The organism is Streptomyces sp. LBL (assembly GCF_029893585.1).
Taxonomy (GTDB): domain Bacteria; phylum Actinomycetota; class Actinomycetes; order Streptomycetales; family Streptomycetaceae; genus Streptomyces.
This window is the reverse complement of record NZ_JARXYX010000002.1, coordinates 229157-340453: the sequence shown is the minus strand read 5'-3', so window position 1 is coordinate 340453 and position 111297 is coordinate 229157. Positions and strand designations below refer to the sequence as shown.

General features: G+C 69.9%; 113 protein-coding genes and 9 pseudogenes (2 of these 122 only partly in view). 68 read left to right on the top strand and 54 right to left on the bottom strand.

What is annotated here, in order from left to right; all coding sequences use genetic code 11:
- Together M2271_RS03880 and M2271_RS03875 are read left to right on the top strand one after the other, a co-directional pair.
- Window positions 1–796 carry the 3' portion of an MFS transporter gene (locus M2271_RS03880; RefSeq protein ID WP_280885715.1) on the top strand. Its footprint begins 686 nt before the window's first position, so only the last 796 of its 1482 coding nucleotides appear in the window; its start codon lies beyond the left edge, outside the window; it ends in the stop codon at window positions 794–796.
- 98 nt (window positions 797–894) lie between these two features.
- Complete coding sequence (locus M2271_RS03875; RefSeq protein WP_280885634.1) at window positions 895–4269, top strand: pyruvate carboxylase; 3375 nt, start codon at window positions 895–897, stop codon at window positions 4267–4269.
- A 140-nt stretch (window positions 4270–4409) separates the two neighbouring features.
- Here M2271_RS03875 and M2271_RS03870 read toward each other — a convergent pair whose 3' ends face one another.
- Entirely contained in the window at window positions 4410–4991 is a 582-nt protein-coding gene (locus tag M2271_RS03870; RefSeq protein ID WP_280885633.1) for a TetR/AcrR family transcriptional regulator, read from the bottom strand.
- A gap of 153 nt (window positions 4992–5144) precedes the next feature.
- On the opposite strand from M2271_RS03870, the gene M2271_RS03865 reads away from it, so the two are divergent.
- The 4 genes from M2271_RS03865 to M2271_RS03850 are packed head-to-tail and all read left to right on the top strand — an operon-like array spanning window position 5145 to window position 10030.
- Window positions 5145–5702 (top strand): 2Fe-2S iron-sulfur cluster-binding protein, encoded by a 558-nt coding sequence (locus tag M2271_RS03865; RefSeq protein ID WP_280885632.1) that lies wholly within the window; start codon window positions 5145–5147, stop codon window positions 5700–5702.
- Window positions 5699–6691: a xanthine dehydrogenase family protein subunit M gene (locus M2271_RS03860; RefSeq protein ID WP_280885631.1), complete on the top strand. Its 993-nt coding sequence runs from the start codon at window positions 5699–5701 to the stop codon at window positions 6689–6691. The genes M2271_RS03865 and M2271_RS03860 overlap by 4 nt, the downstream gene beginning before the upstream one ends.
- Window positions 6688–8805, top strand: coding sequence for a xanthine dehydrogenase family protein molybdopterin-binding subunit (locus tag M2271_RS03855; RefSeq protein WP_280885630.1), 2118 nt, complete (start codon window positions 6688–6690; stop codon window positions 8803–8805). The genes M2271_RS03860 and M2271_RS03855 overlap by 4 nt, the downstream gene beginning before the upstream one ends.
- On the top strand, window positions 8798–10030 hold the full coding sequence (locus M2271_RS03850; protein WP_280885629.1) for an XdhC family protein: 1233 nt from the start codon (window positions 8798–8800) through the stop codon (window positions 10028–10030). Before M2271_RS03855 ends, M2271_RS03850 begins: the two co-directional genes overlap by 8 nt.
- A 317-nt stretch (window positions 10031–10347) precedes the next feature.
- Here M2271_RS03850 and M2271_RS03845 read toward each other — a convergent pair.
- The 3 genes and pseudogenes from M2271_RS03845 to M2271_RS03835 form a co-directional block, all read right to left on the bottom strand.
- Window positions 10348–10719 (bottom strand): annotated as a pseudogene (locus M2271_RS03845) (C40 family peptidase); the annotation flags it as partial.
- A gap of 1419 nt (window positions 10720–12138) precedes the next feature.
- Window positions 12139–12552 (bottom strand): annotated as a pseudogene (locus M2271_RS03840) (cinnamyl alcohol dehydrogenase); the annotation flags it as partial.
- 92 nt (window positions 12553–12644) lie between these two features.
- Window positions 12645–13895 carry a glucarate dehydratase family protein gene (locus M2271_RS03835; RefSeq protein WP_280885628.1) on the bottom strand — a complete coding sequence of 417 codons (1251 nt, stop codon included), beginning with the start codon at window positions 13893–13895 and terminating at the stop codon, window positions 12645–12647.
- A 186-nt stretch (window positions 13896–14081) separates the two neighbouring features.
- Between M2271_RS03835 and M2271_RS03830 the strand changes: the two genes are divergently transcribed.
- Window positions 14082–14963: a fructosamine kinase family protein gene (locus M2271_RS03830; protein WP_280885627.1), complete on the top strand. Its 882-nt coding sequence runs from the start codon at window positions 14082–14084 to the stop codon at window positions 14961–14963.
- A 168-nt stretch (window positions 14964–15131) separates the two neighbouring features.
- Here M2271_RS03830 and M2271_RS03825 read toward each other — a convergent pair whose 3' ends face one another.
- Window positions 15132–15524 carry a DUF5997 family protein gene (locus M2271_RS03825; protein ID WP_280885626.1) on the bottom strand — a complete coding sequence of 131 codons (393 nt, stop codon included), beginning with the start codon at window positions 15522–15524 and terminating at the stop codon, window positions 15132–15134.
- A gap of 58 nt (window positions 15525–15582) precedes the next feature.
- On the opposite strand from M2271_RS03825, the gene M2271_RS03820 reads away from it, so the two are divergent.
- On the top strand, window positions 15583–16368 hold the full coding sequence (locus tag M2271_RS03820) for a LysR substrate-binding domain-containing protein (RefSeq protein WP_280885625.1): 786 nt from the start codon (window positions 15583–15585) through the stop codon (window positions 16366–16368).
- Between the two features lie 95 nt (window positions 16369–16463).
- On the opposite strand, the gene M2271_RS03815 is transcribed toward M2271_RS03820, so the two are convergent.
- Window positions 16464–17159, bottom strand: coding sequence for an HAD family phosphatase (locus tag M2271_RS03815; RefSeq protein WP_280885624.1), 696 nt, complete (start codon window positions 17157–17159; stop codon window positions 16464–16466).
- Window positions 17160–17280: 121 nt separating this feature from the next.
- On the opposite strand from M2271_RS03815, the gene M2271_RS03810 reads away from it, so the two are divergent.
- Complete coding sequence (locus M2271_RS03810) at window positions 17281–18315, top strand: lactonase family protein (RefSeq protein WP_280885623.1); 1035 nt, start codon at window positions 17281–17283, stop codon at window positions 18313–18315.
- 99 nt (window positions 18316–18414) lie between these two features.
- Here M2271_RS03810 and M2271_RS03805 read toward each other — a convergent pair whose 3' ends face one another.
- Both M2271_RS03805 and M2271_RS03800 read right to left on the bottom strand, forming a co-directional pair.
- Window positions 18415–19338 (bottom strand): hypothetical protein, encoded by a 924-nt coding sequence (locus M2271_RS03805; RefSeq protein ID WP_280885622.1) that lies wholly within the window; start codon window positions 19336–19338, stop codon window positions 18415–18417.
- Between the two features lie 141 nt (window positions 19339–19479).
- Window positions 19480–20472 carry a BadF/BadG/BcrA/BcrD ATPase family protein gene (locus M2271_RS03800; RefSeq protein ID WP_280885621.1) on the bottom strand — a complete coding sequence of 331 codons (993 nt, stop codon included), beginning with the start codon at window positions 20470–20472 and terminating at the stop codon, window positions 19480–19482.
- Between the two features lie 236 nt (window positions 20473–20708).
- On the opposite strand from M2271_RS03800, the gene M2271_RS03795 reads away from it, so the two are divergent.
- On the top strand, window positions 20709–21386 hold the full coding sequence (locus M2271_RS03795) for a uracil-DNA glycosylase (RefSeq protein WP_280885620.1): 678 nt from the start codon (window positions 20709–20711) through the stop codon (window positions 21384–21386).
- 371 nt (window positions 21387–21757) lie between these two features.
- Here M2271_RS03795 and M2271_RS03790 read toward each other — a convergent pair whose 3' ends face one another.
- A complete protein-coding gene (locus M2271_RS03790; protein ID WP_280885619.1) occupies window positions 21758–22843 on the bottom strand; it encodes an exo-alpha-sialidase in 1086 nt (361 codons plus the stop codon).
- Between the two features lie 271 nt (window positions 22844–23114).
- Here M2271_RS03790 and M2271_RS03785 point away from each other — a divergent pair, with 271 nt between their 5' ends.
- Complete coding sequence (locus tag M2271_RS03785; protein WP_280885618.1) at window positions 23115–23699, top strand: hypothetical protein; 585 nt, start codon at window positions 23115–23117, stop codon at window positions 23697–23699.
- 490 nt (window positions 23700–24189) lie between these two features.
- Here M2271_RS03785 and M2271_RS03780 read toward each other — a convergent pair whose 3' ends face one another.
- A complete protein-coding gene (locus M2271_RS03780; protein WP_280885617.1) occupies window positions 24190–25047 on the bottom strand; it encodes a helix-turn-helix transcriptional regulator in 858 nt (285 codons plus the stop codon).
- A gap of 184 nt (window positions 25048–25231) precedes the next feature.
- Between M2271_RS03780 and M2271_RS03775 the strand changes: the two genes are divergently transcribed.
- Both M2271_RS03775 and M2271_RS03770 read left to right on the top strand, forming a co-directional pair.
- Window positions 25232–26089, top strand: coding sequence for an SDR family NAD(P)-dependent oxidoreductase (locus M2271_RS03775; protein WP_280885616.1), 858 nt, complete (start codon window positions 25232–25234; stop codon window positions 26087–26089).
- Between the two features lie 147 nt (window positions 26090–26236).
- On the top strand, window positions 26237–27283 hold the full coding sequence (locus tag M2271_RS03770) for a transposase (protein WP_280885615.1): 1047 nt from the start codon (window positions 26237–26239) through the stop codon (window positions 27281–27283).
- A 34-nt stretch (window positions 27284–27317) separates the two neighbouring features.
- Here M2271_RS03770 and M2271_RS03765 read toward each other — a convergent pair whose 3' ends face one another.
- A complete protein-coding gene (locus M2271_RS03765) occupies window positions 27318–28664 on the bottom strand; it encodes an FAD-dependent oxidoreductase (RefSeq protein ID WP_280885614.1) in 1347 nt (448 codons plus the stop codon).
- Between the two features lie 230 nt (window positions 28665–28894).
- Between M2271_RS03765 and M2271_RS03760 the strand changes: the two genes are divergently transcribed.
- Window positions 28895–29353 carry a DUF6214 family protein gene (locus tag M2271_RS03760; protein WP_280885613.1) on the top strand — a complete coding sequence of 153 codons (459 nt, stop codon included), beginning with the start codon at window positions 28895–28897 and terminating at the stop codon, window positions 29351–29353.
- A gap of 248 nt (window positions 29354–29601) precedes the next feature.
- Here the strand turns inward: M2271_RS03760 and M2271_RS03755 are convergent, their stop codons facing one another.
- On the bottom strand, window positions 29602–30258 hold the full coding sequence (locus M2271_RS03755) for a DUF305 domain-containing protein (RefSeq protein ID WP_280885612.1): 657 nt from the start codon (window positions 30256–30258) through the stop codon (window positions 29602–29604).
- Window positions 30259–30447: 189 nt separating this feature from the next.
- On the opposite strand from M2271_RS03755, the gene M2271_RS03750 reads away from it, so the two are divergent.
- Window positions 30448–31950, top strand: coding sequence for a hypothetical protein (locus M2271_RS03750; RefSeq protein ID WP_280885611.1), 1503 nt, complete (start codon window positions 30448–30450; stop codon window positions 31948–31950).
- Here the strand turns inward: M2271_RS03750 and M2271_RS03745 are convergent.
- From M2271_RS03745 to M2271_RS03720, 6 genes are all read right to left on the bottom strand, one after another.
- On the bottom strand, window positions 31938–32627 hold the full coding sequence (locus M2271_RS03745) for a helix-turn-helix domain-containing protein (RefSeq protein WP_280885610.1): 690 nt from the start codon (window positions 32625–32627) through the stop codon (window positions 31938–31940). The two genes, M2271_RS03750 and M2271_RS03745, sit on opposite strands and share 13 nt — an antisense overlap.
- Before the next feature lie 253 nt (window positions 32628–32880).
- On the bottom strand, window positions 32881–33573 hold the full coding sequence (locus M2271_RS03740) for an HAD-IA family hydrolase (protein ID WP_280885609.1): 693 nt from the start codon (window positions 33571–33573) through the stop codon (window positions 32881–32883).
- Window positions 33574–33594: 21 nt separating this feature from the next.
- Window positions 33595–34266, bottom strand: a complete 672-nt coding sequence (locus tag M2271_RS03735) for a phosphatase PAP2 family protein (protein WP_280885608.1) — start codon at window positions 34264–34266, stop codon at window positions 33595–33597.
- A gap of 194 nt (window positions 34267–34460) precedes the next feature.
- Window positions 34461–35396 (bottom strand): M56 family metallopeptidase, encoded by a 936-nt coding sequence (locus M2271_RS03730; protein WP_280885607.1) that lies wholly within the window; start codon window positions 35394–35396, stop codon window positions 34461–34463.
- A gap of 98 nt (window positions 35397–35494) precedes the next feature.
- On the bottom strand, window positions 35495–36106 hold the full coding sequence (locus M2271_RS03725) for a DUF5134 domain-containing protein (protein ID WP_280885606.1): 612 nt from the start codon (window positions 36104–36106) through the stop codon (window positions 35495–35497).
- 219 nt (window positions 36107–36325) lie between these two features.
- Window positions 36326–36718: a VOC family protein gene (locus M2271_RS03720; protein WP_280885605.1), complete on the bottom strand. Its 393-nt coding sequence runs from the start codon at window positions 36716–36718 to the stop codon at window positions 36326–36328.
- 87 nt (window positions 36719–36805) lie between these two features.
- Between M2271_RS03720 and M2271_RS03715 the strand changes: the two genes are divergently transcribed.
- Window positions 36806–37345 (top strand): GNAT family N-acetyltransferase, encoded by a 540-nt coding sequence (locus M2271_RS03715; RefSeq protein ID WP_280885604.1) that lies wholly within the window; start codon window positions 36806–36808, stop codon window positions 37343–37345.
- 69 nt (window positions 37346–37414) lie between these two features.
- On the opposite strand, the gene M2271_RS03710 is transcribed toward M2271_RS03715, so the two are convergent.
- Window positions 37415–38098: a glycerophosphodiester phosphodiesterase family protein gene (locus M2271_RS03710; RefSeq protein ID WP_280885603.1), complete on the bottom strand. Its 684-nt coding sequence runs from the start codon at window positions 38096–38098 to the stop codon at window positions 37415–37417.
- A 281-nt stretch (window positions 38099–38379) separates the two neighbouring features.
- Here M2271_RS03710 and M2271_RS03705 point away from each other — a divergent pair, with 281 nt between their 5' ends.
- From M2271_RS03705 to M2271_RS03690, 4 genes are all read left to right on the top strand, one after another.
- On the top strand, window positions 38380–39777 hold the full coding sequence (locus M2271_RS03705) for a DUF6421 family protein (RefSeq protein WP_280885602.1): 1398 nt from the start codon (window positions 38380–38382) through the stop codon (window positions 39775–39777).
- Between the two features lie 41 nt (window positions 39778–39818).
- Complete coding sequence (locus M2271_RS03700) at window positions 39819–40565, top strand: SDR family oxidoreductase (RefSeq protein WP_280885601.1); 747 nt, start codon at window positions 39819–39821, stop codon at window positions 40563–40565.
- Window positions 40562–41641, top strand: a complete 1080-nt coding sequence (locus M2271_RS03695) for a low specificity L-threonine aldolase (protein WP_280885714.1) — start codon at window positions 40562–40564, stop codon at window positions 41639–41641. The genes M2271_RS03700 and M2271_RS03695 overlap by 4 nt, the downstream gene beginning before the upstream one ends.
- Before the next feature lie 237 nt (window positions 41642–41878).
- Complete coding sequence (locus M2271_RS03690) at window positions 41879–42574, top strand: phenylalanine--tRNA ligase beta subunit-related protein (protein ID WP_280885600.1); 696 nt, start codon at window positions 41879–41881, stop codon at window positions 42572–42574.
- A gap of 24 nt (window positions 42575–42598) precedes the next feature.
- Here M2271_RS03690 and M2271_RS03685 read toward each other — a convergent pair whose 3' ends face one another.
- Window positions 42599–43327, bottom strand: coding sequence for a lysophospholipid acyltransferase family protein (locus M2271_RS03685; RefSeq protein WP_280885599.1), 729 nt, complete (start codon window positions 43325–43327; stop codon window positions 42599–42601).
- Between the two features lie 186 nt (window positions 43328–43513).
- Window positions 43514–43930, bottom strand: coding sequence for a DUF4395 domain-containing protein (locus M2271_RS03680; RefSeq protein WP_280885598.1), 417 nt, complete (start codon window positions 43928–43930; stop codon window positions 43514–43516).
- A gap of 77 nt (window positions 43931–44007) precedes the next feature.
- Here M2271_RS03680 and M2271_RS03675 point away from each other — a divergent pair, with 77 nt between their 5' ends.
- The 4 genes from M2271_RS03675 (at window position 44008) to M2271_RS03660 (ending at window position 47257) form a co-directional block, all read left to right on the top strand.
- A complete protein-coding gene (locus M2271_RS03675) occupies window positions 44008–44421 on the top strand; it encodes a thioredoxin family protein (RefSeq protein WP_280885597.1) in 414 nt (137 codons plus the stop codon).
- Between the two features lie 298 nt (window positions 44422–44719).
- Window positions 44720–45229, top strand: coding sequence for a flavin reductase family protein (locus M2271_RS03670; protein WP_280885596.1), 510 nt, complete (start codon window positions 44720–44722; stop codon window positions 45227–45229).
- 225 nt (window positions 45230–45454) lie between these two features.
- Window positions 45455–46243 (top strand): electron transfer flavoprotein subunit beta/FixA family protein, encoded by a 789-nt coding sequence (locus tag M2271_RS03665; RefSeq protein WP_280885595.1) that lies wholly within the window; start codon window positions 45455–45457, stop codon window positions 46241–46243.
- Window positions 46244–46294: 51 nt separating this feature from the next.
- Window positions 46295–47257, top strand: a complete 963-nt coding sequence (locus M2271_RS03660) for an electron transfer flavoprotein subunit alpha/FixB family protein (RefSeq protein WP_280885594.1) — start codon at window positions 46295–46297, stop codon at window positions 47255–47257.
- 70 nt (window positions 47258–47327) lie between these two features.
- Here the strand turns inward: M2271_RS03660 and M2271_RS03655 are convergent, their stop codons facing one another.
- The gene (locus tag M2271_RS03655) at window positions 47328–48221 is read right to left on the bottom strand and encodes an endonuclease/exonuclease/phosphatase family protein (protein WP_280885593.1); all 894 of its coding nucleotides are present in this window, start codon (window positions 48219–48221) and stop codon (window positions 47328–47330) included.
- 189 nt (window positions 48222–48410) lie between these two features.
- Between M2271_RS03655 and M2271_RS03650 the strand changes: the two genes are divergently transcribed.
- A complete protein-coding gene (locus M2271_RS03650) occupies window positions 48411–49715 on the top strand; it encodes an aldolase/citrate lyase family protein (protein WP_280885592.1) in 1305 nt (434 codons plus the stop codon).
- Between the two features lie 134 nt (window positions 49716–49849).
- Here M2271_RS03650 and M2271_RS03645 read toward each other — a convergent pair whose 3' ends face one another.
- The 3 genes from M2271_RS03645 to M2271_RS03635 all read right to left on the bottom strand — a co-directional run bounded on the left by M2271_RS03645 (window position 49850) and on the right by M2271_RS03635 (window position 51883).
- A complete protein-coding gene (locus M2271_RS03645) occupies window positions 49850–50599 on the bottom strand; it encodes a hypothetical protein (RefSeq protein WP_280885591.1) in 750 nt (249 codons plus the stop codon).
- Window positions 50600–50606: 7 nt separating this feature from the next.
- Window positions 50607–51683: a LacI family DNA-binding transcriptional regulator gene (locus M2271_RS03640; RefSeq protein ID WP_280885713.1), complete on the bottom strand. Its 1077-nt coding sequence runs from the start codon at window positions 51681–51683 to the stop codon at window positions 50607–50609.
- Between the two features lie 65 nt (window positions 51684–51748).
- Window positions 51749–51883, bottom strand: a complete 135-nt coding sequence (locus M2271_RS03635; protein WP_280885590.1) for a hypothetical protein — start codon at window positions 51881–51883, stop codon at window positions 51749–51751.
- 36 nt (window positions 51884–51919) lie between these two features.
- On the opposite strand from M2271_RS03635, the gene M2271_RS03630 reads away from it, so the two are divergent.
- Complete coding sequence (locus tag M2271_RS03630) at window positions 51920–52873, top strand: ROK family protein (protein ID WP_280885589.1); 954 nt, start codon at window positions 51920–51922, stop codon at window positions 52871–52873.
- Window positions 52874–52998: 125 nt separating this feature from the next.
- Here M2271_RS03630 and M2271_RS03625 read toward each other — a convergent pair whose 3' ends face one another.
- From M2271_RS03625 to M2271_RS03615, 4 genes and pseudogenes are all read right to left on the bottom strand, one after another.
- Complete coding sequence (locus tag M2271_RS03625; protein ID WP_348539141.1) at window positions 52999–53382, bottom strand: recombinase family protein; 384 nt, start codon at window positions 53380–53382, stop codon at window positions 52999–53001.
- A 25-nt stretch (window positions 53383–53407) separates the two neighbouring features.
- Window positions 53408–54310, bottom strand: a pseudogene (locus tag M2271_RS42455) (Mu transposase C-terminal domain-containing protein); the annotation flags it as partial.
- A gap of 1049 nt (window positions 54311–55359) precedes the next feature.
- A complete protein-coding gene (locus M2271_RS03620; protein ID WP_280885588.1) occupies window positions 55360–56232 on the bottom strand; it encodes a TIGR03621 family F420-dependent LLM class oxidoreductase in 873 nt (290 codons plus the stop codon).
- Between the two features lie 32 nt (window positions 56233–56264).
- A complete protein-coding gene (locus M2271_RS03615; RefSeq protein WP_280885587.1) occupies window positions 56265–57422 on the bottom strand; it encodes an MFS transporter in 1158 nt (385 codons plus the stop codon).
- Window positions 57423–57731: 309 nt separating this feature from the next.
- Here M2271_RS03615 and M2271_RS03610 point away from each other — a divergent pair, with 309 nt between their 5' ends.
- From M2271_RS03610 to M2271_RS03550, 13 genes and pseudogenes are all read left to right on the top strand, one after another.
- Window positions 57732–58415 carry a transketolase gene (locus M2271_RS03610; RefSeq protein ID WP_280885586.1) on the top strand — a complete coding sequence of 228 codons (684 nt, stop codon included), beginning with the start codon at window positions 57732–57734 and terminating at the stop codon, window positions 58413–58415.
- A 21-nt stretch (window positions 58416–58436) separates the two neighbouring features.
- The gene (locus M2271_RS03605) at window positions 58437–59345 is read left to right on the top strand and encodes a transketolase (protein ID WP_280885585.1); all 909 of its coding nucleotides are present in this window, start codon (window positions 58437–58439) and stop codon (window positions 59343–59345) included.
- 99 nt (window positions 59346–59444) lie between these two features.
- Complete coding sequence (locus M2271_RS03600; protein WP_280885584.1) at window positions 59445–59570, top strand: hypothetical protein; 126 nt, start codon at window positions 59445–59447, stop codon at window positions 59568–59570.
- Between the two features lie 122 nt (window positions 59571–59692).
- Window positions 59693–60508, top strand: coding sequence for a cupin domain-containing protein (locus M2271_RS03595; RefSeq protein WP_280885583.1), 816 nt, complete (start codon window positions 59693–59695; stop codon window positions 60506–60508).
- Complete coding sequence (locus M2271_RS03590) at window positions 60505–61326, top strand: cupin domain-containing protein (protein WP_280885582.1); 822 nt, start codon at window positions 60505–60507, stop codon at window positions 61324–61326. The genes M2271_RS03595 and M2271_RS03590 overlap by 4 nt, the downstream gene beginning before the upstream one ends.
- Entirely contained in the window at window positions 61323–63176 is a 1854-nt protein-coding gene (locus tag M2271_RS03585) for an alpha/beta fold hydrolase (protein ID WP_280885581.1), read from the top strand. The genes M2271_RS03590 and M2271_RS03585 overlap by 4 nt, the downstream gene beginning before the upstream one ends.
- Window positions 63173–64453 (top strand): YcaO-like family protein, encoded by a 1281-nt coding sequence (locus M2271_RS03580; RefSeq protein ID WP_280885580.1) that lies wholly within the window; start codon window positions 63173–63175, stop codon window positions 64451–64453. The genes M2271_RS03585 and M2271_RS03580 overlap by 4 nt, the downstream gene beginning before the upstream one ends.
- Window positions 64450–65124 carry a TfuA-like protein gene (locus M2271_RS03575; RefSeq protein ID WP_280885579.1) on the top strand — a complete coding sequence of 225 codons (675 nt, stop codon included), beginning with the start codon at window positions 64450–64452 and terminating at the stop codon, window positions 65122–65124. Before M2271_RS03580 ends, M2271_RS03575 begins: the two co-directional genes overlap by 4 nt.
- Window position 65125: 1 nt before the next feature.
- Window positions 65126–66244: a cupin domain-containing protein gene (locus M2271_RS03570; protein WP_280885578.1), complete on the top strand. Its 1119-nt coding sequence runs from the start codon at window positions 65126–65128 to the stop codon at window positions 66242–66244.
- A gap of 3 nt (window positions 66245–66247) precedes the next feature.
- On the top strand, window positions 66248–67048 hold the full coding sequence (locus tag M2271_RS03565; RefSeq protein WP_280885577.1) for a CmcI family methyltransferase: 801 nt from the start codon (window positions 66248–66250) through the stop codon (window positions 67046–67048).
- Window positions 67049–67117: 69 nt separating this feature from the next.
- Window positions 67118–67645, top strand: a complete 528-nt coding sequence (locus M2271_RS03560; RefSeq protein WP_280885576.1) for a GNAT family protein — start codon at window positions 67118–67120, stop codon at window positions 67643–67645.
- 59 nt (window positions 67646–67704) lie between these two features.
- Window positions 67705–68348, top strand: a pseudogene (locus tag M2271_RS03555) (ISAzo13 family transposase); the annotation flags it as partial.
- 78 nt (window positions 68349–68426) lie between these two features.
- Entirely contained in the window at window positions 68427–68762 is a 336-nt protein-coding gene (locus M2271_RS03550; RefSeq protein WP_280885575.1) for a hypothetical protein, read from the top strand.
- A 129-nt stretch (window positions 68763–68891) separates the two neighbouring features.
- On the opposite strand, the gene M2271_RS03545 is transcribed toward M2271_RS03550, so the two are convergent.
- The 4 genes and pseudogenes from M2271_RS03545 to M2271_RS03530 form a co-directional block, all read right to left on the bottom strand.
- Window positions 68892–69131 carry a hypothetical protein gene (locus tag M2271_RS03545; protein ID WP_280885574.1) on the bottom strand — a complete coding sequence of 80 codons (240 nt, stop codon included), beginning with the start codon at window positions 69129–69131 and terminating at the stop codon, window positions 68892–68894.
- 250 nt (window positions 69132–69381) lie between these two features.
- A pseudogene (locus tag M2271_RS03540) lies at window positions 69382–69501 on the bottom strand (transposase); the annotation flags it as partial.
- 758 nt (window positions 69502–70259) lie between these two features.
- On the bottom strand, window positions 70260–70931 hold the full coding sequence (locus M2271_RS03535) for an alpha/beta hydrolase (RefSeq protein WP_280885573.1): 672 nt from the start codon (window positions 70929–70931) through the stop codon (window positions 70260–70262).
- 403 nt (window positions 70932–71334) lie between these two features.
- Window positions 71335–71517, bottom strand: a complete 183-nt coding sequence (locus tag M2271_RS03530) for a hypothetical protein (RefSeq protein WP_280885572.1) — start codon at window positions 71515–71517, stop codon at window positions 71335–71337.
- A 37-nt stretch (window positions 71518–71554) separates the two neighbouring features.
- On the opposite strand from M2271_RS03530, the gene M2271_RS03525 reads away from it, so the two are divergent.
- From M2271_RS03525 to M2271_RS03515, 3 genes and pseudogenes are all read left to right on the top strand, one after another.
- Window positions 71555–71737 (top strand): nucleotidyltransferase domain-containing protein, encoded by a 183-nt coding sequence (locus tag M2271_RS03525; RefSeq protein WP_348539139.1) that lies wholly within the window; start codon window positions 71555–71557, stop codon window positions 71735–71737.
- A gap of 280 nt (window positions 71738–72017) precedes the next feature.
- The gene (locus tag M2271_RS03520) at window positions 72018–73256 is read left to right on the top strand and encodes a low temperature requirement protein A (RefSeq protein ID WP_280885571.1); all 1239 of its coding nucleotides are present in this window, start codon (window positions 72018–72020) and stop codon (window positions 73254–73256) included.
- A 28-nt stretch (window positions 73257–73284) separates the two neighbouring features.
- Window positions 73285–74324: pseudogene (locus tag M2271_RS03515) on the top strand (P1 family peptidase).
- A gap of 437 nt (window positions 74325–74761) precedes the next feature.
- Here M2271_RS03515 and M2271_RS03510 read toward each other — a convergent pair.
- The 3 genes from M2271_RS03510 to M2271_RS03500 all read right to left on the bottom strand — a co-directional run bounded on the left by M2271_RS03510 (window position 74762) and on the right by M2271_RS03500 (window position 76392).
- Entirely contained in the window at window positions 74762–75352 is a 591-nt protein-coding gene (locus tag M2271_RS03510) for a flavodoxin family protein (protein ID WP_280885570.1), read from the bottom strand.
- 73 nt (window positions 75353–75425) lie between these two features.
- Window positions 75426–75842, bottom strand: a complete 417-nt coding sequence (locus tag M2271_RS03505) for a nuclear transport factor 2 family protein (RefSeq protein ID WP_280885569.1) — start codon at window positions 75840–75842, stop codon at window positions 75426–75428.
- Window positions 75843–75975: 133 nt separating this feature from the next.
- Entirely contained in the window at window positions 75976–76392 is a 417-nt protein-coding gene (locus M2271_RS03500; RefSeq protein ID WP_280885568.1) for a nuclear transport factor 2 family protein, read from the bottom strand.
- A 165-nt stretch (window positions 76393–76557) separates the two neighbouring features.
- Between M2271_RS03500 and M2271_RS42450 the strand changes: the two are divergent.
- Window positions 76558–76692: pseudogene (locus M2271_RS42450) on the top strand (TetR/AcrR family transcriptional regulator); the annotation flags it as partial.
- A 44-nt stretch (window positions 76693–76736) separates the two neighbouring features.
- Complete coding sequence (locus M2271_RS03495) at window positions 76737–76895, top strand: hypothetical protein (protein WP_280885718.1); 159 nt, start codon at window positions 76737–76739, stop codon at window positions 76893–76895.
- Here the strand turns inward: M2271_RS03495 and M2271_RS03490 are convergent, their stop codons facing one another.
- Entirely contained in the window at window positions 76896–77099 is a 204-nt protein-coding gene (locus M2271_RS03490; RefSeq protein WP_280885567.1) for an integrase core domain-containing protein, read from the bottom strand.
- A 37-nt stretch (window positions 77100–77136) separates the two neighbouring features.
- Between M2271_RS03490 and M2271_RS03485 the strand changes: the two genes are divergently transcribed.
- Together M2271_RS03485 and M2271_RS03480 are read left to right on the top strand one after the other, a co-directional pair.
- The gene (locus M2271_RS03485) at window positions 77137–78039 is read left to right on the top strand and encodes an alpha/beta hydrolase (RefSeq protein ID WP_280885566.1); all 903 of its coding nucleotides are present in this window, start codon (window positions 77137–77139) and stop codon (window positions 78037–78039) included.
- Complete coding sequence (locus tag M2271_RS03480; RefSeq protein ID WP_280885711.1) at window positions 78006–78416, top strand: enoyl-CoA hydratase/isomerase family protein; 411 nt, start codon at window positions 78006–78008, stop codon at window positions 78414–78416. Before M2271_RS03485 ends, M2271_RS03480 begins: the two co-directional genes overlap by 34 nt.
- Before the next feature lie 333 nt (window positions 78417–78749).
- Here the strand turns inward: M2271_RS03480 and M2271_RS03475 are convergent, their stop codons facing one another.
- The 3 genes from M2271_RS03475 to M2271_RS03465 all read right to left on the bottom strand — a co-directional run bounded on the left by M2271_RS03475 (window position 78750) and on the right by M2271_RS03465 (window position 80895).
- Entirely contained in the window at window positions 78750–79673 is a 924-nt protein-coding gene (locus M2271_RS03475) for an alpha/beta hydrolase (RefSeq protein WP_280885710.1), read from the bottom strand.
- A 65-nt stretch (window positions 79674–79738) separates the two neighbouring features.
- Complete coding sequence (locus M2271_RS03470) at window positions 79739–80152, bottom strand: tautomerase family protein (RefSeq protein ID WP_075033969.1); 414 nt, start codon at window positions 80150–80152, stop codon at window positions 79739–79741.
- 509 nt (window positions 80153–80661) lie between these two features.
- On the bottom strand, window positions 80662–80895 hold the full coding sequence (locus M2271_RS03465; protein ID WP_280885709.1) for a nuclear transport factor 2 family protein: 234 nt from the start codon (window positions 80893–80895) through the stop codon (window positions 80662–80664).
- Between the two features lie 328 nt (window positions 80896–81223).
- Here M2271_RS03465 and M2271_RS03460 point away from each other — a divergent pair, with 328 nt between their 5' ends.
- The 6 genes and pseudogenes from M2271_RS03460 to M2271_RS03435 form a co-directional block, all read left to right on the top strand.
- A complete protein-coding gene (locus tag M2271_RS03460; protein ID WP_280885565.1) occupies window positions 81224–81847 on the top strand; it encodes a TetR/AcrR family transcriptional regulator in 624 nt (207 codons plus the stop codon).
- Between the two features lie 103 nt (window positions 81848–81950).
- Entirely contained in the window at window positions 81951–82916 is a 966-nt protein-coding gene (locus M2271_RS03455) for a zinc-dependent alcohol dehydrogenase family protein (protein WP_280885564.1), read from the top strand.
- Window positions 82913–83767, top strand: coding sequence for an MBL fold metallo-hydrolase (locus M2271_RS03450; protein ID WP_280885563.1), 855 nt, complete (start codon window positions 82913–82915; stop codon window positions 83765–83767). Before M2271_RS03455 ends, M2271_RS03450 begins: the two co-directional genes overlap by 4 nt.
- A gap of 66 nt (window positions 83768–83833) precedes the next feature.
- Window positions 83834–84787, top strand: a complete 954-nt coding sequence (locus M2271_RS03445) for a D-2-hydroxyacid dehydrogenase family protein (protein ID WP_280885562.1) — start codon at window positions 83834–83836, stop codon at window positions 84785–84787.
- A 46-nt stretch (window positions 84788–84833) separates the two neighbouring features.
- Complete coding sequence (locus M2271_RS03440) at window positions 84834–85145, top strand: hypothetical protein (RefSeq protein ID WP_280885561.1); 312 nt, start codon at window positions 84834–84836, stop codon at window positions 85143–85145.
- Window positions 85084–85288 (top strand): annotated as a pseudogene (locus M2271_RS03435) (metallophosphoesterase family protein); the annotation flags it as partial. The gene M2271_RS03440 and the pseudogene M2271_RS03435, both read left to right, overlap by 62 nt.
- A gap of 38 nt (window positions 85289–85326) precedes the next feature.
- Here the strand turns inward: M2271_RS03435 and M2271_RS03430 are convergent.
- From M2271_RS03430 to eda, 7 genes are all read right to left on the bottom strand, one after another.
- Window positions 85327–85800 carry a transposase family protein gene (locus M2271_RS03430; RefSeq protein WP_280885708.1) on the bottom strand — a complete coding sequence of 158 codons (474 nt, stop codon included), beginning with the start codon at window positions 85798–85800 and terminating at the stop codon, window positions 85327–85329.
- 353 nt (window positions 85801–86153) lie between these two features.
- Window positions 86154–86945, bottom strand: coding sequence for an SDR family oxidoreductase (locus M2271_RS03425; protein ID WP_280885560.1), 792 nt, complete (start codon window positions 86943–86945; stop codon window positions 86154–86156).
- A gap of 92 nt (window positions 86946–87037) precedes the next feature.
- Entirely contained in the window at window positions 87038–87799 is a 762-nt protein-coding gene (locus M2271_RS03420; protein WP_280885559.1) for a sugar phosphate isomerase/epimerase family protein, read from the bottom strand.
- A gap of 107 nt (window positions 87800–87906) precedes the next feature.
- Window positions 87907–89328, bottom strand: coding sequence for an MFS transporter (locus M2271_RS03415; RefSeq protein WP_280885558.1), 1422 nt, complete (start codon window positions 89326–89328; stop codon window positions 87907–87909).
- A gap of 96 nt (window positions 89329–89424) precedes the next feature.
- Window positions 89425–90222 (bottom strand): IclR family transcriptional regulator, encoded by a 798-nt coding sequence (locus M2271_RS03410; protein ID WP_280885557.1) that lies wholly within the window; start codon window positions 90220–90222, stop codon window positions 89425–89427.
- Window positions 90223–90350: 128 nt separating this feature from the next.
- Window positions 90351–90944, bottom strand: coding sequence for an AAA family ATPase (locus M2271_RS03405; RefSeq protein ID WP_280885707.1), 594 nt, complete (start codon window positions 90942–90944; stop codon window positions 90351–90353).
- 26 nt (window positions 90945–90970) lie between these two features.
- Window positions 90971–91711: a bifunctional 4-hydroxy-2-oxoglutarate aldolase/2-dehydro-3-deoxy-phosphogluconate aldolase gene (gene eda, locus M2271_RS03400; RefSeq protein ID WP_280885556.1), complete on the bottom strand. Its 741-nt coding sequence runs from the start codon at window positions 91709–91711 to the stop codon at window positions 90971–90973.
- A gap of 92 nt (window positions 91712–91803) precedes the next feature.
- Here eda and M2271_RS03395 point away from each other — a divergent pair, with 92 nt between their 5' ends.
- The 6 genes from M2271_RS03395 to M2271_RS03370 are packed head-to-tail and all read left to right on the top strand — an operon-like array spanning window position 91804 to window position 96978.
- Window positions 91804–92793, top strand: coding sequence for a Gfo/Idh/MocA family oxidoreductase (locus M2271_RS03395; RefSeq protein ID WP_280885555.1), 990 nt, complete (start codon window positions 91804–91806; stop codon window positions 92791–92793).
- Complete coding sequence (locus tag M2271_RS03390; protein ID WP_280885554.1) at window positions 92786–93781, top strand: LacI family DNA-binding transcriptional regulator; 996 nt, start codon at window positions 92786–92788, stop codon at window positions 93779–93781. The genes M2271_RS03395 and M2271_RS03390 overlap by 8 nt, the downstream gene beginning before the upstream one ends.
- On the top strand, window positions 93778–94341 hold the full coding sequence (locus M2271_RS03385; RefSeq protein WP_280885553.1) for a VOC family protein: 564 nt from the start codon (window positions 93778–93780) through the stop codon (window positions 94339–94341). The genes M2271_RS03390 and M2271_RS03385 overlap by 4 nt, the downstream gene beginning before the upstream one ends.
- A complete protein-coding gene (locus tag M2271_RS03380; RefSeq protein WP_280885552.1) occupies window positions 94338–95258 on the top strand; it encodes a sugar phosphate isomerase/epimerase in 921 nt (306 codons plus the stop codon). The genes M2271_RS03385 and M2271_RS03380 overlap by 4 nt, the downstream gene beginning before the upstream one ends.
- A complete protein-coding gene (locus M2271_RS03375) occupies window positions 95255–96235 on the top strand; it encodes a Gfo/Idh/MocA family oxidoreductase (RefSeq protein ID WP_280885551.1) in 981 nt (326 codons plus the stop codon). Before M2271_RS03380 ends, M2271_RS03375 begins: the two co-directional genes overlap by 4 nt.
- Window positions 96211–96978 carry an SDR family oxidoreductase gene (locus M2271_RS03370; RefSeq protein WP_280885550.1) on the top strand — a complete coding sequence of 256 codons (768 nt, stop codon included), beginning with the start codon at window positions 96211–96213 and terminating at the stop codon, window positions 96976–96978. The genes M2271_RS03375 and M2271_RS03370 overlap by 25 nt, the downstream gene beginning before the upstream one ends.
- A 65-nt stretch (window positions 96979–97043) precedes the next feature.
- On the opposite strand, the gene M2271_RS03365 is transcribed toward M2271_RS03370, so the two are convergent.
- Window positions 97044–97262 carry a hypothetical protein gene (locus tag M2271_RS03365; RefSeq protein ID WP_280885549.1) on the bottom strand — a complete coding sequence of 73 codons (219 nt, stop codon included), beginning with the start codon at window positions 97260–97262 and terminating at the stop codon, window positions 97044–97046.
- 74 nt (window positions 97263–97336) lie between these two features.
- Here M2271_RS03365 and M2271_RS03360 point away from each other — a divergent pair, with 74 nt between their 5' ends.
- Entirely contained in the window at window positions 97337–97516 is a 180-nt protein-coding gene (locus M2271_RS03360; RefSeq protein WP_280885548.1) for a hypothetical protein, read from the top strand.
- Window positions 97517–98263: 747 nt separating this feature from the next.
- Window positions 98264–98420 (top strand): annotated as a pseudogene (locus M2271_RS03350) (S1 RNA-binding domain-containing protein); the annotation flags it as partial.
- 498 nt (window positions 98421–98918) lie between these two features.
- Here the strand turns inward: M2271_RS03350 and M2271_RS03345 are convergent.
- On the bottom strand, window positions 98919–100136 hold the full coding sequence (locus tag M2271_RS03345) for a CoA transferase (protein WP_348539140.1): 1218 nt from the start codon (window positions 100134–100136) through the stop codon (window positions 98919–98921).
- 327 nt (window positions 100137–100463) lie between these two features.
- Window positions 100464–100910, bottom strand: coding sequence for a hypothetical protein (locus M2271_RS03340; RefSeq protein ID WP_280885546.1), 447 nt, complete (start codon window positions 100908–100910; stop codon window positions 100464–100466).
- Window positions 100911–101159: 249 nt separating this feature from the next.
- Between M2271_RS03340 and M2271_RS03335 the strand changes: the two genes are divergently transcribed.
- The 3 genes from M2271_RS03335 (at window position 101160) to M2271_RS03325 (ending at window position 103579) form a co-directional block, all read left to right on the top strand.
- The gene (locus M2271_RS03335) at window positions 101160–102170 is read left to right on the top strand and encodes a TIGR01777 family oxidoreductase (protein WP_280885545.1); all 1011 of its coding nucleotides are present in this window, start codon (window positions 101160–101162) and stop codon (window positions 102168–102170) included.
- Window positions 102171–102200: 30 nt separating this feature from the next.
- A complete protein-coding gene (locus M2271_RS03330) occupies window positions 102201–102392 on the top strand; it encodes a hypothetical protein (protein ID WP_280885544.1) in 192 nt (63 codons plus the stop codon).
- A 146-nt stretch (window positions 102393–102538) separates the two neighbouring features.
- Complete coding sequence (locus M2271_RS03325) at window positions 102539–103579, top strand: NUDIX hydrolase (RefSeq protein WP_280885543.1); 1041 nt, start codon at window positions 102539–102541, stop codon at window positions 103577–103579.
- A gap of 184 nt (window positions 103580–103763) precedes the next feature.
- On the opposite strand, the gene M2271_RS03320 is transcribed toward M2271_RS03325, so the two are convergent.
- A complete protein-coding gene (locus tag M2271_RS03320; protein ID WP_280885542.1) occupies window positions 103764–105119 on the bottom strand; it encodes a dipeptidase in 1356 nt (451 codons plus the stop codon).
- Between the two features lie 133 nt (window positions 105120–105252).
- Here M2271_RS03320 and M2271_RS03315 point away from each other — a divergent pair, with 133 nt between their 5' ends.
- On the top strand, window positions 105253–106509 hold the full coding sequence (locus M2271_RS03315; RefSeq protein ID WP_280885541.1) for a geranylgeranyl reductase family protein: 1257 nt from the start codon (window positions 105253–105255) through the stop codon (window positions 106507–106509).
- On the opposite strand, the gene M2271_RS03310 is transcribed toward M2271_RS03315, so the two are convergent.
- The gene (locus M2271_RS03310; protein WP_280885540.1) at window positions 106499–106948 is read right to left on the bottom strand and encodes a nitroreductase family deazaflavin-dependent oxidoreductase; all 450 of its coding nucleotides are present in this window, start codon (window positions 106946–106948) and stop codon (window positions 106499–106501) included. The genes M2271_RS03315 and M2271_RS03310 overlap by 11 nt on opposite strands.
- A 166-nt stretch (window positions 106949–107114) precedes the next feature.
- On the opposite strand from M2271_RS03310, the gene M2271_RS03305 reads away from it, so the two are divergent.
- From M2271_RS03305 to M2271_RS03295, 3 genes are all read left to right on the top strand, one after another.
- Window positions 107115–107819 carry a TetR/AcrR family transcriptional regulator gene (locus tag M2271_RS03305; RefSeq protein ID WP_280885539.1) on the top strand — a complete coding sequence of 235 codons (705 nt, stop codon included), beginning with the start codon at window positions 107115–107117 and terminating at the stop codon, window positions 107817–107819.
- A gap of 108 nt (window positions 107820–107927) precedes the next feature.
- Entirely contained in the window at window positions 107928–109211 is a 1284-nt protein-coding gene (locus M2271_RS03300) for a sensor histidine kinase (RefSeq protein WP_280885705.1), read from the top strand.
- Window positions 109208–109873: a response regulator transcription factor gene (locus M2271_RS03295; protein ID WP_280885538.1), complete on the top strand. Its 666-nt coding sequence runs from the start codon at window positions 109208–109210 to the stop codon at window positions 109871–109873. Before M2271_RS03300 ends, M2271_RS03295 begins: the two co-directional genes overlap by 4 nt.
- Here the strand turns inward: M2271_RS03295 and M2271_RS03290 are convergent.
- Window positions 109834–110118: a DUF6332 family protein gene (locus tag M2271_RS03290; RefSeq protein ID WP_280885704.1), complete on the bottom strand. Its 285-nt coding sequence runs from the start codon at window positions 110116–110118 to the stop codon at window positions 109834–109836. The two genes, M2271_RS03295 and M2271_RS03290, sit on opposite strands and share 40 nt — an antisense overlap.
- 139 nt (window positions 110119–110257) lie before the next feature.
- On the opposite strand from M2271_RS03290, the gene M2271_RS03285 reads away from it, so the two are divergent.
- The gene (locus M2271_RS03285; RefSeq protein WP_280885537.1) at window positions 110258–110653 is read left to right on the top strand and encodes a MarR family transcriptional regulator; all 396 of its coding nucleotides are present in this window, start codon (window positions 110258–110260) and stop codon (window positions 110651–110653) included.
- A gap of 13 nt (window positions 110654–110666) precedes the next feature.
- Here the strand turns inward: M2271_RS03285 and M2271_RS03280 are convergent, their stop codons facing one another.
- Window positions 110667–111297, bottom strand: the 3' portion of a protein-coding gene (locus M2271_RS03280; protein WP_280885703.1) for a maleylpyruvate isomerase family mycothiol-dependent enzyme. Its footprint extends 122 nt past the window's final position; only the last 631 of its 753 coding nucleotides appear in the window; its start codon lies beyond the right edge, outside the window; it ends in the stop codon at window positions 110667–110669.

The window sequence follows — 111297 nt, the reverse complement described above, 5'->3', positions numbered from 1 at the left end:
CCTCGCCTTGTTCATCCTGGTCGAGAGGCGTTCGAAACAGCCGATCACACCGCTGCACATGTTCGCCGACCGAAACCGCGCCGGAACCTACGGCATCATGCTCTGCCTCTCAGCCGCGATCTTCGGCATGTTCTTCTTCCTCACCCTCTTCGTGCAGGACGTGCTGAACTTCAGCCCGCTGGCCACCGGGTTCGCCTTCCTGCCGGTCACCGTGGTCATCGCGATCGGCGCCGGGCTGGCCTCGCGATTCCTGCCGACGTACGGACCCAAACCCTTCATGGTGGTGGGCGGGATCCTGGCCGCGTCCGGGCTGGCCTGGCTGACCCTGACCGGCGTCCACTCCACCTACGCGGGCAGCGTCCTCGGCCCGATCCTCGTGTTCAGCCTGGGCATGGGCATGGAGTTCGTCTCGCTCACCCTGATGGCCTTGTCCAACGTCCCGGTCCGGGAGACCGGCGCGGCCTCCGGACTGCTCAACGCCACCCAGCAGGTCGGCGGCTCGCTCGGGCTGTCCATCCTGGTCACCACGTTCGGCACGGCCAGCACCAACGAGGCGCAGAAGCAGGTGCCGGGCTTCCTGTCCCAGGCGACCCCGGCCGAACGTCTGCGCTTCGAACACACCGGTCAGCTCCCGCGTCCCTGGTCCGACGAAGTCCTCACGGCCGGGGTCTCGGCCGCCTTCGTCGTGGCCGCGATCTTCGCCGTGGTCGCCGCGCTGATCGCTCTCCTGGCCATCCAGGTCCGCTCCTCGGATCTGGAGCGACTGAAGGGCGGGGTGGGGGCCGGTCCGGTCTGATCCCCCGCGACACCTTCGACGTGACCCGGGTCTCATGGCATGGTCGGGGTAGAGCCGGGACCATGAGGTACTTCACCGGCAGGCCGAAGGGAACGGGAATGCTCCGCAAGGTACTGGTCGCCAACCGTGGTGAGATCGCGATTCGCGCGTTCCGCGCCGGCTACGAGGTGGGCGCGCGGACCGTCGCTGTCTTCCCGTACGAGGACCGCAACTCACTGCACCGGCTGAAGGCCGACGAGGCCTACGAGATCGGTGAACCCGGGCATCCCGTACGGGCCTACCTGTCCGTCGAGGAGATCATCCGCGCCGCCCGCCAGGCCGGCGCCGACGCCGTCTACCCGGGGTACGGCTTCCTGTCCGAGAACCCCGACCTCGCGCGCGCCTGCGAGGAGGCGGGCATCACCTTCGTCGGACCGAGCACGCAGATCCTGGAGCTGACGGGCAACAAGGCCCGCGCGGTGGCCGCGGCCCGCGCGGCCGGCGTCCCGGTCCTGGGCTCCTCGGCGCCCTCCGGCGACGTGGATGAACTGGTCCGCGCCGCCGACGACATCGGCTTCCCCCTCTTCGTCAAGGCGGTGGCCGGCGGTGGCGGACGCGGGATGCGCCGGGTCGAGGAGCCCACGCGGCTGCGGGAGTCCATCGAGGCGGCGGCCCGCGAGGCGGCGTCCGCGTTCGGCGACGCCACCGTCTTCCTGGAGAAGGCCGTCGTCGAACCCCGCCACATCGAGGTGCAGATCCTCGCCGACGGCGACGGCAACGTCATCCACCTCTTCGAACGGGACTGTTCGGTGCAGCGCCGGCACCAGAAGGTGATCGAGTTGGCGCCCGCGCCCCACCTCGACCCGGAGCTGCGCGAGCGGATGTGCGCCGACGCCGTGCGCTTCGCCCGGGAGATCGGCTACCGCAACGCGGGCACCGTCGAGTTCCTGCTCGACCGCGAGGGCAACCACGTCTTCATCGAGATGAACCCGCGCATCCAGGTCGAGCACACGGTCACCGAGGAGGTCACCGACGTCGACCTCGTCCAGGCGCAGCTGCGCATCGCCGCCGGCGAGACCCTGGCCGACCTCGGGCTGTCCCAGGAGACGGTCACCCTGCGCGGCGCCGCCCTCCAGTGCCGGATCACCACCGAGGACCCCGCCAACGGCTTCCGCCCGGACACCGGCAAGATCAGCGCCTACCGCTCGCCCGGCGGCTCGGGCATCCGGCTCGACGGCGGAACCACCCACGCCGGTACGGAGATCAGCGCCCACTTCGACTCGATGCTGGTCAAACTCACCTGTCGCGGCCGGGACTTCACCACCGCGGTCAACCGCGCCCGGCGTGCGCTGGCCGAGTTCCGCATCCGGGGCGTGTCCACCAACATCCCGTTCCTACAGGCCGTCCTCGACGACCCGGACTTCCAGGCGGGCCGGGTCACCACGTCGTTCATCGAGCAGCGTCCGCACCTGCTGACCTCCCGCCACTCCGCCGACCGCGGCACCAAGCTGCTCACCTATCTGGCCGACGTGACGGTGAACAAGCCGCACGGCGAGCGACCCGAACTGATCGACCCGAGCAGCAAACTCCCGCCGATCGCCGGCATCGAGCCCGCCGCCGGTTCGAAGCAGATGCTCACCGAACTCGGCCCCGAGGGTTTCGCCCGCCGGCTGCGCGAGTCCCCGACCATCGGCGTCACCGACACCACCTTCCGGGACGCGCACCAGTCGCTCCTCGCCACCCGCGTCCGCACCAAGGACATGCTCGCCGTCGCCCCGGTGGTGGCGCGCACCCTGCCCGAGCTGCTGTCCCTGGAGTGCTGGGGCGGCGCCACCTACGACGTCGCCCTCCGCTTCCTCGCCGAGGACCCGTGGGAGCGGCTGGCCGCCCTGCGCGAGGCCGTCCCCAACCTCTGCCTGCAGATGCTGCTGCGCGGCCGCAACACCGTGGGCTACACCCCGTATCCCACCGAGGTGACCGACGCCTTCGTGCAGGAGGCCGCGGACACCGGCATCGACATCTTCCGGATCTTCGACGCACTCAACGACGTCGGCCAGATGCGCCCCGCCATCGACGCCGTACGCGCCACCGGCACGGCGATCGCCGAGGTCGCCCTCTGCTACACCTCCGACCTGTCCGACCCGAACGAGCGGCTCTACACCCTCGACTACTACCTCCGCCTGGCCGAGCAGATCGTGGACGCGGGCGCCCACGTCATCGCCGTCAAGGACATGGCCGGCCTGCTCCGCGCCCCGGCCGCCGCGAAGCTCGTCTCCGCCCTGCGCCGGGAGTTCGACCTGCCGGTGCACCTGCACACCCACGACACGGCGGGCGGCCAGCTCGCCACCTACCTCGCGGCGATCCAGGCCGGCGCGGACGCCGTGGACGGGGCGGTGGCCTCCATGGCGGGCACCACCTCCCAGCCGTCGCTGTCGGCGATCGTGGCCGCGACCGACCACTCCGAACGGCCCACCGGCCTCGACCTGAAGGCCGTCGGCGACCTGGAGCCGTACTGGGAGAGCGTCCGCCGGATCTACGCCCCGTTCGAGGCGGGCCTCGCCTCGCCGACCGGACGCGTCTACGACCACGAGATCCCCGGCGGCCAGCTCTCCAACCTGCGCACCCAGGCCGTCGCCCTGGGCCTCGGCGACCGCTTCGAGGACATCGAGGCCATGTACGCCGCCGCCGACCGCATTCTCGGCCACCTGGTGAAGGTCACCCCGTCCTCCAAGGTGGTCGGCGACCTCGCCCTGCACCTCGTCGGCGCCGGCGTGTCACCCGAGGAGTTCGAGGCAACGCCCGACAAGTACGACATCCCGGACTCCGTCATCGGCTTCCTGCGCGGCGAACTGGGCACCCCGCCCGGCGGCTGGCCGGAGCCGTTCCGCAGCAAGGCGCTCAAGGGTCGGGCCGAGGCCAAACCCGTACAGGAACTGACCGCCGAGGACCGCACCGGCCTGGAGAAGGACTGTCGCGCCACCCTCAACCGGCTGCTGTTCCCTGGCCCGACGCGCGAGTACGAGACCCACCGCGAGAGCTACGGCGACACCAGCCTGCTGGACAGCAAGGACTTCTTCTACGGCCTGCGGCCCGGGAAGGAGTACGCCGTCGACCTCGAACCCGGCGTCCGGCTTCTCATCGCGCTGGAAGCCGTCGGCGAGGCCGACGAACGCGGGCTGCGGACCGTGATGTCCACCCTGAACGGTCAGCTGCGTCCGATCCAGGTGCGTGACGCCGCGGCCTCCTCCGACCTCCCCGTCACCGAGAAGGCCGACCGCGCCGACTCCGGCCATGTCGCCGCGCCCTTCGCGGGGGTGGTGACCCTCACGGTCGCCGAGGGCGACGAGGTGGACGCGGGGGCCACGGTCGCCACCATCGAGGCGATGAAGATGGAGGCCGCGATCACCGCCCCGAAGGCCGGCCGCGTGTCCCGGCTGGCGATCAACAAGATCCAGCAGGTGGAGGGCGGCGACCTGCTCGTCGAGATCGCATAGGCTGCCGCACCGCCGTCGCCTTCGGGGCCGACATCGGACCGGTCAGATCGGGCCGAGATCAGATCGGCTGGACAGGGCTGGTGGGCGTCCGCCGCGACGCTGTTCCACGGCATCAGGGACGAGGGGCCGGGGGCTCCGGCTCAGTTGCCGGGGGCGCCGGCTCGCAGTCCGTCCATGACGAGGTCCAGCAGGCGGGTCGCCCGCGGCTGCCAGTCCTCGTAGGGGGCGAGCTGCCACAGGCCGGCGATGGCCAGCAAGAAGTCGTCCCCCGTCACTCCGGGACGGATCGTGCCCGCCTCCTCGCAGGCGCGGAGCAGAAGGCCGGCCGCCTCCGTCACCGCGGTGTGGCCCGGTTTCGCCACGTTCCCCGGCGAGGTGGACATGACCTGACGGATCGCCTCCGCCATGCCCGCCTTGGTCATCGCGAGCCGGGCGAGGTGGTCCATCCACGCGCGCAGCGCGCGGTCGGGTTCCCTGGTCTCGAGCAACAGGGGCGCGGCCTCGGCGACCTGCCGCATCTCGTGGCGGTAGATCTCGAGTACGAGAGCCTCGCGGTCGGGGAAGTTACGGTAGAACGTGCCCTGCCCGACGCCCGCCTTCTTGGCGATCGCGCTCAGCGGGGTGCAGGCGGACCGGGAGAGCTCGGCCAGGGCCACTTCCAGGATGCGTTCGCGGTTGCGCTGCGCGTCCGAACGCAGGGGCGTTTCCTTCTTCTGCCGCACTCGTCCTCCTCGCCGGCTTGTGTCCGGAACTCGTCCTTGCGAACCGGACAGCTGTCCACTACGTTCGCTGATAACGGACAGCTGTCCGTTTGAGCCCACTCTAGCGTCGAATCGACGCCCCGACGTGCCGGGATACGCGAAAGAAGGCTGATCATGGCCCCAGCCCCCTCGTCGACGTACAGCGACATCACCCTGAACATCAACGGCGAGAAGCACACCCTGTCCGTCGACCACCGCACCACCCTGCTCGACGCCCTGCGCGAGCGCCTCGATCTGACCGGCACCAAGAAGGGCTGCGACCAGGGACAGTGCGGTGCCTGCACGGTACTGCTCGACGGCCGCCGTGCGGTGTCCTGTCTGCAACTCGCCGTGGCCGCGGAAGGGCGGGAGATCGCCACCATCGAGGGTTTAGCCGAGGGCGACCAACTCCACCCGGTACAGCAGGCGTTCCTCGACCTGGACGGCTACCAGTGCGGCTACTGCACACCCGGGCAGATCTGTTCGGCGATCGCGGTGATCGAGGAACACGCGGCCGGCTGGCCCAGCGCCGTCACCGACGACGTCCGCCCCGAGGCCGGACCACCGCCCCTGAGCGCCGAGGAGATCCGGGAGCGGATGAGCGGGAACCTGTGCCGCTGCGGCGCGTACGTGTCGATCGTCCAGGCCGTGGCCCAGGCAGCGGAAGCGAAAACCAAGGAGGCGTCAGCGTGAGGGAGTTCGCATACGACCGGGCCGTCGACGTCGTTGGCGCCCTCGCCCTGCTCGACGCCGATCCCGACGCCCGTTTCCTGGGCGGCGGCACCAACCTCGTCGACCTGATGAAGACCGGCGTCGAGCGGCCCGCCCGGCTGGTCGACGTCCGCGACCTCCCGCTGGACGACATCGCGGTGACGGCCGACGGCGGCCTGCGCATCGGCGCGACCGTCACCAACAGCGACCTCGCCGCTCATCCCGAAGTCCGCCGCCGCTACCCGGCGTTGGCCCAGGCCGTGCTGGCCGGCGCCTCCGGTCAGCTGCGCAACATGGCCACCGTCGGCGGAAATCTGCTCCAGCGCACCCGCTGCGGCTACTTCACCGACGTGACCAAGCCCTGCAACAAGCGGGTCCCCGGCAGTGGTTGCCCCGCGATCGAGGGCGAGCACCACAACCACGCCATCCTGGGTGCCTCCGCGCACTGCGTGGCCACCCACCCCTCGGACATGGGCGTGGCGCTGACCGCCTTCGACGCGGTCGTCTCGTACGAAACCGCGGACGGACCGGGCGAGTTGCTCCTCGCCGACTTCTACCTGCCGGTCGGCGACACCCCGCACCGGGAGACCACGTTGCCGCCGGGCGCGCTGATCACCGGCGTCACCCTGCCGCCCGCTGAGGTGGCCGCCCACTCCCGCTACCGGAAGGTGCGCGAGCGCGCCTCGTACGCCTTCGCCATCGGCTCCCTCGCCGCCGCGCTCGACGTCCGGGACGGCGTCGTGCACGAGGCGCGCCTGGCGTTCGGGGCGGTCGCGTCCCGGCCGTGGCGGGCCGCGACCGCCGAACGCGTGCTGACCGGGGCGTCCGCCGACGCCGAGACCTTCGCCGCCGCCGCGGACGCCGAACTCGCCGCGGCGAAGCCGCTGCCGCACAACGGATACAAGGTGACCCTCATGCGCAACCTCGTGGTGGCCGTGCTCACCGAACTCGCCGAGGAGGCCGCCCGATGACCACCGCACCCACGGCGCGCAAGAACGCCGTCGGCACCTCGCACACCCGCGTGGAGGGCCGGGACAAGGTCACCGGGGCGGCCCGGTACGCGGGTGAGATCCCGTTCGCCGACCTCGCGCACGGCTGGCTGGCGCTGTCCACCGTCGCCCGTGGCCGCATCCGCTCCGTCGACACCGCTCCCGTCCTCGCCATGCCCGGCGTGGTCGCCGTCCTGCACCACGGCAACGCCCCGCGCGTCCGCACCGACTACATCGGCCTGCTGGGCGTCCCGGACCCGACCGCGACCGTCTTCCAGCACGACCGGGTGCCGCACCTGGGCTGGCCGGTGGCACTGGTCGTCGCCGACACCTCCGAGCAGGCCCGGGAGGCCGCCGAGGCACTGGTCGTGCACTACGAACAGGAGCCGCACGACGTCACGTTCACCGGCGAGCACCCCGACGCGTACCCCCTCGACAGCCATGCGCCCGCGGTGGTCGAGAAGGGAGACCTGGAGGCCGAACTCGCCGCATCCGCGGTCGTCGTGGACGCCGAGTACACGACCCCGGAAGAGCACCACAACCCGATGGAGCCGCACGGGGCGACCGCCCGCTGGGACGGCGGCCGGCTCGAACTCGTCGACTCCAACCAGGGCACCACCTGGGTCGCCGGCGAACTCGCGCAGATGTTCTCGCTCGACCCGTCCGCGGTACGAGTGCGCTCCGAACACGTCGGCGGCGGCTTCGGCAGCAAGGGCGTCCGCGCCCATCAGGTGGCCGCTGTGATGGCCGCGACCGAACTGCAGCGACCGGTCCGCGTGATCATGACCCGTCGGCAGATGTTCTCACTCGCCGGCTATCGCAGCCCCACGCGGCAGCGCCTGAGGCTCGGCGCCGACGCCGACGGCAGGCTGCGCGCGCTGGAGCACCGCTCCCTGAGCGCCACCTCCACCGTGCACGAGTTCATCGAGCCGGCCGCCGGGCCGGCCCGGACGATGTACGCCGCCGCCGCCCACCACACCCGCAACCAGCTCGTACGGCTCGATGTGCCGACCCCGACCTGGATGCGCGCGCCGGGCGAGGCACCGGGATCGTTCGCGCTGGAGTCGGCCTTCGACGAACTCGCCGAGAAGTGCGGTATCGACCCGATCGAACTGCGCGTCCGCAACGAACCGGAGACGGGCCCGGTGTCCGGCCTGCCGTTCAGCGGCCGCAACCTGATCGCCTGCTTCCGGGAAGGCGCCCGCAGGTTCGGCTGGGCCGACCGGGATCCGCGTCCCGGCCTGCGCCGCGAGGGACGTTGGCTGCTCGGCACCGGCACGGCCGCGGCCTCCTTCCCGGCGGGCGCCGGCCCCTCCACGGCGGCGGTGACCGCCGAGGCGGACGGCACCTTCACCGTGCGGGTCAACGCCGCCGACATCGGCACCGGGGCCCGGACCGCGATGACCCTGGTCGCCGCCGACACGCTGGAGACCGTGCCCGAAAAGGTTCGGGTGCGCATCGGGGACAGCGACCTCGGCCCCGCGTTCATCGCCGGCGGCTCCATGGGCACCCGCTCCTGGGCGTGGGCGGTCACCATCGCGGCCGCCGAGTTGCGGGAGCGGCTCGCCCTCGGCGTCGGCATCCCCCCGGAGGGCGTCACCGTACGGTCCGACACCACCGAGGCGATCGGCGCTCTCGAACGTAAGGAGCGGCACTCCTTCGGCGCTCAGTTCTCCGAGGTCGCGGTGGACGTGGCCACCGGCGAGGTGCGCGTGCGCCGCATGCTCGGCATCTTCGCGGCCGGCCGGATCGTCAACCCGCTCACCGCCCGCAACCAGTTCGTCGGCGGCATGACCTGGGGCATCTCCATGGCCCTGCACGAGGAAGCCGTCCGCGACCGCGCCTCCGGCGGCACCTACGGCGCCGACCTCGCGGGCTACCATGTCGCCGCCCACGCCGACGTACCGGCCATCGAGGCGGACTGGATCGACGACCCGGACCCCGACGACCCGGTCGGCATCAAGGGCATCGGCGAGATCGGCATCGTCGGCGCCGCCGCGGCCATCGCCAACGCGGTCTGGCACGCGACCGGCGTACGTCACCGGAACCTGCCGATCCGGCCCGACCGCGTCCTGATGGCAGGCACACGTGCTTGACATCGCCGAGGAGTTGCACCGCTGGGCCGAGGAGGGGCGGGAGTTCGCCGTCGCCACCGTCGTGGCCGTCGGCGGCAGCGCCCCCCGGGGACCGGGCGCCGCCCTCGCGGTCGACGGCGCGGGCACGGTGATCGGCTCGGTCTCCGGCGGCTGTGTGGAGGGAGCGGTGTACGACCTGTGCATGCGGGCGCTCCAGGAAGGTGCAACCGTCGTCGAACGGTTCGGCTACAGCGATGAGGACGCCTTCGCGGTCGGGCTGACCTGCGGCGGGATCATCGACATCATGGTCACCCCGGTCCGCGCGGACGCGCCCGCACGGCCGGTGTTCCGCTCGGCGCTGTCGGCCGCCGCCGAGGGCGAGCCGACGGCCGTCGCCCGGGTGGTACGCGGTCCCGCCGAACTCCTCGGCAGACCCCTCGTCGTGCGGCCGAGCGAAGCGAGAGGGGGGTCTCTCCGGACGGGGTCCGGGGCAGGCTCGTACGAAGGCGGGCTCGGCGGGTCGGCGGAGCTGGACCGTACGGCGGCGGCCGAGGCCCGGGCCCTGCTGGAGACCGGCCGCACCGGCACGGTCGAGCTGTCGGCGGACGGCTCGCGGTGCCCCGGCGGTCTGACCCTGCTCGTCGAGTCGAGTGTGCCGCCGCCCCGCATGATCGTCTTCGGGGCGGTCGACTTCGCCGCGGCACTCGTCCGGGTGGGTAAGTTCCTCGGCTACCACGTGACCGTGTGCGACGCCCGCCCCGTCTTCGCCACCCGGGCCCGCTTCCCCGAGGCCGACGACGTCGTGGTCGACTGGCCGCACCGCTATCTGCTGGGCACCGCGACCGACGCGCGCACGGTGCTGTGCGTGCTCACCCACGACGCCAAGTTCGACGTACCCCTGCTGGCGGAGGCGCTGCGGATGCCGGTCGCGTTCGTCGGGGCGATGGGCTCACGGCGTACGCACACCGACCGTGAGCGACGGCTGCGTGAAGTGGGGCTGACCGACGGGGAGTTGGCCCGGCTGCGGTCGCCGATCGGCCTCGATCTCGGCGCCCGCACGCCCGAGGAGACCGCCCTGTCCATCGCGGCGGAGATCGTCGCGACCCGGTGGGGAGGGACGGGAACACCGCTGACCGGGTCGGGAACGCCGATTCACCATGAGGAGGCGGACGGCGCGGGGACGAGCCCCGGCCGTCCGGCGAGGAACACGGTGCCGATGCGGTCGGGTGTGCCGAGCCTGCCGTAGATGTCGACTGTGTGCTGGTGAACCGTACGGTCCGAGATGCCCGGTCGGCGGCCCAAGTGGTGGCCGCCGACCGGGCGTCGGCAGCAGGAGCGGCACGGTCGTCTCCCGGGGCGTCAGCCCGAGTTCCGTGGCGGGCTCGTCGCAAGCCATCGGGGCCCCGGGCCCTGGTGGACGGTCAGGCACTGCCGGCCGTTCCAGGAGCCGGGCTGCTCGCCCGGGCCGGGCCAGGACGTCCGGCAGCACCGCTGACCGGTGCTGCCAAGGGCGGCCGATGAGCGCGACACCTGCGTCTGCAGGTGCCCCCGTTTCAGGCCGTCTCAGGCGGGGCGGATCGCGCCGCGGATCGCGGACTCGCCGGCGTAGTAGACCGACTCCTCGCGGATGTACGCTCCCGGGCCCGGCGCGTGGATCATCATGCCGTTGCCGATGTAGAGGCCCACGTGGCTGAGGTCGTCGTAGAAGAAGACCAGGTCCCCCACGCGGACGTCGGTGAGGGAGACCCCCGTGCCGACGCCGGCCTGGGCCTGTGTGGCGCGCGGGAGTTCGACTCCGGCGGTCTTCCAGGCAGCCTGGGTCAGACCGGAGGCGTCGTACGAACCCGGCCCGGCCGCACCCCAGACACACGGCCGGCCGATCTGGGCACGGGCGAAGGCCAGCACCTTGGCGGCCTTGAGGTCGTAGCCCGCGTCGACGGGCTGGGCGGCCACCATGGGTGCGACGGGTGCGACGGGTGCGACGGGTGCGACGGGTGCGGCGAGGACGGGGGTCGGAGCGGCCGGCACGTTTGCGGTGAACGCGGGGGCGTGCTCGATCGGTATTCCGTGCGCGGGCGTGAACGTCGTGTCGGCCGGGAGGCCTGCGGGAAACGCGGGGGCCTGCACGGTCGGAAAGCCCGTGCCGAATGTCGAGGCCGGGTCGGCGGACAAGCCGGTGGTGGCGTAGGCGCCGGCCGGATCGGTCGGCAGGCCGGGGACGGGCATGGCCGCCGGGGCTACGGGCAGAGCCGTGGGGAACGTGGGAACCGAGGTGACCGGGAGATCCGGGGCGACCTGGGCGTACGAGGTGGCCGGGAGGTCAGAGGTGACCTGGGCGTACGAGGCGTACGGGGCGGCCGGGAGGTTGGGTGTGAGGGCGGCCTGCGGCAGCTGCCACTGCGCTCCGGTGCCGTCGAGCGCCGTTTCCGCCGGAGTGCCCCACGTGCCCTCAGTCGGCCGGGACTCGGTCGGCCCGGACTCGATCGCCGCGAGCGGGGTGCTGCGCTGGGTGATGTGCGCGGCAAGCAACGCGCGGGCCTGGGCGAGTTTCTGCTGGTTCCGCTGCTTGGTGGCCCGCAACGACGACGACCCCGAGTCGGCGGTGGACGCGGCGGGCAGCGCCTTGGCGGCGTCCTGCCGGGTGGCGTCCGGAGCGCTCGGCAGCGCCGGGACGGAACCGCCCGTGAGCTCCGGGACGGGTCTCGCGGTGAGCTCCCGCGCGGCCCGGTCGGCCGTCTTGGGTGCTTCGAGGGCGAGGGCGTCCGTGGCACGCTCGGCCGGACGCGGCGGCCGGGCCTCGGGCGCACGGGTCGGACGGGCCGGCATCCGGTCGGCGGGCAGCGCCGCCGGGACGGTGGGGCCCAGCTTGGCGCGGGCCACGTCGAACCACTGCCGGGCGACGTCGGCGAGCGCGGGGTCCGGGGCCTCGCCGCGGGGGCCGGCCGCCGAACCGGCGTCTCGGCGCTCACCGCCGGACGTCGCACCGGACCGCTGGCGAGGGATCGCGGCCGCGCGGGTCGCGTTGTAGGTCCCGGTGTCGGTCTCGGCCCGGTCGTAGAGGCTGTTCACCCGCTGCGATACGTCCTCGCGGCTCGGCCCGTCGTCAGCTGTCGCCGCCGTTGCTCCCGGGGTCTGCGAAAGCAGGGCCACGGAGGTCAGAGCCGCCGTCGCAAGCGCGGAGTTGCGCATGCCCGGGAAGCCGCTGCCTCCGGGGCGCGAGGTTCGTTCCGGCGCCATGGGAGCCGTACTCCTTCCGTACCTGGGCCCGCTCGTCTCGGCGGGTTCGCCGGAGAGAGTCGTATGGCCCGTACGCCAACCTAGCCAACTTGTGTGTCTAGTGTGAAGATTGAGGTGTTAAATGTCCGATACGTATCTGTGACCTTCGTCCCTCTGCCGTTGCCGCCACTCCTCGTAGTGGTCCAGCACCGTCTCCTCGATCGGACGGTGGCGGAGGCCCAACTCACGCACGCCGCGGCTGTTGTCCACCCGGAAGCGGATGCCGAGGTGCTTGCGGATGTGGTCCTGGCTCAGGCCGAAGGCGGGACCCAGGACACGTACCGGCCCCTGCGGGAGAGCGGTGTGCGGGAGGCGGAGGTCGCGGGGGTACCGGCCGCGGATGATGCGCGCCATGTCGTGGAAGGACGTCATCGTCGGTGCCGCGACGAGGTAGCGGCCCTTCGCCTCGGCGTTCTCCGCCGCCATGTGCGCGTCGGTCACGCCCCGTACGTCCACGGTCGTGAAGCTGAAGTCCGGGACGCCGTAGAAGAAGACCGGGCCCAGGTGCCGTGATCCCGGCCCGGTAGCCCTGATTCAGGTCCGGGCACCCTGATCCAGGTCCGGGCCCGGCCACCGGGTCCGCGTCACCAACGCGGCAGTCTGAGCTCGTACTCCGGCTGGATCCGCCGTATGTAACCGGTGTCGTCCCGGTCGCGCACCCCCGAGTCGACGTACAGCCGGTGCAGCCGTTGAAGGGCGTCGTGGTCGAGTTCCACGCCGAGACCGGGTCCGGTGGGGACCGCGACCGCGCCGTCGCGCAGCTCCAGAACGCCGGGGACGATCACGTCGTCCGCCGAGTTCCACGGGTAGTGCGTGTCACAGGAGTGGTCGAGGTTGGGGATGGCCGCCGCCACGTGGGTCATGGCGGCCAGGCTGATCCCGAGGTGCGAGTTGGAGTGCATGGACAGGGCGAGTCCGAACGCCTCGCAGACGGCGGCCAGTTCACGGGTGCGGCGCAGTCCGCCCCAGTAGTGGTGGTCGGTGAGCAGTACCTGGACCGCGTTCTGCTCGATCGCGGGCTTCAGGTGCTCCCACGCGATCACGCACATGTTGGTCGCCAGCGGCAGCGGCGAGCCCTTCGCGACCTCCGCCATACCGGGGATGCCCCCGGTCGGGTCCTCCAAGTACTCCAGTACGTCGGCGAGTTCGCGGGCGACATACTTCGAGGTCTCCACCGTCCAGGCGGTGTTGGGGTCCAGCCGCAGCGGCTGTCCGGGGAAGGCCTCCGCCAGCGCCCTCATCGCGGCGATCTCCTCGTCGGGCGGGAAGACACCGCCCTTGAGCTTGAACGAGCTGAAGCCGTACCGCTGTTGCATCAGCCGCGCCTGCTCGACGATCCCGGCCGGGTCCAGCGCCTCGCCCCAGCCGTCACCGACGGCCACGCGACCGTCGAGGGCGGGGTGCTCGGCCCACTTGTAGAAGAGGTACGCGGCGAACGGCACGGAGTCGCGGACCTTGCCCCCGAGCAGGTCGCTCACCGGCCGACCGAGCAGCTTGCCCTGTGCGTCCAGGCAGGCCACCTCCACCGCCGAGGTGGTCCAGCCGCGTTCGTGGGAGCTGGGTACGGTCGGCAGCAGGACGGCGTCGATCGCGGCCGCGAGGGCCGTGGTGTCGAAGACGTCCATCCCGACAACCACCTGCGCCGCGGCCTGAAGCCGCTCCAGCCGTGCCGTGCCGCCCGGAGACTCACCGAGTCCCACCGTGCCGTCTTCCAGGACCAGTTGGAGGATCACGCGCAGGGCGAGGGGTTCGTGGACGCCGTTGGAGTTGAGCAGCGGCGGGTCACTGAAGGCGATCGGAGTGACGATCAGCTCCCTGATCCTGGTGGGGTTCACGCCGATCTCCGTTCATATCCATGAATATTTTTCACAAATCTAAATGAGCGACCAAGCTATGAATCGTTCATAAGCATGTCAAGACATGGCTGAAATATTTCACCGGTGTCACACAAGGGGCAAGGCTGCACCCGCACCTGCGGACGACTCGCTCCCCGCTTCCGCCGAGGCATGGTTCGATACGGCATGACCCCTCACACGACACCCCACGGCGAGGAGACTCCCGGTGCCGCGGCGGCTCGGCTCACCGGGCGCCCGGTGAAAGCGGAACGGCCGTTGTCCGGTGGGCTCGCCGAAGTCACCCTCGACGACGGGCGGTCGGTCGTGGTGAAGCGGGGCGACGGCCCCGGCGCGGTGCGGGCGGAGGCGGCGGGACTGCGCTGGCTGGCCGAGGCCGGAGCGGTCCGCGTGGCGACCGTGCACGCCCACGACACGCACCACCTGGTGACCGACCGGGTTCCGCAGGGCCGGCCCAGCGCCGCTGCGGCGGTCCGGTTCGGCCGGGACCTGGCCGCCCTGCACGCCTCCGGCGCGCTCGCGTTCGGCGCCCCGCCGCCAGGCGGTCCGTGCGAGGCGTACATCGGACGCGCTCCGATGCGTAACGTCGAGGGTCCCGACTGGCCCGACTGGTACGCCGAGCACCGGGTGCTGCCCTATCTGCGCCTTGCGGTCGACGACGGCACCATGTCCCAGGCGGAAGCCGCCCCGATCGAAGAGGTCTGCGTACGGCTGCCCGAGCTCACGGGTCCGGCCGAACCGCCCGCCCGGCTGCACGGCGACCTGTGGAGCGGCAACGTGTTGTGGGGCGGCGACGACCAGGTGTGGCTGATCGACCCGGCCGCGCACGGCGGCCACCGCGAGACCGACCTCGCGATGCTCCACCTCTTCGGCTGTCCCCACCTGGACCGGGTGCTGGAGGGCTACCAGGGGGCGACCCCGCTCGCCGACAACTGGCGGGACCGCATCGGCCTGCACCAGCTCTTCCCTCTCCTGGTGCACGCCGTGCTCTTCGGCCGCGGTTACGCGGAACAGGCCCTCGCGGAGGCACGAACGGCCCTGGCGCGCTGAAGCGTCACCAGGGCCGCGACCGGCGGAACGTCGAGGGCGAGGAAAGCGAAGGGACTGGATTCAGACCGCTTGCGCGGCGCATGAGTGAGAAGGAAGCCCCTGATCGCCGGGCGCCGGGCGCCGGCGCGCGAGAGTTTTTCGCGCCAGGCGCGGGAGCTTGTGCCAAGGTCAGGAGGACGGGGCGCGCTCGGCGTTCTTCTTCTCCTTGATGCGCGCCGCCTCCTTGCGGACCTCGGCCTGCGTGGCGCGCTCCTTCTCCAGCCACTCGGGGCGCTCCTCCTTGAGTGTCTCGATCTGCTCGGTGGTGAGCGCCTCCGTGATGCCGCCGCGGGCCAGACCGGCGATGGAGACACCGAGCTTCGCCGCGACCACCGGGCGCGGGTGCGGGCCGGTGCGTCGCAGCTCCCGCAGCCACTCGGGCGGGTTCGCCTGGAGCTCGTCCAGCTCGGCGCGGGTGACGACGCCCTCCTGGAACTCTGCGGGGGCGGCCGGGAGGTACACACCCAGCTTCTTCGCCGCGGTTGCGGGCTTCATCGTCTGGGTGCTCTGGTGCGACTTCATGGTGTCCAGACTAACGACCGCGCACGAGCCCTCGGACCACGCCGGGTAGCCTGGCCCGGTGACAGGCACTGCGGCATCCCCCTCGTTCCGGCTCGCCTACGTCCCGGGAGTGACCCCCGGCAAGTGGGCGCGGACCTGGAACGAGCGCCTGCCCGACGCCCCCCTGGAACTCGTCGCGGTGTCGGCCGCCGAGGCCCCCGACGTGTTGCGCGACGGCCGCGCGGACGCGGCGCTCGTACGGCTCCCCGTCGACCGTACGGTCTTCAGCGCGATCCCCCTGTACACCGAGACGACGGTCGTCGTGGTTCCCAAGGACCACGTCGTGACGGCGGCGGACGAGGTGACGTGCGCCGACCTCGCGGACGAGACCGTGCTGCATCCCCTCGACGACGTCCTCGACTGGGAGGCGCCGCCGGGCGAGCCCGCGTTCGAGCGGCCCGCCACCACGGCCGACGCTGTCGATCTCGTGGCGTCGGGCATCGGCCTCCTCGTCGTGCCCCAGTCCCTGGCCCGCCTCCACCACCGCCGCGACCTCACCTACCGCCCGCTCCTCGACGCCCCCCAGTCCGATGTCGCCCTCTCCTGGCCCGAGGCCGCGACCACCGACCAGGTCGAGGACTTCATCGGCATCGTCCGCGGCCGCACGGTCAACAGCACCCGAGGCCGCGCGGCCCCGGCACCGCAGTCGAAGGACAAGTCCAAGTCCAAGTCCAACGACAAGGCCAAGGACAAGCCCCCCGCCCGCCGCAAGCCCGCGCCGGGCAAGGCGACGGCCCGCACCCCCCGGGGCGGTTCCGGCGGCGCGACGGGCAGCAGACGCGGCAAGCCCCGCCGCCGTTCCTAGCGCCGCGACAGGCAATGGTCGCCCCGTCTCGACGCCTGGCACCCCGACCAGTACATCCGGCGGCGTCGAGGCCGCGCCCCTGAAACGGAGATCGGTCAGGTGACCGGCGTCGTGCGCACCAGCCAGTCGTAGGCGGTCCGTGCCGTGAACTCGGCCTGACCGCCGGGCAACAGCAGATCCGCGGTGGCGAACTCCGGGGCGTCGGCCTGTGCGGCGACGTACGGGATCGCGATGCAGCGCATCCCGGCCGCGCGCGCGGCGACGGCGCCCGGCGCCGCGTCCTCCACGACCACGCAGTCGGCCGGGGCCGCGTCGAGCCGGCGGGCCGCTTCCAGGAACACGTCCGGAGCGGGCTTGCCGTGGGCGACCTCGTCCGCCGACACGAACATACGCAGATACGCGTCCAGGCCCGTCCCGGCCAGCACCGCCTCGATGGCCTCGGGCGACGAACCCGAGGCCACGGCCATCGAGACATCCTCCGCCGCCAGCAACTCCACGAACGTACGCATCTCGGGGTACACGCGCGTGGAGGCGCGGGCCAGCTCCAGATAGAGGCGGTTCTTGACGGCGAGGATCTCGTCGACGGATGCCCGCAGACCGTACTGGTCCTTCCAGGCGGCGACCGTCTCCAGCGTGCTGATGCCGACGAACCGCTCGTGGTCCGACCAGGTGTAACCCGGAACACCGTGCGCGGCGAGGACCTGCCGGCCCGCTTCGAAGTAGTTCGGCTCGCTGTCCACGAGCGTTCCGTCGAGATCGAAGATGACCAGGGTGTCGCCGAGTTCGCTCATGGTCCCAGGATGTCAAAGGTCATTTCCGGGCAGCTCGCCCGATCGACTCCATCTGGTCTAGACCTTGCGTGATCGACTGCTACCGTCACACCCGACGGCACAGCACCGAAAGGGGACCGCGGTGGCACACGGCGACAGGCGGGGACGGCGGGCCTTCATCGGGTCCTTCACGGCGGCCGGAGGGCCCGGCATCGTGACGGCGGCCGTGGACGAGGACAGCGGCGCGCTGGCCCTCCTGAACAGTCTGGACGGCCTGCCCGACCCGTCCTACCTGGCCCTCGCGCCCGACGGCCGCACGCTCTACGCGGTCAGCGAGACGGTCGACGGTGCCGTGGCCGCATACCGCCTGACCAAGGACAAGCCCGAGCCTGCCGGTCCTCGGGTGCCGGTCGACGGTGACGGCCCCACCCACCTCGGCGTCCACGCGGGCCACGTCCTCACCGCCAACTACGGCTCCGGCAGCGTCACAGCCGTGCCGCTCCGCCCCGACGGCGCCCTCGCCGGCGCCCCGTCCGCCGTGCTCCGGCACACCGGCTCTGGCCCGCACACTCCCCGCCAGAACGGCCCGCACGCCCACCAGATCCAGTCCGATCCGAGTGGCCGGTGGGCCGTCAGCGTCGACCTCGGCACGGACTCGGTGCGCGTGTGCACGCTGACCGACGGCGACCTCGTACTCCACCGGGAGGCGGCCCTGCGGCCCGGCTCCGGCCCGCGTCACCTGGTCTTCCACCCCAACGGTTCGTACGCGTACGTCGTCAACGAGCTCACCCCGACCGTCACCGTCTGCCGCTGGGACGCGGCGGACGGCACGCTGAAACCGCTGGCGGAGACCCCGGTCCTGCCCGGCGCCCCGGCCGGTGACGCCTACCCGTCGGGCATCGTCGCCTCACCCGACGGCTGTTTCGTGTGGACCGCCACCCGGGGCGAGGACGTCCTGTCGACGTTCGCCGTCGAGGGCGAGGGACTGCGGCTGGTCGGCACGGTGCCCTGCGGCGGCCACTGGCCCCGCGCGCTCACCGAGGCGGACGGCTACCTCTACGTCGCCAACGAGCGCTCGGGCGACGTCGCCTGGTTCGCCGCCGACCCGGCAACCGGACTGCCGCGCTACGCGGGTTCGGTCGAGGTGACCGCTGCCTCCTGCGTGGTCATCGGCTGACCGGCACGTACCGGTGCCCGCGCGGTGCCCGCGCGGAGAAGGGCCCGCTCCAGCATGTGTGCGGAGCGGGCCCTTCGCCGTACGAATGTGCGGTGCGCGTCAGCGGACCGGCGCGCCCTGCGGCTGCTGCGGCGCGATGCCCAGCGCGGTCGTGTACTTGGCCAGGGCGAGCTTGCCGATCGCCGGGTAGGGACCGAGCGCCTCGGCGGCCGAGCAGCCCGCCTCCCTGGCTGCCTCCTCGATCAGACCGGGCTCGATCTCCGGCCCTATCAGGTACGGCGCGAGCGCCAGTTGCTGCGAGCCCGAGGAGCGGAGCTGCTCGGCGACGGACGCGATCGAGCCGTCCTGGTCGAGGGCCGCCGCCATCACCGGGACGGCCAGCCGCGCGGCGAGCAGCATGCCGGTGATCCCGGCCGCCTGCACGGCCTCGTCGCCGCCCACGGACGCCAGGATGATGCCGTCCGCGGCGGTCGCCACCGTGAACAGACGGGCGCGGTCGGCGCGGGCCAGCCCGGCCTCCGAGAGCCGCACGTGCAGCGCCTCGGCGAGCAGGGGATGCGGGCCCAGCACATCGGTGAGGTCGGCCGCGACCCGGCTCTCCATCACGGCCTGGCGGACTCGGCGCAGCAGCGCGCTGTCCGGACCGGCCAGCAGAGGCACGACGACGGCCACCGGACCGTCGGGCTCCTTGACCTCCAGACCGGCGGCCTTGGCCTGCTCGTACCGGCCGGTGCGCTCCTCCGCGGCGTGCGCCAGCACGGCCTGCAGCGTGGGAAACTCCGCGTCGTCCCCGTCGAGGTACCCGATCCGGGCGTCGATGCCGGGCAGCTCGGAGCGCGCGATGCTCACGACCTCCTCGGCGAGACTGCGCGTGGCGGTGCCCGGGGTGCCCGGAACCGCGAGAACAAGCACAGGGGCGCCCTCGGGAGCCGCCAGCGGCTCGGGTCGGCGGTGCCGCCCGGGCTGGCGAGGTCGCGGCATTCGTACTGGTAGGCCGGACGCGGGCCCAGTGGGGGAGCTCATGGCGTCTCATGTTACTGGCTTACTGGGCTCCCCTGTTCGGGGAGGGTGCAGGTGAGCGGTATCCGTCCGCTTTTGTCTGATGAGTTACGTACAGATCAGAAGTATTCAGCAGTTGCTCCGGCCTCACTTTCGCCATGTATGTCAACCACGGACCGCGTCGCCTTTCATGTCAACCACGGACAGCATTGCGTCATCACCTGGCAGAGGGAGCGAACCGGTGGCCAGAGCCATGGCGATACGGACCGCACCCCGCAACGGATCGCCCTCGGCCGCCACCCGCCGCGCATGCGGCAGCCGCCTCGCCAACTCCTCCTCCAGCGGTAGGACCAGCGGGTCGCCCATCCTGAACAGGCCCCCGGTGAGAGCGAGCAGGGGCTCGCCGTCCGGCGGGCAGACGGCGGCCGCGGAGTCGGCCATGTGCCGGGCCGCGGCACGCAGGATCCCCGCGGCGACGGGGTCCTCGGCCGCACAGCCCGCCACCTGGGGCGCGAAGGACGCGAGTACGGCGGGACGGTCCGCGCGCGGATACAGCGTGCCGGGGAGCTCGCGGGCGGGACCGAACACCTCCTCGGCACAGGTCAGCAGCCGCGCGGAGCCGCCCTCCCGGCCGTCGTGGGCGCGCAGCGCCGCCTCCAGCCCGGCCCGCCCGATCCAGGCACCGCCCCCGCAGTCGCCGAGGAGATGCCCCCAGCCGTCCGCCCGGCGCCAGCGCATGAGGTCCGTACCGATCGCGATCAGACCCGTACCCGCGGCGACAACCGCCCCCGGCCGGGGCCCCAGGGCACCGGTGTACGCGGTGACCGCGTCCGCGGCGAGCGCGACCTCACGGACGCCGAACTCCCGCGCCAGCGCGCCAGGCAGTTCGGCACGCAGTGCCTCACCCAGGGTGGCGAGGCCGGCGGCACCGATCACCGCCGTGCCCAGCCCGCCGATCCCGGTCTCGGTGATCAACGCGCGGACCAGGGGAACCAGTTGTTCCATGAGGTGTGCCGGGTCGATACCCCGGTCGCCCGTGCGTACCGGCTCCCGAGTCTCCCGTTCGGCCTGCCGGGTGCCGGCGGCCGTACCGACGACGACGCGGAGGCCGGAGCCGCCGGAGTCGACGGCGAGGAACCCGTCCCCCGCACCGGTCATGGCAGATCCGGGAGCTGAGCACCGACCTGGGGCTGCCGCGGCCGTCGACCCTGACGGAGTGGCTCGGCCACTGGACGCGACACGTTCCCCACCTTCCCGGTGACCGGCTGCGTGATCTGCTGGACCGGCCCGAAGATCTCGACGAGGAAGGAAGAGTAGCGCCGAGAGCGGCGTCCGTGTGTGAGGGCTTCTGCGTTTGTGCCGGGTCCTGGTGCGGGCCAGTAGAGTGACGCCCCGTGGCACCACGACCTTTGCATGAACTTGTTGAAGCAGGCTGGGCGAAGGCCCTTGAGCCTGCGGCCGAACGCATTGCCGCCATGGGGGACTTCCTGCGGGCCGAGATAGCGGCGGGCCGGACCTACCTGCCGGCTGGGGCGAATGTCCTGCGGGCCTTCCAACAGCCCTTCGATGACGTCCGCGTCCTGATCGTCGGCCAGGATCCTTATCCCACGCCGGGTATGGCGATCGGGCTGAGTTTCGCGGTGGCGCCCGAGGTGCGCTCCTTGCCGGGGAGTCTGGAGAACATCTTCCGGGAGATGCACTCCGACCTGGGGCTGCCCAGACCGTCGAACGGGGATCTGACGCCGTGGACCGAGCAGGGTGTGCTGTTGCTCAACAGGGCGTTGACGACGGCACCCCGCAAGCCGGCCGCGCACCGGGGCAAGGGGTGGGAGGAGGTCACGGAGCAGGCCATCCGGGCGTTGGCCGCGCGCGGTACACCGCTGGTATCGGTCCTTTGGGGGCGTGACGCACGAAATCTGCGGCCGTTGCTCGGGGATCTTCCTGCGATCGAGTCCGCCCACCCGTCCCCGATGTCGGCGGACCGCGGTTTCTTCGGCTCACGTCCGTTCAGCAGGGCCAACGACCTACTGGTCCGGCAGGGTGCCCAGCCGGTTGACTGGCGCCTGCCGTAGGACATGACCGTCGCAGCGGCCGCCTCTCCTGCCGGAGTGCCGGCAACTTCCTCGTCTCCTGGGGGAGCCCCACGCGGTGGGACTGAAGCGGGCAGGCCGTGGTCAGGGGCGGGTTCTGCCTGCCCCTGACCCGGGGGAGTACCCCCGACACCGGTAGTGGCGGACCTGGTGGGCGAGGCACCCCTGTCACTGGGCGAAGTCGTACGTCTGCACGTCGAACGTCCTGCCCAGGGAGTCGGTGGGCGTCACCGTCACCGTGGTGCCGTCACCGTGGTGCCGTCACCGTGGTGCCGTCACCGTCACCTTCAGGAAATGGCTGAACCGGTGGCCAAGGCCGCCGCACGGCGGTCAGACCGGTCAGCGGTTCGGGCTCATCCGACCACCGCGGCCCGTACGCACAGCACGTCCGGCAGATGCTCGGCCAACTGCCGCCAGCTGTCGCCGTCGTCCGCCGACGCGAACACCTCGCCGTTGCGGTTGCCGAAGTACACGCCGGCCGGGTCGGCGTCGTCGGTGCACATCGCGTCCCGCAGCACCGTGCCGTAGTGGTCCTGCTGGGGCAGGCCCGCCGTGAGGGGCTGCCAGCTCTTGCCCGCGTCCGCCGTCCGGAAGACCCGACATCGCCGGCCCGCCGGCACCCGGTCCGCGTCGGCGTTGATCGGGAACACGTACGCCGTGTCGCCGCGCCGGGGATGCGCCGCCACCGCGAAGCCGAACGTGGACGGCAGGCCCGCGCCGATGTCCGTCCAGTGCCCGCCCGCGTCGTCGCTGCGGTACACGCCCCAGTGGTTCTGCAGATACAGCCGGTCCGGGTTGGCCGCGTCCTGCGCGACCTTGTGGACGCACTGGCCGAACTCCGGGTTCGGGTCCGGCAGGAACACCGCGGAGACACCGGAGTTTGAGGGCTCCCAGCTCGCGCCGCCGTCCTTCGTGCGGAACACCCCCGCCGTCGACACGGCCACCGTGACCGCGCGCGGGTCCCGCTTGTCGGTGAGGACGGTGTGCAGACCCTCACCGCCGCCGCCGGGCACCCACTTGGACCGCGTGGGATGCTCCCACAGCGGGCGGACCAGCTCGAAGCTCTCCCCGCGGTCCTCGGAGCGGTACAGCGCGGCCGGTTCGGTGCCCGCGTACACCACGTCCGGCTCGGCGGCCGCCGGGTGCAGCTGCCAGACCCGCTCCAGCGAGGCCTCCGTGTCCGGCGGGAACCTGACGGCCGGCCGCGCCGGTTCGGTCCAGGTCCGGCCCAGGTCGTCCGAGTGGAAGACGGAGGGGCCCCAGTGCGCGCTGTCCCCGCCGGCCAGCAGCCGCGGACGGTCCCCGCGGGTGTCGATGGCGACCGAGTACACCGCCTGTGCGTTGAAATAGGGGCTTTCGTCGAACTCCCAGGCGCCACCTTGCCTGCGTCCGATGAACAGGCCTTTGCGTGTGCCCACGGCGAGCAGTACTTCGGTCATGCCGATCACCTCCGCGACGTCTTTGTCCCAGACACCCGCCAGTCTGCACCCCACCACTGACAGTCACCCTCGCAACGAGCTCCGCCGCAGGTCAGCACGGCGATGGCAACCGTGCTGCGGGGTCCACGGGCCGCTTCGAAGGAGCTGTCGCGCGGGATCGGGCCGCGTGCGACCCGTCGAGCCGGGAATCTTGCTGTGAGCATCCCGGACACGGCTCCCGTATGGGAGGGCGGTCCGGCATGTTCGTGCGCTGATGAGGAGGATGCCTGCGATGGCGTTCCGTGGTCCGAAGGTGTGGCTGTGGCGCTGGCGGCGCAATGCGCTCAAGCGGCGGGCCGACGAGGTGGAGGCCTGGGTCGTGCTCGGTGCCTGGGCGCTCACGTTCCTCGTCGGCGTACTCGCCGGTCTGGGCGTCGCCCGGACCGCGGAGCACGGGATGGCCCGGGAGCGCGTCGAGTGGCGTCCCGTCATGGCGCACCTCACCGAACAGGCACCGGGGACGGTGGCCGCGTCCCCCGGCAGGGCGAGCAGCGAGCGGGTGTGGGCCAAGGTGCGCTGGACCGTGCCGGACGGCTCCGAGCACACGGGCCAGGCCCGGGTGGACCCCGGTAGCAGCTTCGGGACCCCGGTCACGGTCTGGACGGACCCGGAGGGCCGCCTGGTGACGAAGCCCGCCACCGCCGCCCAGGCCCGTCTCCGGGCCGCCATGACCGGTGCCCTGATCGGCTTCGGTGCCGGTGCCGTGCCCTTCGTCGGCGGCCGCGTCCTGCGGGGGCGCCTGGAACGCCGGCGCATGGAGCAGTGGGACGCCGAGTGGGCACGGTTCGGCCCCCTGTGGGGGCGCACGACGGGCTGAGGGGAAGACCGTCCCCAGGAGTTTCTCGGGCCGAGATCTCAGTGCCCGAAGGCCAGTGCACGCGCCAGGATCGCGTCCGGGGCGTCGGCCTCGGGGAGAGCGCCGGAGGTGCGGCCCCGGTGACCGCCGAGCCGGGTCGCGCGGAATGCGTCGGCCACGGCCGGCGGAGCGTGCCGCACCAGGCAGGGTGAGCACCTTCCACCTGGGGGTGTCCTCGTCCTCGTCGTTCGCCAGGACGAGGACGCCGCCGTCGGGGAGCCGGGCGGCGGTGGCTATGCCGGCCAGCAGGTCGAAGGCGCACTGCTGCAGGACGGTGTTCGCGTCCACGCACCAGCCGCTCGCGTGGCCGTCACCCCCGTCGGTTCCCTGAGGCGTCGGCTGTGCGCGCAGGAAGTGCCGAGAGTGTGGTGCCGGCCGCCGTGTCCTGTCCCGCTCTCCACGCGACGGCCGCGTCGAAAGGCGCTCGGCTCCGAAAAAGACCTCATGTGCGTCAGGAACCTGTGAACGTGTCGGCGCCGAGCACGGTCAGCAGGGCGAGTCTGTCGTGGCTCTCGGTGCCGGGCGTGGCGGTGAAGATGAGCAGGGACTGCCCCTGGTCGGGGTCGAGCAGTGTCTGGCAGTACAGGTCGATGCGTCCGACCTCGGGGTGGACGAACCGTTTGGCGCTGCTCCACCGAAGTCCCACTTCCTGGCGGTTCCACAGCTCGGCGAATTCCTTGTTGTGCTGCAGGTCGGCCACCAGCGAGGCGGCCGGCGACCCGGGCCCCTGCGCGGTGGCACTGGCGCGCAGGACGGCGACGTAGACGCGGCTGTGCAGGTCGTGGTCGTCCGGCAGGTACCGATGGCGGGCGGCGGCGGGGTCGGTGAACCACCGGTAGAGGGCGCTGCGCGCCGGGCCGGTGTGACGCGTCTCGTCGCCGAGCAGCGCCACGGCCGGCGGCGTCTGCTGCAGCGTCTCGCCGACCGGGCCCATGATCTGCGACGGGGTGTCCTGCAGCCGGTCCATGACGCGCAGCAGCCCGGGACTGATGTGTGCTTCGCGCAGTTGCCGTGTCTGAAGGCGGTGCCCGCACAGCAGGAACAAGTGGTCGCGCTCGTCCGGGGTCAGGCGCAGGCCCCGGGCGATGGCTGCCGCCATCTGCTGCGACGGCTGGGAACCACCACCGCGTTCGAGCCGGGCCAGGTAGTCGGCCGACATGTCGCACAGCTCGGCGACCTCCTCGCGGCGCAGCCCGGCCGTGCGCCGTCGTGTGCCGCGGCGCAACCCGACGTCCTCGGGTTGCAGGGACTCCCGGCGTCCGCGCAGAAAGCCGGCCAGGCCGTCGCGATCCAGTGTCGTGTCCACCATCAGCTTCCCACCTCGAATGCCTCGTGCCGTATGTCGTATGCCGCCACCTCATGGTCCGGCACGTGCGCACGGTTAGCCACGCCCTGCCGTTCAGTGGTTGGGCATGTCCTTCATCCGTCGGCACGGTCCCTTTCTACTGGGCGATGTCAGGAATCGGGCAAGCCCGCCTCTGGAGGAGTTTCGTATGGCCAAATGGACCGCGGACCAGCTGCCGAACATGGCCGGCGTGACGGTGGTGATCACCGGTGGGGGTGGGGGGATCGGGCTGGTGACCGCCCGTGAACTCGCCCGGGCCGGCGCCCATGTGGTGCTGGCCGTGCGCGACGTCGACAAGACGCGCCGGGCAGTGGAAGGGATGCGTGGAGAGTTCGATGTCCGGCGACTCGATGTCGCCGACCTGGACTCGGTGCACGCGTTCGCAGGGTCGTACACCGGGGACATCGATGTGCTGATCAACAATGCCGGGGTGATGGACATCCCGGCGGCACGGACCGCGCAGGGTCTCGACGTGCAGACCGCGACGAACTACTTCGGGCCGTTCGTGCTCACCAACCTGCTGCTGCCGCGGCTGACCGACCGCGTGGTGACGGTCTCCAGTCAGCTGCACCGCTTCGCCAAGCTGGATCTCGACGACCTCGATTGGCGCTCCCGCAAGTACAACGGGCTGGCCGTGTACGAGTCGTCCAAGCTCGCCGTCGTGCTGTTCTCGCTGGAACTGCAGCGCCGCTTGACCGACTCGGGCAGCCATGTCCGCTCGGTCGTCGCTCACCCTGGCATCGCGCGCACCGGACTGGTCACGCACTCGCCGCTGGGATTCGTCAACCGGCTCCCGTTCCTGGTGCAGGACGCCGAGCGCGGAGCGCTGCCGCTCATGTACGCGGCCACGCAGGACGTCCCCGGCAACGCCTACGTCGGACCGGACGGGCTGTTCAGCTTCACGGGCCACCCGCTGATCCGCAAGCCCGGCCGGGCGGGCCTGGACCTGGCGGTCGCCGGGAAGCTCTGGCAGGCGACCGCCGCTCTCACCGGAACCGACGCCTGAGCGATCCGCGCAGAGGCTGTGGTCCGGCGGCCGGCGGCCGCCGGACGGTGACGTGCGCCGGGTGCCGTCGACGGCTCAGCGCCGGCCGCGGGTGGAGACCGTGGACGTGCGGTAGCCCTGCGCGGTCACCTCCAGGTCGCCGCGGTCGTGGCTGCCGAGGGGGCAGGACACCGTGATGTCACGCTCCTCGCCGGGCCGAAGGAGATGCGGACAGTCGCGAACGCGGACGCCGCGATCCGTCAGGCCCGCCAGGAGATCGACTTCCTGGCCGTCCTGCCCGCCCAGGCCGCGCAAGCGGTACTCAAGGCGTACTTCCAGGCATGGAAGAACTGTTGGGCCGGGCGCGCCGACGCCCCGAACTTCAAGGGTCGGTTCCGCACGGTGATGTCCGTGGACATCCCACAGGGCCGCGATCTGAACATCATCCGCGTGCACCGACGCTGGGGCATGGCCAGCATTCCCAAGGTGGGCCGCGTCCGCTTCCGCTGGACCAGAGACCTTCCGGCCGGCAAGCGCGCGGGCGCGGAGAACCGGATCACCGGGGCACGACTGATCAACGGCGAATGGCTGACCGGCAAGGAGAAGGCCAGGCTCCTGCACCTGGAGCAACGCGCCGCGCGGCGCAAGGCACACCGAAAGCCCGGCGGGCGCACCAGTCGCCGACTGCAGCACACCTACGACCAGATCGCAGGACTCCGTGCGAAAGCCAAGCGCCGGGCCCTGGACTGGCAGCACAAGACCACCACCGACATCGCCCGCACATACGGCACCGTCGTGGTCGAAGCACTCAGCATCACGAACATGACCAAGTCTGCCAGGGGAACCACTGAGGAGCCGGGCAAGAACGTCGCCCAGAAGTCCGGACTGAACCGCTCCATCAGCGGGGAGGCATGGGGCCGCACGGTCACGATGCTGACGTACAAGAGCGCCCGGCTCGGCGGCACCCTGCACAAGGTACCCGCCCCCGGTACCTCCCGGCGCTGCTCAGCGTGCGGCTTCACCACGCCCGGGAGCAGGGAGAACCGGGCCGTGTTCGTGTGCAAGAACCCGGACTGCGGCTGGTCGGGCAACGCCGACCACAACGCAGCCCGGAACGTCTTGCACCTGAACCGGATGGGCCTCGCGCTCATCCCGGCTGCCGGGAGGGCGGTCGTCAGGCGCGCGAAACGCGTCAAACCCGCTGCCGCAAGGTAAGCAGGAATTTCCCGGCTTCAGCCGGGAGAGCACTTCAAGGGGTCATGGACCGCGCCGCTGTCAGCAGCGATTCCCAGTCCGGCAGCTTGACCACGCTCCGCCCCAGCGAGGCCCCGAGCTCCGCCTCGGCCCGCTCGATCGCCTGCCACCCCGCCCACTCGACCGGTCGGACCCCGTCGGCCCGCAGTGCCACGAGCGGATCCTCGGGGAGCTCTTCGTGTACGAGTACGGGGGCGTCCTCGAGCAGCGAGGTGACCGTCTCCTTGGAGCACGGCCGGTTGGTGCCGATGACACCCGTCGGGCCGCGCTTGATCCAGCCGGCCACGTACTCGCCGGGCGCGACCGCGCCCTCCCGCAGGACCCGGCCGGCCAGATGAGGCACCGTGCCACTCGCCGGGTCGAACGGCAGCCCCTCCAGCGGAACTCCGCGATAGCCCACCGAGCGCAGCACCAACTGCGCCTCGATCTCCTCGAACCGTCCCGTGCCCCTCACCCCGCCCCGCCCGTCCGGAACCGTCCGCTCGAAGCGCACCGCGCCCACGCGCCCTCCCACGGCGAGGAGTCCGACGGGCCGCAGGAAGAACCGCAGCCGGATCCGGCGGAGCGCTGCTTCCTGGGCCGGGGCTTTCGCCCAGCCGCGCAGCACCTCCACGTTGCGGCGCTGTGCGGCGGGCAGTGCGGAGGGGTCGTCGTAGGCCGGGTCCAAAGCCAACTCCCGCGGATCGACCTCCACTTCGGTGCCCGGCAGGGCGCCCAGCTCACGCAGTTCCTTGGTCGTGAAACGGGCCTGGGAGGGTCCGCGCCGGCCCACCATGTGGATCTCGGTCACCTGGCTCGCCGCCAGCGCGGTCAGGGCCCTGTGGGGCATGTCGGTCGGGTTCAGCTCCGCCGGACTCCGGGCCAGCATCCGGGTGACGTCCACGGCGACGTTGCCCACGCCGATGACCACCGCGGAGCGGGCTCCGGCGACGAAACCCTCGGCCGCGGAGTCGGGGTGCGCGCTGTACCAGGACACGAACTCCGTCGCGGACCAGCTCCCCGGCAGGTCCTCCCCTGGAATCCCGAGGTGCCGGTCGGTGGCGGCGCCCACGCAGTACACGACCGCGTGGTACAGCTCCCGCAGCCGCGCGGCCGGCACCCCGCCGGGGCCGATCTGGACGCCCCCCAGGAACCGCACACGCTCGTGCTCCAGGACCGTACGCAGATTGTTCTGCAGCGACTTGATCTTCTCGTGGTCCGGTGCCACGCCGTACCGCACCAGGCCGTAGGGACACGGCAGCCGGTCCAGGACGTCGACGAGCACCTCGGGATCCTGCTGGACCAGGCCCTGGGCGGTGTAGCACCCGCTCGGCCCGGAACCCACGACGGCGACACGGAGCACGGCCGGACTCCTCATCTGGGGGATCCGATGAAGATCTGGGGGATCCGATGGATCCGCAGGAGATCGCTGACGCTTCCAGGATGGCACCGTCGCCGCTCCGCTGTCAGGGTGCCGTGCGCGGTGGCGGTACGCGTGTCCATTCGTATGGATTGTGATCATGCGGTTACGTTGCGTGTGTGCTGGAAGCATCCTTTCTTAATCTTTCTGATCGTTGTCCGACGGGCGGCACCGTGTCCGTGCGGCCCGCGTGGGAAGTGCGGGAAGACGGGGGCGCCACCTCGTGGTTCGACGTCCGGTTGGACTTCGCCGACGGTGCCCGGGTCGACGCGCTCGCCGTGGTGTCCGGCGCGGGCATCTCGGTCGAGGACGTCCGGGCCCGGCCGGCGCTCTCGCTCGACGACCTGGCCGACCTCGCCGACTGGATCGAGGGGCCCCTGTTCGAGGCCTGCGGCGGTGGGCCCGCGTCCGGCTGCGAGACGTCCGGGTCGCGCCGGGCCCGTCCCGCGTGGCCGTGGGGGATCGAGGGACGGTGGCTCGTCGCGCAGGAGTACCGCGCGGCCCAGGAGGAGGGCGCCGATCCCGTCGTCGCGGTGATGTGCGCGACCGGACACGGCCGCCGCAAGTCCCTCAGGCTGATCGCGCAGGCACGGGACGCGGGCTTCCTGACGCCACGCCACGCACGGCGCTGACCGCGGCTGTTGCACACCTGGCGGGCCACCGCGGGCGGAGAGCCGTTGCGGTGTGGCGGGGTCACTTCGGGTCGGCGAATCGCCACGGTTCAGTAGTGGATCACTGCGGACCGTTCGGCGGTTCGCTGCGGTTCGCTGCGGTTCAGGGGATCACTGCGGACCGTTCCGTTCGGCGGGTCCCAGCGGTTCAGCGGTCACCGCGATTCGGCGGGCCGTCGTGGTGTGGCGGGCCGCTGTGATGTGACCGGTCACCGCATGGTTCGCATCCGCGTGATCTCGCTCGTCTGCTGAGCGATCACATCGTCGGCCATCTCCTCGATCCGCACGTTGTTGCCCTGGCCCTTGACGTCCGTGGCCATCGCGATCGCCCCCTCGTGGTGAGTGATCATCAGAGTGAGGAAGAGCTGGTCGAAAGCCGTGCCCCGGGCCGCGCGCAGCGTTTTCAGCTGCGCTTCGGTCGCCATGCCGGGCATCGTGCTGTGGGCGTGGCTCTCGCTCTTCTCGTCCTCGCCGTACTCCTTCAGCCAGCCCTGCATGCTACTGATCTCCGGGCCCTGTGCGGCCGCGATCCGCTCGGCGAGTGCCTTGACCTTCACGGACCGGGCGCGGTCCGGGGCGAGTTCGGTCATCTCCAGTGCCTGGGTGTGGTGCGCGATCATCATGCGGGCGTAGCCGACGTCCGCCGTGTTGGGCGTGTCGTCGTCGACGCGCTGCGCCTGCGCGTCCTCGGCGGACATCGTCCGGTTCGCCTCACCGGGCTTGCCGGGCACCAGTACCGAAGAGCCGGTCGCGGCGGCGGGCTCGGGGTCGTCCGGGCCGGAGTCACAGGCCCCGAGCCCGAGCGCGGCCAGGGCGGTCAGCGCGGCCGTGGCGAGGGGGGCGCGCAACGCGCGGCGGAAGGGCACAGCGACCTCCTGGGCAGGCGGGATGAGGGGCACCTCGTGAGTGCTGACGACCGTCCTAGCACGCTTCCGCGCATGAATGATCGAAAACCTTCATTACAGCTTCGTTGCCTACTGTTGATATGGGCATGATGAAGACCATACTTCGGAGTGCGTTAACCGTTCACAACGAACGGCGCCAGGGAGGAAGCAGTGATCCTGTTGAACAACCCCCGAACCCGGCACAGACGTCTGGGAGTTGTGGCGGCGGCGGCCGGCCTGCTGGCCGCCCTGCTGACGGCTGTTCCGGCGGCCGCGACCCCCGACCCCGGGGACGCGCCGGCCGCGGGCAAGGAGGTGTCCAAGAGCGTCGAGGCCAAGGTCCGGGCGGCGATCGCGAAGGACGAGATACCGGCCCCGGACGAGGTCGTCCACTCCGCCAACGTCGAGCACCTTGTGAACATCCCCAAGGACCAGCTGCCCGGCACCAATTCGGACCTCGCCTTCCAGGGCAAGTACGCCTTCGCCGGCAACTACGACGGCTTCCGCATCTTCGACATCAGCAACCCGAAGGCGCCCAGGACCGTGGCCCAGGTCCTGTGTCCGGGATCGCAGAACGACATCACCGTCTCCGGGAACCTGCTGTTCCTGTCCACGGACTCCTCGCGCAGCGACAGCAGTTGCAACAGCACCACGCAGCCCGCGACCGAGAAGTCGTCGTGGGAGGGCATGAAGGTCTTCGACATCAGCGACAAGACCAACCCGAAGTACGTCGCCGCCGTCGAGACCGCCTGCGGCTCGCACACCCACACGCTGGTGCCCGAGCGCCAGAACGTCTACCTCTACGTCTCCTCGTACTCGCCGAGCGCCACGTACCCCGACTGCCAGCCGCCGCACGACGGTATCTCGGTCATCAAGGTGCCGCGCAGCGCCCCCGAGAAGGCGGCGGTCGTGGACTTCCCGGTGCTCTTCCCCGGCGAGGGCCCGGACGGCGGCGGCAACCCCGGTTCGCCCACCAACCCGGGAGTCTCCAAGACCACCGGCTGCCACGACATCACCGTGCTGCCCTCGAAGGACCTGGCGGCGGGCGCCTGCATGGGTGACGGCATCCTGTTCTCCATCAAGGACCCGGAGCATCCGAAGGTCATCGACCGGGTGCAGGACAACGTGAACTTCGCGTTCTGGCACTCGGCGACCTTCAACCAGAGGGCCGACAAGGTCGTATTCACCGACGAGTTGGGCGGCGGTGGCGCCGCCACCTGCAACGCGGCCATCGGCCCGAACCGCGGCGCCGACGGCATCTACGACATCGTCGGCCGGGGCGACCACCGCAAGCTGGTCTTCCGCAGTTACTACAAGATCCCCCGTCACCAGGCGGACACCGAGAACTGCGTGGCCCACAACGGCTCGCTGATTCCGGTCAAGGGCAAGGACCTCATGGTCCAGGCGTGGTATCAGGGCGGCGTCTCCGTCTGGGACTTCACCAACTCCTCTGAGCCCAAGGAGATCGCGTACTTCGAGCGTGGCCCGCTGACCACTGACGCGCTCACGGTGGGCGGCTCCTGGTCGGCGTACTACTACAACGGCTACATCTACTCGAACGACATCGCCAAGGGCTTCGACGTGCTGAAGCTCAGCGACCGGCGCACCGACCCGGCGAAGCGGGTCCGACTGGGCGAGCTCAACGTCCAGACGCAGCCGGACTACTTCGACTGACCGTCCCGGCCGTGCTCCGGCGCGGCCCCGGTCGCGAAGAATCTCGACAGATCCTTGTCGCCGGCCCCGCCGGACGCCGCCTCGGTGTCCGGCGGGACCCCCTGCTCCCAGTCGATCCGGTAGCGCTCGAACAACTCGGCCCGCAGCACCGGCACGGGCATCGGCACGCCGGGCACGAGCGCCGCGTAGACGGCCCCCATGAGCAACGCGCGCAGCATCGGGTAGTCGGCGTCGACGTCCTGCGAGCCGGTGCGCTCCACGGTGTCGCGCAGCAGCTCGGCCAGGCGCCGCTGCTCCGGGCACGGCACGAAGCCCTCCGCCTGCAGCAGCCCGGCCATGTGCTGGCGCATCAGCACGGGCCGGTCCCGCGCCAGGCCCAGGATCGCGTCGATGGCCCGCGCCATCCGCTCCCGGCCGTCCTCGGTGCGCGGCTCACGCTCCAGCGCCTCTTCCAGCGTGCGGTGCATCAGCCGGTGGACGGCGGACTGGACCAGCGTGCGTTTGCCGGGGAAGTAGTAGGACACCAGGCCGCGCGCCGAGCCGGCCCGGTCCGCGATGTCGCCGAGCGTCGTCGCCTCGAATCCGCGCTCGCTCACCAGCTCGACCGCCGACTGCAGGAGCCGCTCCCGGGAACGCCGGCGCAACTCTTCGTTGACCGAGGCGCTGCGCGGGGACATGCTGAAACTCCTGTGTTGACTGGCTGCCAGCCAACTATACTCAGGACGTCCGGACCGGCCCTCACAAAGGCCTGGTCGGGGCTGCCGTCTGCCTCGGGCGACGCGGGGGATCGTCCGAGGCGGGCGCGCTTTTTTCAAGTGGTGGCCTGGGGCTACTTTTTCCGTCGGTCTTCTCCGGTCTTCTCCGGTCATCTTCAGTCACCGTCGGCTTCTGTCGGCTTTCCTTCGCGGGTTTTCTCCTCGGACGCCGCGCTCAGCCGACCAGATCCAGCACCGGACGAAGCCCGTCCGGCCGCTGTGCCACCGGCAGGTGGTCCACGAAATGCACCCCGCAGCCCAGCGCCGCCGCACCGCCGTCCGCGCGCCGGTCGTCGCCGACCATGAGGACGTCCCGGGGGGCGACGCCGAGCGCCGTGCACGCCGTCTCGAACAGCCGCGGGTCAGGTTTCTGGATGCCGTGTTCGTACGACAGCACGTAGGTGTCGACATAGGCGTCCAGCCCGTGCTCCCGGAACACCGGGCGCAGGTCCCAGCCGATGTTGCTGACCACGCCCACCCCGATCCCGCGCTCGCGCAGCGTGCGCAGCACCTCGACGGCGTCGGGGTACGGGGTCCAGGCGGCCGGGGTCATGTGCCGCTCGTACAACGCGTCGTGCAACGCCGGGTCGGGGAGCGGTACTCGGCGGGCGAGGCCGGTGTACGCGGCCCGGTGCAGTTCGGCGCTCTTGTCGCGGATCTCCCAGACGGAGCCGAGGTCGCCGGGGACCGGCTGTGCGGCGGGGGCCCCGCCGGGCAGGGCGCCCATGTCCTCGAGGGCCTGCGCGGCACGCAGCAACTCGGGTTCAGGGAGGGAGAGCCCGCTCTGCGCCAGGACGGCCCGCAGCCATGACTCGCTGGACTCGATGCGGAAGAGGGTTCCTGAGAAGTCGAACAACACGGCAGCCATGGCGTGATCCTACGAGGCTGTTCACGGCCGCCACCGCAGCTGGGCCAGCACCGCCAGGGCCACCATCAGGGCGCCTAGGAGCCAGCCGCCGATCACGTCCGTGGTCCAGTGGACGCCCAGCCAGATCCGGGTCAGGCCGACGCCGACGACGGAGACCACGGACACGGCCAGGGCCGTGACCCACAGGGCGCGGGTGGTGCCGTGGCGGTGCAGCAGCCACAGCAGGAGACCGCACACCACCATGACGGTCATGGCGTGGCCCGACGGGAAGGCCGCGTAGTGGGCCGTGTCGACGGGGTCGGACCAGACGGGCCGTGAGCGCCCGACCACGGCCTTCAGGAACTGCTGCAGCAGCGTGCCCAGCGCACAGGTGGCCGTCAGCCACGTGGCCGTCCACCAGTCGGCGCGCCGCCACACCAGCCACACCACGACGGCCGCGACCACGATGCGCATCGTCCACGGGTCCCAGACCCAGTCCGTCAGGACGCGGAAGACCTGGGTGACGCCGCGCTCGTCGACCGCCCAGCGATGGGTGGTGCGGGCGAGGTCGTCGTCGAAGGTGATCAGAGGCGGCCAAGCCGCCGAGACCAGCACCAGGAGCAGCGTGCAGCACAACCCGAGGACACCGGCGGCGCGGGCGGCAGCGCGGTGCGCCGGAGGACGGGGCGGGGAGTCGACGGGCGGGGTGTGCATGCTGCGATCCTCGCCGACCCGTGGGGAGTGAGGCCAATCCCGGGCGGATCCGGGTCGACAGCAGATTGGCTTCGGGGTGACGTCGAGGTGTCGTCGGGAACCTGCGGGGGGCCTGCGGGGGCCTGCGGGGGCCTGATGCGGGGATGCGGGGATGCGGGGATGCGGGGATGCCGGGATCCGGGGATGCCGGGCGATCAGCCCAGCGCCCGCAGCCCCGGTCCGAACGCCACCAGCAGCGGAACGACCGGAACCAGCGCGGCGGCAGCGGTCAGCCGCAGTCGACGGGCCGCCGTGAGCCGGTCCGGGGGAGTGAGCAACCGGTGGACCCGCTTGGGCAGATGGGCGTGCGGGGTCGGGACGGGGCCGAACACGCCGCGGTCCTCGTTGAGTTCGACCAGCGCGAGTGCGGTGGTCAGCCTGCCGAAGCGGCGGGACGCCATGTCGTCGGCGGCGAGTTCGACCAGCCGGTGCATCTCGTGCCGGAACGCGGCGAACACCGGAACCTGCGGAAACCCGCCGGCCAGCGCTGCCGAGCAGTGCAGCAGCCAGTCGTGCCGGGCATGGGTGTGTCCCTCCTCGTGTGCGACCAGGGCGTCCAGCTGCCGCCCCTTCAGGCGCCGCAACGCGGCTGTGGTGACGACGAGGCGCGGTGCCGTACCACCCGGCAGCCACCAGGCGTCGGACCGCTCCCCCTCCAGCACCACGAGCCGACTGCCCGACTCCTCACCTGGCAACAGCGGTGCACGCACGAGGAGTTCGGCACACCGCAGCCGACGCCGGGCCCGCGTGCGGACGACCTCACGCATCAGCATCGCCGCGGTCCACACCCCGCCACAGGCCAGTGCCACCGCGGTCGGCGCGGCCCATGGCCCGGTCGTACCCAGCCCGTAGGCCTCCATCACGGCGTGCGGCGCCGGGGCGAAGACCTGGCCGCGCACCACCTGCCAGGCCAGCGCCGCACTGAGCGTCATCGACAGCGCACAGCACAGCAGGACGGCCGCCACCGCGCACTGCCACACCCACAGGGCGAGGACGGGTTCGCGGTCCGCCCAGTCGGCCCGGGCCAGCAGCCGGGGAGCGACGACGGCGGTCAGGGCACCGAGCAGCAACAGTGCCGCGGGGAGCATCATGAGGGCAGCTTATGAGCGCCGCCCCGCTCAGGGATACGGACCGCGGGGGCGAAGTGACGCAGGCAACGGTCGCGTACGGCGTTCCCCGGCGTCCCGCCTCACAGCGTCAGCAGCATCGTCACCATCGCGATCCCCATCGCCAGCCGGCACGCCCGCGCCAGCTCCGGCCGGTCCCTCCACCCCACGGCTCCGCCCACGGCCCCGCCCATGTCCCCGCCCACGGCCCCGCCCGTGTCCCCGCCCGTGGTGGCGGCCGGTATCAGCCGTGCGCCGGACAACAGCACATATCCCGCGAAGTAGAGCAGCAGCGCCCCGGTCACCAGCGGAACCCCGGAGCCGCCGTGCCCGCCGTGTTGCCCGCCATGCTGTCCGGCGTGCTGTCCCGGGGAGGCGGCCATGACCACCGCCATGTAGACCATGGCCGAGGTACCCACAAGGTGGTGCAGGTGATGGGCGCTCGCTCTGGCCGCCCACAGGGCGTGCAGCGCCGCCACGCCGAACACGACGACACCGGCTGGCCAGACCCACGACGGCGCGCTGAACACCGCCGCCGGTACGGCCATCGCGGCCATGCCGAAACCCATCAGCGCCTCGCCGCCCGCGGCCCGACGCTGCTCCTCCACGCCACTGCGCATGCGCAGCAGGCAGTACGCCCCGGTCGCCGCACACAACGCCACCAATAGCCAGCCGAGCGAAGCCGGTCCGTGCACGCCCACCTCCCCGCTCGACGGTCGGTCAAGGGATGCCCGACCTGTGTGGCGCGCAAGCGAGCGCAAGGGTGTACACGGGGAGCACTCGACGGAGCACGGCAGGTCAGGACGGTCTGCCAGTGTCCTCGTGCAGACGGGAGGGTGGCCGTTCCGTCTGCAACTGGCCCGCACCGACCGCAGTGGGGAGCACCGGCCCGGCCGAGTGGGAGCCGGGTGAGCTCAGATTCCGGGCCGATAACGGATCGGATGGTCCGCGGGCACCTCCACCAGCACGATCCGCGTACCGTCCGGATCCGCGATCCACATCTCGACCAGTCCCCACGGCTCGCGCACCGGCGGCCGCACGATCTCGACGCCCTTGCCCCGCAGCTCGTCGTGGGCCGCGGCCACGTCCGCCACCTGGAGCCACAGCCGAACGGCCGGCGACGGCGGGACGTCCGACCGCCCCGAGACCTCCAGGAACCCACCGCCGAGGAAGTAGACGGTGCCGCGCTGCGGCCCCTCCCCGAACTCGCGGTAGACGGCGAGCCCCAGCTGCTCGCCGTAGAAGACACGGGACCGTTGCGGATCAGTGGGCCGCAACAGGGTCCGGCCGCTCAGTACATGCACCATGCACCCGGAGCCTAGTGCCGGAGGTACTCTCATCGGTGCCCGCGCCGCGCCGCGCCGGGCCGCGCCGTAGAACCGGAGAACCGAGCCATGGACACCGCCGCAACCGGACTGATCTTCCGTGACGCCACCGACGCCGATGTGGACGCGCTGGTCGCGTTGATCGAGTCGTCGTACCGAGGGGACACCAGCCGCACCGGGTGGACCACCGAGGCGGACATCCTCGAAGGGCAGCGGACCGATCCGGAGGGTGTGCTGGCCGTCATCAAGGCGCCGGACAGCCGGCTGCTCACGGTCGAGCGCGACGGGCAGGTCATCGCCTGCTGCCAGCTGGAACACCGAGGCGATCACGCCTACTTCGGGATGTTCGCGGTCAGCCCCGCGCAGCAGGGCGGCGGCCTCGGCAAGCTGATCATCGCGGAGGCGGAGCGGCAGGCCCGCCGGACCTGGGGCGCCACGGAGATGCGCATGACGGTGATCTCCGTACGCGAGGACCTCATCGCCTGGTACGAGCGCCGCGGTTACCGCCGTACGGGAAAGATGACCCCCTTCCCGTACGGCGACGAGCGTTCCGGCATCCCACTCCGTGACGACCTGCAGTTCGAGCTGCTGGTCAAGGAGCTCGCATAATCGTTCCCCCGGAACCGGTCCGGACCACCGGAGCGGGCGGGACCGGCCGGGACCGGCCGGACCGGGCCGTCACGCCGTGAAGCGGCCCGTCCGTTTGATCTCCGGGTAGTCGGTGGTCGCGCCGTCCAGCCCCAGGGCCCGCACCAGCCGCAGGTGGTCCTGCGTGTTCACCACCCAGCCGATGATCCTCAGGTCCGCCTTGCGGGCGTGCTCCACGACCTCCAGGTTGAGCCGGCGGATGTTGAGGCAGACGGTCCGGGCGCCGGCTTCGACGGCGCGGTCCACGACGTCCGTACCGAAGCGGCTGGCGATCAGCGCCGTGCGCACACCCGGAACCAGGCGGGCGATCTCGGCGATCGCCTCGTCGTGGAACGAGGACACCTCCACGCGCGCGGTCAGGTCCCGCCGCTCCATGACCTCGGCGAGCGCCCGGGCAGCCGCCACGTCCTTGATCTCGGCCTGTAGCGGCAGCCGCACGGCGTCCAGGACCTCCTCGAACACCGGGACCCGCTCGCCGCGCCCGGCGTCCAGGGCGCGCAGCTCCTCGAGGGTCTGCCCGGCGATCGGGCCGGTCCCGTCGGTCGTACGGTCCACGTCGGCGTCGTGCATGACGACGAGGGCCTCGTCCTTGCTCAGATGCAGATCGAGTTCGATGACGTCGAGGCCCGCCTCTTCGGCGGCGAGGAAGGACCGGAGGGTGTTCTCGGGTTCGACCCCCATGACCCCGCGGTGACCGATGGTGAGAAAGTTCAAGGTTCGACTCGCTTCCGTCGACGGCGGCTCGGCTCCCGGCGCGGCCGGGGCGGACGGCTGCGCGGGTGGATCCGAGCCTAACGGCCCCGCCCCGCGATGAACCCGCGCCTGCGCCGCGAGTGGGTGGGGGGAGTGGGAGCAGCTGCCGTCACGCTAACGTGCAGAAGAAAATTCTGTGAAGATGAAGATGCGCAGGATAATTTCCGGGCCCACTACTTGCTGACAGGAACCTCACGTGTATACGGTCTCCTTACGCGAGGTTCTCCCGTGGAGGATGGGTCATGACGGAAATTCTTGTGCAGACGGTTTCGGAGGAGCGGATTCCTCCCGTGGCCAGGGTGGTGGAACACCCGGCCTGGCCCGTGCTCAAGGATGCCGTGGAGCAGATCCGGCCATGGCAGTCCAAGGACGGGTCGATCGACTTCGACGCCGAGGACGCTCCGGATCCGACGGGCGCCGCACGCGCCGTACGACGGGTCGCGCACGCCGTCGAGGAGCTCTCCCCGCTGCTTCCGCACGACGCCGCCTACCACCAGGCCCTCGTCAAGGACCTGCAACGCTGGGCCGACGGCGGCTTCCGGGTGCCGGACTTCCTCGACTCGCTGCTGGCCTTCCAGCCCGCCGCCCACCGCGCCGACGGCCTCCAGCACCTGGTCGTCTTCCCGATGTACACGCAGAACGGCAACCCGGACCGCAACCTCGAAGCGATCGTGCTGCGCATGGTCTGGCCGGACTGGCTGGCCGAACTTGAGCGCACCCGCTACGACAACCCGCTGTTCTGCGGCATCACGTTCGAGGACTTCACGGCCGGCTACGACACCAACGCCGCTGTCCTCTTCCCGGAGACCATCTCCGTGCGCGAGGCCCCCGAGCGGTTCAGCTGGGGCGGCATCTTCTGCGACCGCGAGGCCGCCCGCTTCCGCCGGGTCACCGCGGCCGCCGTCGACATCCTGAGCCTCGACCTGCCCGAGGACGCCGCCGCGATGGTCCACGACCAGAAGCGCTGCGAGGAGGCCTTCGTGCTGTGGGACATGGTCCACGACCGCACCCACAGTCACGGCGACCTGCCCTTCGACCCGTTCATGATCAAGCAGCGCCAGCCGTTCTGGATGTACGGCCTCGAAGAGCTGCGCTGCGACCTCACCGCCTTCAAGGACGCCGTGGAGTTGGCGGCCGACGGCGTCCCGCAGGCCCGTGACGTGCAGTACGCCGTCCTCTTCGACCGCATGTTCCGGTTCCCGGTCACCGGCGAACGTGTACGCAACTACGACAGCCTCGGCGGGCAGCTGCTCTTCGCCTACCTGCACCAGCACGACGTCGTCCGCTGGACCGACAACACACTGCTCATCGACTGGCAGCGCGCTCCGCAGGTCACCAACCAGCTGTGCGCCGACATCGAGAAGCTCTACCGGGACGGCATCGACCGCCCCAAGCTCGTCCACTGGTTCGCCGGATACGAGCTGGTCGCCACCTACCTCGCCCCGCACCCCGGCTCCACATGGGCCAAGGGCCCGGACGCCCTCGACCTGAGCCTGCCGCCGCGGAAACTCGTCGATGACGTGCTTCCGGACGAGTTTCCGTTGAGCATGTTCTATGAGGCTCTCTCCAAGAAGCTGAAGAACGTGATCGCCTCAACCATGGGCATCACGGCGGAGAGCGCCGAGCGGATCGCCGTGTGAGCGACCTGCGTACCGAGAACACTGCTCAGGAGGCGAGGAACATGGGGAACCAGGCTCTCAGCGGTGCGGTGATCGCAGTGGCCGGCGCGGGCGGACCCGCCGGGCGCGCGGCACTGTTCAGGCTCGCCGAGGCGGGGGCGACCGTCGTCGGCGCGGACAACGATCCCGAGCGCCTGGCGGAGGCCGTCGACGCCGCCCGCTACGGCGCCGACGGCGCCGCGGTCACCGGGGAGACGGTCGACCTGCTCGACCTGGACTCGACCCGTGACTGGGCCGTCCGCACCGAGAAGGAGTTCGGCCGGATCGACGGCCTGGTCCACCTCGTTGGCGGCTGGCGCGGCAGCGAGACGTTCGTCAAGACGATCCTGGACGACTGGGACTTCCTGGAGCTCCTGCTCATCCGCACCGTGCAGCACACCTCACTGGCCTTCTTCGAGCCCCTTCAGCGCAGCGCGCGCGGGCGATACGTGCTGATCAGCGCGGCCGGCGCCTCGAACCCCACCGCGGGCAACGTCGCGTACGCAGCTGCCAAAGCCGCCGCCGAGGCCTGGACGCTCGCGCTGGCCGACGCCTTCCGCAAGGCGGGGGGCGCCGACGGGCCGACCTCCGCTGCCGCCATCCTGGTGGTGAAGGCCCTGGTGCACGACGCGATGCGCGCCGACCGCCCCAACGCGAAGTTCGCGGGTTTCACGGACGTCAAGGACCTGGCCGAGGCCATCGTGGGAGTCTGGGAGAAGCCTGCCTCCGAAGTGAACGGAAACCGTCTGTGGCTGACCGAGAAGCCGTGAACCTCCCGAAGACCGCCTTCACCCAGGCTCGGCGCCACCATGACCCGGACGCCCGCGGCTTCGCCAGCGACAACTACGCAGGGGCCCACCCGGAGGTGCTCGGCGCCCTGGCCCTGGCCAACGGCGGGCACCAGGTCGCGTACGGCGAGGACGTCTACACCGAGCACCTCCAGCAGATCGTCCGCAGTCACTTCGGCGCCACGGCTCAGGCGTTCCCGGTCTTCAACGGCACCGGCGCCAACGTCGTCGCACTCCAGGCGGTCACCGACCGCTGGGGCGCGGTGATCTGCGCGGAGAGCGCCCACATCAACGTCGACGAGGGCGGCGCCCCCGAGCGCATGGGCGGCCTGAAGCTGCTCACGGTGCCCACGCCCGACGGGAAGCTCACGCCCGAGCTGATCGACCGGCAGGCGTACGGCTGGGAGGACGAGCACCGTGCGATGCCGCAGGTCGTCTCGATCACCCAGAGCACCGAGCTCGGCACGCTGTACACACCGGACGAGATCCGCGCGATCTGCGAGCACGCCCACGCGCGCGGGATGAAGGTCCACCTGGACGGCTCCCGGATAGCCAACGCGGCGGCCTCGCTGAACGTTCCGATGCGGACGTTCACCAATGTGGTCGGCGTCGACATCCTCTCCCTGGGCGGGACGAAGAACGGCGCGCTCTTCGGCGAGGCGGTCGTGGTCATCAACCAGGACGCCGTCAGCCACATGAAGCACCTCCGCAAGCTGTCCATGCAGCTCGCCTCCAAGATGCGCTTCGTGTCGGTGCAGCTGGAGGCGCTGCTCGCCAAGGATCTGTGGCTGCGCAACGCCCGCCACGCCAACGAGATGGCGCAGCGGCTGGCCGAGGGCGCCCGGGCCGTGCACGGCGTCGAGATCCTCTACCCGGTGCAGGCCAACGGCGTCTTCGCCAAGCTCCCGCACGACGTGAGCGAGCGCCTGCAGAAGCGGTTCCGCTTCTACTTCTGGGACGAGGCGGAGAGCGTCGTGCGCTGGATGTGCGCCTTCGACACGACCGAGGACGACGTGGACGCGTTCGTGGCGGCGCTGAAGGAAGAGATGGCCCGCTAGCAGGTGACGCACAGGGATGTGCGCGGGGACGTGTGCAGGGATGTGCGCGGGGACGTGTGCAGGGATGTGCGCGGGGACGTGTGCAGGTATGCGGTCACGCGAAAAGCCATCGTCCAATGAGATGGACTGCCCAGTCCTGTAGGTTGAACCATAGTCGGCCGTTCTGAGTGCCCTCCGGGCCGCTCGGGACGGCCCGTACCTCTCGAAAACGTTCCCCACCGCACTCCGAGGCTGGCCATGACCCTCTCCCTGACCGTGTCCGACGAGGTGCGCGCCCTCGCGCCGGGCTTCACCCACGTCGCCGTCGAGGCCCACGGCCTCGTCAACGGCCCCAGCACCGAAGGCAGTTCGGCCCTTCTCGACGAAGCGGCCCGCCGTCTCGCCGTACGCCTGGACGGGCGCGCTCCGCAGGACGACCTCCACATGGCGGCCTGGCGTGAGACCTACACGGCGTTCGGCTCGAAGCCGTCGCGCACGCGCAACTCGGCGGAGGCCCTGGCGAAAAGGGCTCTGTCGGAGGCGGGCCTGCCCCGCATCAACCTGCTCGTGGACCTCTACAACGCCCTCAGCGTCGCCCACCTGATCCCGGTCGGGGGCGAGGACCTCGACCACATCCAGGGCGGCATGCGCCTCGTCCGGTCCACCGGCGACGAGGACTTCGTGACGGTCGCCGGCGGCGAGCAGACCGTCGAGCACCCCGACCCCGGCGAGGTGGTCTGGCGTGACGAGGCGGGCGTGACCTGCCGTCGCTGGAACTGGCGCCAGGGCCCGCGCACCCGGCTCACCGAGGCCACCACCTCGGCCGTCTTCCTCCTGGAGGGAATGGCGCCGCTGCCGGTCCCGGAGATCGAGGCGGCCGCCGCGGAACTGGCCGAACTGCTGGAGAAGTTCAGCCCGGGGGCGCGGATCGCCGTCCGGTCCGCGACGTCCTGACCCCTCCGGCCGGGGCGTCGGGGGTCAGTGTGCCTCGGCCGCCCGAACCTCTTCCGGAGTGGGGGCCGTGCCGCCGAGGTGGGCCGGCATCCACCAGGTGTCGTCGGCGTCCTTGGGGCGGACCGGGTAGGCGCGCTGGGCGGCTTCCAGGAGTTCCTGGACGCGTTCGCGCACGTGGCGGGTGATCGCGCCCGCGTACTTGTCTCGGGAGGCCTCCATGGCCTCGCCGACGCGCATGGTGACCGGGATGTGGCTGCGCCTGAAGTTGCGCGGGTGGCCCTTGGTCCACAGCCGTTGGGTGCCCCAGAGTGCCATCGGGACCAGCGGGACGCCCGCCTCCTGGGCCATGCGCGCGGCGCCCGACTTGAAGGTCTTCAGCGTGAAGGAGGAGGAGATCGTGGCCTCCGGGAAGACGCCCACGATCTCGCCGGACCGCAGCGAGTCCAGCGCGTGCGCGTAGGCCGTCTCACCCTGTTTGCGGTCCACCGGAATGTGCTTCATGCCGCGCATCAGCGGACCGGAGACCTTGTGGCGGAAGACGGACTCCTTCGCCATGAACCGAACGAGACGTTTCTGCGGAAGCGCCGCCATCCCGTTGAAGACGAAGTCCAGGTAGCTGATGTGGTTGCTCACCAGCACGGCACCGCCCGAGCGCGGGATGTTCTCCGAACCCCTGCAGTCGATCTTGAGGTCCCACGCCTTGAACAGTGCCTGGGCGAAACCAACGACGGGACGGTAGACGAGCTCTGCCATGGACGGTGGGGGCCCTTCCTTCTCTGCCTGGGGAGGGAACTCCAGGCGGAAGTTACGCTGCCGTAGGTTTGCGGCATCTCGCAGATCGTGCCCCAAGAACGGACGAGGAGCCAGCCCTGGTGCCCGTGCCGGGCGAGATTCTCGTCACGTCGATGCGGTGATCCACCTCGGGGTTTTAAGGCACCTTTACTCCGCGCGTACCGTCGCTCGCCGTACAAGCAGGTACATCTCACATCCCAGGCAGTACCCGAAAGTGGCGTTGAGGAACGCCGCCGCCAGTGCCGCTCCGGTCGCCGCGAGCCCCAGCCAGTCCGGGCCCAGCGTGTAGCCGACGAGACCCAGGCCGGCGAAGAGGAGTCCCACCGCCTGCGCGAACCGGGGCGGCTCCGGCGCCTCGAACTCGGTCGGCGGCCCGAGTCGGGGCCGCACCACGGTGCGGAACAGCCAGCCGTACGGGGAACGGCCCACCCCGCCCGCCGCTCCCAGAGCGAACGCGAGCGTCTGCCAGGCCAGCAGCCACGCGCTGCCGGTGATCAGCCCGACCGCCAGTACAGCGGTCGTCACGGCCGCACCGAAACGCGGCCCCCTTACGTCGATGTCCATGGTGATCAAGCATGGCGCAAGGGAAGGAGTTCGGGGAAGCGGGAATCTTTGCGGTCTCGTAAACGCTGGTCGGGAGGATGACCGGACTTGTGGTGTGCGTGGCGGTGCTCGCGGCGGCGAGCGTCTACGGAGTGCTGCATCGGCGGCGGAGCGGGAGGGTACGGGTGCGCGGGCGCGACGACGGAAAGCGGCTCGGTGCGGCCGAACTGGGCGGGCCGCTCGGTGAACGGGCCACGCTCGTCCAGTTCTCCAGTGCCTTCTGCGCCCCCTGTCGGGCGACCCGCCGGGTCCTCGGCGAGGTGGCCGGGATCGTCCCCGGCGTGACCCACGTCGAGATCGACGCCGAGGACCACCTCGGCCTCGTCCGCGAGCTGGACATCATCAAGACCCCGACGGTGCTGGTCCTGGACGCCGGCGGCCATATCGTCCGGCGTGCCACGGGGCAGCCGCGCAAGGCCGACGTGATCGCCGCGCTGGGGGAGACGGTGTGACGTCCCGGACGCGGCCGGGAGGCGGTGTGCAGATCCTGACGGGTCCGGGAAGTGCCGTACCGCTCCTGACGGGTCCGGGAAGTGCCGTACCGCTCCCGACGCGGTCGGTGAGTCAGCTCCCATATGCCGGGACGTACTTGACTGTGCGGACCATCTATCGCCAGCCTGACCGTATGCCTTCGGAACTCCTTCTCTTCGGGCGGGTCCACGTCGATCTGGTCCGCACCGCGAGCGCGTGCTGTCCGAGCTGTTGAGCAGCCACGGACGCCCACGCCCCTCCTCGCAGAAGGACACCTCCATGACGGCCACGCCCGGCCTCGGCACCCCTCGGCTCGCCTCGCACGACCTCCTGCGTTCCGTCTTCCGGCGGCACGCGGCGGGAGTCGCCGTGATCACCGCGCGCGGCGAGACCGGCCCGGTCGGCTTCACCGCCACCTCCCTCTCCTCGGTCTCCGCCGAACCCCCGATGCTCTCCTTCGGTATCGGCACCGGGGCCTCCAGCTGGCCCGCGGTCTCCGAGGCCGAACATGTCGGCGTGCACATACTCGGCGAGCACCAACAGGACCTGGCCGCCACCTTCGCGCGGAGCGGCGCCGACCGCTTCGGAGCGGCGACCGCCTGGCGCGACGGCCCCGAGGGAGTGCCCGTCCTGGACGACGTCCCGGCGTGGCTGGTGTGCCGGGTGTCCGCGCGGGTGCCGGCCGGCGACCACCGCATCGTGCTGGCCGAGGTCGTCCTCGGTGACCCGGCCGGCCCCGGCCGCCCGCTCCTCTATCACCAGGGGCAGTTCAACGGGCTGCGCGACTGAACGGCACGCTCGTCCCCTTCCCTGCTGCGCAGGCGTCGAGTTCCGATTACGCTGCGTTGCGAAGGTCACAGTTCAAAGCGCTTGCTCAGCGGGAACGAACTGGGTGTACTGACGAGTAATATTCAGGTCGGAGCGGGGGTCGCCCCGACCGGGATCGGCCGCTTGGGGCGCCTATGCTGCCTGCAAGAGGCAGTCGAAAAATGACGATGTGGTAGGAGAGCCGGCGTGAGCTTGAGGATCGTTGTCACTGTGAAGTACGTGCCCGACGCCACTGGCGACCGGCACTTCGCCGATGACCTGACCGTCGACCGGGACGACGTGGACGGTCTGCTCTCCGAACTGGACGAGTACGCGGTCGAGCAGGCGCTGCAGATCTCCGAGAACTCCGACGACGACGCCGAGGTCACCGTCCTGACCGTCGGCCCCGAGGACGCCAAGGACGCCCTGCGCAAGGCGCTGTCCATGGGCGCCGACAAGGCCATCCACGTCGAGGACGACGACCTGCACGGCACCGACGCCATCGGCACCTCGCTGGTGCTGGCGAAGGCGATCGAGAAGGCCGGCTACGACCTGGTGATCTCCGGCATGGCGTCCACCGACGGCACCATGGGTGTCGTACCGGCGCTGCTGGCCGAGCGCCTGGGCGTGCCGCAGGTGACGCTGCTGTCCGAGGTCTCGGTCGAGGGCGGCACGATCAAGGGCCGTCGGGACGGTGACGCCGCGTCCGAGCAGCTGGAGGCCTCGCTGCCGGCCGTCGTGTCCGTCACCGACCAGTCGGGCGAGGCGCGTTACCCGTCCTTCAAGGGCATCATGGCGGCCAAGAAGAAGCCGGTGGAGGCCTGGGACCTGTCCGACCTGGACCTGGAGGCCGAGGAGGTCGGCCTGGGGGGCTCCTACACGGTCGTCGACTCCGTGACCGAGCGTCCGGCGCGCACGGCCGGCACGATCGTCAAGGACGAGGGCGAGGGCGGCAAGCAGCTCGCCGAGTTCCTCGCGGGCCAGAAGTTCATCTGAGCTCGACTCCGCTGACCGCCCCTCAACTTTCGCAAGCAGGAGAGCATTCCCATGGCTGAAGTTCTCGTTTACGTCGACCACGTGGACGGTACCGTCCGCAAGCCCACCCTCGAGCTGCTGACCCTCGCCCGCCGTGTCGGCGAGCCGGTCGCGGTGGCGCTGGGCGCCGGTGCCGCCGACACGGCCGCCACCCTCGCGGAGCACGGTGCCACCCGCGTTCTCACCCACGAGGCCGCCGAGTACACCGACTACCTGGTCGTCCCGAAGGTGGACGCCCTGCAGGCGGCCGTCGCCGCCGTCTCTCCAGTCGCCGTGCTGGTCCCGTCCTCCGCCGAGGCCAAGGAGATCGCCGCCCGTCTGGCGCTGCGCCTCGGCTCCGGCATCATCACCGACGCCGTCGACCTGGAGGCCGGCGACGAGGGGCCGGTGGCCACCCAGTCGGTGTTCGCCGCCTCCTTCACCACCAAGTCCCGGGTCGCCAAGGGGACCCCGGTCATCACGGTCAAGCCGAACTCGGCCGCCGTGGAGGCCGCCCCCGCCGCCGGTGCGGTCGAGGCGCTGGAGGTGTCCTTCTCCGCGCAGGCGACCGGTACCAAGGTCACCGGCCGCACGCCGAGGGAGTCGACCGGCCGTCCGGAGCTGACCGAGGCCGCGATCGTGGTCTCCGGTGGCCGTGGTGTCAACGGCGCGGAGAACTTCGCGATCATCGAGGCTCTCGCCGACTCCCTCGGCGCGGCCGTCGGTGCCTCGCGTGCCGCGGTGGACGCCGGCTGGTACCCGCACACCAACCAGGTCGGCCAGACCGGCAAGTCGGTCTCGCCGCAGCTGTACATCGCCAACGGCATCTCCGGTGCCATCCAGCACCGTGCCGGTATGCAGACCTCGAAGACGATCGTGGCCGTCAACAAGGACGCCGAGGCCCCGATCTTCGACCTGGTCGACTACGGCGTCGTCGGCGACCTGTTCGACGTCGTCCCGCAGCTGACCGATGAGGTCAAGGCCCGCAAGGGCTGATCCCGACTCGGATCCGATCCGGGCGTACGAGGCCCCCGTGACCGCTTCTGGCCGGTACGGGGGCCTCGGCTCATGCCAGGGTCAGCGAGGCCTGCACCGGCAGGTGGTCGCTCGGGAACTGGCCGTCGCGTTCGAAGGTGTTGATCGACGCCCGATGCGCAGTGACACCCGGCGTGGTGAGGATCCAGTCGATGCGGTCGCCGTCCGGCGTCAGCGGTCTGTAGCCGTGGAAGGTCCCGTACAGCTTGCCGCGCTCCGCCGCCGTGTCCCAGGTGTCGACGAGTCCGGCGCCCAGGAGGGTGTCGTAGGCCTCGTTCCGGTGGGCCGCCGCGTTGAAGTCGCCCGTCACGACGAACGGCAGGGACCGGTCGAGCCCCGCGATCCGAGCGCCGACGAGGGATGCGGCGCGCACACGTGCGTACTGGCTCAGATGGTCGAAGTGGGTGTTGAGGACGTAGAGCTCCCGCCCGCCGTCGCGCAGATCGCGGAAGCGGGCCCAGGTGGCTATGCGGGGAAGCGAGGCGCCCCAGGTGTTCGAGCCGATCACCCTGGGCGTGTCGGAGAGCCAGAACGTGTCGTGCTCGGCCGGCGCGAGGCGCCGGGTGTCGTAGAAGATCGCCGTGGACTCGTCGTGGCTGCCGCCCTCGCGGCCGGTGCCGATCCAGTCGTAGTGCGGTCCGAGGTCGGTGTGGATGTCGCGCAGCTGCTGGTAGAGGCCTTCCTGGGTGCCGATGACGTCGGGTGCCTCGCGGTGTAACAGCGCGCGCATCACCGGACGCCGGACCGCCCAGCTGTTGGGCTCGGTGGTGCTCGCGAAGCGCAGATTGAACGTCATGACGTCCAGGCGGCGGTTTCTGGCTTTGGCGGCAGAGGCCGGAACCGCGCCGAACAACGGAATGCTGAGCGCGGCGGCCATCACGGTTCTCAGGCCCATGCGACGGGTCATGCGGGTCGTGCTCCCCATGTGATTCCCTCCGAAGGGTCAGGATGAAGGTACGGACCGAAGTGCGAAAGGGGGCGTAGAGGTTCTCGGCAGCGGAAGTGAACGCGGTGAGTCGGTCCGTGGGCAGGGTGTTGACCAGCAGGAAGCTTTCCAGATAGCTTCGTCATACGGATTGTTGATTCCGGAGAGTGGAAAACGGGAGGGTGTGGGATGGGCCAGGGCCAGCAGGAGCGGGTGGCCAGGAGCCTCGCGGGCGCCGTCAGTGAGGAGATCGGGGCCTCCCTCGCGCCGGTCGACGCCGAGTTGGAGCGCCGCTACCCCGGGGACGCCGGCACCCGCCAGCCCGTGCACACGGTCTACGTCCCCGGCGACGTCTTCGCCGCCGACACCATCCGATCCTGGGGCGACCAGGCCCTCGCCGCCCTCGACGAACACGCTCCGGACGCCGCCTCCTTCGCCGCCGTCCTCGGTCTGTCCAACGAACTCGCCGAGCCCGTCCACGCGCGCGTGCGGGCCACGTTGCAGCGCGAGCCGATCGAGGACCTGCGCGTCGACTTCGAGGACGGCTACGGCCGACGCCCGGACGCCGAGGAGGACGAGACGGCGGCCCGCGCGGCGCGGCTGATCGCCCAGGCCTACGAGAACGGCACGGCGGCCCCGTACATGGGCATCCGCATGAAGTGCATGGAGGCGCCCGTCCGCGACCGCGGTATCCGCACCCTGGACATCTTCCTCACCGGTCTGATGGAGGCCGGCGGCCTGCCCGACGGGCTGGTGCTGACGCTGCCGAAGGTGTCGTACCCCGAACAGGTGACCGCCATGGTGCGGCTTCTGGAGGCGTTCGAAAAGGCGCGGGGTCTCGAACCCGGCCGGATCGGCTTCGAGATCCAGATCGAGACCAGCCAGTCCATCCTCGCCACCGACGGCACCGCCACCGTCGCCCGCATGATCCAGGCCGCCGAGGGCCGTGCCACCGGCCTGCACTACGGCACCTTCGACTACAGCGCCTGCCTCGGTGTGTCCGCCGCCCACCAGGCGAGCGACCACCCGGCCGCCGACCATGCCAAGGCGGTCATGCAGGTCGCGGCGGCCGGCACCGGCGTCCGCGTCTCAGACGGCTCCACCAACGTCCTGCCCGTCGGCCCCACCGCCAAGGTCCACGACGCCTGGCGCCTGCACTACGACCTCACCCGCCGCGCCCTGGCCCGCGCCTACTACCAGGGCTGGGACATGCACCCCGGCCACCTGCCCACCCGATACGCGGCCGTCTTCGCCTTCTACCGCGAAGGCTTCGAACAGGCCGCCGCCCGTCTTTCCCGCTACGCCCACCGCACCGGCGGCGACGTGTTGGACGAGCCCGCCACCGCCAAGGCCCTCAGCGGTTATCTGCTGCGCGGTCTGGACTGCGGCGCCCTCGACATCGCCGAGGTGGCCCGCCTGAGCGGTCTGACCCGCGCCGACATCGAAAGCTTCACGGCGCCGAGGCACGCCGACCTGACGGTCTCCGCGACATAGCCGCACGACGGCGCATGACGCGCCGGCGTATGCAGGCGGCAGGCGGGGTGGACGGACGAGCTGCAGCTTCCGCCACGGCGGCGGACCTGCCGCCGCCGGACCGCGCCCGACGGCAGGGAGCCGGAGCGCTTCCGTCAGTCCCCGGCCCCCGGGTACCGCTCCAGCCCTGAAGCCGTCACCCGCTTCTCGTCCTTGAACAGCCGGGTGCCCCGCTCGCACAGCCGTCGGTCGGCCCGCGCCCGGGCACAGAACTCCTCGGGGGTGACCCCGAAGAGCTGCCTCAACCGGACCGAGCCGCCGAGGAGTTCGGTGAGCAGCGGGCGCTGGCCCGGGTGGCTGCGGGGTGCGCCGGTGCCGTCATGCAGGACGCCGTGGCGGTTGACGTACACGTACGCGCCCGGGAGGACCACGCCCGGCGCCGGCTCGATGCGCACCTCGGGTGCGGGCAGCCAGGCGCGGCGGTAGTTGCCGTTCGGCAGCGGTACGCCTTCGCTCGCGTCGATCACCGCGAGCTGCTCGTCGTCGAGCCAGGTGACGAACAGCTCCCGCACGGTTCCCGGTGCGTGGAAGGGCGACGCCGACACGTACCCGAGGCGGCTGACGTGCGCGGAGACACCCACGTCGAGGCCGGTGACCCGGGCCTTGACCAGCGGAACCGGCGAGGTGATCCCGGACTCGGCCATCTTGTGCCGCAGTTGGGCCGGGGAGGCGTTGGAGCCCACGGCCAGGACAGGAGTGCGGTCCGCGTGTACGAGGACGTCGAGGGGCAGCAGCCGGTCACCGTCGAGAAGACCGGACTCCCGCGGCCACACGCCCGGATAGAGCAGCGGATGATCGCGCGGTGCCTCGGCCAGGCCGAGCGCTTTCAGAGTGAGGTGCTCCATGGGCCGCTCAGTCCGTCGGCGGCAGCTCGCCCGAGCCGCGGGTGATCAGTCGGGTCGGCAGCTCGATCCGCTCCGGCAAGAGCAGCGTGCCGTCCAACTGGCGGAAGAGGCGCTCGGCAGCCGTACGGCCGAGGACCGCCGCGTCCTGGGCGACGACGGTCACCCCCGGTCGCAGCAGATCGGCCAGCTCGATGTCGTCGAAGCCGACGAGGGCGACGGGGCGCGGCTGCTCGGCCAGGACCCGGATCACGGTGACCGTCACCCGGTTGTTGCCCGCGAAGATCGCGGTCACCCGGGAGGGGCCCACGAGCATCTCCTCGGCCGCCCGGCGCACCCGCTCGGGACTGGTGACGCCCAGCGACATCCAGGCGTCCTCCATCACTATGCCCGCGTCCTCCATGGCGGCCCGGTAACCGCGCAGGCGCTCGGCGGCGGTGTGGATACGCGGCATGTCGCCGATGAAGCCGATCCGCCGGTGCCCGTGGGCGATCAGGTGCGCCACACCGTCACGCGCGCCGCCGAAGTTGTCCGAGACCACCACGTCGGCGTCGATGTGCCCGGCAGGGCGGTCCACGAACACCGTCGCCACGCCCGCTTTCAGCTCGGGCTCCAGATACCGGTGGTCGTCCCCGGCCGGGATCACCACCAGCCCGTCGACCCGGCGTGCGCACAGCGCGAGAACCAACTCCTGCTCGCGTTCCGGGTCCTCCGCGCTGGAGCCGTTGATGAGCAGTGCGCCGTGGGCCCGGGCCACCTCCTCGACCGCGCGGCTGAGCGGGCCGTAGAACGGGTCGGCGAGGTCTTCCAGGACCAGCCCGATGCTGGCGGTGCGGCCCTTGCGCAGTACCCGCGCGCTGTCGTTGCGGCGGAAGCCGAGGGCGTCGATGGCCTCCTGGACGCGCCGCTCGGTCTCCGGCGTGACGCCGGGTTCACTGTTGACCACACGCGAGACCGTTTTCAGTCCGACGCCGGCCCGGGCGGCGACGTCCTTCATGGTCGGACGGTTGCCGTAGCGGTTTTTGGCGAGGTGCTCGGCGCGGCGGTGGGTCTCGGGCACGGTGCGGTGTCCTGTCCTGTCGTCCAGGGGGATGCGGCGGTCCCTGATGTGTATGAGGATGTGGCGTTGAGCATAGAGCCTGGACAACGTTGTCAGATGCGGGAGACACTGGGCACCGCAATCTCCGGCCGGTCGCCCACCGCGAGAACGGCCCGCGCGTTCTCACGGTTGTCCGAAGCGCTTCGCGGTTGTTCGAAGCTCTTCACGGTCTGTCCGAAGCTCTTCATGGTTGTTCCGATGTCTGACGGGGAGATCCGACACTGATGCACACCGACCTCGTGGCCGCGCTCGACATCGGCGGCACCAAGATCGCCGGGGCGCTGGTCGACGGCCACGGCCGGATCCAGGCCCGTGCGCAGTGCCTCACGCCCGCCCGGGAGGACGGCGAGACCATCATGCGGGCCGTCGAGCAGGTGCTCGCCGAGCTGACCGCCTCGCCGCTGTGGGGACGGGCCACGGCCCTCGGCATCGGCAGCGCGGGCCCGGTGGACGCCACCACGGGCACGGTGAGCCCGGTGAACGTGCCCGGCTGGCGTGACTTTCCGCTGGTCGCGAGGGTGCGGGCGGCCGTCGGCGGGCTGCCCGTCGAGTTGATCGGCGACGGGGTGGCGATCACGGCCGCCGAGCACTGGCAGGGCGCCGCCCGCGGTCATGACAACGCGTTGTGCATGGTGGTGTCTACGGGTGTCGGCGGCGGTCTGGTCCTCAACGGCCGGCTGCACCCCGGTCCGACCGGCAACGCGGGTCACATCGGCCACATCAGCGTGGACCTGGACGGTGACCTGTGCCCGTGCGGTGCGCGCGGCTGCGTGGAGCGCATCGCGAGCGGCCCGAACATCGCTCGACGGGCGATCGAGAACGGCTGGCAGGCCGGCCCCGACGGTGACGGCTCCGCCGCCGCGGTGGCCGCCGCCGCACGGTCCGGCGACCCGGTCGCCATCGCCTCCTTCAAGCGGGCCGCCCAGGCGCTGGCCGCCGGTATCGCGGCCACCGCGACCCTGGTCGAGATCGACATCGCCGTGATCGGCGGCGGGGTCGGCAAGGCCGGCGACGTGCTGTTCGCCCCCCTGCGCAAGGCCCTCGGCGACTACGCGACCCTGTCCTTCGTGCAGCGTCTGGCCGTGGAGCCGGCGCAGATGGGAACGGACGCGGGCCTGGTCGGGGCGGCAGCGGCGGCCCTGGCCCGCCGGGCGGACCCGGCCGCGGCCCGGGTCTGACGGCTCAGGGCCGGAACGTTCTCCCGAAGGCACCGAAGCACTGAAGGCACTGAAGGCACCGAAGACCGCGGTCGGGGTCCAGCCAAGGTGAGCCCAAAAGCCACAACGTCTCGGTCCGGGACTGATCAGCGCGGGGTGGTGCTGGCTTCGAGCTGCTTGGGGACGCGGGAGGTGGGGAGTTCGCGCAGGTCGGGGATGTGGTTGTAGAGGTTTCCGGCGGAGACGCCCAGCAGTTTGGCGATGGACTCGATGCTGTTCTCGGGGTTGGGCAGCATGTCGCGGGCGGCGCGAATAAGTTCGGGTGTGATGACGGTGGGGCGTCCGCCGGTGCGGCCGCGGGCGCGGGCGGCGGCCAGGCCCTCGTTGGTGCCGGCGACGATGAGTTCGCGGATGAACTCCGCCAGGGCAGCGAAGACGTGGAAGATCAGGCGCCCGCCGGGGGTGGTGGTGTCGAGGTTCTCGTGGAGCGAGGTGAAGCCGACTCCTTGCTCGCGCAGGTCGGCGACCATCGTCACGAGGTGTGAGGTAGCGGTCCTGGTGGAAGACGCGGATCTCCGCGAGATCGCGGGGGTCGTAGCGGATGGTCACGTCCTCGCCCACGTAGACGGCCAGGACCGGGTCGAGGTAGCGCAGGGACTGGAAGTGGATGCCGTCGGGGCGGATCTTGCGGGGCTTGGCCACGGTGAGCAGGAGCAGGTCGAGCTGTTCGAGGGAGTCGGGCATGTGGGGCAGGAAGGCGCCGGCCTCCCAGCGGTCCTGCGGCGGGTGTCCGGTCTCGCCGTGCTCGCGCTGGTTGTAGGTGCCGACGAAGAAGGCCCCCAGGGTGTGGTCGAGTTCGGCGAGGCTGAGCCGGGCCTGCCCGGCTCGGTCCTTGGCGCCCCGGGGCGCGTATCCCGGCAGGTCGGACAGGTACAGGGTGTTGACCGTGTCCATGATGCGCTCGATCTTGCCCCGGCCACGGGGCTGGCCGGGCAGGGAGAAGACGAGGCGGATCTTCAGCTCCGCGGCGGCCTGCTCCATGTGCGCGGAAGTGAAGTCACTGCCGTGGTCGGTGTAGAAGACAGCGGGGATGCCGCAGACGTGCCAGGCCGGGTCCGGCTTGCGCCAGATCGCCTGACGCAGCGCGAGCGCGGTGTTCAGCGCGGACGGGGCACCGAGGTTGACCGCGTACCCGGCGATCGCGCGAGAGTAGTCGTCCTCGACGACGGTCAACCAGGGCCGGACGGGCCTGCCACTGGGGGCGATCACCCACAGGTCGAGCCGGGTGTGGTCAGCCTGCCAGATCGCGTTGGAGCCCTCGGCCTCGCGGCGGTGAATCAAGTCGTACAACTCCCGGTACGGCTTGGACCGTTTTGTGTCGGCAGAGCCTGTGTCCCGCGCAGGTCGTGTCGCTCTACACCGCGCGCCTCCGGGTCGTGTCGCATTGCGGTGCTCCATCGTGTCCCTTTTCCTGCTGGGGCAACGTGACTGAAATCATGCTCGTATGGGGTTGGTGCGTCGGCTGGAACGATAGGCGAACGTAGGACACCGAGCACAGGGATCCTTCCGTGGAGCGGTCGGTGGGAGGACCAAAGCTCCGGAGAGTCGCCGGCTCCCCTAACCGGCGTTCCCCGGATATAAGGTCGGCCGCGTCCTGTCGGAACGGGTTTTCCGTGGCCTGGGGGTCGACCACAGTGTCGAGAAGTCCGGGCGGATCGATGCGTCGGGGAGGCGACTACGGCCGGGCCCGGTGCTGTGGCCTGCGCCGACAGGTGTCGCAGCTGGTCTGTATCCAGGTGTGCTGTTCCTCGCCGCACAACCGGATGCGACCGGGGGCTCCGCAGGATCTGCAGCTGTACTCTGATGCCGTTTCGGCCGTGTCCGTCAGGGCTGTGGCACGGTCGGTGAACTCGCCGTCGAATTCATCATGGAAGCGATCCATGACGGTGATGAGTAGGCCGCCGAAGGGGGTGCTGAAGCGTTCGATGCGCTAGCCGGGGTCGAGCGTAAACAGGTCGTCACACAGATATTCTTCGCGCTCACCCTGTCTCACGAGACATGGTGCTTGAACTTGCTGAGGAGGTCACCGAACCTCCAGGCCCTGTCACTCGAAGCGATCGGCACTGGCTGGTGAGTTACGCGGAGCCGACAGGCCGCGATGGGCACTGGTCGCAGGGGGTCCTGATCGAGGTGCTGTGCTGGGCGCCATGAAAATGGGTGCGGCCGAGGGCTCCGCAGGATTCGCAGATCTTATCCGCTTCGAGTTCAGCGGCTTCGGCTGCGGCGGTGTTTGAGGCGGCGTGATCGAAAGAGGGGTGAGATGCCGCTGAACGCGGACAGAAATCTTTGGCCCGATCCCGGAGAAGACTTGGTTGGCGTTGCGGATGACTTCCTTGATTGATCCAAGCCTCCGGTCCCGGTTCGTGCGCTCAACTGCATCCGAACGTGCCCACAGTGAGCCGACCGGTTCCCAGACAGAACGCAGTACTCGTTTCCCTCCGCTCAGGTCAGCTGAGCAGCGCTATTACCCTAGCGAAGGTGTCGAGCGCCGACTCTTGCACGGTGACGTAGTTGAAGCCGAACCGCTCCTGGCGAGCGATCAGCTGCTCGGCGATCTGTTCCGGGCTTCCGATCAGCACGGCGGGTAGTTCGCCGACCTGCTCCGGGCTTAGCGTGCCCTGCAGAAACCGGGAGTAGTCTTCCAGTGCGGCCGGACGATCACTCGTCACTTGAGTGCGCAGGACAATGACGTTTCGGCGCACCGCGTCCCGGCCCGCTGTGCGCAGTTCAGCATCGACCAGCGCCACCCGTTCGTCCATCTGTTGCTCGGTAAGGAACTGCATGCCCCGGCCCTGCGGGTCGAACCTGGTACCAGCGAACGACACGATGTCGGCGCACCGGGCAGCCAGTCGCAGCACCCGGTCGCCGTTTCCGCCGATCATCAGGGGAGGCCGGCCGGGTGCGGCGACGCCGCCCAGCGGGACGCTCCAGGCGCGGGTCACCTCGTCCAGGGTCGCCACGAGTCGATCGACGCGCTTGCCTGGCGCCTCGAACGGAATCCCGGCCTGGTCGAACTCGCGCTTCTTCCATCCCGCGCCTAGTCCGACCTCCAGCCGACCTCCGGTGAGTTGGGCGGTAGTGACGACATCCCTGGCGAACAGCGCCGGGCTGTAGAACGAGGTATTGCTCACGAACGTGCCGACCTGGACGCTGCTGGTCGCCTCAGCAGCCAGAACGCACGCCAGGAATGGCGATGGCATGTCGATGTGGTCGGGCACGGTGATTACGTGGTAGCCGAGGTCCTCGGCCCGTCGAGATTTTTCCATCCAGGAGGCCCTGTCTTCGAGCTTCCACAGACTCACGCCGAACCGCAATTTCATCGCATAGGTCCTGTCCTTGAGTATCGCGAGACTCAGACGGCGGTGGCCCGGTAGCGTTCGGCCCGGCGGACCGCCGGGCCGATCAACACCGCCCCGGCGAGGAGCGCCGCCGCAGCGATTGCCCAGCCGTAGGGCGCGAGGTCGGTCGCGAACCAGGCCACCGTTGCCGGGCCGAGTGTTGCCTGCACGACCATCCGGAGGTGGAACGCGCCCAGATATTCACCGCGGGCGGTCTCGGGCGCCAGCCCGTAGCCGATGCCGAACGCGCCGGCGGACTGCCACAGCTCGCCAGCAGTGATCAGCAGGATGGCGAGCACTGCGATGCCGATGGTGGCCCAGGAACCGATCAGACCACCGATGACCATGACGAGGCAGGCCGCCGCGCTCACAAACCCAGATCGGCGGGCGGCTCCGACAGCGCCGTCCAGGTCGTCCGAGCCCCGGGCGGCGCGGACCTGCAGCAGGACCACCAGCACGGTGTTCAGGATGAATACCAGCGGAATCACGCTTCGTGGAACGCCGTCGACGCTGAGAATCCACAGCGGCACCCCCACCACCAGCACGGTGCCATTGAGGGCGAGCAGGGTCGACACCCCGATCACGCCGAGGAACGGTATGTCCCGCAGCGCCCGGAACCGTGACGCTCGTTCCGGTGGCGGCCCGGGGCGGGTGATCGGCAGCCTGAGTACCACCAGTGCCGCCAGCAGGAATGACAGTGCGTTGCCCAGCGGCAGGGCCTGCATCGCTGCACCGCCGATGCCGATCACCCCCGCGGCGAGCAGCGCGCCGGCGGAGAAGCCGACGTTGAACACCGAACGGAGTGCGGCCCGGGCGGTGACCCGGTCGGTCTCCGGTACCAGATCCATGACCAAGGTGTGGAACAGCGGCCCGCTGCCCCATTCGAGGGCACCGACCAGGGCCACCACCACGAAGAACGTGGGCGTCGAGTCGACCATCGGGTACAAGCAGTAGACACCGGCGAGAGCCAACATGCTGATCAGCAGCATTCGCCGGGTACCGAACCTGTCGGCGGCCCGCCCCATCAGGACACTAGAGACGAAGCCCGTGAACCCGGCCAGGGACAGCCCGATCCCGACCTGAGCGGTCGGCAGCCCAGCGACCACGACGAAGTAGACGGTCGCGCTGGCCAGGAAAAGTCCATTGCCGACGCTGTCGAGCAGGTGCAGCACCGCCAGGGGGGCCGTCGGGCCGCGCAGCGAGGCGTAGTTACGGCGGACGAAGGAGGCGATCACACGGTCAGCCCCCGAAGTATCTTCCCCTGCCAGATCAGGTTCTCGAACGCCCGCAGAGTCTCCTCAAGCGACACTCGCTCGTCGCACATCCTCCGATGCCTCATGGCCGCCCACCCTAGACCACCGATCGATGGCTCGGGAGCGTCCCGGAGGACGCTCGTAACGCTCCGCGCGCGACGGCTTGGCGAAGATCGCCGATCGTGTATCTTCGCGCCTCTAACCGGAGTTGGGGAAGTGGGTGGCGCGATGACCGGGCTGGGCTACGACGACCTGTACCGCTTGATGGCCTCGATGACCGGGGATGAGAAGCATGCCGAGGCGGCGTCGTCCACCCTGGACGTGCTCTGGGTGCTCTACGACAGGGTGCTGCGGGTCGGGCCTGAACTGGCGGCCGACCGGGACCGGTTCTACCTGTCGAAGGGGCACGGTCCGATGGCGTACTACACGGTGCTGGCTGCGAAGGGCTTCCTTGATCCTGCGGAGTTTGACCGGTTCGGCACTTATCACTCGCCGCTTGGCCACCACCCGGACCGGTTGCTCGTGCCGGGGGTGGAGATCTCCAGCGGTTCGCTCGGCCACGGACTGCCATTGGCGGTCGGCACCGCGCTCGGCCTGCGGGCCCGCGGGCTGACCTCGACCCGGCTGTGGGTATTGCTCGGCGACGGCGAACTCGACGAGGGCTCCAACCACGAGGCGATCGCCTACGCCGGCCGGAGCCGTCTCGATCAGCTCAATGTCATCGTGATCGACAACGACAACGCGACCCAGGGCTGGCCTGGCGGCCTGGAGACTCGGTTCGCCGCGGAGGGCTGGGCGACGGCGCGGGTCAACGGGCGCAACCACACCGAACTCGAGGCCGCGTTCACAGCCCCGCATCCCGGCCGCCCCGCCGTGGTGGTTGCCAAGGTCGAGCACAGCCCCAGCCACTGACCACACAACCGAGGAGGAGCCATGGCCGGGCAGATGCGGGAGCGGTTCGTCGAGGTCACGACTGAGCTGCTCGCCAAACATGAGAACCTCGCGCTGGTAACAGCCGACCTGAGCGCGAAGATGTTCGGCCGGGCCGCCGGCGAGTATCCGGATCGGGTGATCAACCTGGGCATCCGCGAACAGCTGCTGATCAGTGTGTCCGGCGGGCTGGCCCTGGCCGGGCTGCGGCCCATCGCGCACAGCTTCGCGCCGTTCCTCGTTGAGCGGCCATTCGAGCAGATCAAACTTGACCTGAACCACCAGGACGTGGGCGCGGTGCTGGTCAGCGCTGGCGGATCCTACGACATCGCCAGTGGTGGCCGGACCCATCAGTCTCCCGGAGACGTGGCACTGCTGGCCACCCTGCCCGATTGGACGATCCACGTGCCGGGTCATCCCGACGAGGCGGAAGTCCAGCTCCGCCGGGCGGCGGTGGCCGACGGGCTGGTCTACATCCGATTGTCCAACCAGGTCAACGGGAGTGCCTACGAGTTGGACGGAAACGGGTTCCGAGTGCTGCGCGAGGGCGGTCGGGGCACCGTGATCGCTGTCGGGCCGATGGCCGACGCCGTGCTGGCGGCGGTCGGACCGCTGGACGTTACCGTGCTATATGCGGCGACCATCCGGCCATTCGACGCGTCAGCCCTGCGGGCCGCAGTGGCCAACCAGGCGGAGGCCAACGTCGTGCTCGTCGAGCCCTACCTCGCGGGCACTTCGACCGCCGAGGTCGCCCGGGCCCTACCCGACCGGGCACATCGGACTCTGTCTCTCGGCGTGGGACTGAGCGAACTGCGACACTACGGCACTCCACGACAGCACGCGATCGCACATGGTCTTGGTGCGGCTGGATTGCGGCGGACCATAGCTGAATTCCTCGGCTACTTAGGGTAGTTGGCCTGCTTTCGCCCTATCGAGCAGATCCAGATCGACATAATGTGATCTTCGTTCGTCGTGATTGCGCCGGACTGTCTCAAACCAGAAGGAGTCGGAATGTCTTTTGACGACAAGCTCCGGGCCACCGAGGCTGAGCTACTCATCGCGGAGGCCAGCGCCGAGATCGAGGAGCTCTCGGACCACTCCCGCCCGATGGTGATCGAGAACATCAACGAGGCTTAAGTAGTACGGGCCTTCGGTGAGCCGATTCTGGGGGCGCTCCGGCGCTCCCGGAGTTGGTCCGGATTCGACCAAGAGGGACGGCTGTGGGTAATGAACATCCGCTGGTCCGACTGCTCGACGACGTGGATCTGCTGGGCGCGTATTGGAACAAGAAGCACGGTCTGTTCCCCAAGGCGGCTTCGTCGGACGGCCTGATCGACGAGGACACTATCCAGGCCCAGCTCGACGCCGGCCTACTACGTTGGCCGTACTTCACCCTGTTCCGCGAGGGCAACCAGCCCGCGATCGGTGATTTCACCCGGTCCCGGAACGTGCTCGGCCAGCGGGTCGGATCGTTCGCGGATCCGGAGAAGGTGCGGGCGCACCTCGCCGCAGGCGCCACCATGAAGTTTAGCCAGCTCGAGGACTGGCACCTGCCGATTCGTACCTTGATGCGCGCGCTCGAGGCCCGGATCGCCGCCGAACTCAAGGCGTACGTGTTTTACACCCCCTGTGACAACACCGGGATGCTCCCGCACCGGGACGGCTCACATGTGCTGGCGCTCCAGCTCGCCGGGGCCAAGGAGTGGACGATCTACGACGCCCCCGACCAGATCGATTCGCGGCCAGGGTTGAACGTGGACGTTGACAGCCGCTCGCACACCTTCGTGATGGAGCCTGGCGATGTGCTTTACCTGCCGCACGGCTTTCCCCACGTGGCCACCGCGCGGGGCGGCACCTCTCTGCATCTGACCTTCACCATCACCGAGCCGACGCCGCGGGACCTGGCTGGGTCGTTGATGGCAACCTTCGGCCAACCGAGGCTCGACCCGGCTCTGCCCTTGGAGGGCCGGGCGGCGGCTGTGGCGAAGGCGCTGCTGGGCCACCTGAACTCGGCCGACCCGGATGCCCTGGTCAGCACGGCGGTCGACCGAATGCGGAACAGGACGGTCCGATGACAACGACGCTGCTGGCCGACATCGTCGGCGAGGTCGACGCCTTCGTCGCCGAGGTATGGGCACGGCGGCCGGAGGTCTTCCGGTACGAGGCCGGGCCACGCTTGCTGCCGGAGGCCGCCGCCTGGGAGATGGTCGAGTGCGGACTGTTGGTCGCGCCGTACTTCAGCATGCTCCGGGAGACCGGTGGCGGCGCGACCGCGCAGGGCATCACAATGACTCGCGAGGTGCTAGGCCGGGCATTGCCCGCATACGCGGATCCAGCGGCGGTGCGCGCGAAGTACGCGGCGGGTCGGGTGATTACCCTCAACCAGCCCGAACACTGGCACGTCGGTATCCGGGGCGTGCTCGACGCGTTGCGCGCGGACCTACGGGGCGGCGCAAACTCGGTGATCTTCCTCAGCCCGCCCGGCGCGACCGCCTCTTCGGAGCACACCGCCGAGCAGCACGTGCTGCACTTCCAGCTCGACGGCGAGTCGTGCTGGACGCTGCCGCCCGGCCCGGCGATCACTCTCGTTCCTGGCGACGTTCTGTATCTTCCCGGCGGCCAGGAGCACCACTCCGAGGCAGGCCCGGGCGGATCATTCCACCTCGCCGTGACCATCGAACAGCCCACCAGCCGGGAGCTGGCCGACCTGATAGTCGCCGAGTTCCTCGACAGCCCCGGGGCCACCGAGATCGCCGGCAACCACCACTTCCTCACGCTGGCGGAAAAGACCGCCTGGCTGCGCACGGAACTGGGCAAGACACTGTCCGACCTGGACCTCGCCGCGCTGGTCGACCAGGCCGTGCGAAATCGACAGCGCGGCGGCCATATATGAGACTGGACGTCCTGCTCGGCCAGGTCCGGGCGGAGGTCGCGCACCGGCTCGACGATGGCTTGGTGCTGGAGGCCAGACTGACCCGACCGGACCGGCCGTATCCGGTGCCGTTTGTGCTCGGCTACACACCGGGGCCCGACGGTGACCTCACCCTGGCGCACGCCTACGCCGGGGCCTCCGCGGTGACGGTCCTTGACGATGGCTACCTGTTCCTCTCCGACACCAAGGCGCGCACCGGCCGGAGCCTGCGCTGGCACCGGCCTGAGGCCAAGGCGGAGCTCATCCTGAGCCCTGGCCGCGATGTGGTGTCCTACGCCGCCGCCGGCTCCGTGGTCATCGCGGCGGCCTGGGTACCCGCCGACCAGGCTGATCCGCACCGAACTGCCGCTGTCCTGGACGGCGACCTCTGGTCCCACTCCAGCTACCAGGCTGCCGGCGAGGTGCTCGGCCTGTTCCGGACATCACTCGACCCTGGGCTGCCGGAGCCGCTCGACGTTCAGCTGGCGCCCAACGAACGACTCACCGGGCTGTTGTCGCTGACCCCGGACGGTGCCCAATGCGCCGCCGGTGTGGTCCGCTTCCTGCGCGGCGGCCACCGCCGCCATGGCCTGCTACTCGTCCCTGTGGCGGACCCAACTGCTGCCCGGGCGGTGTGGCCGGACGACGACCTCCGGGACGCTGTGCCGGCCCCGGACGGATCCTGGTTTGCCTGCACGGCGGAGCGGGTGGCGACCCCGGGGATCGGCCCGCGCCAGGAGGTGGTGCTGGTGGCGTCGGACGGCTCCCAGCTGCTGCGGCCCGCCGCCCAACACCCGCACTGGCTCCAGCCGAGGGCCTGGTCCGGGCGCACCCTGCTCTGCGTCGGTGAGGACCACGGCCGACGGCGGCTGTACCGGGTGACGCCGGAGGACGACCGGCCCGAGCCGGTCAAGCTGGCCGGTTCGGTGCAGTCTGTCACCGCCACAGCGGCCGAGGCCCTGGTCGTACAGTCCCGAGTGGACCTGCCGCCCGAAGTGGTCGCCGTAGACCTAGATGCCCCCCCCGCGCGTACCCTGCTGACCCCGGCTGCCGCCGCCAAGCCGGCTGGGCGGATGGAACGGCTCAGCCACCGGGCCGAGGACGGCACGGTCTGGAACAGCTGGCTGTGCCTGCCGACGGACGAGCCGGCCGAGCCGCTGCCGGTGCTCGTCTGGTGCCATGGCGGTCCCCTGCTGAGCTGGATCGACTGGTCGTGGCGGTGGAATCCGTGGCCGTTCGTCTCGGAGGGCTACGCCGTGCTAATGCCTGACCCTCCGCTGTCCATGGGGTACGGGCAGGAGACGGTCGAGCGGGGCTGGGGTCGATGGAGTTCGGAGGTGGCCTCGGTCGCCGCCGAGCAGGTCCACGCGGCGCTCCGGCGGCCGGGCCTGGACCCCCAGCGAGTCGCTGCGATGGGTGGCAGCTTCGGCGGCTACCTCGCGCTGGCCCTGGCCACCCGGTTGCCGGAGATCCGGCTCGTCGCCAGCCACGCCGGCTGGGCGGACTTCGCCGCAGTCGCCCGCGCCAGCGACCTGCACTGGCACTGGCTGCGGGAGTACGGGCCGGTCGAGGGGTCCGAGGCGTATCGTAGGGAAAGCCTCGCGCTGGACAGCATCGATCCGGGGGTGACCGTACTGCTGTCGCACGGGTGCGCGGACAGTCATGTGCCGGTCGGCGAGACCCGGGCGATGTACCGGGCCCTGGACACCCGGAAGGTCGACGTACGACTCATGCTGCTTCCGGACGAGGGCCACAGCATCGAGCGGGCCGCCAACGTGACCGCCTGGTACGACTGGGTCCGCGCAGCCTGTGCGGAGGTGCTGGCCCCATGACGACCGCCACCACGCTCACCCAGCGGATCAGCCGATGCCGCGAGCACTGGCTCCCGCCGTCCACGTCAGGTGCCACCACCGCCAGCGGCACGTCGCTACGAATCCGCACCCTGGAGGCGACCGCGGAACTTGCCTGCGCCGTCCTCGACCGGTGCGGCATCACCCGGGTGGCCGACGTGACCGACCTGGACGTGCTTGGCATCCCGGTGTTCAATAGTTGCCGTCCCGACGCAGCGCCCGGCCTCAACACGGTCACCAGCGGCAAGGGCACGACCCCGCTGGCCGCCCGGGTCTCGGCGATGATGGAGGCGATCGAACGCACCTGGTGCGAGCCCCGGGCCGCCGAACCGCCGCTACGTGCAAGCTACGCCGACCTCGTCGCGGCCGGCCTTCCGACGCTCGACCCCCGGCGGCTGATCCTCCGGCGCGGCCACCGCTGGACCGAGCAGCAGCCGCTGTCCTGGTGGCCGGCTCGCGAGTTGCGCTCCGACACCGAGGTGCTCATCCCCGCGCTAGCGGTGTTTACACCGTTCCCGGACGAGTACGGGATGTTCTCCTCGAACACCATCGGCCTCGCCTCGGGCAACAGTCCACGCGAGGCGCTGCTGCACGGCCTGCTGGAGCTGATCGAGCACGACTGCACTGCGTTCGGCGAGACGCTGCGGGGCGGCCACCGGATCAGGTCGGCCACGCTGCCGGCTGAGGCACAGGCACTCGTCACCCGATTCGAGCAGGCTGGGATTCGGGTGCAGGTGTTCGGGTACGCCAACGAGATTGGTATGCCGACCATTTTCGTCACGACCGACGACACTCACGCCGAGGACGGCCTCCTGATCAACGGCGGTGCCGGCTGCCATCCCGACCCTGCCGTGGCGCTCAGCCGGGCACTCACGGAGGCCGCGCAGTCCCGGCTGAACGTGATCTCCGGCGCTCGCGAGGACCTCAACGGCCAGGTACACCGCCGACACGCCTCCTACGAGGAGATGCGGAAGATGCTGCACACCTGGAGCGCCGACCGGCCCGAACTGGACTTCGGCGAGCTGCCAGACCGCACCACCGGCACGGTGGAGGCGGACCTGGACCTGGTCCTCGACGGGCTGGGGCTGGCCGGGCTGGAGCTCGTGTTCGCCGCCGAGCTCGCACCACCAGACCTACCGTTCTCTGTAACCCAGGTGATCGTGCCCGGTATCGAGAACTATCACAACGACCCGGCCCGGCTCGGCACGAGACTGCACGCCGCGATGGTCAGGGCCGGGTTGGCGAGGCCCCCACGATGACCCGGCCCAGCACGATCGTGTTCACCGGCCCGTCCCTGCGACCCGCCGACCTGGTTAAGCTGCGGGCACTCGCCGCGAAGACAGGACATGACCTGGACCTGCGGCCCCCGGTGCGCCGACTTGACCTGGTCGAGGTGGTCGACGCCGGCGGCAGCAACCGGGTGCTGATCCTGGACGGCGAGTTCGGCCAGAGCCTCGCGGTGAGCATCGCCGAGATCCGCTCGGTACTCGCCGCCGGGCAGCCGCTGGCCGGCGCCTCGTCAATGGGCGCCCTCCGAGCCGTTGAGTGCCGGACCCTGGGCATGACGGGCAGCGGCTGGGTGTACGAGCAGTACCTGTCCGGCGCGATCGAGTCGGACGGCGACGTGGCACTGCTGTTCGACCCGGAAGACTACTCCCCAGTGACCGTGCCGCTGGCGAACGTCCGCTGGTTGCTGGACCAAACGGAACTGTCTGCCGAGGAAGCCCAACAGGCTCTCCGCGTGGCCCACGGCGTGCATTTCCGGGACCGGCGGCCTTCCTACCTGCTCCGGCGGTGGAAGGAGCGACTGCCGGCCAGTGTGGTCGAGCTTCTCGAACCGGAGCTAGCCGACGACCGGCGGGACACCTGGGATCGCAAGCGGTTGGATGCGCTCGAAGCGGTGCGTGCCGTGCTCGAAGAGGAGAACTGACATGGACGTCCTTAACGCGCTCGGCGACCCGACCTGGTTCGCCGACGATTGGCCGGCCACGCCCTACCACCGGGTGGGCACTGCCGCCGAGCTGCGGGCCACCCTGACCTGGTCAGCGCTGGACACGATCCTCAAAGACCAGGGGCTACAAGCACCGGCGTTCCGGATGGCCAGGGATCATCAACTGGTACCTATGGAGAAGCTGACCCGGCCGGAGCGGCACACCTCGCAGGCCATCCAGGGGCTCGCCGATCCCGTCCGTATCGGCGCCGAGCTGACCGACGGGGCTACGCTCGTGCTCCAGGGGTTGCAGCGGTTCTGGCCGCCGCTAGCGGACACGTGCCGACGGCTGGCGGCTGAGATCGGGCATCCGGTGTTCGTCAACGCTTACCTGACGCCGCGCACGGAGCGGGGCTTCGGCGCGCACCATGATCCCTACCATGCCTGGCTGACCCAGGTCGCGGGCAGCAAGTCCTGGCAGCTATGGGCGCCGCAGCGCGACCCGGCAACCGACCCGGCCGACTTGGAGATCACCCTGGCTGAGGGTGATGTGCTGTGGATACCCAGGGGCTGGTGGCACACCGGCAGCAGCGGCGCGAAGCCGAGCCTGCACCTGACCTTCACAGTATGGGCAACGAAGCTCGACGCCGTGCTGCGCGTACTGCTGACCGAGGTGCTACGCGAGCCCGGGCTGGCCCGGGAGCTACCCCCGGGCGCGTTCCGTGACGGTGCACGCACCGAGGCCACGATCGCCATGGCGATGGTCGAGATCGCCGACATGATCGCGAAGCTGGACCCGGCGACGGTGGCGACCCGGGTGGTCGATGCGCGGCTGGAGCAATTCGACCCGCTACCCGCTCAGTCGGTGTGGTCGGTGATCGGCGGCGACCGGGCGGCACGGTTCCACGCCCATCCGGAGGGGGTTCTGCACGTTGACGGGGTTCGGTTGCGGACCGCCGACCGGCTGCTCGCCCTAGAGCCCGGCCAGGAAGACCGATGTCGCACTGTGCTAGGCCGGACGGGCAGCTTCACCCTGACCGAGCTGGACGCGGACCAAGAGCTACTCGACCTCCTGATCGACGCCAGGTTGGTCTGTGCTGCACCGTGTCCGGGCTGCTGACCCATGGATGAAATCAACGAACTCGCCGAGACCGCCGAGCGTCTCGTAGCCGCGAAGGCCGCGCGGCAGGGCGGCATCTCCACCTATCACGACCACCACATCCGGGGTGCGGTGACAGAGGCCCGGCGCACCGGCCGGACTGACGAGCTGACCGAATACCTCGCGCTGTTGACAGCGGAACGGTTCCGGGATCCGCTGCCGCGCCTCGATCGATCGGACCGAGAAGTGCTCGCGGCCCTGGCGTTCCCGGTCCGGAACTTCGTCGCCACCCAGGGCGTCACCGATCACCTGACCTGGGCCGGTCGGCCGCTGTACAAGACGGTGTTCGACTTGGCCAGCTATCCGATGCTGATCGCCGAGCTGACCCCGGGCACGATCATCGAACTCGGCTCCGGCAGCGGTGGGAGCGCCCTCTGGCTGGCCGACGTCGCTGAGGCGCACGACCTACTGCCGGTGATCATCTCGATTGACCGCACCGCGGTGGACCTCGCGGACAACCGGGTGAGCTTTCGGACCGGGGACGTTGGCCACCTGAGCGAGGTACTCGCTGACTGCGACGACCTGCCCAGGCCCTGGCTGGTGATCGAGGACGCGCACGCACACGTCCGAGTCGTGCTTGACTTCTTCGACGCCCGACTGGCCGCCGGTGACTACCTACTGGTCGAGGACAGCCTGGCGAAGCGGGCTACCCTCCGGGAGTTCCTTCGGAATAGCCCGCATCAGTACCAGCTCGACACCCGATATCTGGACTTGTTCGGCGAGAACACGAGCTGCGCGATCGACTCGATTTTCCGGCGGGCGTAGGGTGCGGCGCTACAAAACCCTCGCATAGGCTAGCCGTCTCATCTGACACATCGTGACGGGGACCAGCCCATGCGCAGCAGCACCAGGATCCGCCTGATAGAGCCCACCGACGCCGCCCCGATCGCCGAGCATCGGGTGCGGGACGTCGAGGCTTTCCGGCCGTGGGAACCGGCCCAGCCGGCCGACTTCTTCACCCCGGAGGGCCAGGCGGAGCGAATCGATAGTCTGCTGGCCGGATACCGGGCTGGCGTGGTCTGGCCGGGCGTGGTGCTCGCCGACGACCAGGTGATCGGGCAGATCACCGTTGGAGGCATCCTGCCGCAGCCGCACCTACGCCGCGGCTCCGTCGGTTACTGGATCGCCAGCGTTGCCCAGAACCAAGGGCACGCCGGGCACGCCGTCGGGCTTGTACTCCGGGTGATGACGGAACAACTCGGCTTGCACCGCGCCGAGGCGTCCACCAATCTGGAGAATCTGCCGTCTCAGCGGGTGCTGCGCCGCAACGGGTTCAGCCCGTACGGCGTCGCGCACTCCTCGATCTTTCTCGACGGGAGCTGGCGGGACGGGTTGCTGTGGGAGCGGGTCCTCGGCGACTAAGGCTCGCAGAAAATCAACGTGTTGCTTCCGGCTGTGCGGTTCGTTGACCTGGTACGAGCGTGTCGCGGGACGCGAGGGATCAACTCGCTTTGCGGTTTGGGGTGTTTTCCCGCATCTGGATCAGCGGTAGCCGAGATATGTGAGGCAACGGTCCGCAAAGGGTGTGGACGAGTTGGAAGCGGGTTCCGAGCCTCTTGGGCAGGTTCGCCGGCCAAGAGGTGGCCGCAAGAAGGCGGCGCAGGTCGATCCAGGGTACACCCGACGCTACTGGCCCTGGTGGAGCCAGACGAGCGTGGCGATACGATGTCGCCGCTACGGTGGACGACCAAGTCGACCAGGAGTCTGACCGGCGAGCTGACCCACCAGGGGCACAAGGTCAGTGAGGACGGGGTCGGTGACCTTCTGCGGGCGAAGGACTTCAGCTTGCAGGCCAACACCAAAACCCTGGAAGGCAAGCAGTATCCGGACCGTGATACCCAGTTCCTCTACATCAACGAGCAGGCCAACGGCCACATCGATGGCGGCCAGTCCGTGATTGACGTCGACACCAAAAGAGGAACCGGTCGGCGCCTACAAGAATGCCCGTCGCCAATGGCGTCCCACTGGCGAGCCGGTTCAGGTGAAGACGCACGACTTCCTGGATCGGCAGGGCCCGGGCAAGGCGATCCCGTACGGAATCTACGACCTCGCCGCCGATACCGGCTGAGGCGACCCATGGGACATCTCCGCCGCCTGGTGGCAGCAGCTCGTCATCCGCGGGAACATCGTTGTCCCCCTGCGCATGCACGGCAGTGGCCTGACCCGCTCGCTCGCCTTCGGCCACACCGAGGACGGGTTGATGGTCAGCGCCAACCCCTTGGTGTGCGTGTTCGTGCCCATGCGTGGCGCCTCCGAGACGGGCGAACGCCACGTCCGCCTCGCCGAGGACGTCATCCTTAAGCTCGACGCCGACGACCTGCCCGACGAACCCGCCGCCCACCTTGACCTCCGGCTCGCCACCATGAACAGCGGCCTCAGCTTCGGCCGGCTGTCCATCGGCTCTTCCGCCCGCGCCCTCAACTTGGCCGATCCCGCCATCAGGTGGGCCGGGGCGGGCTTAGGGCGTGCAGAGAATTAACTTGCGGGTTTCTGGGCTTGACATCCCAGGTCAGCGCGCCGTCCACCCACATGTTGTTCTTCTGCGAGCCCTTAGAACTCCTAACAGAATGGGGCTAGTTGCCTTGGAATGTCGGCGTCTGATGGTGCGTTAGCCTGCGCATGAGAAGGGTGAACAGCCACCGTGGGTCGTGTGGGCGAATCCCCTGGTCCCGGGCTTGCGTTGAGTGACTTCCAAGTCAACGCCGAGGGTGGCCGCGTGCTGGACGAGGTGCTGACGGTGGCCGCCGTCGACCCACACCTTGCGGATGCCGGGGTGTTCGGCCGCGACCTGGTCCAGGAGTCTGGTGCCGACGACGGAGTCCTGCACACTCGCCGCGGTGACCAACACGGCAAGCAGGAGCCCGATGGTGTCGGTGACGATGTTCCGCTTCCAGCCCGTTGATCAGCTTGCCGCCGTCGAAGCCGCGGCTGTCGGAGCCGACGACGGCGTCCGCTTTGACGGACTGCGAGTCGATCACCCCGGCCGACGGCTCCGCATCCCGCCCCAGCCTCTCGCGGATCCTCGCGCGCAACCGGTCGTGGAACTCCTTGACCAGGCCGTGGTCACGCCAGCGGCGAAAGAACGCGTACACCCGGTCCCACGGCGGGAAGTCGGCGGGCATCGCCCGCCACTTGATGCCATTGTCGACCAGGTAGCGAATCGCATCGAGTATCGCCCGGTGGCAGTACGCCTCCGGCTGCCCTCCCCGGCCGCGCATCCAGCCAGGCACCGGTAGCAACGGCCGCACCGCCGCCCACTCCGCGTCCGTCATGTCCGTCGGATAACGCGACTGCCGAAACCCGTTGTCGGCGGCGTTTGCGAACCGGTGAGCCAGACAGTCACACTCCAGCGTGACGGAACTGGACTGCGCGCCCATCGACACGGAACACTGCGGCACCAGGGCCTCCTGATGTTGCTCGGTGATTCGACACCAACGAGGTGTTCAGGAGGCCCTGCTCGTATGCGCCGAACACCTCGCGACCACCCGATCGAGACTCCCGTTCGACGGACACCGCTCAAGATCGGAACGACAACAGTTACTTACCCCTGACGGCTTGCCTGACACGGAGAACAATCTGGTCGCTGCCGTATGCGTAACCGGCCAGGAAGACACCCGGTTGCTGTTCAGATCTGCTGCTGCACGTCAACGGTCATGTCGGCCGCAGCAAGGATTCCCTCCTGGCCGCGGAGCGTCCACAGGAGCCCGCCCACAGACCCCTTGGCATGGACGGTTCTTGCTTCTTGCCACCGCTGGAGGCCGCCATGGGCCTCGAGAACAAGATCCAATAGGTCGTCATGGGTAGGTCTCTGCCTAGTGAGTGACGCCGCCTGCGTGTCAATGTTCCTGTGCGTTTGCTTGTGGCGCGCGTTCGGCGTCATGCGGCGGGAGCCGCCGCAGAAGCAGCGCGGACGCCGTGCTCCGTCGACTCCGGCTGAATCGATCAGACTCCCCAGCATCGCAATGGGCTGGCGCTATCAAGCTCCGTGAGGCGTCCGAGTATCGGCCTGCTCGCCGATCCATGACTCGGCGAAGCGTGTCCATGTCGATGCCTCTCCAGCCCCATGGGCAAGGCCCAGGCTGTGGGGGCCGTGGGGGAAGACGTGCACCGTGTGGGGCACATTGTCGGCGGCCAACGCCGCAGCCAGGCGATAGGTGTGCTCCGGCGGAACGTAAGAATCCTCCGCCGTGTGCCAGAGGAAGAACGGAGGAGCCGACGGAGTGACCAGCGCGTCGAGCGAGGTCGAACGACGCAGCTCCGGCGACGCGTCCTCACCCAGCAGAATGAGCTGCGAAGGGCGGTACGTCTCGGTCTCCATCGACGTGATCGCGTAGCCGAGAACAGCGAACTGAACCGATGTCTGCTCGTCAGCGTTCGGAGCGAGGGCTGCCAGGCCCGCGAGGTGCCCACCGGCCGAGAAGCCCACGACCCCGATCGTGTCGGCCCCCCTGTCCCGTAGGCGCCGGATCTCGGTCTGAAGTGCCGCGAGCGGCGCTGGATGCCGCGTGCTGAGCGGATACCGGAAGACGCTCGCCTCCAAGCCCAATCCTTCGAGCCAATCGACAATCGGCTGGGCCTCGTGCTCGGCGTGCACCTCGTAGCCGCCTCCCGGCAACACGATCACATGCATCTCGTCGTCCTCCTTCATTGACCGCGCAAACCGCTCGTCCACACGGGCCGGGTGAGCTTATCCACGGCTCGCATGAAGCCGTCACCGTGACACGGTCGCACCCTGAGGCAGCGGTGGCGCGGGACCTCGGTCCTTGCCGAGGATTGCACCACGTGGCTGACGAATTTCGTCATTGGGGTGGGCATGACCCCGATGCCCACCCGCCGCGCACCGCCTCGGTCATGTGCGTTCGGCCAGCGAGGAATCGACGGATGCTTCGGCGTACCGGGTGCGCTCGGCTCGCACGGCGCCAGGGTGCCTGCCGAGCCGTTCCGCCAGGGAGACGGTGGCACTGCCGGCCGGACCGGGGCTTCGCGACGGCGTCGTCCGCGGAGTCGAGGGGACCGGGCTTCGGCCCCATTTTCGGGCCCTTCGCCGCCCGTCACATCGCCGACTCCCGTCGACGCAGGTCCTTGCGCAGTAACTTGCCGGCCGGGGGCTTCGGGATCTGGTCCAGCAACTCGACCAGCCGGGCCTTCTTGTACGGCGCGACCCGGGCCGCGACGAACGCCTGGACCTCCTCGGCATCCAGACCCGGGTGGGTGGCACGGCGCACGACACCCATGGATGATCAAGAGACTGTCGAAGCCCAAGCTCTCCGCGTGGTCACCGAATTCTTTCCGCATGCCCTGGGGGCCCTGCTCGGAGGCTCGGCTGCGCGAGGGCGCGCCACTCCGACCAGCGACCTGGATGTGGCCGTGCTCCTTCCCGACTCGGATGTCAGCCGGCTGGAGGTGATTCGTCACGGGGGCCGCGTCGTCGAGTTGTTCCTGAACACTCTCTGAGCGCGGCCCTGTGGTGGTGGACGTCAAGCCACTGCGCCGGTTGGCGAAGCCGGAGGTCGCTTCAACCTTGGACTTCGGTGGCGCCATCGCAGCCTCATCCCGCAGAGCACGTCCATGCTCCCACCGCAAGCCCTCAAGCGTTGCCAGAACTCACAGACATCGCCCTCCGGCGAAACCAGGTGTTCTCGGCCCTGAGCGACAAGTGGTGTCAGGTTCAGGTTCCACCAACAAAACCACGCTGGGCAAGAGATTAAGCGCCTCATCTGCTGTGCTTGACTTCATGACGCCAAGTTCCACTCCCGCGCCGGACTCCCCCCGATCGCCCGCGCACCGCAGCCCGCTGCGCAGGCTCACCGCCCGTGACCGCGGTGAGGTACACCGATCCGCCACTCAGCTGGAGCTCTTCTTCGACCTGTGCTTCGTCGTGGCCATCGCCCAGGCGGGCATCCAGTTGGTGCACGCGGTCGCCGAGGGCCATGCGGGCGAGGGGATCCTCTACTACGCGTTGGTGTTCTTCGCCATCTGGTGGGCGTGGATGAACTTCACGTGGTTCGCCTCGGCCTACGACAACGACGACGTGCTCTTCCGGGTCGTCACGCTGATCCAGATTGCCGGTGTGCTGGTGCTCGCGGCCGGGGTCTCCCGGGTGTTCGAGGACCACGAGTACCAGGCGGGGGTGGTGGGCTATGTGATCATGCGGCTCGCCTTGGTGTCCCAATGGTTGCGCGTGGCCAGGTCGAGTCAGGGCAGGGAGCGCAGGGTGGCCCTGCGGTACGCCGGCGGGGTGGTGCTGTGCCAGATCGGCTGGGTCGGCCTCTTGGTCCTGCCCGAGGACACCCTGGTCGCGGTGTTCGTGGTGATGGCGGTCCTCGAGATGTGCGTGCCGGCGTACGCGGAGAAGGTCCAACCCACGTCCTGGCACCCGCACCACATCGCCGAGCGGTACGGGCTGTTCACGATCATCGTGCTCGGCGAGACCATCGCGGCGGCCACGGTCGCCGTGAAGACAGGCATCGACGAGGAGGACGCGCTGGGCGAACTGCTGCCGATCGCCGCGGGCGGGCTGCTGATCATCTTCGCCGCCTGGTGGATCTACTTCGTGGTGCCGATCCACGGTCATCTGAGATCCAACAGGCAGGCGTTCCTGTGGGGTTACGGCCACTACGTCGTCTTCGCCTCGGCGGCCGCGATCGGTGCGGGTCTGGAGGTGGCGGTCGAGCAGTCCGTGGGCAAGGCACATATCTCGACGCTGTCCGCGTCGGCGGCCGTGACCCTGCCGACGGCGCTGTATCTGCTCACTGTCTGGGCACTGCACGCGCGTTACTTCAAGGTGGGCATCGCCCAGCAGCTGGTACTGCCGACCGCGGCCCTGCTGGTGATCTGCTGCATGTTCCTGGGCGAGTGGGCGGTGCTCTCGGCCGGTCTCGTCTGCGCGCTGACGGTGGCGACCGGCGAGACACTGACGGCGCGCACGACGGCCCGGGAGCGCGAGACGGCGGTGCGAGCGCCGTTCGCCTGACCGGACCGGTCCGGACGAGACCGGCCCCATGACAGTTGACGCTCGGACAGATGTCGTGGGGCACGCGACGCGTACCGGCGACGGTTGGCTCACCGGCACCACGGTGGTGCCGGCGCCCCGAGGGCGGTGCCGTCGCCGCGGTGGACGTGCGCGGCGACGGGCCCGGCACCAAGGAGATCGACGCGCTCGATCCGCGCAACCTGGTGCAGAAGGTCGAGGCGATCGTGCTGACCGGCGGCAGCGCGTACGGGCTCGACGCGGCGTCCGGGGTGACGGCCTGGCCGGAGGAACAGCGACGCGGGGTGGGGGTGGATCCGGCGCATGTCGTGCCGGTGGTGCCCGCCGCCTGTGTCTTCGACCTCGTCCGCGGCGGCGACTTCCGGGCCAGGCCGGACGCGGCCACCGGACGGGCCGCGGTCGAGGCGGCCACGGCGAGCGAGGCGGGCGCCGCGGTGCCGGAGGGCCGTGTGGGCGCCGGTACGGGAGCCACCGCGGGGCCGGTCAAGGGCGGGATCGGCACCGCGAGCACGGTGCTCGACTCGGGGGTCACGGTGGCCGCGCTGGTGGCGGCCAACGCGGCGGGGTCGGCCGTGGAACCCGGGACCGGGGGCGCTGTACGGGGAGCTGTCGCAGGGGCGGGTGAGCTGTCCGGCACAGGACGTCCACCGGGCCGCGCGTCTGCGGCTGGCCGAGATCGCGGCGAAGAACGCGCCGCCCCCGCTGGACACCACGCTCGCCGTGGTCGCCACCGACGCGGACCTGTCGAAGGCGCAGGCGCAGAAGCTGGCCGGCACGACGCACGACGGCATCGCGCGCGCCGCGCGGCGGGTGCATCTGCTGAACGACGGGACCACCGTGGTGACCGTCGCCGTGGCGGTGATCCAGCCGCGCGGGTTGTCGTTCAGCGGGATCCAGCTGGCCAGGAAAGACACGGTCCACGGCACGGTGACCGCGGTGAGGGCGGCGAACCCGGGCCAGTCGTTGCCGCGGCGGAACGCGCACGCCACGGCGATGAGCCCGGCCGCGATCCACGTCGAGGACCACGCCATCGGCGCCAGGGCCCAGTAGCAGGCGTACGCCGCGGGTGTCTGGCAGCGGGTCGGCGAGCTGCCCGGCCCCGTACAGGCCGACGAGGGAGCCAAGCAGCAGCGATGCGCTACGGCGCCCGATACGGCAGATCAGGCGTCGTCTCACGGACTCCGGCGCGCGCGCAGTCATGCGAGGGCCGGTCTTCACCTGCCAGTGCCTCCGCCGCTGACCGATCACTAGAAGGCGGAGGACCCCGGCGAACACATCTCGCCGGGGTCCTCCAACTTCAAGATCAATCTCACCGATGGCCGCTGTACCGATGTTCCCCAACGCCGGCGACCGCCTCATGATGGCGTCGCTGCGCGTCGCTGATCGCGAGTCTGCGGTGCTGCTGCCCGGTCCGGAGCAGTTGCCGGTGCGCTTCGTCAAGCACCACCTCGTCGTCCGGGCCGCGCATCCGCCCCGGAGTCGGTCGCTCAGGCGGCGAGGGCGGTGCGGCCTGCGGCGTAGACGCGGGCGACCTCGACGACGCGCTTGCCGAGCTCGGCGGCGGTGGCGATGTCGGCCTTGTGTACGCCCTCGGCTCCCTGGTCCTGGTTGCCCTGGGCGGCGGCGCCGAGGAAGAAGCCGAGGCGGTTGAGGTCGTTCTCGGACGCCGTGGAGGTGTTCCAGCCGGGCATCAGGCCGAGGCCGACCCAGTGCATGTGGTGCTGCGCGGCGAGCACGGTGAAGTACTGCAGGGTGTTGAGCTTGTCGCCGCTCTTGCCCGCGGAGATGGTGAAACCTGCGGCGATCTTGTCCTTCCACGCCTGGGTGTACCAGCGCTTGGAGCTGGCCTCGGCGAAGGCGTGGAAGACGGCGGAGGCGGTGCCCATGTAGGTGGGCGAGCCGAAGATGATCGCGTCCGAGGCGTCGAGCAGGTTCCACTGCTCCTCGGAGATCTCCTCGACGTTGATCAGGTGGGCGGTGGCGCCGGCGGTGGTCACCCCATCGCGGACGGCCTCGGCGAGGACGGCGGTGTGGCCGAAGCCGGAGTGGTAAGCGATGGAGACGACAGGGGTGGTCACGTTACTTGCTCCTTCGGATGTGCATGTCGGGCCGCGCGGGATCCGGGCCGCGGGGCCCTTGAGTACTCTTTGCTCAGCCGGCGTTGAACGCCTCGGCGACGGTCAGGGTGTCCTCGTACTGGTGCAGGCGAACGATCCGGCCGTCCTCGACCGTCAGGTGTATGGCCGTCGGTGTGGTGAACTCCTTGCCATTGGCCGCGACGGTGTGTGTGAAGACCGCCAGCAGCGCCACGTCACCACCGTCGACGATGACGCGCTCCAGTACGGCCTTGCTCTTGCCGGGCGCGAAGTGCGACCACATCGTGGTGAAGTACGGTGCGACCTCCTCCCGGCGGGTACGGCGCCCGGTCCAGGGCAGCGCGTCGCTGCCGGGGACGTGCCAGTCGATCTCCTCGGCGAACAGTTCCTGGATGCCGTCGGGGTCATGCTTTGCGAGGCGCTCCACGAACTTCTTGGCCACGGTCCGCGGGGTCTGCGTGTCGGTTGTCATCGTCCTTGTCCTTTGTCTCTCTCGTGTGCATCAGGTGTCGGTCGGGCCTCAGCCCTGGAACGGGAAGTGCGGTCGAGCCCCTGGCCGGCGTGGCCCGCGGGGCGCGTGCCGCCCGCCTCGTCGGTCCGGTGCCTCAGGCCCGGCCGGCCTGCGGGTTGGTGAACATGGGGTTGCCCGCCACTGTGTCCTTCGCGGGCACTTCGTCCTGCAGGACGTCCCAGTGCTCCACCACCAGGCCTTCCTCGAAGCGGAAGATGTCGACCGCCATGAGGGGTGTCTCGGTGCTGCCGGAGTACCTGCCGTGGATCATGACCAGGTCTCCCTCGGCGATGATCGCTCCCGGCTCGTACCGGGTGGCGTCGGGCAGGTCCGCGATGAACTGGCGCAGCCCGGCCCTGGCCGGCGGGATGGTCGGGCTGTGCTGGATGTAGTCGGGGTGCAGGTACCGGTCCAGCGCGGTGAAGTCCTTCGAGTTGAACGCGGTCGTCAGGAACTCGAGGACGGCGGCCTTGTTCCGCTCCGTCTCCGTCCTCGTTCGGCTCTGAGTCATCAGTTCTCCACAGGTTTGCCGACTGACGCGGCTTTGTTGACTAACTGGACCACAACGGAAACATGAAATGGTCCATTCGGTCAACAAGATGAGGAGCGTCGGGCGATCCCTCCGTGCCGGCATGGAGGGCCGGGTTGCCGACCATTGTGGTCCACTTGGACCACAATGAGGTATGGTGAGGTCATGGGGCGAAAACGAGGCTTCGACGAGACCACCGTGCTCGATGTCGTCCGCGACCGGTTCTGGATCACCGGATTCGACGGCACATCCACCTACGACCTCATGGAAGCGACCGGCCTGGGCATAGGCAGCATCTACAAGGCGTTCGGCAACAAGCACGACCTTTGTGTGCGCACTACTGCCAGGACCTCGTCGCCCAGGCCCGCGAAGAGCTGCAGGAGGGCCCGCACGCGGTGCTCACCTCGCCGATGGCCCGCCTGCAGCGCTACGTCGTCTCACTCGCCTACGGGCCTTCCCCCGTGATGGTGGACACGCTTCGTTGATCACGCGGCGGGCGTGAGCTTAGCCGCGCGGTGTCGGCGTTCGTATTCGTTGGGGCTGAGGTGGCCGTTGGCCGAGTGTCGGCGGCGAGTGTTGTAGCGTGCCAGCCAGGCGAAAACGGTTCTGCGACAGGTGCCGGCGTCGCCGTAGTGGCGGGCGCCCTGGAGGGTCTCGCGTTCCAGAGACGCGTGGAAACTCTCTTTCATTTATCGTACGTAAATCGCTGCCCAGGAGTGTCCCTTCATGACCCTGCGAGAACGAGTCTCCTTCCCGGCCGAGGGTGCGGTGACGCTGCGCGGCACGCTGTACCTGCCCGAGCCCCCGGGGCCTCACCCGGCGATCACGATGGCCCACGGCTACGGCGGTACGACCAAGCACGGCATCGAGCCCTTCGCGGAGGTCTTCGCCGAGGAAGGGTTCGTGGTCCTGGTCCACGACCACCGCGGGTTCGGTGCCAGCGACGGTGAGCCCCGCCAGGACATCGACCCCTGGCAGCAGATCGCCGACTGGCGGCGAGCGATCACCTACTTGGAGAGCCGTGACGAAGTGGACTCCGACCGGATCGGCCTGTGGGGCACGAGCTACGCGGGCGGGCATGCGATCGTCCTGGGCGCCACCGACCGGCGCCTGAAGGCGGTTGTCTCGCAGGTGCCGACCATCAGCGGCTACGAGCAGGGGCTGCGCCGCATCTCACCGGAGGCGACCACCGCCTTGGAGGAGGCGTTCAACGAGGACGAACGAGGCCGTCTGCGGGGCGAACCTCCGCGCCGCCAGGCCCTGGTGAGTGCCGACCCGTCGGTGCCGGCGTCCTACCGCACGCAGGAAGCGATCGACTTCTATCTGCAGCCCGTCCCTGAAGGACTGTGGAAGAACGAGGTGACGGTCCGCTCCACCCGCGCTGCCCGCATGTACGAGCCCGGCACCTGGATCGCGCGCGTCTCTCCCACCCCCCTGCTGATGGTGGTCGCCACCGGCGACACCGTCACCGTCACCGACCTGGCTCTGGCGGCGTACGAGAAGGCACTCGAGCCCAAGCGGCTCGAACTGATCCCCGGCGGCCATTTCGATCCCTACATCGCACAGTTCGATACGGCGTCCAGGGCGGCCGTGGCCTGGTTCCGCGATCACCTCACGAAGGAGAACTGACCGGCCATGCCGCACCTGACCTACACCTGCCCGGCAAGGAGGACGAGGCCGCGATCGCCGAGATCGTCCTCGCCCATCCGCCGCAGAACCGCCTGACCGCGCAACTGATCGACGAGCTCGGCGAGGCGGTTGCCGACATTGGGCGCAGCGAGGCCCGCGCCGTGCTCCTTCGCGCGGAAGGCCCCGCCTTCAGCTTCGGCGGAGACTTCACCGCATGGCGAGGCATGACGGCGCGGGAACTGCGGGCGACGTTCGACCGCTACCTCGACGTGTACAACCGCTTCGAGCAGCTCCCCGTACCCGTCATCGCCGCAGTCCAGGGGGGCTCTGCTTCGGTGGCGGCTTCGAACTCGCGCGTCGGGCGACCGCCCTGGTGAGGGCCCTGCTGGTGCTGACGAACCGCGAAGGCGCCCGCTGACCGATGACCTTGCCGGGAGTCATCCGCCCCCTACCAGCATGAGCACCCCGGAGCCCACGCACACCAGCCCACTTGACCGGCAAGCTCCACGCTGCACACCGCTCACTCGGGGGCGTCGTCGAAGGCGGACGGACCGTTGTCGTGGCATCGGTGTACGTGGATGGATCCGTTGGTGCCCGTCCTGCTGAACGCGGACCAGGGATGCTCGCAATACCGGTCTGAGCACCGTGAGTTATGTGAGCAGCCTGCAATTGGCCTGTGGCCGTCCACCAGAGGTTGGGAGCGCACCTGCTCAGTGCCCCGGTACCTGACCGGCGTCGGCCAGGGCGCCGAGGTGGCTGACGAGGAAGCGGGCGGCGCGGTCGAGTGCGGCGTCCGCCTCGTCGAGACGCCCGTGCTCCGTCTGGTAGACGTGCGGGAGGCCCGGCCCGATCTCCAGCGTGGCCTCGACCTGGGCCGCGCCCGCGCGGGCGGCCAGACGTACCGCATCGTCGAGGAGCACCTCGTTCGCGCCGACCTGTACGAGTATCGGGGGCAGGCCGGCGAGGTCGGCGAACACCGGGCTCGCCAGGGGGTGGTTGCGGTTGCCTGAGCCGATGTAGAGATCCGCGAACGCGCGCATGCCGGCCGCGGTGACGAATGGGTCGGCGTCTTCCTTGGTGCGCATGCTCTCTCCGGAGAGGGTGAGGTCGACCCACGGGGAGAAGACCACCACGGCGGCCGGCTGCGGCAGCCCGGCCTCGCGGGCGGCGAGCAGGGTGGCGATGCTCAGGCCGCCGCCGGCCGAGTCACCTGCCACGACGATCTCTCGTGGATTGGCTCCGGTCGCCAGCAGGTCGCGGTAGGCGGCGAGTCCGTCGTCGACCGCCGCGGGGAAGGGGTGCTCGGGAGCCAGCCGGTAGTCCACCGATGTCGCTCGCAGTCCGGCGCGGGCGGCGAGTTCACCGGCGAGGCCGGTGTGGGTGTCCGGTGAGCCGGCGACGTAGCCGCCGCCGTGGAGGTAGAGGAGCCGTCCGCGGTCTGCCGCTCCGGCCGGCTCCAGGCTCAGGGCGGGCCGCCCGCCCAGGACGGTCCTGCGGGTGGTGACGCCTTCCGGTGCCGGCCGGGTCACGGCCGCGGCGAACGAGGTGCGCAGCTCGGCGGGGGCGGGCTGCGTGTCGGGGCGCGGGACGGAGCGGTGCAGGGCGTCGAGGGCTTGGCGCTGCTGTCGGGATATGGTGGGGCTCCATTTCACGTCATTTTCGCTGCCCCGATCCAAAGAACAGGGCAGCTTCGTCCTTCTTACTTGTTTACCCAAGGCATAGAGAGGTCGATGTCAGAGACCAGCTTTCCACCGCCGAAGCTCATGTTCTCCAAGGGAATGGCATACATCATCAGGGTGACATCGTCCTGGCTGACGCCAACCTTTTCTACGGCGTATCGGGTGACCAGCTCCGCGAGCTTGCGTTTCTGCTCCACCGTCCTGCTCGTACCGGTCGTCACCGTTACGATCATGCGCTTGTCGGATCTCTTCACGTCAGGAAAAGTCGGATGGATGAAGAATTCATCGTCCTTGTGCTCACTGATGATGACGAAACGGTCATCCATGGGTGTATCCATGGCTTCATGAAGAGCGAGATTCAAGGCATCCGCCAGAGCCCGCTTCTCTTCGCTAGAGAACTTTTGAGCCGGAAGGTGGGCGTGAAACATTGGCATGAGTGTTTCCTCGGTTGTGTTGTTCAGGTCAGATGAGGCGATGAAGTTGGCTGTTTTCTCGGCTTAGCTAAGAGCGGATCATCGACGAGGCGGCCGCCGGCGCAGGTCGCGGCCCGAGGACGCTCCGGCGCGTCTACAACGTGATCGGCGACCGCGGGGACGGACCGGGGCTCGTCGGCAATGTGCGGCGGTGGGCAGACACCCTCGCCGAGTGGGCCGTGGAACTCGGCTTCGACACCAGACCCGAGCCCAGGTCAGCCACTACCGACGCCGCGGCGACCCACTTCCGCTCCGCCTACAGCCCTGGGCGCACCACCGACCGATCCCGCCGATCACCGACCCTCAAGATCTCCGGCTGTAGTACCTGTCCGGAAACCTCGGGGCACCCCAGTCTCTTTCTTTTGCATCAGGTGTCGGTCGGGCCTCAGCCCTGGAACAGGAAGTGCGGTCGAGCCCCTGGCCGGCATGGTCCGCGGGGCGTGTGCCGCCCGCCTCGTCGGTCCGGTGTCTCAGGCCCGGCCGGCCTGCGGGTTGGTGAACATGGGGTTGCCCGCCACTGTGTCCTTCGCGGGCACTTCGTCCTGCAGGACGTCCCAGTGCTCCACCACCAGGCCTTCCTCGAAGCGGAAGATGTCGACCGCCATGAGGGGTGTCTCGGTGCTGCCGGAGTACCTGCCGTGGATCATGACCAGGTCTCCCTCGGCGATGATCGCTCCCGGCTCGTACCGGGTGGCGTCGGGCAGGTCCGCGATGAACGTGCGCAGCCCGGCCCGGGCCGGTGTACCGGTCCAGCGCGGTGAAGTCCTTCGAGTTGAACGCGGTCGTCAGGAACTCGAGGACGGCGGCCTTGCTCCGCTCCGTCTCCGTCCTCGTTCGGCTCTGAGTCATCAGTCCTCCTCAGGTTTGCCGACCGACACGGCTTTGTTGACTGCCTGGACCACAATGAAAGCATGAAGTGGTCCAGTCGGTCAACAAGGCGGAGAGCGTCGGGCGATCCGTCCACGCCGGCGCGGAGGGCCGGGTTGCCGACCGTTGTGGTCCACTTGGACCACAATGAGGTATGGTGAGGTCATGGGGCGAAAACGAGGCTTCGACGAGACCACCGTGCTCGATGTCGTCCGCGACCGGTTCTGGACCACCGGATTCGACGGCACATCCACCTACGACCTCATGGATGCGACCGGCCTGGGCAAGGGCAGCATCTACAAGGCGTTCGGCAACAAGCACTCCCTTTATGTGCGTGTCTTCTCCGACTACTGCCAGGGCCTCGTCGCCCAGGCCCGCCAGGAGCTACAGGAGGGCCCGCACGCGGTGCTCACCTCGCCGATGGCCCGCCTGGAGCGCTACGTCGTCTCACTCGCCGACGCCTTCGCGACCGAGTCGCCCCGCCGGGGATGCTTCCTCAGCAAGGTCACCGCGGACCGCGCCGGAGAGGACGACATGGTGGCGGGCACGGCCCGTCGCGCGTTCGAGGATCTCGCCGGCGCCCTCGCGTCCGCGATACGCGACGCCCAGGACGCGGGAGAAGTGGCCGAGCACGCCGACGCCACGGCCCTGGGATATCTGCTGCTGAGCGTGATCAGGGGCATCGACAACATGGCCAAGGCGGGCGTCGACGCCACGACACTCCGGCAGACGGCCCGGCAGGCGCTGGACCTGATCCCCAGGGCGGACGCACCGAACGTGCAGCCCTGACATTCCCCCCTCTCGTCCGACGACGGACATACCGCGACGGACATAAGCAAAATGTGTAGTTTGGCTGCGGCGAAGAGCTCGCCGCCTCTCACCGGGAGTCCCCATGCGTGCCATCCAGATCACCCAGTTCGGAAAGCCGGAGGACGTCGTACGCGTCGTCGATCTCCAGGAGCCGAACGCTCCCGGCGCCGGCGAGGTCAAGGTCGCGGTCGAGTTCTCACCGCTGAACCTGCACGACCTCAAGGTCGTCAGGGGCGAGCTCGGGCGGCCACCGCTCCCGCTGGTCCTCGGCAGCGAGGGTGTCGGCCGGGTTGTCGAGGCGGGCCCCGGCGTCGACACGCTCGCGGCGGGCGACCTGGTGGTTCTGCCGCTGCTCGCCGGTGCCTGGCGCGAGCGGCTGCTGCTGCCCGCCGACGGGCTGTTCCGACTGCCGGAAGGCAGCGTCGAGCAGTTGTCGATGCTGGGCATCAATCCGCCCACGGCCGGTCTGATCCTGAGCGAGTACGCCGACCTGAGGCCCGGGGACTGGATCGTGCAGAACGCCGCGAACTCCGGCGTCGGACGTTCCCTGATCGCCCTGGCGAAGGCCCGCGGATTCCGGACGATCAACTTCGTCCGGGACGAGTCCGTGTTCGCCGAACTGACCGCGGCCGGCGCGGACATCGTCCGCCTCGACGGCGCGACGGCGGTCGAAGAGGTTCGCACGGCGATCGGCGATGCCCGGGTCGGGCTCGCCGTCGACTCGGTGGGCGGCGACGCTCCCGCCCGCCTGCTCGACCTGCTGTCCGAGGGCGGTGCGCTCGTCAGCTACGCCTCGGCGACCGGGCAGCCGATGTCCGTCGACGCACTGACCCTGATCGGCAAGCGCGCGACGGTACACGGATTCTTCGCCGGCCATTTCGACTACGCGACAAAGGTGCTCCCCGTCATCCGCGAGGCCGCGCCCCTGGTCGCGAGCGGAGCCCTGTTCGTTCCGCTAGGCGCCGTGTTCGACCTCGATGACATCCATACGGCGATCGAGCAGGTCGTCCGCGGCGGAAAGACCCTGCTCAAGGTGGCCCGGTCATGACGATCGAGATGCCCGAACTGTCCTACGAAGTCCTCGTCTCTGACGGCGTTCCCCGGAAGATCGATCTTCAGCTGCCGAACGGCGACGGGATCGTGTCCTCGCCGATCTCATCCACCCTGATCACCGGAGAACGCGACGCGGTCCTGGTGGACCCGCCGCTGACTCACACCCAGATCGCGCAGGTCGCCGAGGGCTTGGCGCGCTCAGGGAAGCGTCTGGCGTTCGTCTACGTCACCCACGGCCACCCCGACCACTGGTTCGGCACCGCGACGCTGCTGGAACGGTTCGGCGACGCCGACAGCGTGGTGTACGCCACCGAGGGCACCATCCGGCAGATGCGCAGCCAACTGGAGAGCAAGGACAAGGGGTTCGCGAAGACCTTCCCCGGGGTCCCGGAGAACACCCCGGTCCTCGCCGTGCCCGTGCCGACCGAGGGATTCCGGCTGGAGGGCCAAGTCCTCCGGGCCGTCGAGACCGGTCACACCGACACCGACGACTCCAGCGTCCTGCACGTGCCGTCGATCGGTCTCGTCGTCGCCGGGGACGTGGTCTACAACGGCGTGCACCTGATGATGCTCGAAGGCGGTGACGGCGGCCTTCAGGCGTGGCTGGACGGCATCGACCGGCTCGCCGCACTCGATCCGCGCCACGTGGTCGCCGGCCACAAGAAGGCAGACCTGCCCGACGACCCGAAGATCCTGGACGAGACCCGGCAGTACCTGCGCGACGCGATCCGGCTCCTGGCCGGCAAGCCGGAGCCGCTGGAGTTCTTCGAGGAGATGTCCAAGCTCCACGGTGACCGGCTCAACCCGGGACCCCTTTGGTACAGCGCCCTGAGCCTGCTCGCCTGAGCCACGCCGCGTCGCCACCCCGCGAAGACAGACGCATCACCTCGACGAAATACGGAGGTTGCCGACATGGCCACCCGCATGAAGATCGCGATCCTCGACGACTATCAGAACGTCGCGACGAGCCTGGCCGACTGGGGGTCACTCGTTGCCGAGGTCGTCGTTTTCACCGAGCCGTTCGCCGATGCCGACGAGGTGGTCCGTAGCCTCGCCGGGTTCGACGTGCTCGTGGCCATGCGGGAGCGCACACGATTCCCGGCCGAGGTCCTGGAGCGGCTGCCCGACCTTCGGCTCCTGGTCAGCACCGGCCCGGCCAATGCCGCCATCGACCTTACGGCCGCCCACAGACTCGGCATCACGGTGTGCGGGACCCGCTATGAGTCCCACCCCACCATCGAGCACACCTGGGCGCTGATCCTCGGTGCCACGAGAAACCTGGTCGTCGAGGCGGAGTCGATGCGCGCCGGCGGCTGGCAGGTATCGGTCGGCGAGGGGCTGCACGGCAGGACTCTCGGCATTCTGGGCCTCGGTCGCGTCGGCTCCGGAGTGGCACGGATCGGACAGGCCTTCGGAATGGACACCATCGCATGGAGTCGGAACCTGACCCCCGAAACCGCCGCCGAGCACGGCGCGCGGGCGGTGACGAAGGAGCGACTCTTCACCGAAAGCGATGTGCTCTCGATCCACGTACCGCTCAGCAAGCAAACACGCGGGCTGGTCGGCGCGGCGGAACTCCGGTCGATGAAGCCCTCGGCCCTCCTGGTCAACACCTCACGCGGACCGGTCGTCGACGAGGTCGCCCTGATCGACGTCCTGCGTGAGGGCGCGATCCGAGCAGCCGCCCTCGACGTGTACGACACCGAGCCGCTACCCGCGGACCACCCGTTGCGGGCGCTGCCGAACGCGCTGCTCACGGGGCACGTCGGATTCGTGAACCGCGACCTGTACGAGATCTTCTATCAGGACTCCGTCGAGGACATCGCCGCGTTCCAGGCGGGTTCTCCCGTGCGGCTGATGAAGTAGGAGCCGAAGACGACGACCCGACCGAATCACACACCGCCTCTCCCATGTGACGGCTCCGACGCAGTCCGTCACGGCGAACGGAATTCGGTACGCCTACCGGCGCTTCGGCGCCGAGACCGGCACACCGCTGGTGTTCCTGCAGCATTTCCGTGGCGGCATGGATCACTGGGATCCTGCGGTGACGGACGGACTGGCCGCGAACCGTCCGGTCATTCTGTTCGACAACACAGGCGTCGCAAGCTCCAGTGGCCAGATCACGGACACCGTGGAAGCGCAGGCCGATGACGCGGCGGCGCTCTCTGCCAGTACACGGCCTGGGAAAGGCGCTGTTCTGTCACGCCACTCCTCGGGACGATGAAGAGGTCGTTCTGGTCGACTCACGCCTCGACCGTTGGCGAGAAGTCCTCAGCGGGCTTGACACCGACATTCGCACGGTGGTCTGCGGGCACACACATGCCGTTCGTCCGCGTCGCCCACGGCCGACTTGTGATCAACCCCGGGAGGCGTGCGGGTAGCGGCGGCGGTGATGACCGTGCCGGTCAGGTCGATGCTGTCCAGCAGGGGCTGGAAGGTGGGGATCTCGTAGCTCTTGTCGGCGACCTGGCGCTGGGCCAGTTCGTGACCGGTGTGGTCCATCGCGGCGAGCAGGGTGACGTGCCCGGTGGTGTGGGTGCGCGAGCCGCGCAGGGCCTTGCCGTCGGCAGCGATCGCCCGCAGTCCAGGGCCGGACGGGGTGGCGCGGGCGGTGAGGAAGGCTCCGATCGCCCGGTCCAGGGCGTCGTCGTCGAGTTGGACGAGCAGACGGCGCAGGGTGTGGGGGTGCGGGACGGACACGGTGCCGGAGAGCGGGTCGGTGGGAAGCCGAGAACCCGGCTGGCCCACGCGGGGACGTCGTTGATCCATTCCGTGATCGCAGTGAGCGAGCGGGCGCCAGCCAGGACACTCGCCGCGGCCGCGGCGACCAGAGCGGACAGCCGGTAACGGCGGCCACGGGCACCTCGTGGGTCGGGCACCAGGTCCAGGAAGCCAGACAGTGCGACTGCGTCCGTCAGCGGGACCGGCGCGGCAGTCCGGCTCAGTTGGGCCAGCGCAGTAGGTATGGGAGAAGATGCAGGAGCAGGCACGGACTCGCCAGGTGTTCATGGGACTTCGACACTCACATGATCACTGAGATCGTGCCTGCACTGCGTCCGCCCCCGCCCGAACCGGGATGTTCCCTCCAAGGCCGGGTTAGCACGGCACTCCGGACGAAACGTGATCACGCAACGGCCCCTGCCAACGACCCAGAACACAAACCGGTTCGGATCATCAGAGCGAGGGGCGGAGCCGCTCATGAGCGGCTCCGCCGGCCAGGTGTAGAAACCCGTCAGGACTTGGAGCTGGGTCGACCGGGAATGTGGCTGAGAATGGACTTGGAGAAGCCGCCGTCGACGCAGACATCTTGGCCAGTGACGTATCCCGCCAGCGGGCTGACAAGAAACTCGATCACGTTCGCGATATCCATCGGGTCGCCAATCTTCGACAACGGGATGATTTCTTCCCGCGCCTTCTTGACCTCGGGATCGAGGTACATCTTTTCGGTCATCTGAGTGCGAGTCATGCCCGGGGACACCACGTTCACACGGATCCCGTCAGGCGCCCATTCCAGTGCGAGCGTCTGAGCCATCATCGTGAGCGCAGCCTTGGTCGGGCTGTAGGCACCCGATCCGGCATGGGGGAGCTGGCCGGACATTGAAGAGGTGAAACAGGCGGCCCCTCGGCTGTCCTTCAGGTGCGGGTAGCTTGCCTTGGCAAGTAGCCATGCTCCGCGAAGGTTGACGGAGAACATGTCGTCCCAGTCCTCGAGGGAGAGATCCTTGAGTTCGCCGGGGTTGGCGATTCCGGCATTTGCCACCAGCGCGTCCAGGCCGCCGAACTCTTCGACCGCAGCGGCTATCAGCTGACCGGGCACGTCGGGGTCGCCCAGGTCTCCTGTCAGCGCAATGGCTTTGCCGCCCATCGACTGGATCGACCGGACGACCTCGTCCTGCCGATCGTTCGACGTAAGGCCGGAGACCGCGACCATCGGCTTCTCGCCGCGGGCAAGCGCCGCCTCTGCGAGCCTCAGGCTTGCAGCCGCGCCGATGCCGCTGCTTCCGCCACTGACCAGTACCCTCATCGCACTCTCTCCTTGTACATTCCCAGCGGGAATTGCGGTTCGATTCGCGTCGATTCACCCTCGGAGTCGCCCTGGACCTCGAGGCGCTGAAATCATTGTCCGATATCCCAGCCCTCTTCCTTGAGGTCGCGCATTGCCTTCGCGAATACCTCGAGGGTGTCCTCCTCGCGGATGATTTCGAGCACGACGTTCTCCACCCCGATTGTGTCGTGGACCGCCTTGCCCAGGCCGTTCCAATCGATCACCCCGGTGCCGATGGGGTCGTGGCCCCACGTTTCCGTGCCCGTGTCGGAGATGTGCATGAGTGCAATCGATCCGTAGTGCGAGCGCAGGCTCGATACGGGATCCTCCCCGATGTACGCGGCGTTCGCGACGTCGTACACGATTTTCAGCGCGTCATCGTTGACCGTGTCGACGATGTCTGCCAGCTCCTCAATCGTGGGAGCGAAGCAGTAGGGCGTATTCTCGAAGAGGAGTCGCTTTCCGGCCCGCTTGGCCAGCGGGATCAGCTCTTCCAGGCTCTCGTGCATCCATCCGTGGACGTTCTCGAGTGAGGGGGAGATCATGGGACGCCGTGTGCCTGGTGAGATGACGACTTCCGGGACATCCCAAGCCACCGCCAGGTCGATCACCGACGCGATGTGCTCGATGCTCTTCTGGCGCATGCTGGCGGCGGGACTGGCCAGATTGATGTCGTATCCGCCGGCGTTCAGGGATCGGATTTTGGCGTCGTTCTTGGTGAGGGTTGCCAGGGATTCCGCACGTTCGGAGTCGGAGATCTCTACCGGCCAGCAATGCGGCGAGCTGATGGGGACCTCGAAGGTGTTGTACCCGTTCTGGGTCAACTCGGACATTGCATCGATGGCCGTTGTCGACCAAAGGTACGAAAAAGTATTTATGATCATGAAATTTCCGTTCGATCTTTGAGGTGTCCCCATCGCGTGCTCGGGAGCAGGGGCGGCTACGGCTGGGGCTCCTTGCACTGTTCAGGGGCTGAACTGTCAGCAGTGGACGAGTCCTCGCTCATGACGACGGCGATGGTGTCGGTCGCGGAAACGATCTCCCGCGGGGCACGGCTGCCGGTCTCCGGGAGCGTGAAGTAGACGATGAGGCACAGGGCGACGATGACGCTCATGTAGATCGCCACGTACATGGGCCGTCCGGCGCCGACGAACGCGGCTGCGATGAGGGGTGCGGTACCGCCGAAGACGGCGATGACGATCTGATGGGCGAATCCGATTCCGGAGACTCGGACCGAGGCGGGGAACAACTCCGCCTGGATGGTGGGGTAGACGGCTTGCCAGATTCCGAGGACCACCCATCCCGAGGCGGCGACGATGAGGTAGACACCAAAGCCGGGCACCTGCAGGAGGAGCAGCAGCGGATAGAACAGGACAATCATGGCAATGGCGCCGATGATGGGGAAGATCTTCCGGCGACCGAGACGGTCGGAGAGGTGGCCGGTGACAGGAATGACGACAACCAGCAGGGCCAGGCCGATCGTGCTGCCCGCAAAGCTGGAGGACAGGTCTCGGCCCGAGGTGAGGTTGGCGTAGGTGGGCAGGAACGTCGCCCAGGTGTAATAGGCCACGGCCGGAGCGGACAGGGCGGCAGTCTGCAGGATCGCCTTGGGGTGTTCGCGGAGCAGTTGGAGGAGCTTCGCGGGTGCGGACTTCTGCTCGCCGTGCGTGCTGGCTTCGAACTCCGGGGACTCGTCCGAGCGGGCGCGGAGGATGAGTCCGACGATGCCAACCAGACCACCGATGACGAAGGGGATCCTCCATCCGTAGGACGCCAGGGTGTCGGCGTCGAAAGCAGAGGTGACGGCGGCTGCGGAGCCCGTCGCGGCGAGGGTTGCCAGCCCGCTGGCCATGTTGGTGAAGGAGCCGAAGAGTCCGCGCCGATTGGCTGGAGCGTGTTCCACCATGTACGCGATGGCGCTCTGGCCCTCGATGCCGGCGGAGACGCCCTGGAGGATGCGGGCGACGACGAACAGGATCGGTGCGAAGTAGCCGATGGTCGCGTACGAGGGGGTGAACCCGATGATCAACGAGCCGAGAGCCATCCCCGAGACCGCGAGGGACAGAACGCGTCGGCGCCCGTACCGGTCGGCAAGCGGGGAGATGATGATGCCGCTCAGGGGCCGTACGGCGAACCCGATGGCGTAGGTGAGGAACGAGGCGATGAGGGACGCGAACTGGGAGCCCGACGGGAAGATCTGCGCGGAGAAGACAGAGGCGAGAAGGCCGTATATGTACCAGTCGTACCACTCGACAAAGTGCCCGATGGTCCCGGCGACCAGGTTACTGGCTCGTCCCTTGGGCGGGACAGGCTGTGGACTGTCGAGGGTGGATGTACTGGGCGCGCGACGTGAAGCCGTCATCGAATTCTCCTTTGAATTTGGGCGCGAGTGGGCATCCCCATGCCTGGGCCGGGCCGGGGGTCGCTGAACCTGTATGTAGAAGGGGTGTCTGGCCGACTAGGCGGAGAGTTCCTCGTCTGCGAGGAGGTACGTGTAGCTCGGCCAGCTACGGGAGATGTCGGCCGCGGCCGCGAGCAGGGGCGGCGAGAGCTCGGCCATGCGCGCTCGGGTCATGCGTACGGAGGGGCCCGCGATGCTGATCGTCCCGGTGGCCTCCCGGCCCGGTCCGGCTCCGCGGATGGGGGCCGCCACGGCACTGATGCCGAGGTCCATCTCCTCAATCGTCGTGGCGTACCCACGGATACGGACCTCGGCGAGCTCGGCTTCGAGCGCGGACCGGTCGAGGGCGGACCTGGGGGTGACGTCGAGATGGCTCTCGTGCGCGAGCACGGTCTCGACTCGGTCCGGGGAAAGAGTGGAGAGCCACGCTTTCCCGGACGCGGTGGCGTGGGGGACCGCGTCCTGGCCCATGACGGGGTCGATGCGGAGGGAGGAGTTCGCGCCTTGGGCCTTGGCGATCCACTTCAAGGAATCGTTGGTGACTACCGCCAGGCGAACGAGCTCCTCACACTCCGCCGCGAGCGAGTCCAGGCTTCGCTGGGCCCACGTTCCCACTCCTGACGAGGACAGCTGGCGGAGTCCCAGGGCGCCGAGGCTGTGAGTGGCGAAGTAGCTGGAGGTGCGGGGGTCCTGATTTACGTAACCCGCGTCGGCCAGGGCGGCGAGGAGACGATGAACGATGGCCTTGTTGGTGCCGAGGCGCTCAGCGATGTCCGTGACGCGGCGGCCTTCGGGGTGCGGCGCCAGCAGTTCGAGCACACGCATCGCATTCACGACGCCATCGGCCAGTGCCATGTTCTCGTCTCCTCGCCATCGTGGATCCAAGCCCGCGGGTTTGTAACGCTGTTACGAAACGTCACACGCGATCGCCCCGGCTGTCAAGAGTTGCCGTCATCCTGATCGTCGGACCCCGAACGCGGCGGTCAGGCCCGCTGCACCAGCTCACGCAGACGCGTGAAGGCCGACTCGTCGTCGTTCACGACGACATCGTGCTCGTCGGTGTTCCAGCGGCACTCGAGCACACCGAATCGCTCCCAATAGGCGTCCCAGTCGGCGAGCTTGACCCGGTCCCGCTCACTGCCGCGCTCGATCAGCCGTTGCCGCACGACCTCGGGCGAGGTGCGCACGTGGAGCACCCGGATACGAGCGGCGGGCCAGCTTGCACGCTCGGTCGAGCGACGCAGGAAATCGGGGTCTCCGAGGTACGCCACGAACGGTGCGTCGAGGACGACGGAGTGGCCGAGTTCCAGATTCCGACCGGCGGTCGCGAAGAGCGTCTCGTACTCGGCGGGCATGACCCTCTGGACGTACAGCTCGTTGGATTCCCGATCGGAGGGATCCTGTCCGAACGCCTCGAGGGCCACTCGCACGAGGGGGCCGGCGATCGTGTCCTTGTCGAGATAGGCCGCGCCCGTGAGGGAGCTGAGGTGTCTCGACAGGGTCGACTTTCCCGATCCTGCCCCACCGAGCGTGATGTAGGCAACGGGCAGGGCGTGCGCGTCGGGCAGGGCTTGCATGTCTGGCACGGCTTGGGCGTCGGACGTCATCGCTTCACTCGAGCGATCGCGGCCATGAACTCCTTCGCCGCCGCTGTGACCTTGCTCATGTCGCCGTCGGGGCGGCCGGCCTTGGTGATGGCGCTGCCCACTCCGACCGCCGCGACGCCCGCGGCGAACCAGTCGCCGACATTGGCGGTGGTGACGCCGCCCGCCGGAAGGATCGGGACGTGCGCGAGCGGCGCCAGGACCGCCTTGGCGTACGGGATGCCGCCGGCTTCGGTGGGGAAGAGCTTGACGATGTCCGCGCCGGCCTCGGCCGTTTCGAGGATCTCGGTCGGCGTGTAGGCGCCACTGATGGTGGCGATTTGGTAGCGGTTGGCGACGCGGATCATCTCGGGGTTGAGGTTCGGGCTGACGAGGAACTGCGCGCCGGCCTGAATGCTCGACCAGGCGGCGTGTCCGTCGAGGACGGTGCCCGCGCCGAAGGCCACATCCTCACCGGCGAAGCGCTCGGTCAGGCGCTCGATCACGGTGAGGGCCCCGGGGATCGACAGGGTGATCTCGAGGGCGCGGATGCCTCCGGCGACGGCTGCCGAGGCGACCTCGAACGCCTCCTCGGCGCTGTCGAGGCGAACGATGAGGACGTTGCCGGAATCGCGGATCGTCTCTATGACGTGGAATTTCTGGAACATGGCCCTGATGGTTACACCTTTTTCACGCGCTTCGCGAGCCCCGTCCAGAAGGCGTTGACGAATCGCGGTGACGTGTTGCAACCTGAGCTGCAATCGATCTCAGCAATCGTTCTCATCCCGAAGCGGCTGAGGCGCCGGGATCCTCGATCAACGCGAACGATCAATGCGAAGGAGAGTCGTCGGCGGTGGATCATTCCTCTTCGGCCCCCCGGCCTTCGGCCGTGGTGCTGGGTGCGTCCCACTGGCACGCGCCGCTGTACCGTGCCGGGCTTGCCCGACGCTTCCGTGTGAGGGCGGTGCAGGACCCCGATCCCGCGGTCGCTCGGGCATTCGCCGAGCCCTTGGGCGCACCCGTCGCGGCGAGCGTCGACGAGGCCCTGGACCAGGACGGCATCGACGTGGCGTTCGTGTTCTGCCCGCACCACGAGATGCTCGAGGTCGGCCGAAAGCTCATCGGCCGCGGCATCCCGTTCGTGATCGAGAAGCCCGCCGGTGCGAACCTCGACGACCTTCGGGCGATCGAGGAGGAGGCGCGCTCGGCCGCCGTACCGGCGACCGTGGCGCTCGTCCAGCGCGGTGCACCGATCGACACGTGGCTGCGACAGGCCGGCGACATCGTCTACGAACGAATGGCGTTCGTCGCCGGTCCGCCCTCGCGGTACCGGAGCAACGGCAACCCGTGGATGCTCGAACCCGACCTCTCGGGCGGCGGCAGCCTGATGAACCTCGGCCCGCACTTCGTCGACCTGGCGATCCGTCACCTCGGACACCCCGTCGAGGTCGTCCAGAAGCTCTCCACCACACTGCACGGCGAGGCGGTCGACGACCACTCCACGATGATCCTGACCACCGGCACGGGCCGCGAGGCGATCGTCGAGGTCGGCTACGCGTTCCCCGACTCGCCGCTGAAGCGGTACTGCAGCTTCACCGCGGCCGGGTCCCATGGGTTCGCCACCGTCGACACCAACGGGGACGCGACATTCACCGACCAGTCCGGTGTCACCAAGAGCGCCGTCCTGGAAGTCGACAGCGACCCGCTGTACGACGTGTTCGTCACCGGCGTCGCCGACACGCTGACGACCGGGTTCGCGGGCATGTCGACGCTCGCCGAGCTTCTGACCACGATGGAGCTCATCTGGTCGCCGCACCCGGAAGGGACGGCGCGTCGTGGCTGAGGTGAGCATCGACGACGTCGCCAAGGCGGCCGGCGTGCACCGTTCGACCGTGTCGCGCGCGTTCTCGAAGCCGGATGCCGTGCGTGCGGCGACCCGGGAACATGTGTTGCGTGTCGCGGCCGAGCTCGGCTACTCGATGAACCCCCTCGCGCAGGCTCTCCGCCGCGGCTCGAGCAACCTCGTCCCGCTGATCGTTCCGGACCTGACGAACCCGTTCTTCGCCGAGCTGGCGCGCACGACCGCCGCCGCCGCCGAAGCACGCGGCTACCAGCTGATGCTCTGCATCACCAACGGCGACGCCGGACAGACCGCCGACTATGTGAGCGCGATGCACTCCATGTACTCGCCCTTCGGCATCGTCGCCCCCTCGACCCGGGTCAACCTCGAGGCGCTCCGCCGGTACGCGTTCCAGAACCGGGTCGTCGTCATCGACCGGGTCGAGGACGACCCGACCGTGCCCACCGTCACCGTCGACAGCGTCCGCGGCATCGACCTCGCCTTCGACCACCTCCTTGGTCTCGGGCACTCGAACATCGCCTACGCCCCGGGCATCGTCGGCACGTACACCGCCCAGGATCGCTGGGACGCCTACCACCGCGCCGCCGAGCGTCACGCCGTCCCGCCCGTCGTCCTCGAGGCGGCGCCCGGCGCCGAACCGGGGCCGGAGCCCGTGGACCGCTGGATGCGGGAATCGAACCGCCCGACAGCGGTGATCGCCTCCAACGACCTCATCGCGTTCGCCATGATCTCCGAGCTCGGCTCGCGCGGACTGTCCGTGCCCGGCGACCTGTCGGTGATCGGCTTCGACGGCCTCGACCTCGGCGCCCAGTTCAACCCCCGGTTGACCAGCGTCCGACAACCCATCACCGACCTCGGACGGATCGCCATCGAACTCGGCGAGGCACTCATCGCCGGCGGCCCGCCCGAACACGTCGTGCTCGAGCCATCACTTCTCATCCGCTCCTCCACCCAGGAACAGCGCTCATGAATCCGAACCCCGGCCGCCTTCCCGGTCTGCAATACGTGGACCACGTGGCCTTCACTGTCCCCGACCTTGACGACGCCACCCGCCTGTTCACCGTCCTTTTCGGCGCCGAGGAGCTCTATCGCTCCACCCGCGGACCCGATGCGGCAGTCATGCCGGAGCACTTCGGCGTGCCCGCGGACGCACACCTGGAGCTGCGCATGCTCCGGCTGCCGCCGAACCTGAACGTCGAGCTGTTCCAGTGGTGGAGCGAGGACCGCTCACCCGTGTTCCCGCGCGCCAGCGACGCGGGCGGGCACCACCTCTGCTTCGTCGTGGACGACGTGGACGACGTCGTCGACGCGATCGCCGACCTCCGGGGCATCGAGATCCTCGGTGCGCGCAAGGAGGTCGCCGGCGACAGCCCCGCTGTCGCCGGGAACCGCTGGGTGTACGCCCGCACCTCCTGGGGGCTCATCCTCGAGTTCGTCGACCGCTCGCGCGTCGTCGACCCGCCACGTCTCGTCGGCCCCCACGACTGGCACACCCACTCGATCTCGAAGACCTCGGAGACACCCTCGTGAAGATCGCCGGCCACACTCTCGGCACTCCCGACCACACCGTTCCCGAAGCGCTCGAACTCTTCGCCCGAGCCGGCCTGGATGCCGCCGAAGTGATCTACCAGGACGACTACAAGAGCGGTCTGCCCGTCGGCGATACCGCGGCAGCGGCGGAAGCGGCACGCGTCGCCGACGGCGAAGGCATCTCCATCATCGGGCTCACCCCATACACGACCGCGATCAACGCGACCGACGAGCGCATACGCGCGGCAGCCGTCGACGAACTGCGATCGGCCATCGACACCGCCCACGCGATCGGCGCGAACCGCATCCGCGTCTACTCCGGCGCATGGCAGCCGGACGGGAAGGACCACGCCGCGCACTGGGCACAGCTCGTCCGCTCGTTCCAAGAGCTCTCCACCCCGGCGACGGACGCAGGCGTCGTGCTCTGCGCCGAGAACCACTTCGGCACCATGACGCAGACCGCGCGCGACACCGCCGAGCTCATCCGCGCGGTCGACTCGCCCGCCGTCCGCGTCCTCTACGACCAGGCGAACCTCACCTTCACCCACGACGAGGACTTCGAGGACGCCTTCGCCGTCCAGGGCGATCTCATCGGCCACGTGCACGTCAAGGACCTTGTCTTCAAGGACCCGAACGCCCCGTTCGTCGCGTCCGAGACGGCGCGCGTGCACGCCGAGGAGCGCGCCGTCATGTCGCGCGTCGTCGGCGACGGCATCCTCGCCTGGTCGAGCATCCTCCGGCGCCTGCGCGAAGTCGGCTACGACGACGTGCTCTCGCTCGAATACGAGTACCGGTGGCATCCGCAGGATCTGGAAGCCCCGGAGATCGGATTCCGGCGCGGCGCCGAGCACCTCCGTACGTTGCTGCGGCAGCTCGATGTCGAGGCGGCCGGCCAGAAGGCCGAGGTCCGCTCGTGACCGCGCTCCGAGTCGGCGTGGTGGGCGCCGGCAACATCGCCAGCATCGCGCAGCTGCCCACCCTCGTTCAGCGCGACGACGTCGAGCTGCGCGCCCTGGTGTCGCGGCGCGAGGACCCGAGCCCGCTGCAGCGTCGGTGGGGGTTCGCGCACGTGTACCGCACGGTCGACGCGATGCTCGACGCCGAAGAGCTCGACGCCGTCTTCGTGCTCACTCCCCGCTCCGAGCACGTCACGGCCGTCGAGATGGCCCTCCGTGCCGGCATCGACGTGTTCTGCGAGAAGCCCCTCGCCACCTCGACCTCCGACGCGGTCCGCCTCGCGGAACTCGCCGACGAGCACGGCCGCATCCTGATGGTCGGCCTGAACCGGCGGTTCGCGCCCGTGTACGTCGCCGCGCGGGAGACGTTCGGCGCGGCCGGAGCGTCGTTCTGCGTCGCGCAGAAGAACCGCGCCGGCTCCGAGTACCGGGCCACGTTCGAGAACGCGATCCACATGGTGGACCTCCTCCGATGGTTCTGCGGCGGAGACGTCGTCGAGGTCACCAGCGCGGCCGCCGGAACCGACCCCTGGGAAGAGGACGGCACAGCCGCCCTCATCCGGTTCTCGACCGGGAACACGGGCCTGCTGGTCGCGGCCCGAACTGCCGGCGCGTGGGGCGAAAAGCTCGACGCGTACGGGCAGATGCGCTCGGCGGAGGTCATCGCCCCCGACACCGTCGCGGTGACAGCGGACGGCGCCCGCACCGTCCGGTCGATGAGCCCGGAGGCGTTCGGCTGGGCGACCGCGACCGAGACCTTCGGCTTCGCCGACGCGGTCCGCCACTTCCTCGACCGCGTCAAGGACCGGCAGCAGCCGCTGACCTCCGGATGGGAAGCGGTCAAGACCCAGCAGCTACTCGACAAGATCCTCGCGGTGGCGGGCCTGCCCACCGAGGAGCAGGAGGGACGCACGTGGTCCAGCAAAGCAGTGAAGTAGCGCCGCAGCCCCAGGTAGCCTTGGTCACCGGCTCCAGCGGCGGCATCGGCGCGGCCGTCGTCGACGCCCTGCGGGCGCGCGGGGACATCGTCGTCGGGGCCGACCTCGCACCGCTCGAAGGCCAGGACCTCGCCGGCTTCGCCGAGCTCGACGTCACCGACGAGCAGCAGACCACCGTAGTGGTGCGCCGCACCGTCGCCGAGCACGGCCGCATCGACGTCCTCGTCCACGCCGCGGGGGTGCTGGGCGGCACCCCCGATCCGCTGGCGACCACGACCGAGGAGTTCGAGCGCACCATGCGCATCAACGCCACGGGCACGTTCACCATCACGCGCGAGGTCGCGAACCTCATGCGGGACAGCGGCACGAAGGGCACGATTCTGCTGCTGTCGTCGGTCGCGGCCAAGGAAGCACGGGTCGACTACCTGCCGTACAACGCCAGCAAGATCGCCGTGCTGCACATCATGTGGTCGATGGCGAAGATCCTCGGACCGGATGGGATCTCGGTCAACGCCGTCAACCCCGGACCGGTGAACACACCGATGTGGTCACAGCTCGCCGACCAGTCCGGCTCCGCGCAGGCAGCACGCGCCGCACGCGCCGCACAACTCCCCATGCGACGCTTCGCCGAACCGACCGAGGTCGCCAACGCGATCGGCTTCCTCACGGACCCGGTCAACCGGTACATCACCGGCGTCTCACTCGACGTCGCCGGTGGAGCGCATCTCGGTATGGGGTCCTGATCCAAAACAGTTTGGGTTCCGGGGCGTTGGCGGTGTGTGAGGAATCTGGTGAGGGACGCGCGGCATCAGTCGCCGCCGGTGCAGGAAGCCTTGCGGTTGCGGGCGGTGGCCGCGTCGGTGACGGGGCGGGACCGTGAGGATGTGGCGGCGGTCTGCGGGGTGTCGCTGAAGGGGGTCGAGAAGTGGTGGGCGAAGTGGCAGGCCAGCGGGCGGAAGATTCCTCCGGTGCGGTCCGGGTGTTTCGCGCGGCATGTCGGCGGCAGATCGCTCGCGATGACGCTCAAGGCCCTGCGGTCAACGGTCAACCGCCAACCTTGGCCACAACAAGGCCCCCGCTGGCTACGACCTCTATAAGCCGATGAAGACGTTCACCGCGGGTCCCGGTGCCCCGGTGACTGCGACCGTCACCAACGCCAAGGTCGCGACCGACCCGAAGCCCGCCCCCCCCGGACAAACCCACCCACAGCCCGTCTACTCCGGGCAAGCCGAGCAGCGGGGCCACGCCCTCCTCGCCGGGCACCGGCACACCAAATGCTGACTCCTCGTCCACCGCAGCCCCGGCTGGCGACTCCACGCCGAAGGCACCGGCGAGCTCTCTCGCCCACACAGGTGCCGACGCCACACCGTGGATCGCTGCAGGCGCCGGCCTCCTCGTCGTCGTCGGCGCTGTGACCCTGATCGTCGCCCGCCGTCGTACGTCGGCCGAGCCCGAGCCGGACGACAACAGCGAGACCAGCTAATCGAAGATCACCCCACCAGCAGGCCCCCGGGAAGGTATCCCGGGGGCCTGCTCACGTCTACCGACGCCGGCCCGCTGGGTCCACCTTCGCTAAGACCGCCACACTGCCCAGCGAAGCCCCTACAGTCGGCCGAAGGTGAAGGTGTGCGAGAGCGGAGCATGGTTCGTGACACAAGGTGGCGACACCGGACGGTACCTGTACTGGTCCGACCGTCGGGTCCACGCTGTCGCCGAGGAGATCGGCCTTGTTCTGGAGCGCCGCTGGCAGTGGTCGTGCACCCTGAGTCTCCCCATGACGCAACTCCAGATCGGTGAGGCCAACCGCGCCAGGGACCGCTTGCGGATCGCACAACGGCTCCTGCGCAAGCTCGGGCCGCTTGCTGCCTCCACCTTCGACGGCCCGCCTCCCGTCCCCTACGTTCAGGGCACCGGCCGTGTGGAGTTCGCCGAGTTCGTCGGGAACTACGCCGCGAACGAGGCCGTCCTGTGCCACATCCGCACCTGTTGCGCGGAGGGGCGGCCAGTAGACGTCGTCCTCTTCGGCAGCGGCGCGGCCAGGTCGTCACCGGCACGGTGCAAACCATCGCCAGCTTCGGCGTCACCTTCGTGGACATCAACGGCTTCACCGCGATGATCAATATTCCGGAGCTGTCCTGGCGTCCCGTTCAACCACCCGTCCGACGTCGTCAGCGTCGGCCAGGAGAGGGGCGCAGGATTCAAGCCCTGCAGAGGATTCGAGACGAGTTCGGCGGCGGCATTCCCGATGCGCTCGACCTGCTGAACCACCGCTACATCCGCCTGCAGCAAGACCGATCAGAAGACTTCACCACGGGCAACTGACTGCGGTTCGGGAGAAGCGGCCGGCTCGGCCGCGGCGTCGGCACCGTTCAGGATTCGTCTCAACGGGCGAGAGGCGGCGACGCCCCGATTGCGTAGAGCTGAGTAGAGGGCTACGACATCAGTGCAGGTGATCCCAGGTCGGCCGCGCCAGACTGCGGTGAAGAATCGACGCCATGAAGCGCTGAACGTCACAGGTTCCAGGGTCGCGTTCACCCCCGGATCTTCTCAAGAAACGGTGATCCGAGGTTGTTGAAGCACTGGGGTTTTTGAAGGAGTTTTTGAAGGTCCGGGGTCCGCGCGGACCGGTTTCATGATCGTCAATAAACGAGGGTTATTTGAAGGCCCAAGGGCCGTCGCGTTTTTAGGCCCAGTTCGGCAGATCGGTGCCCCACTGGGTCGGTGCATGGTCCCAGTTCACGGGTGCGCCGTTGTAGTGGACCGGGGGCAGGGCATGACGCAGCAGTCCGTAGGGCGATTCGGTCTTGGTGAGCCAGGATCCGGAATCGTAGGTGTCGGCTTCGCCCTGTGCGGGGGTGGGGCGGATGTCGTGCAGCAGCCAGGACGCTGTGCCTGCCAGGGAGAGGCGAAGATGACGCCCACCGCCGGTGGCCTGGCGGTCGCTCAGTGCACGTAGGACGGCGGCGGCGAGCAGGTACCCGGTTCCGTGGTCCAGCGCCTGTGCGGGCAGTACACCGGGGCGGCCGTCGGCCGTGGCCTCGATCGCGGCGATACCGGTACCGGCTTGGACCAGGCTGTCGAAGCCGCGACGCTCGGCCCAGGGGCCGGACCAGTCCCAGGCGCACAGTTGGGCCACGATGAGGTCGGGGTACCGGTCCAGGAGCACGTCGGGGGTCAGTCCGTGCCGGTCCAGGGCACCGGGGCGGTAGCCGGTCACCACGACATCCGCCTGGCTGAGAAGGTCCTCGAAGGCGTGCCGGTCGCCAGGGCTGCTGAGGTCCAGCAACGTGGAGCGTTTGCCCACGCCGGTGTCGGCGTGAGCATCTGCGTCCTCGGGGAGCTGGGGGGCGTCCACGCGCAGCACGTCGGCGCCCAGCAGTGCCAGTGTGCGTGTGGCGACGGGGCCGGCGATGACGCGGGTCAGGTCCAGGACCCGCACGTCTTGGGCCGGTACGGATGCGGGCGCCAGCAGCCGAGGGCTGCTCCGACCCACGTGCCGCGTCTCGACCAGGGCGGGCCCGGCCGCAGTGGGTGCGGAAGCCACGGCCACGGCCAGGCCGCCTGCCGCGTAGGTGGTCTCCTGGACCTCCACGGCCGGACGCGATGCCAACTCCTTCGAGAGCACACCCACCAGCGCCTGGTCCCCTCCCGTGTCCGCGATACCCAGGGCGCTGAGCAGCCGGGCTCGGTGGTGCGGGTAGTTGGCGTGGGTGCGAACCCAGCCGTCGGCCGCTGGCCAGAACCGGGACAGCGGGGCGAAAGACGTCGGGGCCCGGCCGTCGATTCGCAGGTGGCGTTCACTGACGAACGCGGTGGCCACCGCCGCCTCGTTCACCCGCACTGTGGGCACCGGCACACGGTTGCGCAGCGCCAGCAGTTCCGCCGCCGCCAGCGAGGACACTCCGACGCTGGCCCGCGCCAGTTCCCTCACCGGCAGACGCGACGGCAGGACAGCGCCCGCCCCCTCGAAGGACACGCTCTGAACCAGTTGGCTCCGGCCCCCCAGGGCCGCCCAGGCGTGGGCGGTGGCCGCATCCTCGGTATACGTCATCCGCTCATTGTGCGACACCACCAGGATGACGCCTCGCTCGGCTCTGACCTGCGCAGTCATTTCTTCGCTGAGACCAACTGGCCGAGGGGTTACTGGTGCAGAGCAGCGGGTTGGACAGCATGCGGGCCGCAGTGGAAGGGCTGGGCGGATCCTGCCGAACGGCCGAGGGCCCCCGCTTCAGGCCGCCTCGGCCACATCCTCGACGTCGAGCCGGGTGAAGTCGACGTCGAGGTGAGCCTCATACGCGTCCGGCGCGATGCCGAGCTCGTGGGTGGAGTATTCGCCGAACCGCATGATGTGCTCCGTCAGGTACGGGGAGATCTCCGCCAGGTCCTCCGGCTCGATCTTCCAGCCCTCGTCGCCGGTCCGCAGATCCTCGGCGAGACAGCAGAACACCATCGCCTCGAAGTGCTTGCGGACGAACGATCCGGGCCGGTTCCTGTCCCGGATGGCCTTCTGCCAGTTCTGCGTGGCGAAGGAGACGTCGACCCTCCGGCCGTCCTCGCCGATCTCCGGGATCGTCTTGCAGGAGGTCTTGTACCGCTTGGCGTGCGCGAGTGCGTCCAGTACCCGCCGGTCCTCGCTGGTGGCCTTGAGCTTCAGCAGCCCGGTGAGGTCGAACATCACCGCCCGGTCTCGGCCGATCTAGCCGTCACCACGCCAACGACATTGCGCCGAACGAGTGATGGCCTCCACGGACACAGGCCACTCCCATCCGCCGTTGTGGCTTTTGGCCTCACCTTGGCTGGACCCCCGGTCGATCCCTGGAAACCGCCCCGCGTGGACCGGCCGGGGTCTTCCGCATGCCACGACCTATCTTTTGAACATGTTCAAATATCTGCGCTATGCTTGCCCCGAACCGAAGGGGAGCCTATGAAAATCGTGATACCCGGGGGGACCGGGCAGGTGGGCGCGATCATGAACCGTGCGCTGACCGCGGCGGGACACGAGGTCGTCGTCCTGACCAGACGGCCGCGACGCGAAGGCGAAGTCGCCTGGGACGGCGAGACCCCGGGCCCCTGGACCGCGGAGATCGACGGCAGCGACGTCGTGATCAACCTGGCCGGGCGCACCGTCAGCTGCCGGTACACCGAGGTCAACCTGAAGGCCATGATGGACTCGCGGGTGCGTTCCACCCGGGTCGTGGGTGAGGCGATCGCGGCCGCCGCCCGCCCGCCACGGGTCTGGCTGCAGATGAGTACGGCCACCGTCTACTCCCATCGGTTCGACGCGCCCAACGACGAGGAGACGGGACTGCTCGGCGGCACCGAGCCCGGCGTCCCGGACTACTGGGCCTACAGCGTCGAGATCGCCACCCGCTGGGAGCGCGCCCAGGAGCAGGCCGAGACACCGCACACCCGCAAGGTCGCCCTGCGCTCCGCCATGGTGATGAGCCCCGACCGGGAAGGTGTCTTCGACGTTCTGTCCTGGCTTGCGCGGCTCGGACTCGGCGGCCCTGTCGCGGGCGGTGGCCAGTACGTGTCCTGGATCCACGACCGGGACTTCGTCCGCGCGGTGCAGTTCCTCGTCGACCGGGACGACCTCGCCGGCCCCGTGAACCTCGCCGCTCCCGCGCCCCTGCCGCAGCGCGCGTTCATGCGCGCCCTGCGCTCCGCCTGGGGCGTTCCGACGGGCCTCCCGGCGACCCGCTGGATGGCGGAACTCGGCGCTGTCGTGCTGGGCTCCGACACCGAACTCCTTCTGAAGAGCCGGCGCGTCGTCCCCGGTCGCCTGCTCGACGCGGGCTTCGACTTCGAACACCCCGAGTGGCCGGACGCCGCTGTCGACCTGGTCCGGCGGCGGCGCGGCGACCGTGCCGCCGCCGGACGAGCCGCTCGTCGGCCGCTTCCGGCCCTGTCCCGATCACCCCGACGCGGGGCGTGACTCCGGCGCCGTTCGCCAGTTGAACCCGGCATGAAGAAGCGCAGCATGCTCGCCATCGCCTCCCTCGCCACCGGCTTCGTCGTCGCGGCCGTCTCCCCGTCCCACGCCCTGGGTGAGGAACGGGGTGGCCTCGACGTCGACAAGACCCTCAGTACCCTCGACCACACCGTCGCCGCCGACAGCCCGGCCGTCGGCGAGGACGGCCTCGGGCAGAACGGCTGACGAGGCCCGACCGCGCAACCGGGGCACCGGCGCCCCCTCCGACCGGAGGGGGCGCCGGTGCCCGTCTGTGCGCCCTCTACTGCGGCTGGTTTCCATGGCAGGGTGGAGCGGGCAAGCCACAGGGGGCCACCAGAAGAGGGGGAAACGTGATCGTCTGGATCAACGGCGCGTTCGGTGCGGGGAAGACCACCACCGCACGGGAGCTGATCGAACTGATCCCGAACAGCGCGCTCTTCGACCCCGAGGTGATCGGCGCAGGGCTCACGCACCTGCTGCCGCCCAAACGCCTCGCCGAGGTGGGCGACTTCCAGGACCTGCCGATCTGGCGCCGACTCGTGATCGACACGGCCGCCGCGATGCTCGCCGAGCTGGGCGGAATCCTGGTGGTCCCGATGACCCTGCTCCGCCAGGACTACCGGGACGAGATCTTCGGTGGCCTGGCCGCACGCCGGATCGCTGTCCGGCATGTCCTCCTCGCCCCGGCCGAAACGATCCTGCGTGAGCGAATAGCCGGGCGGGAGGTCCCGCCGGACCTCCCCGACGAGGAGACGCGGGTGCGGCAGCGGGCGTACGACCACATAGAGCCGTACCGATCCGCCCTCGCCTCCTGGCTCACCGCGGACGCGTACCCGATCGACACCGGCGCCCTCACGCCGTACGAGACCGCCTTGCGGGTCGCCGAGGCCGTCAGCGGGGGCACTGTGCCGGTCTGCGACATCGTGCAGACGCCCGAGCCGACCGCCGAGACGCTCGCCGCGGGTGTCCTCCTCTTCGACGAGCAGGACCGGGTGCTGCTCGTCGACCCCACCTACAAGGCCGGCTGGGAGTTCCCGGGCGGGGTCGTCGAGCCCGGTGAGGCTCCGGCCCGGGCCGGGATGCGTGAGGTCGCCGAGGAGACCGGCATCTGCCTCGACGACGTACCCCGCCTTCTCGTCGTCGACTGGGAACCGCCCGCGCCTCCTCGTTACGGCGGTCTGCGCTTCCTCTTCGACGGAGGCCGGCTCGACTCCGCCGAGGCCGGGCGGCTCCGGTTGCCGGGCTCCGAACTGCGCGACTGGTGCTTCGCCACCGAGGAGGAGGCCGCCGACCTGCTCCCGCCGGTGCGCTACGAACGGCTGCGCCGGGCGCTGCGAGCGCGGGAACGCGGCGCGGCGCTCTATCTGGAAGCGGGGATCCCGGTCGGCTGAACCCGTAGCGAAGTCCCCGCCGCCCCCGGGTTCCGGAGGGGACTTCGCTTGTCCGCACCTGCTCCAGGAGGCACGCGACGAGGACCTCGTGCTCAGCAGCTGATCGCGCGGATACGGCGGCCGGCGCTCCTGCGCGAGACGCCGGTCGAAGTCGCCCACCGGTACGGCGAGTCGGGCGTAGCGGTCAGCTCGCCGCGTAGGTGCGCAGGAACAGCGCCTCCGCCACCGACAGGCGCTCCAGTTCCTCGGGGGACACGCTCTCGTCCACCGCGTGGATCCGGGCCTCCGGCTCGCTCAGACCGATGAGCAGGATCTCCGCGCGCGGGTACAGGGTGGCGAGGGTGTTGCACAGCGGGATGGAGCCGCCCTGACCGGCGTACTGCATCTGCTGACCGGGGTAGGCGACCGCCATCGCCTCGGCCATGGCCGCGTACGCCGGACTGGTCGTGTCCGCGCTGAACGCCTGGCCCTGCCCGACCTGCTCGGTGCGCACCCGCGCGCCCCACGGCGTGTGCGCCTCCAGATGGGCCTGGAGCAGCTTGGTCGCCTCCCCCGCGTCCACGCCCGGCGGCACCCGCAGGCTGACCAGCGCGCGGGCGCCCGCCTGTACGGACGGGGTGGCGCCGACGACCGGCGGGCAGTCGATGCCGAGGACCGTGACGGCGGGCCGGGCCCAGATCCGGTCGGCGACCGTGCCGGAGCCGATCAGCTCGACACCGTCGAGCACCCTGGCGTCGTGGCGGAAGTGCTCCTCGTCGTATCGCAGCCCCTCCCACCGCGTCTTCGGGGTGAGCCCGTCGACCGTCGTCGAACCGTCCTGTGCGCGCAGCGAGTCCAGTACGCGGATCAGCGCGGCCAGCGCGTCGGGTGCGGCCCCGCCGAACTGGCCCGAGTGCAGATTGCCCTCCAGGGTGTCGATCTCCACGCGGACGAGGGTCATGCCGCGCAGCGTGGAGGTGACCGTCGGCAGGCCGACCCGGAAGTTGCCCGCGTCGCCGATGACGATCGTGTCGGCCGCGAGCAGGTCGGGGTGTTCCTCGGCGTACCGCTCCAGACCGCCGGTGCCCTGTTCCTCCGAGCCCTCGGCGATGACCTTGACGTGGACCGGGACACCACCGTTGGCCTTCAGCGCGCGCAACGCCAGCAGATGCATGAGCACGCCGCCTTTGCAGTCGGCGGCCCCGCGCCCGTACCAGCGGCCGTCGCGCTCGGTCAGCTCGAAGGGCGGAGTGGTCCAGGCGGCCTCGTCCAGCGGCGGCTGCACGTCGTAGTGGGCGTACAGCAGGACCGTTTTCGCACCCTCGGGTCCAGGCAGGTGGCCGTACACGGACTGGGTGCCGTCGGGGGTGTCGAGCAGGGCCACGTCCTGGAAGCCCTCCGCGGTGAGTGCGTCCGCGACCCATCGGGCGGCGCCCTCGCTCTCGCTCCTCGGGAACTGGTCGAAGTCCGCCACCGACTTGAAGGCCACCAGCTCGGTGAGCTCCGCCCTCGCCCGGGGCATCAACGAGGCGACGGTCTCGGCGACCGGATGCGACGACATGGGCACGCTCCTTGTGGGTGCGACGTTGTACCTGTGAGTGCCGTAGATCCTCCCACAGTGGCCTGCGGCGAGGTCCGCCGTAGGATGCGGGGGACAGGTGCGACAGCGGCTTGACCGGGAGCAGTAGACCATCGTGAGCAGCGAGAACCCTTCGGCGGACGATTCTTCGGCGGACGACGTACAGCGGGTGTGGGACGTCGTGGTGGTGGGCGCGGGACCCGCGGGCGCCTCGGCCGCCTATGCGGCGGCGGTGGCGGGGCGGCGCGTGCTGTTGCTGGAGAAGGCCGAACTGCCCCGGTACAAGACGTGCGGCGGCGGCATCATCGGCCCCTCCCGCGACTCCCTGCCGCCCGGCTTCGAGCTGCCGTTCCGGGACCGGGTGCACGCGGTGACGTTCTCGCACAACGGCCGCTTCAGCCGCACCCGCCGCTCGCGGCAGATGCTGTTCGGGCTGATCAACCGGCCCGAGTTCGACCAGCAACTGGTCGAGCACGCACAGAAGGCGGGCGCGGAACTGCGTACGGGTGTCACCGTCCAGCGGGTCGAGCAGCACGGCTCCTCCGTGCCGGACCGGCGCACGGTCGCGGTGGTCCTGCAGGGCGGTGAGACGGTGCTCGCGCGGGCGGTGGTCGGCGCGGACGGCAGCGCCAGCCGCATAGGAGCGCACGTCGGCGTGAAGCTCGACCAGGTGGATCTCGGCCTGGAGTCGGAGATCCCGGTGCCGGAGACGGTCGCCGAGGACTGGAAGGGGCGGGTGCTCATCGACTGGGGGCCGATGCCCGGCAGTTACGGCTGGGTGTTTCCGAAGGGCGACACCCTGACGGTCGGGGTGATCTCGGCGCGCGGTGAAGGGGCGGCCACCAAGCGCTACTTGGAGGAGTTCATCGGGCGGCTCGGTCTGGCCGGCTTCGAACCGGGCATCTCCTCCGGCCACCTGACCCGTTGCCGTGCCGACGACTCGCCGCTGTCACGCGGGCGGGTGCTGGTGTGCGGGGACGCGGCCGGGCTGCTGGAGCCGTGGACCCGCGAGGGCATCTCGTTCGCGCTGCGCTCGGGCCGGCTCGCGGGGGAGTGGGCGGTCAGGATCGCGGAGGCGCACGACGCGGTGGACGCCCGGCGCCAGGCCCTGAACTACGCGTTCGCCATCAAGGCGGGGCTCGGCGTCGAGATGAGCGTCGGCAAGAGCATGCTGGCGGTGTTCGAGCGGCGCCCGGGCCTGTTCCACGCGGCGCTCACCGGCTTCCGGCCCGCCTGGAAGGCGTTCGCCGACATCACCCGGGGGGCGACCTCGCTGGGCGAGCTCGTCCGCTCCCACCCCTTCGCGCAGCGCGCCCTCGCCGCGATGGACCGCCGTCCCGTGGAGCCCGCGGGCGGCGAGGTCACGCCGTGACCGTGATCCGGAAGACCGGGTGGTCGGGGGCGATGCGGCGCAGGTCGGTGTCGGAGGAGTCGGGGCCGACGCCGTTGAAGAAGACCCCGACCTCGGCCTTCCAGCGCTTGAGGTAGGCGCGCAGCAGCGGGACCTTGTCGTCGTCGGTGACCTCGGTCGCGCTGAACACGTCCACGTTCTTGCCGAGGCGGAGCTCGCCGCCGCCGGCCGCGCGCATGTTGTGCGTCCACTGGACGTGCCCGCGCGGAGCGACCAGGTACTGCTGTCCGTCCACGGTCAGCAGGTTCACGGGGGTGGTCCGCCACTCGCCGCTCTTGCGGCCGCGAACCGCCAGCATCCGGGAGCCCCAGACGCTGAGGCCCCGGCGGGTCATCCATGCGACGGCACGGTTGAGGACGTTGATGGTGAGCCAGCCGGGTTTCTGTACGTGCGTGGACATGGAACCCCCAAGATCAGGGAGAGCGGTGCTCTCTTTTGTGAGCGATGCTCTCGATCGATGCGCTCAGTGTGCCCGGGCGGGCACCATAAAGCAAGAGCAGTGCTCTCTTTTGTGTGCGGCGCTCTCCTTTGTGTGCAGTGCTCTGGTTTCATGGGAGACTGGCCCCATGAGCAGCACCGCACCCGGCGCCCGCGCCCGAGCCCGCATCGAAGTCACCGCGGCCATCAAGGACGAGGCCCGCAGACACCTCGCGGCCGAAGGTGCCGCCAAACTCTCGCTGCGTGCCGTGGCCCGCGAACTCGGCATGGTGTCCTCCGCGCTCTACCGCTACTTCCCCAGCCGCGACGACCTGCTGACCGCGCTCATCATCGATGCCTTCGACTCCATGGGTGCGAGCGTGGAGGCGGCGTACGACGCGCTCGCGGGCGCCGGTCCCACGCAGTGCTGGATCGCCGTCTGTGAGGCCGTGCGCGGCTGGGCACTAGCCCATCCGCACGAGTACGCGCTGATCTACGGATCGCCGGTGCCCGGCTACACCGCACCGGACACCACGGTCCCGGCCGCGTCCCGCGTCGCCCTGGTCCTCATCGAAATTGTCCGCGCAGCACACCAGGACCGCCACCTGACCGAGCCGCCCCTGCCCGCGGAGCTGCGTCCCGAGGCCATGCGCATGACCGCCGACCAGGCCCCCGACCTCCCGCCCGAGACGGTCACCGCCCTGGTGGCGGCCTGGGCACAGCTGTACGGCCTGATCGGGTTCGAGCTGTTCGGCCAGTTCAACCGGGTCGTGGACGACCGCGAGCCGTTCTTCCGGCACGCGGTCACCCGGCTCGCCCACGGCGTGGGGCTGATGGACCCGGCGCAGGTGTGAGCCACCAGGGCCGGCCGGCGCCGGGCCCGGCGTACTGCACGGGGAGTACGCGTGACCACCGCCCCCGGCGGACGCCGCCGGGGGCGGACGGCGTCTAGCGTGGCCGTCATGGACGAGGACGAGCGGCGCCGACGCGGGGGCGGCCCGCCCTCGTCGTGGCGGAACGGACCCTCGTCGTGGCGGGATGGGTCCCCGTCGTGGCGGAACGGGCCGCCGTGGTGGAGCCGCTCGGACGGGCAGCAGCGAAGGGCCCGTCGGCCCTGGCTGTCCACCGTGCTGGTCACCGTGTTCGTGCTCGTGGGCTCCACCTTCGCGGCGCACGCGCAGGAGGGCGGGCGGGCACCCCTCGACCCGTTCGCACGGGTGCTCCTGGTGGTGGGCTCGGGCCTGCTGCTGTGGCGGCTGCGGTATCCGGTGGTCGTCGTGTTCGGTACGGCGGCTGCCGCCATGGTCTATCTCGGCGCGGGATACCCGTACGGGCCAATCTTCCTGGCCGTCGCCCTGGCCTGCTTCAGTGCCATCGTCGCGGGGCGTCGCTGGGCCGCGTGGGCGGCGCTGGGGATGCTCTGGGCGGGCCACATGCTGGTGGCGCACTGGCTGTACCGATGGCTGCCGCCGTCCGGGGACTCCGCCGGCTCCTGGGGGCAGGAGCTCGTGGTCGCCACCGGGACGGTGGCGATCGTCGCGGTCTCGGAGCTCGCCCGCACCCGACGGGACCAGTGGGCCCGCGAGCGGGCCGAGCGCGCACAGGCCGCGCGGCGGCGCGCGGACGAGGAACGGCTGCGCATCGCCCGCGAACTGCACGACGTCCTCGCCCACAGCATTTCCGTGATCAACGTGCAGGCCGGCGTCGGTCTCGCCCTCCTCGACACGGACCCCGAGCAGGCGCGCACCGCGCTCAGCACCATCAAGGCCGCCAGCAAGGAGGCCCTCGGTGAGGTCCGTCAGGTTCTCGGCACACTCCGCACACCCGGCGACGCGCCGCGCGCTCCCGCGCCCGGCCTCGACCGGCTGCCCGAACTGGTGGAGCAGGCGGCCGGCGCGGGCCTCACCGTCGAGGTGGACGGGCCCCCGCCCCGGCTCGCCCCCGGCACGGACCTCGCGGCCTTCCGCATCGTCCAGGAGGCCCTCACCAATGTCGTCCGGCACTCCGGTTCACGGCACGCGCGCGTACGGCTCGATCACGACGCCGGCGCGCTACGGCTCCGTATCGACGACGACGGACCCGCGACCGGCGCCGACGCGGGAGGCAGCGGCAACGGTCTGGCCGGAATGCGGGAGCGGGCGGCCGCGCTGGGTGGCACGATCGAGGCGGGACCGCGCGCCGACGGAGGGTTCCGGGTGCTGGCCGTGCTGCCGTTGCAGGTGGAACTCGAGGAGGACGACCGGTGATCCGCGTACTGCTCGCCGACGACCAGGCACTGGTACGGGCCGGTTTCCGGGCGCTGCTCGACGCGCAGCCGGACATCGAGGTGGCCGGAGAGGCCTCCGACGGCGAGGCGGCGCTGCGCACGGTGCGCGAGCTGCGCCCCGACGTCGTCCTGATGGACATCCGCATGCCCCTGCTGGACGGCCTCGCCGCGACCGGGCGCATCACCGACGACCCTGACCTGACAGAGGTCAAGGTGGTCATGCTCACCACCTTCGAACTCGACGAGTACGTCTTCGAGGCGATCCGCTCGGGTGCCTCCGGCTTTCTGGTCAAGGACACCGAGCCGGAGGAACTCCTGCGCGCCGTACGGGCGGTGGTGGCAGGCGACGCGCTGCTCTCGCCGGGCGTGACCCGCCGGCTGATCGCCGAGTTCGCCGCCCGCTCCAAGGAACCCGCAGCCGCCGACGCCCTCGTCGAACTCACCGAACGGGAACGGGAAGTGATGGCCCTGGTCGGCATGGGCCTGTCCAACGAGGAGATCGCCCGCCGCCTGGTCGTCAGCCCGCTCACCGCGAAGACCCATGTCAGCCGCACCATGGTCAAGCTGGGCGTGCGGGACCGGGCCCAACTCGTGGTGCTGGCCTACGAGTCGGGGCTGGTACGGCCCGGCTGGCTGGGCTGAGGCCGCCGCCGGAAGCGGACGAGGACGCTGACGACACGGGCGACGAAGAGGGCCGGCGCGAGGACCAGCCCGGTCCGCAGCAGCAACAGCTCGACGGATTCCGGCAGTTCGAACAGCAGCACCGGACCGGCGACGGCCCCGAAGACGACCGCCGCCGCGAACACCGCGCTGCACAGGGCGTACCCGATCTCCACGGTCATCGCGTCCCGCTCGGCCTGACCGCACCGTCGCCCGTACGTCTCCATCCCGTCCATCCTGTCCATCCCAGAAGTCTCACAGGAGTGCGCCCGGCGGGACAAGCAGGCCCCGCCGGGCGCACGGCGCCCCAACGATGGCAGATGCATTTGATTCCGGGCGATTTCCCTTCTCTGCTACGGTGCGCTCATGGCGGCGAAGAAGGCCGAGCAGGCGCTCGCTCAGCAGTGGCGGGAGATCCTGGCGCAGCATGCGCGCACCCAGTGCGAACTCGGCCGAGCGCTGCATCAACACGGCCTGTGCGCCAGTGACTTCGAGGTGCTGGACGTCCTGTCCGAGGGGCGTTCCGCGGACCGCGTCCGCTCGTACCGCGTCCAGGAGATCGCCGACCGCGTCCACCTCAGTCAGAGCGCGCTGTCGCGGCTGATCGCGCGGCTGGAGAAGGACGGACTCGTCGAGCGCGGGATGTGTTCCGAGGACCGGCGGGGCGTGGAGGTGGCGCTCACGGAGAAGGGGCGCGCGCTGCACGGCGACGTACTGCCGGTGCAGCGGGCGGTACTGACGAGGACGCTGGCCTCTGGCTGAGCCGGACTCGCTTTCAGATGACGGCGGACTTCTCCCGCCACAGCTCGGCGACCGAGGCGTCACCGGTCAGGGCGGGAAACGGCAGCCGGTTCCACAGCGCCAGATACAACCGGCCGACGGGCCCGGCCACTTCGCAGTCGGCGTCCCCGGCATCGCCCCGCTCGGCGGCGGGCGGCTCCTGGGACAGCCGTACGGTCCACACCGCCCCGTCCGCGTTCGTGTCCCCGGCCTCGTCCGTCGCCCGCACCCGCAGGATCCGGGGCTTCTCCGTGCGCACCCTGCTCCTGGCGAGGGCGTGGAAGCCGAGCAGAAGCTCGTCGATGCCGTCCACCGCGAAGGCGCCGGCGATTTCGCTCGGGGCGCCGCCCCTGGCCGACTCGGCGTCGAACCGGTGCACCGTCGTCTCGTGCGCCTGACGCCGGGCCCAGAAGGCGAGCGGGGAGGGCGCGGGCAGGAAGTGCCAGCACTGGACGTCAGGCGGGGCAGAACGCAGGGTCTCGACCAATTGCCCATGTCCCTCCCGGAACCAGGCCGGCAGTTCGGCGCCGTCGAGGTCGGGCAGCCCTCCGTCCGGGTGGTACGACGTGTGCCCCTCGGCGACGAACGCCGCTGCCCAGCGATGCACCATCCCCGTGTGCCGCACC

What these genes read in the sequence shown, in the direction of transcription:
- M2271_RS03875 (WP_280885634.1), top strand. Translation starts at nt 895, where the DNA reads ATGCTCCGCAAGGTACTGGTCGCCAACCGTGGTGAGATCGCGATTCGC.
- M2271_RS03865 (WP_280885632.1), top strand. Translation starts at nt 5,145, where the DNA reads ATGGCCCCAGCCCCCTCGTCGACGTACAGCGACATCACCCTGAACATC.
- M2271_RS03855 (WP_280885630.1), top strand. Translation starts at nt 6,688, where the DNA reads ATGACCACCGCACCCACGGCGCGCAAGAACGCCGTCGGCACCTCGCAC.
- M2271_RS03830 (WP_280885627.1), top strand. Translation starts at nt 14,082, where the DNA reads ATGACCCCTCACACGACACCCCACGGCGAGGAGACTCCCGGTGCCGCG.
- M2271_RS03825 (WP_280885626.1), bottom strand. Translation starts at nt 15,524, where the DNA reads ATGAAGTCGCACCAGAGCACCCAGACGATGAAGCCCGCAACCGCGGCG.
- M2271_RS03815 (WP_280885624.1), bottom strand. Translation starts at nt 17,159, where the DNA reads ATGAGCGAACTCGGCGACACCCTGGTCATCTTCGATCTCGACGGAACG.
- M2271_RS03805 (WP_280885622.1), bottom strand. Translation starts at nt 19,338, where the DNA reads ATGAGCTCCCCCACTGGGCCCGCGTCCGGCCTACCAGTACGAATGCCG.
- M2271_RS03800 (WP_280885621.1), bottom strand. Translation starts at nt 20,472, where the DNA reads ATGACCGGTGCGGGGGACGGGTTCCTCGCCGTCGACTCCGGCGGCTCC.
- M2271_RS03790 (WP_280885619.1), bottom strand. Translation starts at nt 22,843, where the DNA reads ATGACCGAAGTACTGCTCGCCGTGGGCACACGCAAAGGCCTGTTCATC.
- M2271_RS03785 (WP_280885618.1), top strand. Translation starts at nt 23,115, where the DNA reads ATGGCGTTCCGTGGTCCGAAGGTGTGGCTGTGGCGCTGGCGGCGCAAT.
- M2271_RS03780 (WP_280885617.1), bottom strand. Translation starts at nt 25,047, where the DNA reads ATGGTGGACACGACACTGGATCGCGACGGCCTGGCCGGCTTTCTGCGC.
- M2271_RS03775 (WP_280885616.1), top strand. Translation starts at nt 25,232, where the DNA reads ATGGCCAAATGGACCGCGGACCAGCTGCCGAACATGGCCGGCGTGACG.
- M2271_RS03745 (WP_280885610.1), bottom strand. Translation starts at nt 32,627, where the DNA reads ATGTCCCCGCGCAGCGCCTCGGTCAACGAAGAGTTGCGCCGGCGTTCC.
- M2271_RS03740 (WP_280885609.1), bottom strand. Translation starts at nt 33,573, where the DNA reads ATGGCTGCCGTGTTGTTCGACTTCTCAGGAACCCTCTTCCGCATCGAG.
- M2271_RS03735 (WP_280885608.1), bottom strand. Translation starts at nt 34,266, where the DNA reads ATGCACACCCCGCCCGTCGACTCCCCGCCCCGTCCTCCGGCGCACCGC.
- M2271_RS03730 (WP_280885607.1), bottom strand. Translation starts at nt 35,396, where the DNA reads ATGATGCTCCCCGCGGCACTGTTGCTGCTCGGTGCCCTGACCGCCGTC.
- M2271_RS03720 (WP_280885605.1), bottom strand. Translation starts at nt 36,718, where the DNA reads ATGGTGCATGTACTGAGCGGCCGGACCCTGTTGCGGCCCACTGATCCG.
- M2271_RS03715 (WP_280885604.1), top strand. Translation starts at nt 36,806, where the DNA reads ATGGACACCGCCGCAACCGGACTGATCTTCCGTGACGCCACCGACGCC.
- M2271_RS03705 (WP_280885602.1), top strand. Translation starts at nt 38,380, where the DNA reads ATGACGGAAATTCTTGTGCAGACGGTTTCGGAGGAGCGGATTCCTCCC.
- M2271_RS03700 (WP_280885601.1), top strand. Translation starts at nt 39,819, where the DNA reads ATGGGGAACCAGGCTCTCAGCGGTGCGGTGATCGCAGTGGCCGGCGCG.
- M2271_RS03690 (WP_280885600.1), top strand. Translation starts at nt 41,879, where the DNA reads ATGACCCTCTCCCTGACCGTGTCCGACGAGGTGCGCGCCCTCGCGCCG.
- M2271_RS03685 (WP_280885599.1), bottom strand. Translation starts at nt 43,327, where the DNA reads ATGGCAGAGCTCGTCTACCGTCCCGTCGTTGGTTTCGCCCAGGCACTG.
- M2271_RS03680 (WP_280885598.1), bottom strand. Translation starts at nt 43,930, where the DNA reads ATGGACATCGACGTAAGGGGGCCGCGTTTCGGTGCGGCCGTGACGACC.
- M2271_RS03675 (WP_280885597.1), top strand. Translation starts at nt 44,008, where the DNA reads ATGACCGGACTTGTGGTGTGCGTGGCGGTGCTCGCGGCGGCGAGCGTC.
- M2271_RS03670 (WP_280885596.1), top strand. Translation starts at nt 44,720, where the DNA reads ATGACGGCCACGCCCGGCCTCGGCACCCCTCGGCTCGCCTCGCACGAC.
- M2271_RS03660 (WP_280885594.1), top strand. Translation starts at nt 46,295, where the DNA reads ATGGCTGAAGTTCTCGTTTACGTCGACCACGTGGACGGTACCGTCCGC.
- M2271_RS03655 (WP_280885593.1), bottom strand. Translation starts at nt 48,221, where the DNA reads ATGGGGAGCACGACCCGCATGACCCGTCGCATGGGCCTGAGAACCGTG.
- M2271_RS03650 (WP_280885592.1), top strand. Translation starts at nt 48,411, where the DNA reads ATGGGCCAGGGCCAGCAGGAGCGGGTGGCCAGGAGCCTCGCGGGCGCC.
- M2271_RS03645 (WP_280885591.1), bottom strand. Translation starts at nt 50,599, where the DNA reads ATGGAGCACCTCACTCTGAAAGCGCTCGGCCTGGCCGAGGCACCGCGC.
- M2271_RS03635 (WP_280885590.1), bottom strand. Translation starts at nt 51,883, where the DNA reads ATGAAGAGCTTCGGACAGACCGTGAAGAGCTTCGAACAACCGCGAAGC.
- M2271_RS03630 (WP_280885589.1), top strand. Translation starts at nt 51,920, where the DNA reads ATGCACACCGACCTCGTGGCCGCGCTCGACATCGGCGGCACCAAGATC.
- M2271_RS03625 (WP_348539141.1), bottom strand. Translation starts at nt 53,382, where the DNA reads ATGGTCGCCGACCTGCGCGAGCAAGGAGTCGGCTTCACCTCGCTCCAC.
- M2271_RS03620 (WP_280885588.1), bottom strand. Translation starts at nt 56,232, where the DNA reads ATGAAATTGCGGTTCGGCGTGAGTCTGTGGAAGCTCGAAGACAGGGCC.
- M2271_RS03610 (WP_280885586.1), top strand. Translation starts at nt 57,732, where the DNA reads ATGACCGGGCTGGGCTACGACGACCTGTACCGCTTGATGGCCTCGATG.
- M2271_RS03605 (WP_280885585.1), top strand. Translation starts at nt 58,437, where the DNA reads ATGGCCGGGCAGATGCGGGAGCGGTTCGTCGAGGTCACGACTGAGCTG.
- M2271_RS03600 (WP_280885584.1), top strand. Translation starts at nt 59,445, where the DNA reads ATGTCTTTTGACGACAAGCTCCGGGCCACCGAGGCTGAGCTACTCATC.
- M2271_RS03590 (WP_280885582.1), top strand. Translation starts at nt 60,505, where the DNA reads ATGACAACGACGCTGCTGGCCGACATCGTCGGCGAGGTCGACGCCTTC.
- M2271_RS03585 (WP_280885581.1), top strand. Translation starts at nt 61,323, where the DNA reads ATGAGACTGGACGTCCTGCTCGGCCAGGTCCGGGCGGAGGTCGCGCAC.
- M2271_RS03580 (WP_280885580.1), top strand. Translation starts at nt 63,173, where the DNA reads ATGACGACCGCCACCACGCTCACCCAGCGGATCAGCCGATGCCGCGAG.
- M2271_RS03575 (WP_280885579.1), top strand. Translation starts at nt 64,450, where the DNA reads ATGACCCGGCCCAGCACGATCGTGTTCACCGGCCCGTCCCTGCGACCC.
- M2271_RS03570 (WP_280885578.1), top strand. Translation starts at nt 65,126, where the DNA reads ATGGACGTCCTTAACGCGCTCGGCGACCCGACCTGGTTCGCCGACGAT.
- M2271_RS03565 (WP_280885577.1), top strand. Translation starts at nt 66,248, where the DNA reads ATGGATGAAATCAACGAACTCGCCGAGACCGCCGAGCGTCTCGTAGCC.
- M2271_RS03560 (WP_280885576.1), top strand. Translation starts at nt 67,118, where the DNA reads ATGCGCAGCAGCACCAGGATCCGCCTGATAGAGCCCACCGACGCCGCC.
- M2271_RS03550 (WP_280885575.1), top strand. Translation starts at nt 68,427, where the DNA reads ATGCACGGCAGTGGCCTGACCCGCTCGCTCGCCTTCGGCCACACCGAG.
- M2271_RS03535 (WP_280885573.1), bottom strand. Translation starts at nt 70,931, where the DNA reads ATGAAGGAGGACGACGAGATGCATGTGATCGTGTTGCCGGGAGGCGGC.
- M2271_RS03530 (WP_280885572.1), bottom strand. Translation starts at nt 71,517, where the DNA reads ATGGGTGTCGTGCGCCGTGCCACCCACCCGGGTCTGGATGCCGAGGAG.
- M2271_RS03520 (WP_280885571.1), top strand. Translation starts at nt 72,018, where the DNA reads ATGACGCCAAGTTCCACTCCCGCGCCGGACTCCCCCCGATCGCCCGCG.
- M2271_RS03505 (WP_280885569.1), bottom strand. Translation starts at nt 75,842, where the DNA reads ATGACAACCGACACGCAGACCCCGCGGACCGTGGCCAAGAAGTTCGTG.
- M2271_RS03500 (WP_280885568.1), bottom strand. Translation starts at nt 76,392, where the DNA reads ATGACTCAGAGCCGAACGAGGACGGAGACGGAGCGGAACAAGGCCGCC.
- M2271_RS03490 (WP_280885567.1), bottom strand. Translation starts at nt 77,099, where the DNA reads ATGAAAGAGAGTTTCCACGCGTCTCTGGAACGCGAGACCCTCCAGGGC.
- M2271_RS03485 (WP_280885566.1), top strand. Translation starts at nt 77,137, where the DNA reads ATGACCCTGCGAGAACGAGTCTCCTTCCCGGCCGAGGGTGCGGTGACG.
- M2271_RS03470 (WP_075033969.1), bottom strand. Translation starts at nt 80,152, where the DNA reads ATGCCAATGTTTCACGCCCACCTTCCGGCTCAAAAGTTCTCTAGCGAA.
- M2271_RS03460 (WP_280885565.1), top strand. Translation starts at nt 81,224, where the DNA reads ATGGGGCGAAAACGAGGCTTCGACGAGACCACCGTGCTCGATGTCGTC.
- M2271_RS03455 (WP_280885564.1), top strand. Translation starts at nt 81,951, where the DNA reads ATGCGTGCCATCCAGATCACCCAGTTCGGAAAGCCGGAGGACGTCGTA.
- M2271_RS03450 (WP_280885563.1), top strand. Translation starts at nt 82,913, where the DNA reads ATGACGATCGAGATGCCCGAACTGTCCTACGAAGTCCTCGTCTCTGAC.
- M2271_RS03445 (WP_280885562.1), top strand. Translation starts at nt 83,834, where the DNA reads ATGGCCACCCGCATGAAGATCGCGATCCTCGACGACTATCAGAACGTC.
- M2271_RS03425 (WP_280885560.1), bottom strand. Translation starts at nt 86,945, where the DNA reads ATGAGGGTACTGGTCAGTGGCGGAAGCAGCGGCATCGGCGCGGCTGCA.
- M2271_RS03420 (WP_280885559.1), bottom strand. Translation starts at nt 87,799, where the DNA reads ATGTCCGAGTTGACCCAGAACGGGTACAACACCTTCGAGGTCCCCATC.
- M2271_RS03415 (WP_280885558.1), bottom strand. Translation starts at nt 89,328, where the DNA reads ATGACGGCTTCACGTCGCGCGCCCAGTACATCCACCCTCGACAGTCCA.
- M2271_RS03410 (WP_280885557.1), bottom strand. Translation starts at nt 90,222, where the DNA reads ATGGCACTGGCCGATGGCGTCGTGAATGCGATGCGTGTGCTCGAACTG.
- M2271_RS03405 (WP_280885707.1), bottom strand. Translation starts at nt 90,944, where the DNA reads ATGCAAGCCCTGCCCGACGCGCACGCCCTGCCCGTTGCCTACATCACG.
- M2271_RS03385 (WP_280885553.1), top strand. Translation starts at nt 93,778, where the DNA reads ATGAATCCGAACCCCGGCCGCCTTCCCGGTCTGCAATACGTGGACCAC.
- M2271_RS03360 (WP_280885548.1), top strand. Translation starts at nt 97,337, where the DNA reads ATGAAGACGTTCACCGCGGGTCCCGGTGCCCCGGTGACTGCGACCGTC.
- M2271_RS03340 (WP_280885546.1), bottom strand. Translation starts at nt 100,910, where the DNA reads ATGTTCGACCTCACCGGGCTGCTGAAGCTCAAGGCCACCAGCGAGGAC.
- M2271_RS03335 (WP_280885545.1), top strand. Translation starts at nt 101,160, where the DNA reads ATGAAAATCGTGATACCCGGGGGGACCGGGCAGGTGGGCGCGATCATG.
- M2271_RS03330 (WP_280885544.1), top strand. Translation starts at nt 102,201, where the DNA reads ATGAAGAAGCGCAGCATGCTCGCCATCGCCTCCCTCGCCACCGGCTTC.
- M2271_RS03320 (WP_280885542.1), bottom strand. Translation starts at nt 105,119, where the DNA reads ATGTCGTCGCATCCGGTCGCCGAGACCGTCGCCTCGTTGATGCCCCGG.
- M2271_RS03310 (WP_280885540.1), bottom strand. Translation starts at nt 106,948, where the DNA reads ATGTCCACGCACGTACAGAAACCCGGCTGGCTCACCATCAACGTCCTC.
- M2271_RS03305 (WP_280885539.1), top strand. Translation starts at nt 107,115, where the DNA reads ATGAGCAGCACCGCACCCGGCGCCCGCGCCCGAGCCCGCATCGAAGTC.
- M2271_RS03300 (WP_280885705.1), top strand. Translation starts at nt 107,928, where the DNA reads ATGGACGAGGACGAGCGGCGCCGACGCGGGGGCGGCCCGCCCTCGTCG.
- M2271_RS03290 (WP_280885704.1), bottom strand. Translation starts at nt 110,118, where the DNA reads ATGGAGACGTACGGGCGACGGTGCGGTCAGGCCGAGCGGGACGCGATG.
- M2271_RS03285 (WP_280885537.1), top strand. Translation starts at nt 110,258, where the DNA reads ATGGCGGCGAAGAAGGCCGAGCAGGCGCTCGCTCAGCAGTGGCGGGAG.